At 72.2% G+C, this 115,343-nt stretch carries 99 protein-coding genes, 1 tRNA gene and 3 pseudogenes (1 of these 103 running past the window's edge); 39 read left to right on the top strand and 64 right to left on the bottom strand.

Features of this window, described 5'->3' with window-relative positions; translation table 11 throughout:
* The 10 genes and pseudogenes from ABT154_RS27170 to rsmI form a co-directional block, all read right to left on the bottom strand.
* On the bottom strand, positions 1-1,540 hold the 5' portion of the coding sequence (locus tag ABT154_RS27170) for an outer membrane protein assembly factor BamB family protein (RefSeq protein WP_351859979.1). The gene continues 359 nt to the left of window position 1, outside the view; the window shows 1,540 of its 1,899 coding nt (coding positions 1-1,540); its start codon is at positions 1,538-1,540; its stop codon lies beyond the left edge, outside the window.
* Between the two features lie 13 nt (positions 1,541-1,553).
* The gene (locus tag ABT154_RS27165) at positions 1,554-3,449 is read right to left on the bottom strand and encodes a hypothetical protein (RefSeq protein WP_351859977.1); all 1,896 of its coding nucleotides are present in this window, start codon (positions 3,447-3,449) and stop codon (positions 1,554-1,556) included.
* Between the two features lie 112 nt (positions 3,450-3,561).
* Positions 3,562-5,367 carry an ABC-F family ATP-binding cassette domain-containing protein gene (locus ABT154_RS27160; protein WP_351859975.1) on the bottom strand — a complete coding sequence of 602 codons (1,806 nt, stop codon included), beginning with the start codon at positions 5,365-5,367 and terminating at the stop codon, positions 3,562-3,564.
* 74 nt (positions 5,368-5,441) lie between these two features.
* Positions 5,442-5,828 (bottom strand): annotated as a pseudogene (locus ABT154_RS27155) (hypothetical protein); the annotation flags it as partial.
* Between the two features lie 254 nt (positions 5,829-6,082).
* A complete protein-coding gene (locus ABT154_RS27150) occupies positions 6,083-7,000 on the bottom strand; it encodes a 4-(cytidine 5'-diphospho)-2-C-methyl-D-erythritol kinase (RefSeq protein ID WP_351859973.1) in 918 nt (305 codons plus the stop codon).
* Positions 6,997-7,869: a 16S rRNA (adenine(1518)-N(6)/adenine(1519)-N(6))-dimethyltransferase RsmA gene (gene rsmA / locus ABT154_RS27145; protein ID WP_351859972.1), complete on the bottom strand. Its 873-nt coding sequence runs from the start codon at positions 7,867-7,869 to the stop codon at positions 6,997-6,999. Before rsmA ends, ABT154_RS27150 begins: the two co-directional genes overlap by 4 nt.
* 116 nt (positions 7,870-7,985) lie before the next feature.
* Positions 7,986-9,254 carry a resuscitation-promoting factor gene (locus tag ABT154_RS27140; RefSeq protein ID WP_351859970.1) on the bottom strand — a complete coding sequence of 423 codons (1,269 nt, stop codon included), beginning with the start codon at positions 9,252-9,254 and terminating at the stop codon, positions 7,986-7,988.
* A 152-nt stretch (positions 9,255-9,406) separates the two neighbouring features.
* Positions 9,407-10,306, bottom strand: coding sequence for a TatD family hydrolase (locus ABT154_RS27135; protein WP_351859968.1), 900 nt, complete (start codon positions 10,304-10,306; stop codon positions 9,407-9,409).
* Positions 10,307-10,370: 64 nt separating this feature from the next.
* Positions 10,371-10,790: a hypothetical protein gene (locus ABT154_RS27130; protein ID WP_351859966.1), complete on the bottom strand. Its 420-nt coding sequence runs from the start codon at positions 10,788-10,790 to the stop codon at positions 10,371-10,373.
* Positions 10,791-10,928: 138 nt separating this feature from the next.
* The gene (rsmI, locus tag ABT154_RS27125) at positions 10,929-11,816 is read right to left on the bottom strand and encodes a 16S rRNA (cytidine(1402)-2'-O)-methyltransferase (RefSeq protein WP_351859964.1); all 888 of its coding nucleotides are present in this window, start codon (positions 11,814-11,816) and stop codon (positions 10,929-10,931) included.
* Between the two features lie 52 nt (positions 11,817-11,868).
* Between rsmI and ABT154_RS27120 the strand changes: the two genes are divergently transcribed.
* The 4 genes from ABT154_RS27120 (at position 11,869) to ABT154_RS27105 (ending at position 16,881) form a co-directional block, all read left to right on the top strand.
* The gene (locus ABT154_RS27120; RefSeq protein ID WP_351859962.1) at positions 11,869-13,611 is read left to right on the top strand and encodes a dolichyl-phosphate-mannose--protein mannosyltransferase; all 1,743 of its coding nucleotides are present in this window, start codon (positions 11,869-11,871) and stop codon (positions 13,609-13,611) included.
* Positions 13,612-13,783: 172 nt separating this feature from the next.
* The gene (locus ABT154_RS27115; RefSeq protein WP_351859960.1) at positions 13,784-14,326 is read left to right on the top strand and encodes a hypothetical protein; all 543 of its coding nucleotides are present in this window, start codon (positions 13,784-13,786) and stop codon (positions 14,324-14,326) included.
* A gap of 210 nt (positions 14,327-14,536) precedes the next feature.
* Complete coding sequence (locus ABT154_RS27110) at positions 14,537-16,177, top strand: penicillin-binding transpeptidase domain-containing protein (RefSeq protein WP_351859958.1); 1,641 nt, start codon at positions 14,537-14,539, stop codon at positions 16,175-16,177.
* A 179-nt stretch (positions 16,178-16,356) separates the two neighbouring features.
* Complete coding sequence (locus tag ABT154_RS27105; protein ID WP_351859956.1) at positions 16,357-16,881, top strand: YbaK/EbsC family protein; 525 nt, start codon at positions 16,357-16,359, stop codon at positions 16,879-16,881.
* A gap of 9 nt (positions 16,882-16,890) precedes the next feature.
* On the opposite strand, the pseudogene ABT154_RS27100 reads toward ABT154_RS27105, so the two are convergent.
* A pseudogene (locus ABT154_RS27100) lies at positions 16,891-17,430 on the bottom strand (DUF5753 domain-containing protein); the annotation flags it as partial.
* A gap of 115 nt (positions 17,431-17,545) precedes the next feature.
* Here ABT154_RS27100 and ABT154_RS27095 point away from each other — a divergent pair.
* A complete protein-coding gene (locus tag ABT154_RS27095; protein ID WP_351859954.1) occupies positions 17,546-17,980 on the top strand; it encodes a VOC family protein in 435 nt (144 codons plus the stop codon).
* 77 nt (positions 17,981-18,057) lie between these two features.
* Here ABT154_RS27095 and ABT154_RS27090 read toward each other — a convergent pair whose 3' ends face one another.
* A complete protein-coding gene (locus ABT154_RS27090) occupies positions 18,058-18,840 on the bottom strand; it encodes an SDR family NAD(P)-dependent oxidoreductase (RefSeq protein ID WP_351859952.1) in 783 nt (260 codons plus the stop codon).
* A gap of 147 nt (positions 18,841-18,987) precedes the next feature.
* On the opposite strand from ABT154_RS27090, the gene ABT154_RS27085 reads away from it, so the two are divergent.
* Entirely contained in the window at positions 18,988-19,605 is a 618-nt protein-coding gene (locus tag ABT154_RS27085) for a LysE family translocator (RefSeq protein WP_351859950.1), read from the top strand.
* A gap of 35 nt (positions 19,606-19,640) precedes the next feature.
* Here ABT154_RS27085 and ABT154_RS27080 read toward each other — a convergent pair whose 3' ends face one another.
* From ABT154_RS27080 to ABT154_RS27065, 4 genes are all read right to left on the bottom strand, one after another.
* Positions 19,641-20,816, bottom strand: coding sequence for a serine hydrolase domain-containing protein (locus tag ABT154_RS27080; RefSeq protein ID WP_351860033.1), 1,176 nt, complete (start codon positions 20,814-20,816; stop codon positions 19,641-19,643).
* 125 nt (positions 20,817-20,941) lie between these two features.
* Entirely contained in the window at positions 20,942-21,697 is a 756-nt protein-coding gene (locus ABT154_RS27075; protein WP_351859948.1) for an energy-coupling factor ABC transporter ATP-binding protein, read from the bottom strand.
* On the bottom strand, positions 21,685-22,476 hold the full coding sequence (cbiQ, locus tag ABT154_RS27070; RefSeq protein ID WP_351859946.1) for a cobalt ECF transporter T component CbiQ: 792 nt from the start codon (positions 22,474-22,476) through the stop codon (positions 21,685-21,687). Before cbiQ ends, ABT154_RS27075 begins: the two co-directional genes overlap by 13 nt.
* A 1-nt stretch (position 22,477) precedes the next feature.
* Entirely contained in the window at positions 22,478-23,503 is a 1,026-nt protein-coding gene (locus tag ABT154_RS27065) for an energy-coupling factor ABC transporter permease (RefSeq protein ID WP_351859944.1), read from the bottom strand.
* Positions 23,504-23,682: 179 nt separating this feature from the next.
* Here ABT154_RS27065 and ABT154_RS27060 point away from each other — a divergent pair, with 179 nt between their 5' ends.
* The gene (locus ABT154_RS27060) at positions 23,683-24,042 is read left to right on the top strand and encodes an SsgA family sporulation/cell division regulator (RefSeq protein ID WP_351859943.1); all 360 of its coding nucleotides are present in this window, start codon (positions 23,683-23,685) and stop codon (positions 24,040-24,042) included.
* Between the two features lie 86 nt (positions 24,043-24,128).
* Here the strand turns inward: ABT154_RS27060 and ABT154_RS27055 are convergent, their stop codons facing one another.
* Positions 24,129-26,315: an MMPL family transporter gene (locus ABT154_RS27055; protein ID WP_351859941.1), complete on the bottom strand. Its 2,187-nt coding sequence runs from the start codon at positions 26,313-26,315 to the stop codon at positions 24,129-24,131.
* Between the two features lie 107 nt (positions 26,316-26,422).
* A complete protein-coding gene (locus tag ABT154_RS27050) occupies positions 26,423-26,995 on the bottom strand; it encodes a TetR/AcrR family transcriptional regulator (RefSeq protein WP_351859939.1) in 573 nt (190 codons plus the stop codon).
* A gap of 172 nt (positions 26,996-27,167) precedes the next feature.
* Between ABT154_RS27050 and ABT154_RS27045 the strand changes: the two genes are divergently transcribed.
* Positions 27,168-30,449, top strand: coding sequence for a S41 family peptidase (locus ABT154_RS27045; protein ID WP_351859937.1), 3,282 nt, complete (start codon positions 27,168-27,170; stop codon positions 30,447-30,449).
* Here the strand turns inward: ABT154_RS27045 and ABT154_RS27040 are convergent.
* The 5 genes from ABT154_RS27040 to ABT154_RS27020 form a co-directional block, all read right to left on the bottom strand.
* Positions 30,446-30,943, bottom strand: coding sequence for a GNAT family N-acetyltransferase (locus ABT154_RS27040; protein ID WP_351859935.1), 498 nt, complete (start codon positions 30,941-30,943; stop codon positions 30,446-30,448). The genes ABT154_RS27045 and ABT154_RS27040 overlap by 4 nt on opposite strands.
* A 184-nt stretch (positions 30,944-31,127) precedes the next feature.
* Entirely contained in the window at positions 31,128-31,313 is a 186-nt protein-coding gene (locus ABT154_RS27035; RefSeq protein WP_351859933.1) for a hypothetical protein, read from the bottom strand.
* A gap of 112 nt (positions 31,314-31,425) precedes the next feature.
* Complete coding sequence (locus ABT154_RS27030; RefSeq protein WP_351859931.1) at positions 31,426-32,316, bottom strand: SDR family oxidoreductase; 891 nt, start codon at positions 32,314-32,316, stop codon at positions 31,426-31,428.
* Entirely contained in the window at positions 32,313-33,206 is an 894-nt protein-coding gene (locus ABT154_RS27025; protein ID WP_502969599.1) for an alpha/beta fold hydrolase, read from the bottom strand. The genes ABT154_RS27030 and ABT154_RS27025 overlap by 4 nt, the downstream gene beginning before the upstream one ends.
* An 8-nt stretch (positions 33,207-33,214) precedes the next feature.
* Positions 33,215-34,774, bottom strand: a complete 1,560-nt coding sequence (locus ABT154_RS27020; protein ID WP_351859926.1) for a flavin-containing monooxygenase — start codon at positions 34,772-34,774, stop codon at positions 33,215-33,217.
* Between the two features lie 200 nt (positions 34,775-34,974).
* Between ABT154_RS27020 and ABT154_RS27015 the strand changes: the two genes are divergently transcribed.
* From ABT154_RS27015 to ABT154_RS26995, 5 genes are all read left to right on the top strand, one after another.
* Positions 34,975-35,613, top strand: coding sequence for a MerR family transcriptional regulator (locus ABT154_RS27015; RefSeq protein ID WP_351860031.1), 639 nt, complete (start codon positions 34,975-34,977; stop codon positions 35,611-35,613).
* 87 nt (positions 35,614-35,700) lie between these two features.
* Positions 35,701-36,294 carry a hypothetical protein gene (locus ABT154_RS27010; protein ID WP_351859924.1) on the top strand — a complete coding sequence of 198 codons (594 nt, stop codon included), beginning with the start codon at positions 35,701-35,703 and terminating at the stop codon, positions 36,292-36,294.
* Between the two features lie 5 nt (positions 36,295-36,299).
* The gene (locus tag ABT154_RS27005; RefSeq protein WP_351859922.1) at positions 36,300-37,604 is read left to right on the top strand and encodes a peptidoglycan-binding protein; all 1,305 of its coding nucleotides are present in this window, start codon (positions 36,300-36,302) and stop codon (positions 37,602-37,604) included.
* On the top strand, positions 37,601-38,374 hold the full coding sequence (locus ABT154_RS27000; RefSeq protein ID WP_351859920.1) for an ABC transporter ATP-binding protein: 774 nt from the start codon (positions 37,601-37,603) through the stop codon (positions 38,372-38,374). The genes ABT154_RS27005 and ABT154_RS27000 overlap by 4 nt, the downstream gene beginning before the upstream one ends.
* Positions 38,371-39,603 carry an ABC transporter permease gene (locus ABT154_RS26995; RefSeq protein ID WP_351859919.1) on the top strand — a complete coding sequence of 411 codons (1,233 nt, stop codon included), beginning with the start codon at positions 38,371-38,373 and terminating at the stop codon, positions 39,601-39,603. Before ABT154_RS27000 ends, ABT154_RS26995 begins: the two co-directional genes overlap by 4 nt.
* A 60-nt stretch (positions 39,604-39,663) precedes the next feature.
* Here the strand turns inward: ABT154_RS26995 and ABT154_RS26990 are convergent, their stop codons facing one another.
* The 5 genes from ABT154_RS26990 to ABT154_RS26970 are packed head-to-tail and all read right to left on the bottom strand — an operon-like array spanning position 39,664 to position 44,967.
* On the bottom strand, positions 39,664-41,370 hold the full coding sequence (locus tag ABT154_RS26990) for a sensor histidine kinase (RefSeq protein WP_351859917.1): 1,707 nt from the start codon (positions 41,368-41,370) through the stop codon (positions 39,664-39,666).
* Complete coding sequence (locus ABT154_RS26985) at positions 41,367-42,086, bottom strand: response regulator transcription factor (RefSeq protein WP_351859915.1); 720 nt, start codon at positions 42,084-42,086, stop codon at positions 41,367-41,369. Before ABT154_RS26985 ends, ABT154_RS26990 begins: the two co-directional genes overlap by 4 nt.
* Positions 42,087-42,141: 55 nt before the next feature.
* Positions 42,142-42,945 (bottom strand): exodeoxyribonuclease III, encoded by an 804-nt coding sequence (locus ABT154_RS26980; RefSeq protein WP_351859913.1) that lies wholly within the window; start codon positions 42,943-42,945, stop codon positions 42,142-42,144.
* Between the two features lie 13 nt (positions 42,946-42,958).
* Positions 42,959-44,584 carry a recombinase family protein gene (locus ABT154_RS26975; RefSeq protein ID WP_351859911.1) on the bottom strand — a complete coding sequence of 542 codons (1,626 nt, stop codon included), beginning with the start codon at positions 44,582-44,584 and terminating at the stop codon, positions 42,959-42,961.
* Entirely contained in the window at positions 44,581-44,967 is a 387-nt protein-coding gene (locus ABT154_RS26970; protein ID WP_351859909.1) for a hypothetical protein, read from the bottom strand. Before ABT154_RS26970 ends, ABT154_RS26975 begins: the two co-directional genes overlap by 4 nt.
* 51 nt (positions 44,968-45,018) lie before the next feature.
* Here ABT154_RS26970 and ABT154_RS26965 point away from each other — a divergent pair, with 51 nt between their 5' ends.
* The 6 genes from ABT154_RS26965 (at position 45,019) to ABT154_RS26940 (ending at position 47,569) form a co-directional block, all read left to right on the top strand.
* The gene (locus ABT154_RS26965) at positions 45,019-45,228 is read left to right on the top strand and encodes a hypothetical protein (protein WP_351859907.1); all 210 of its coding nucleotides are present in this window, start codon (positions 45,019-45,021) and stop codon (positions 45,226-45,228) included.
* Between the two features lie 70 nt (positions 45,229-45,298).
* Positions 45,299-45,601 carry a hypothetical protein gene (locus ABT154_RS26960; RefSeq protein ID WP_351859905.1) on the top strand — a complete coding sequence of 101 codons (303 nt, stop codon included), beginning with the start codon at positions 45,299-45,301 and terminating at the stop codon, positions 45,599-45,601.
* A gap of 117 nt (positions 45,602-45,718) precedes the next feature.
* Positions 45,719-46,165 (top strand): DUF6415 family natural product biosynthesis protein, encoded by a 447-nt coding sequence (locus ABT154_RS26955; protein ID WP_351859903.1) that lies wholly within the window; start codon positions 45,719-45,721, stop codon positions 46,163-46,165.
* Between the two features lie 144 nt (positions 46,166-46,309).
* Positions 46,310-46,720: a hypothetical protein gene (locus ABT154_RS26950; protein ID WP_351859901.1), complete on the top strand. Its 411-nt coding sequence runs from the start codon at positions 46,310-46,312 to the stop codon at positions 46,718-46,720.
* A gap of 73 nt (positions 46,721-46,793) precedes the next feature.
* On the top strand, positions 46,794-46,946 hold the full coding sequence (locus tag ABT154_RS26945) for a hypothetical protein (RefSeq protein WP_351859899.1): 153 nt from the start codon (positions 46,794-46,796) through the stop codon (positions 46,944-46,946).
* A 143-nt stretch (positions 46,947-47,089) separates the two neighbouring features.
* Entirely contained in the window at positions 47,090-47,569 is a 480-nt protein-coding gene (locus ABT154_RS26940) for a GNAT family N-acetyltransferase (protein WP_351859897.1), read from the top strand.
* Positions 47,570-47,573: 4 nt separating this feature from the next.
* Here the strand turns inward: ABT154_RS26940 and ABT154_RS26935 are convergent, their stop codons facing one another.
* Entirely contained in the window at positions 47,574-48,602 is a 1,029-nt protein-coding gene (locus ABT154_RS26935) for a hypothetical protein (RefSeq protein ID WP_351859895.1), read from the bottom strand.
* A gap of 506 nt (positions 48,603-49,108) precedes the next feature.
* Between ABT154_RS26935 and ABT154_RS26930 the strand changes: the two genes are divergently transcribed.
* Together ABT154_RS26930 and ABT154_RS26925 are read left to right on the top strand one after the other, a co-directional pair.
* Complete coding sequence (locus tag ABT154_RS26930; RefSeq protein WP_351859893.1) at positions 49,109-50,656, top strand: MFS transporter; 1,548 nt, start codon at positions 49,109-49,111, stop codon at positions 50,654-50,656.
* A 135-nt stretch (positions 50,657-50,791) separates the two neighbouring features.
* Positions 50,792-51,226: an ester cyclase gene (locus tag ABT154_RS26925; protein WP_351859892.1), complete on the top strand. Its 435-nt coding sequence runs from the start codon at positions 50,792-50,794 to the stop codon at positions 51,224-51,226.
* A gap of 217 nt (positions 51,227-51,443) precedes the next feature.
* On the opposite strand, the gene ABT154_RS26920 is transcribed toward ABT154_RS26925, so the two are convergent.
* The 7 genes from ABT154_RS26920 to galU form a co-directional block, all read right to left on the bottom strand.
* Positions 51,444-51,517: transfer RNA gene (locus ABT154_RS26920), tRNA-Ala, on the bottom strand.
* Positions 51,518-51,600: 83 nt separating this feature from the next.
* Positions 51,601-52,656, bottom strand: a complete 1,056-nt coding sequence (gene sepX / locus ABT154_RS26915) for a divisome protein SepX/GlpR (RefSeq protein WP_351859890.1) — start codon at positions 52,654-52,656, stop codon at positions 51,601-51,603.
* A 137-nt stretch (positions 52,657-52,793) separates the two neighbouring features.
* Positions 52,794-53,405 carry a GNAT family N-acetyltransferase gene (locus ABT154_RS26910; RefSeq protein WP_351859888.1) on the bottom strand — a complete coding sequence of 204 codons (612 nt, stop codon included), beginning with the start codon at positions 53,403-53,405 and terminating at the stop codon, positions 52,794-52,796.
* Positions 53,402-53,962, bottom strand: a complete 561-nt coding sequence (locus ABT154_RS26905; protein ID WP_502969598.1) for a MogA/MoaB family molybdenum cofactor biosynthesis protein — start codon at positions 53,960-53,962, stop codon at positions 53,402-53,404. The genes ABT154_RS26910 and ABT154_RS26905 overlap by 4 nt, the downstream gene beginning before the upstream one ends.
* Positions 53,963-53,976: 14 nt before the next feature.
* Positions 53,977-54,462, bottom strand: coding sequence for a cyclic pyranopterin monophosphate synthase MoaC (gene moaC / locus ABT154_RS26900; protein WP_351859886.1), 486 nt, complete (start codon positions 54,460-54,462; stop codon positions 53,977-53,979).
* Between the two features lie 57 nt (positions 54,463-54,519).
* On the bottom strand, positions 54,520-55,788 hold the full coding sequence (gene glp / locus ABT154_RS26895; RefSeq protein ID WP_351860027.1) for a molybdotransferase-like divisome protein Glp: 1,269 nt from the start codon (positions 55,786-55,788) through the stop codon (positions 54,520-54,522).
* A 100-nt stretch (positions 55,789-55,888) separates the two neighbouring features.
* Positions 55,889-56,800, bottom strand: a complete 912-nt coding sequence (gene galU, locus ABT154_RS26890; RefSeq protein ID WP_351859884.1) for a UTP--glucose-1-phosphate uridylyltransferase GalU — start codon at positions 56,798-56,800, stop codon at positions 55,889-55,891.
* 104 nt (positions 56,801-56,904) lie between these two features.
* Between galU and ABT154_RS26885 the strand changes: the two genes are divergently transcribed.
* Positions 56,905-57,510 carry a 5-formyltetrahydrofolate cyclo-ligase gene (locus ABT154_RS26885; protein WP_351859882.1) on the top strand — a complete coding sequence of 202 codons (606 nt, stop codon included), beginning with the start codon at positions 56,905-56,907 and terminating at the stop codon, positions 57,508-57,510.
* Here ABT154_RS26885 and ABT154_RS26880 read toward each other — a convergent pair.
* The gene (locus ABT154_RS26880) at positions 57,500-60,238 is read right to left on the bottom strand and encodes a penicillin acylase family protein (protein ID WP_351859880.1); all 2,739 of its coding nucleotides are present in this window, start codon (positions 60,236-60,238) and stop codon (positions 57,500-57,502) included. The two genes, ABT154_RS26885 and ABT154_RS26880, sit on opposite strands and share 11 nt — an antisense overlap.
* A 259-nt stretch (positions 60,239-60,497) precedes the next feature.
* Between ABT154_RS26880 and ABT154_RS26875 the strand changes: the two genes are divergently transcribed.
* From ABT154_RS26875 to mscL, 6 genes are all read left to right on the top strand, one after another.
* Positions 60,498-62,021 carry a potassium/proton antiporter gene (locus ABT154_RS26875; protein WP_351859878.1) on the top strand — a complete coding sequence of 508 codons (1,524 nt, stop codon included), beginning with the start codon at positions 60,498-60,500 and terminating at the stop codon, positions 62,019-62,021.
* Between the two features lie 251 nt (positions 62,022-62,272).
* Positions 62,273-63,544: an MFS transporter gene (locus tag ABT154_RS26870; protein ID WP_351859876.1), complete on the top strand. Its 1,272-nt coding sequence runs from the start codon at positions 62,273-62,275 to the stop codon at positions 63,542-63,544.
* Between the two features lie 68 nt (positions 63,545-63,612).
* A complete protein-coding gene (locus tag ABT154_RS26865; protein ID WP_351859874.1) occupies positions 63,613-63,960 on the top strand; it encodes an FmdB family zinc ribbon protein in 348 nt (115 codons plus the stop codon).
* Positions 63,961-64,050: 90 nt separating this feature from the next.
* Positions 64,051-64,896, top strand: a complete 846-nt coding sequence (locus ABT154_RS26860; protein ID WP_351859872.1) for an S-methyl-5'-thioadenosine phosphorylase — start codon at positions 64,051-64,053, stop codon at positions 64,894-64,896.
* 324 nt (positions 64,897-65,220) lie between these two features.
* Positions 65,221-65,697 (top strand): RcpC/CpaB family pilus assembly protein, encoded by a 477-nt coding sequence (locus tag ABT154_RS26855; RefSeq protein WP_351859870.1) that lies wholly within the window; start codon positions 65,221-65,223, stop codon positions 65,695-65,697.
* Between the two features lie 114 nt (positions 65,698-65,811).
* A complete protein-coding gene (gene mscL, locus ABT154_RS26850) occupies positions 65,812-66,318 on the top strand; it encodes a large conductance mechanosensitive channel protein MscL (RefSeq protein WP_351859868.1) in 507 nt (168 codons plus the stop codon).
* Positions 66,319-66,337: 19 nt separating this feature from the next.
* Here mscL and ABT154_RS26845 read toward each other — a convergent pair whose 3' ends face one another.
* The 10 genes from ABT154_RS26845 to ABT154_RS26800 all read right to left on the bottom strand — a co-directional run bounded on the left by ABT154_RS26845 (position 66,338) and on the right by ABT154_RS26800 (position 79,715).
* The gene (locus ABT154_RS26845) at positions 66,338-66,559 is read right to left on the bottom strand and encodes a hypothetical protein (RefSeq protein ID WP_317876109.1); all 222 of its coding nucleotides are present in this window, start codon (positions 66,557-66,559) and stop codon (positions 66,338-66,340) included.
* Between the two features lie 62 nt (positions 66,560-66,621).
* Positions 66,622-67,065 (bottom strand): hypothetical protein, encoded by a 444-nt coding sequence (locus tag ABT154_RS26840; protein ID WP_351859865.1) that lies wholly within the window; start codon positions 67,063-67,065, stop codon positions 66,622-66,624.
* Positions 67,062-67,691 (bottom strand): QcrA and Rieske domain-containing protein, encoded by a 630-nt coding sequence (locus tag ABT154_RS26835; RefSeq protein ID WP_351859862.1) that lies wholly within the window; start codon positions 67,689-67,691, stop codon positions 67,062-67,064. Before ABT154_RS26835 ends, ABT154_RS26840 begins: the two co-directional genes overlap by 4 nt.
* The gene (locus ABT154_RS26830) at positions 67,688-68,287 is read right to left on the bottom strand and encodes a 4Fe-4S dicluster domain-containing protein (protein WP_056554403.1); all 600 of its coding nucleotides are present in this window, start codon (positions 68,285-68,287) and stop codon (positions 67,688-67,690) included. The genes ABT154_RS26835 and ABT154_RS26830 overlap by 4 nt, the downstream gene beginning before the upstream one ends.
* Positions 68,288-68,294: 7 nt before the next feature.
* Positions 68,295-70,607 (bottom strand): molybdopterin oxidoreductase family protein, encoded by a 2,313-nt coding sequence (locus ABT154_RS26825; protein WP_351859859.1) that lies wholly within the window; start codon positions 70,605-70,607, stop codon positions 68,295-68,297.
* Entirely contained in the window at positions 70,604-71,692 is a 1,089-nt protein-coding gene (locus tag ABT154_RS26820; protein WP_502969597.1) for an MFS transporter, read from the bottom strand. The genes ABT154_RS26825 and ABT154_RS26820 overlap by 4 nt, the downstream gene beginning before the upstream one ends.
* Before the next feature lie 186 nt (positions 71,693-71,878).
* On the bottom strand, positions 71,879-72,679 hold the full coding sequence (gene pflA / locus ABT154_RS26815; RefSeq protein ID WP_351859855.1) for a pyruvate formate-lyase-activating protein: 801 nt from the start codon (positions 72,677-72,679) through the stop codon (positions 71,879-71,881).
* A gap of 132 nt (positions 72,680-72,811) precedes the next feature.
* Positions 72,812-75,091, bottom strand: coding sequence for a formate C-acetyltransferase (gene pflB, locus ABT154_RS26810; RefSeq protein ID WP_502969595.1), 2,280 nt, complete (start codon positions 75,089-75,091; stop codon positions 72,812-72,814).
* A 168-nt stretch (positions 75,092-75,259) separates the two neighbouring features.
* Positions 75,260-76,681 carry an MFS transporter gene (locus ABT154_RS26805; RefSeq protein WP_351859851.1) on the bottom strand — a complete coding sequence of 474 codons (1,422 nt, stop codon included), beginning with the start codon at positions 76,679-76,681 and terminating at the stop codon, positions 75,260-75,262.
* Between the two features lie 157 nt (positions 76,682-76,838).
* Positions 76,839-79,715, bottom strand: coding sequence for a nitrite reductase (locus tag ABT154_RS26800; RefSeq protein ID WP_351859849.1), 2,877 nt, complete (start codon positions 79,713-79,715; stop codon positions 76,839-76,841).
* A gap of 453 nt (positions 79,716-80,168) precedes the next feature.
* Between ABT154_RS26800 and ABT154_RS26795 the strand changes: the two genes are divergently transcribed.
* The 5 genes from ABT154_RS26795 (at position 80,169) to ABT154_RS26775 (ending at position 84,740) form a co-directional block, all read left to right on the top strand.
* Complete coding sequence (locus ABT154_RS26795) at positions 80,169-80,903, top strand: sirohydrochlorin chelatase (RefSeq protein WP_351859847.1); 735 nt, start codon at positions 80,169-80,171, stop codon at positions 80,901-80,903.
* Positions 80,904-80,993: 90 nt separating this feature from the next.
* Entirely contained in the window at positions 80,994-82,211 is a 1,218-nt protein-coding gene (locus ABT154_RS26790) for a low temperature requirement protein A (protein WP_351859845.1), read from the top strand.
* Between the two features lie 95 nt (positions 82,212-82,306).
* The gene (locus tag ABT154_RS26785; protein ID WP_351859843.1) at positions 82,307-82,690 is read left to right on the top strand and encodes an AAA family ATPase; all 384 of its coding nucleotides are present in this window, start codon (positions 82,307-82,309) and stop codon (positions 82,688-82,690) included.
* 9 nt (positions 82,691-82,699) lie between these two features.
* Positions 82,700-83,806 carry a P1 family peptidase gene (locus tag ABT154_RS26780; RefSeq protein ID WP_351859841.1) on the top strand — a complete coding sequence of 369 codons (1,107 nt, stop codon included), beginning with the start codon at positions 82,700-82,702 and terminating at the stop codon, positions 83,804-83,806.
* A gap of 91 nt (positions 83,807-83,897) precedes the next feature.
* Positions 83,898-84,740 (top strand): DUF6227 family protein, encoded by an 843-nt coding sequence (locus ABT154_RS26775; protein ID WP_351859839.1) that lies wholly within the window; start codon positions 83,898-83,900, stop codon positions 84,738-84,740.
* Between the two features lie 237 nt (positions 84,741-84,977).
* On the opposite strand, the gene ABT154_RS26770 is transcribed toward ABT154_RS26775, so the two are convergent.
* Entirely contained in the window at positions 84,978-86,501 is a 1,524-nt protein-coding gene (locus ABT154_RS26770; RefSeq protein ID WP_351859837.1) for an MFS transporter, read from the bottom strand.
* A gap of 62 nt (positions 86,502-86,563) precedes the next feature.
* Here ABT154_RS26770 and ABT154_RS26765 point away from each other — a divergent pair, with 62 nt between their 5' ends.
* Positions 86,564-87,520, top strand: coding sequence for a helix-turn-helix transcriptional regulator (locus tag ABT154_RS26765; RefSeq protein WP_351859835.1), 957 nt, complete (start codon positions 86,564-86,566; stop codon positions 87,518-87,520).
* Positions 87,521-87,595: 75 nt separating this feature from the next.
* Here the strand turns inward: ABT154_RS26765 and ABT154_RS26760 are convergent, their stop codons facing one another.
* On the bottom strand, positions 87,596-88,597 hold the full coding sequence (locus ABT154_RS26760; protein ID WP_351859833.1) for a sigma-70 family RNA polymerase sigma factor: 1,002 nt from the start codon (positions 88,595-88,597) through the stop codon (positions 87,596-87,598).
* Between the two features lie 431 nt (positions 88,598-89,028).
* Between ABT154_RS26760 and ABT154_RS26755 the strand changes: the two genes are divergently transcribed.
* Positions 89,029-90,042, top strand: coding sequence for a questin oxidase family protein (locus tag ABT154_RS26755; protein ID WP_351859831.1), 1,014 nt, complete (start codon positions 89,029-89,031; stop codon positions 90,040-90,042).
* Between the two features lie 51 nt (positions 90,043-90,093).
* Here the strand turns inward: ABT154_RS26755 and ABT154_RS26750 are convergent, their stop codons facing one another.
* Entirely contained in the window at positions 90,094-90,882 is a 789-nt protein-coding gene (locus ABT154_RS26750; protein WP_351859829.1) for a dioxygenase family protein, read from the bottom strand.
* Positions 90,883-91,005: 123 nt separating this feature from the next.
* Here ABT154_RS26750 and ABT154_RS26745 point away from each other — a divergent pair, with 123 nt between their 5' ends.
* Positions 91,006-91,512: a MarR family winged helix-turn-helix transcriptional regulator gene (locus tag ABT154_RS26745; RefSeq protein WP_351859827.1), complete on the top strand. Its 507-nt coding sequence runs from the start codon at positions 91,006-91,008 to the stop codon at positions 91,510-91,512.
* A gap of 118 nt (positions 91,513-91,630) precedes the next feature.
* On the opposite strand, the gene ABT154_RS26740 is transcribed toward ABT154_RS26745, so the two are convergent.
* Both ABT154_RS26740 and ABT154_RS26735 read right to left on the bottom strand, forming a co-directional pair.
* Positions 91,631-93,160, bottom strand: a complete 1,530-nt coding sequence (locus tag ABT154_RS26740; RefSeq protein WP_351859825.1) for an MFS transporter — start codon at positions 93,158-93,160, stop codon at positions 91,631-91,633.
* A gap of 92 nt (positions 93,161-93,252) precedes the next feature.
* Positions 93,253-93,936 carry a TetR/AcrR family transcriptional regulator gene (locus ABT154_RS26735; RefSeq protein ID WP_351859824.1) on the bottom strand — a complete coding sequence of 228 codons (684 nt, stop codon included), beginning with the start codon at positions 93,934-93,936 and terminating at the stop codon, positions 93,253-93,255.
* Between the two features lie 273 nt (positions 93,937-94,209).
* Here ABT154_RS26735 and ABT154_RS26730 point away from each other — a divergent pair, with 273 nt between their 5' ends.
* On the top strand, positions 94,210-95,481 hold the full coding sequence (locus tag ABT154_RS26730) for a M6 family metalloprotease domain-containing protein (RefSeq protein WP_351859822.1): 1,272 nt from the start codon (positions 94,210-94,212) through the stop codon (positions 95,479-95,481).
* A gap of 28 nt (positions 95,482-95,509) precedes the next feature.
* On the opposite strand, the gene ABT154_RS26725 is transcribed toward ABT154_RS26730, so the two are convergent.
* A complete protein-coding gene (locus ABT154_RS26725) occupies positions 95,510-97,174 on the bottom strand; it encodes a class I adenylate-forming enzyme family protein (protein WP_351859820.1) in 1,665 nt (554 codons plus the stop codon).
* 40 nt (positions 97,175-97,214) lie between these two features.
* A complete protein-coding gene (locus ABT154_RS26720) occupies positions 97,215-98,042 on the bottom strand; it encodes a 4'-phosphopantetheinyl transferase family protein (protein WP_351859819.1) in 828 nt (275 codons plus the stop codon).
* Between the two features lie 219 nt (positions 98,043-98,261).
* Between ABT154_RS26720 and ABT154_RS26715 the strand changes: the two genes are divergently transcribed.
* Positions 98,262-98,426, top strand: coding sequence for a hypothetical protein (locus tag ABT154_RS26715; protein ID WP_351859817.1), 165 nt, complete (start codon positions 98,262-98,264; stop codon positions 98,424-98,426).
* Positions 98,427-98,606: 180 nt separating this feature from the next.
* On the opposite strand, the pseudogene ABT154_RS26710 reads toward ABT154_RS26715, so the two are convergent.
* The 10 genes and pseudogenes from ABT154_RS26710 to ABT154_RS26665 form a co-directional block, all read right to left on the bottom strand.
* Positions 98,607-104,015, bottom strand: a pseudogene (locus ABT154_RS26710) (amino acid adenylation domain-containing protein); the annotation flags it as partial.
* Positions 104,016-104,117: 102 nt separating this feature from the next.
* A complete protein-coding gene (locus ABT154_RS26705; RefSeq protein WP_351859813.1) occupies positions 104,118-104,864 on the bottom strand; it encodes an aspartyl/asparaginyl beta-hydroxylase domain-containing protein in 747 nt (248 codons plus the stop codon).
* A gap of 18 nt (positions 104,865-104,882) precedes the next feature.
* On the bottom strand, positions 104,883-105,677 hold the full coding sequence (locus ABT154_RS26700) for a thioesterase II family protein (RefSeq protein WP_317873902.1): 795 nt from the start codon (positions 105,675-105,677) through the stop codon (positions 104,883-104,885).
* 35 nt (positions 105,678-105,712) lie between these two features.
* The gene (locus ABT154_RS26695) at positions 105,713-107,548 is read right to left on the bottom strand and encodes a non-ribosomal peptide synthetase (RefSeq protein ID WP_351859810.1); all 1,836 of its coding nucleotides are present in this window, start codon (positions 107,546-107,548) and stop codon (positions 105,713-105,715) included.
* 60 nt (positions 107,549-107,608) lie between these two features.
* Positions 107,609-108,691 (bottom strand): TauD/TfdA family dioxygenase, encoded by a 1,083-nt coding sequence (locus tag ABT154_RS26690; RefSeq protein ID WP_351859808.1) that lies wholly within the window; start codon positions 108,689-108,691, stop codon positions 107,609-107,611.
* Positions 108,692-108,764: 73 nt separating this feature from the next.
* Positions 108,765-109,802, bottom strand: a complete 1,038-nt coding sequence (locus tag ABT154_RS26685; RefSeq protein ID WP_351859806.1) for an isocitrate/isopropylmalate dehydrogenase family protein — start codon at positions 109,800-109,802, stop codon at positions 108,765-108,767.
* Positions 109,803-109,842: 40 nt separating this feature from the next.
* Positions 109,843-111,060: a pyridoxal phosphate-dependent aminotransferase gene (locus tag ABT154_RS26680; protein WP_351859804.1), complete on the bottom strand. Its 1,218-nt coding sequence runs from the start codon at positions 111,058-111,060 to the stop codon at positions 109,843-109,845.
* Positions 111,057-111,695 carry a 3-isopropylmalate dehydratase small subunit gene (leuD, locus tag ABT154_RS26675; RefSeq protein WP_351859802.1) on the bottom strand — a complete coding sequence of 213 codons (639 nt, stop codon included), beginning with the start codon at positions 111,693-111,695 and terminating at the stop codon, positions 111,057-111,059. Before leuD ends, ABT154_RS26680 begins: the two co-directional genes overlap by 4 nt.
* Positions 111,692-113,152: a 3-isopropylmalate dehydratase large subunit gene (leuC, locus tag ABT154_RS26670; protein ID WP_351859800.1), complete on the bottom strand. Its 1,461-nt coding sequence runs from the start codon at positions 113,150-113,152 to the stop codon at positions 111,692-111,694. Before leuC ends, leuD begins: the two co-directional genes overlap by 4 nt.
* Complete coding sequence (locus ABT154_RS26665) at positions 113,149-114,372, bottom strand: LeuA family protein (protein WP_351859798.1); 1,224 nt, start codon at positions 114,370-114,372, stop codon at positions 113,149-113,151. Before ABT154_RS26665 ends, leuC begins: the two co-directional genes overlap by 4 nt.
* A gap of 271 nt (positions 114,373-114,643) precedes the next feature.
* Between ABT154_RS26665 and ABT154_RS26660 the strand changes: the two genes are divergently transcribed.
* Positions 114,644-115,343: condensation domain-containing protein (locus tag ABT154_RS26660; protein WP_351859797.1), on the top strand; the 700-nt coding region annotated here is incomplete at its 3' end.

Below are 115,343 nucleotides of genomic sequence, written 5' to 3'. Positions count from 1 at the left end.
TCTCGTTCGTCTCGTCGCCGTACTCGCCGGTGGAGCCCTCGTGCTCCTCGGTCGGCACGTACAGCCGGTTGTTGCCGACGAGCACCTGCTGGCAGGACTCGACCTTGGTCGAGCGACAGCGGCCCGCGTACTGGTCCGCGTCCGCCGTGATCTTCGCCTTGAGCTTCCCGGTCTTCTCGTCGATCGAGAAGAAGTCCGAGATGCCGCTGCCGTCACCGGCGGTGTCGCCGACGTCGGCCGCGACGACCAGCGGCTTGGTGGAGACCACCGACGCGTACTTCACACCGGTCGGCATCTTGTACTGCGAGACCGGGGCGCCCGTCATCGGGTCGAGGTTCTGGATCAGCACGGACTGGCTGTCGTACGCGCCGCACTTGCGGACCGCGACCAGGCCCTCGCCGCCGCCGTACCCCAGGTCGTAGCAGTTCTGGTCGTTGGCCTGCGGCTTCCAGCGCGCGTTGCCGTTGGCCAGGTCGAAGGCGGCGCCGCCGTCGGTGCCGCCGGCCGCGACCGTCTTCCCGCTGAGGGTGACCTCGGAGAAGCGGACCTTCTGGTCGCCGCCGGTGCCGCCGGTGACCGAGGAGGTCCACAGCAGCTTGCCGGTGTTCAGGTCGACCAGGCCGACCTCGGTGCACTGCTGGTAGTAGCGCGGGGCGACGCGCTTCTTGGCCTCGAAGAGGATCGGCACCTTGTTGTCGGCGGTCTTGTGCCGGGAGGCGCCGCAGACCTGACCGGCCAGCGGCAGGGTCCACTGGACCGTGCCCTTGTCCCGGTCGTAGGCGACGACCGAGTTGACCCCGGTCTTCACGTACGCCTTGTCGGTGATCCAGGAACCCGAGACGTCGGTGACGTCCGGGACCTTCGGCTCGTCGACCGAGAAGGCCAGCTTCGCCTGCGTGTTCGCGGGCGCCTTCTCCTTGCCGTCACCGCCGAGACCGCTGGTGCCGCCGGTCTTCCCGCCGTCGCCGCCCGCGCCCTGCGAGGTGCCCGCCGAGCCCTTGGCCTGGTCGTCCTTGCCACCGCCGCCGTCGGAACCGGCGTACCAGATGCCGACGCCGACGATCAGCACGACGGCGACGGCCGCCGCGATGATGATCTGCATCTGCGCCGACAGCTTCCTGCCGCCGCCGGGTGCCGGCGGCGGGGTGGGCTGCTGGAACCCGCCGTAGGCCTGCTGGGGCTGCGTCGGGTAGCCGTACGGGGGCTGCGCCGGCTGCTGCTGACCGCCGTACGGGGGCTGCTGCGGCTGGCCGCCGTAGGGAGGCTGCTGCGGCTGCTGCGGCTGGCCGCCGTAGGAAGGCTGCTGCGGCTGGGCGCCGGGGTAGCCGTACGGCTGCTGCTGGCCGTAACCCTGTCCGGGCTGCTGCGGGTAGCCGTAACCCTGGTCGGGCTGCTGCGGATAGCCGTACGACTGGTCCGGTCCCGGGGCGTGCTGCGGGTAGCCGTAGCCCGGCTCCGGCTGCTGCGGCGGGGGCGTCGGGGCCCCGAAGCCGCCCTGCGGATCCGGGGGCTGGTTCGGCGGCGGGGGTGGCTGCGTCATCGGTCCTCGTACCTCACTTGCTGAACGCCATCATCGTCTTGACCAACTTCTCTTCCTTGTCGTTCGAGGCGGAGACGCGCCCGCTCGCCACGACGAAGGTGCCGCCGCCGTAGGCGTACCCCGGGCTGTAGAAGCTGTTCTCGATCTCGGACGTCGACGCCGGGTGCTGGAGCAGGATCTTCGGCGCGCCACCGGTCGGGGCGAGCGTCGCGACCGCGCCGCCCTTGTCGTACGAGGAGTCCACGTACAGCAGGACCTCGGAGCCCTCCATGCGCAGCGGCGTCATGGACTGGCCCTCGGGGGCCTTGGAACGCCACTTGGGCTTGCCCGTCTTCAGGTCGAACGCGACGACCTCGTTGGACTCGCCGTAGCCGACGTCGGTGGCCATGTAGAAGTTGTTCGCGTCGGCCGCGACACCCGTGCAGCCCTCCAGGTTGCGCCCGAAGATGACGAACGAACCGCCGCAGGACGGGGCGAACTTGTCCTTGCCGCCCTGGATCTGGGAGCGGAGCGTGCCGTTGGGGTTGAGCGTGAAGATGGTCCACTTCTTCGGCTCGCGCTGGGTGGCGGAGACGACCAGCGGGTCGACCGAGTAGACCTTGTCGACCTCCCAGCCCGCCTCCAGCTTGAAGGTGTACCGGGGCTTGCCGGTGGCCGCGTCGACCGGGCCGACGGCCTGGATCTTCTTGGTGCTGCTGCCCGAGGGGCAGTCCATGGCCGCGATCAGCTTGCTGCCGCCCGCGTACGCGAAGGGCTTGCAGCCGCTCGTCGGACCGGTGAACAGCTGCCTGCCGTCGGCGAGGGAGAAGCCGTAGGCGCTGCTGGTGCCGGCGACGGTCAGCGTGTTGCCGCTGATGGCCAGGGTGTTGTCCGAGAACGCGAAGAGGCCCTTGGGCTTCGGCACGGACTTCTTCCAGCCCGCCTTGCCGGTCTTCAGGTCGATCTGCTGGAGCTCGCTGCACTTGGCGCCGTCCTTGGCGCTCTCGGCGTAGCCGAAGACCATGACACCGGTCGCCGAGGGGTTCGCGGGCGCCGCGCACAGCTCGAACGGCACGTCGACGTGCCACTTCGGGGAGCCGTCGGTGAGGCTGTAGCCGTCGACGCCCTTGTACATCGCCTTGACGACCGTGTCGCCGACGATCCAGGGACCGTAGACGTCGGCGCCGTTGCGGGGCAGATCGACATCGTTCTTCAGCAGCCAGTCGACCTTCGCCTCGCCGTCCTTGCGACCGGCGTTGAGGTCCTCCTCGCGGTTGGAGCCGTCACCGGAGCCGTCGCCCTTGTCGACCGACTCGGTCGGCTTGGGGGCGTTCGACGAGGACGAGGCGGTGGCGGTCGGACCGGCGACCGGCTCCTTGTCGTCGCCACCGCCGACGACCGCCCAGGTGGTGACGGCGGCCACCAGGACGGCGCCGGCGGCCACGGCCGCGACGACACCGGTCCGGCCCTTGAGGGGCCCGCCGCCACCGGGCGGCGGCGGGGTCTGGCCGCCCTGGTACATGGGCTGCGTCGGGTAACCGCCGTACGGATTCTGCTGCTGGCCGTACGGGCCGGGCTGCTGCGGCTGCTGGCCGTAGCCGGGCTGCCCCTGCTGGGGGTAGCCGTACGGCGGCTGCTGGCCGTACGGTCCGGGCCGGCCCTGCTGCGGGTAGCCGTAACCGGGCTGCGGCTGCTGCCCGTACGGTCCGGGCGCGGCCGGCGGGGCGGCCGGGGGCGCGGCCGGGGGCGCGGCCGGCGGCATGCCGGGCGGACCGGCCGGCGGCGGCGGGGTCTGCGGCGCCTGCGGCGGAACGGGCGGCGTACCCGGGGTCTTGCCCAGGTTCGGGCCCTGGTTCTGGCCCGGGGCCTGGTTCGGATCCTGGGGAGCTCCGAAGCCCCCCGGCGGCTGGTTGCTGGGCGGCTGGGTCATCAGCGGTTCCCCCTTGACGTGAGCGGCTTTTCTTTCTACCACTCGCGTGATGGCGCAAAAGCGACCGGTCCGCCCCTTGTACCCAAGGGAGGACCGGCCCGTGATGCCCTCGTTATGCGTCCTCGGCCAGTTCGAGCCAGCGCATCTCCAGTTCCTCGCGCTCCCCCGCGAGTTCGCGGAGTTCCGCGTCGAGCTTCGCCACCAGCTCGAAATCGGTGGCGTTGTCAGCGATCCGGGTGTGCAGCTTGGCCTCCTTGTCGGAGACCTTGTCGAGCTGCCGCTCGACCTTCTGCAGCTCCTTCTTCGCGGCGCGGGCGTCCGCGGCGGAGACACCCGGCTTCGACTGCGCGGGCGCGGCGGCGGGCGTCGGGACGGACGCCTCGATCATCTTCCGGCGGCGCTCCAGGTACTCGTCGATGCCGCGCGGCAGCATCCGCAGGGTCCGGTCGCCGAGCAGCGCGAGCGTCTTGTCGGTGGTCCGCTCGATGAAGAACCGGTCGTGGGAGATGACGACCATGGAGCCCGGCCAGCCGTCGAGGAGGTCCTCCAGCTGCGTCAGGGTCTCGATGTCGAGGTCGTTGGTGGGCTCGTCGAGGAAGAGCACGTTCGGCTCGTCCATCAGCAGACGCAGCAGCTGGAGGCGGCGGCGCTCACCGCCGGAGAGGTCGCCGACCGGCGTCCACTGCTTCTCCTTGGTGAAGCCGAACTGCTCGCAGAGCTGGCCGGCCGTCATCTCGCGGCCCTTGCCGAGGTCGACGCGGTCGCGGATCTGCTGGACGGCCTCCAGGACCCGCAGGGTGCCCGGGAGTTCGGTGACGTCCTGGGAGAGGTAGGCGAGCCGGACGGTCTTGCCGACCGTGACGGTGCCGGCGGCGGGCTGGATCTCGCCCTGGCTGACCGCGGCGTCCGCGAGGGCGCGCAGGAGTGAGGTCTTGCCCGCGCCGTTGACGCCGACGAGACCGATGCGGTCGCCGGGGCCCAGCTGCCAGGTGAGGTGCTGGAGCAGCGTCTTCGGGCCCGCGGTGACGGTCACGTCCTCCAGGTCGAAGACCGTCTTGCCGAGCCGGGCGTTGGCGAATTTCATCAGCTCGGAGGTGTCGCGCGGCGGCGGCACGTCGGCGATCAGCTCGTTGGCGGCCTCGATGCGGTAGCGCGGCTTGGAGGTACGGGCGGGGGCGCCGCGCCGCAGCCAGGCCAGCTCCTTGCGCATCAGGTTCTGCCGCTTGGTCTCCTCGGTGGCGGCGATGCGCTCGCGCTCGGCACGGGCGAAGACGTAGTCGGAGTAGCCGCCCTCGTACTCGTGGACGGCACCGCGCTGCACGTCCCACATGCGGGTGCAGACCTGGTCGAGGAACCAGCGGTCGTGGGTGACGCAGACGAGCGCGGAGCGGCGCTCCTGGAGGTGCTTGGCGAGCCAGGCGATGCCCTCGACGTCGAGGTGGTTGGTGGGCTCGTCGAGGACGAGGAGGTCCTGGTCGTCGATGAGCAGCTTGGCGAGCGCGATGCGGCGGCGCTCACCGCCGGAGAGCGGGCCGATGACGGTGTCGAGGCCGTTCTCGAAACCGGGCAGGTCGAGCCCGCCGAAGAGCCCGGTGAGCACGTCGCGGATCTTGGCGCTGCCCGCCCACTCGTGGTCGGCCATGACGCCGATGACCTCGTGGCGGATGGTGGCCTTCGGGTCGAGCGAGTCGTGCTGGGTCAGCACGCCGAGGCGCAGCCCGCCGCTGTGGGTGACCCGGCCGGTGTCGGCCTCCTCCAGCTTGGCGAGCATCCGGATGAGGGTGGTCTTGCCGTCGCCGTTGCGGCCCACGACACCGATCCGCTCCCCTTCGGAGACGCCGAGCGAGACCCCGTCGAGGAGGGCACGGGTGCCGTAGACCTTGGTGACGGCCTCGACATTGACCAGATTGACGGCCACGTTGACTCCTGTACGGGGTGATCGATCGACGTCCCAGGGTACGTCCCCGCACGGACCGCCCCGGGCCCCCGGCGTCAGGCCCCGGGGCGGCGCCCGGCCCGCTCCACCAGCAGCCAGCCCGCCAGGGCGAGGGCGACGGCCGCCGGGGCGGTGACCGGGACGGCGATCAGGGTGGCCGAGTGGCCCGTCAGGAGGCCGCCGAAACCCGTCAGGGAGAGACCGAGGACACCGAGCAGGGCGAGGGTGATGCCGACGGCGGCGACCGGGCCGCCCCCGCCGTGCGCCGGGGCGGCCGGGACCGGGGCCTCGAAGCGGCGGAACACGGCGACGAGGACGGCGGTGAGCAGGCCCGCCCCGGCGAGCAGGGCCGGGCGGCGGATCATGCCGTCGGCGCGGAGGAAGCCGAGCTGGTGGACGGCCAGCCACACGAACGCGAAGTTCAGGAACTCGACGTACGGAACGTGGTGCCCGCCCAGGCGGCGCTTTTCCCCCGGCAGACTCGCCCGGGCACTGGCCCGTACCCGGGCTGAGATCACCGAACGCCTCTTACCCCAGCGCCGTCAACGGACCAGTCCCCGCGTCATCAAACGCAAGATGTCCAACTGGCCCCTGAAACGAGCCGAACACCGCGACAGGCCGCCACCCGACCCGCCCATCGTCACGATCACCGGACCGGGCAACACCTAAAGTCACCGGCATTGGTCCTAGGACAGTCCTAGGACAGGCCCTGGAGGACGATCGCGCCTGCCGCCGGTGAGGTCGCCACCCGCGCCGTGCGGCAGGTGCCGGAGGCGGTCAGGGCGGCGGCGACCGTGGCCGCCGTCTCCGGGTCCTTCACCAGGAACGCCGTCGTCGGGCCGGAGCCGGAGACCAGGGCCGCGAGGGCGCCCGCCTCGGTGCCGGCCGCCAGGGTCGCGGCGAGCGGGGGGCGCAGGGAGAGCGCCGGGGCCTGGAGGTCGTTGGCGAGGGCGCCGGCGAGGGCGGCGGTGTCACCGGTGCGCAGGGCTTCGAGGAGGGCCGGGGAGGCGGCCGGCTCGGGGACGTCCACGCCCTCGGCGAGGCGGTCGAACTCGCCGTACACCGCCGGGGTCGAGAGCCCGCCGTCGGCGACGGCGAACACCCAGTGGAAGGTGCCCCCGACCGGCAGCTCTTCGAGCTTCTCGCCGCGTCCGGTGCCGAGCGCCGCCCCGCCGACCAGGCTGAACGGCACGTCGGAGCCGAGTTCGGCGCAGATCTCCAGGAGGACGTCGCGGGGGGTGTCCAGGCCCCACAGCGCGTCGCAGGCGAGCAGGGCGCCCGCCCCGTCCGCGCTGCCGCCGGCCATGCCGCCGGCGACCGGGATGTCCTTCTTGATGTGCAGGCGCACGTCCGGCGCGATGCCGTGCCGGGCGGCGAGCAGTTCGGCGGCGCGCGCGGCCAGGTTGGTGCGGTCGAGCGGCACCTTGTCGGCGTCCGGGCCCTCGCAGGTGACCGTCAGCGTCCCGGCGGGGGTCGCCGTCACCTCGTCGTACAGGGAGACGGCGAGGAAGACGTTGGCCAGGTCGTGGAAGCCGTCGGGGCGGGCCGCGCCGACCGCGAGCTGGACGTTGACCTTCGCGGGGACCCGTACGGTCACGCCACGGGGAGCGCTCACGCCTTCGCCTCCGCGATCCGGGCGAACTCCTCCACCGTCAGCGCCTCGCCGCGCGCCTGCGGCGAGATCCCGGCCTTCACGAGGGCCTCCTCGGCCGCGGCGGGCGATCCCGCCCAGTTCGCGAGGGCCGCGCGGAGCGTCTTGCGGCGCTGCGCGAAGGCCGCGTCGACGACCGCGAAGACCTCCTGGCGGGAGGCGGTCGTCGCGAGGGGTTCGGTGCGGCGGACCAGGGAGACGAGACCGGAGTCGACGTTCGGCGCGGGCCAGAAGACGTTCCGGCCGATGGAGCCGGCCCGCTTGACCTCCGCGTACCAGTTGGCCTTGACCGAGGGCACGCCGTAGACCTTGTTGCCGGGCTTGGCGGCGAGGCGGTCGGCGACCTCGGCCTGGACCATGACGAGGGTCCGCTCGATGCTCGGGAACCGCTCCAGCATGTGGAGCAGGACCGGCACGGCGACGTTGTACGGCAGGTTGGCGACGAGCGCGGTCGGCGCCGGGCCGGGCAGCTCCTGGACCTGCATGGCGTCCGAGTGGACGAGCGCGAAACGCTCGGCGCGGGCCGGCATGCGGGCGGCGATCGTGGCGGGCAGCGCGGCGGCGAGTACGTCGTCGATCTCGACGGCCGTCACCCGGTCCGCGGCCTCCAGGAGGGCCAGGGTGAGGGAGCCGAGTCCGGGCCCCACCTCCACGACCACGTCGTCGGGCCGGACCTCGGCCGTGCGGACGATCCGCCGGACGGTGTTGGCGTCGATGACGAAGTTCTGCCCCTTCTGCTTCGTGGGGCGCACGCCGAGGGCGGCGGCCAGCTCACGGATGTCTGCGGGGCCGAGGAGGGCGTCGGGGCTTTCGGGGCCGGTGGTGGTGCTCACCGGTACAGCCTAGGCCCTGCGCGACCGGGTCTCACCGGCGCGAGCGGGGGCCGGGCGATCAGGGCTCCCCCGTACGGACCCGGCCCGCCCGGCCCGTGACCCCGTCCCGCCGTGGCTCACCCGTACAGCCTTCGGCCGCAGTGGGGCCAGGGGCTCGCGCCCCGCTGCACGTACAGCTTCTTCGCCCGGAAGGTCTGCTCGGCGGCGGGCGCGTTCTGCGCGACGCCGCTGCCGCCGAGCGCCTGCCAGGTGCCGGGGTCGAACTGGTAGAGCCCGCCGTAGGTCCCCGAGACGTCGACCGCGCCCGGCCGGCCGCCGGACTCGCAGGCGGCGAGCGCGCCCCAGTCGAGGCCGTCGGCCCCGGCGACGGAGGTGGGCAGCGGCCGGGTGCCGACCCGCACGGTGCGGCTGACGGGCTCGCGGACGATCTCCTCCCCGGTGCGGCGGGGCCGCTGCCGGACGCCGTTCACGGTGCGGAGGCTGTACGTGACCCGGCGCACCCCGGGAACACCCTGCCGTTCGACGACCTCGGACCCCGCGAACAGCCCGGGGTCGCGGACCTTCTCCACCGCGTACGGGATCACCTCCTCCCGCACCTGCCGGGAGCCGGTGATCCGCAGCACGTTGACCGTCTGGCCGTCGCGCGGGAAGGAGCCGGGGGCGACGGAGGTGACGTCCTGCCCGGTCAGGGTGATCCCGGCCTCGGCCAGGGCCTCCCCGACGGTCGCGGCGTTCGTCCGGACGGTCCGCTCCCGCCCGTCGGCGAGGAAGGTGATGCTCCGCTCGGTGCGTACGTCCAGGGCGAGGCCCTGCCGGGAGATCGCTGCCCCCCGCGAGGCCGAGAGGTACGCGCCCTCCGCGCGGACCCCGAGCTGGCGCAGCGCCCCCTCGACCGTGCCGGCGGTCGTCCACACCTGGCGGCGCTGGCCGTCGAGGGTGAGGGCGACCGGCCGTCCGTACCGGACGACGATCTCGTCTCCGCTGGCCAGGGCCTCGGCGGGGGCGGGCGCGACGATGTCGTGGTCGCCGACGGCCAGGCCCTCGTCGGCGAGGAGTTCGCCGATGTCGTCGGCGAAGGTGTGCAGGGTGCGGGGCACGCCGTCGACGGTGAGCTGGACGGCCTTGTCGTCGGCGACGAACGCGGTGGTGCCGCCGGCGAGGAAGGCGACGACGAGGGCCTGCGGGACGAGCCTGCGCAGCCCCTCCCCGGCGGGCCCGGAGGCCCTGCGGCGGCGGGCGGCCCGCCGGGACCCGGTCCGGGAGCCCTGTCCGGGGACGGCTGCCGGTGCGGGCACCACGAGGGGTGCCTCGATCGTCGGCTGCTCGTGCACGGGCAGGGGCGCGGCCTGCCGTCCCGCTCGGTGACTGCCCTGGGAAGTGCTCACGAGGCCGGGACCCTAGCCCCGACCTCCGTCACTCATACGAACGGCACGACCACGAAACGTAATCGTTATGCACGGCACGGGACCGGCACCGGCACCGGCACCGGCACCGGCAGCGGCCCGTGGACCGGGCCCGGGACCGGGCCCGCCGGACTTCAGTAGTCGAACGCGCGGGCCGTGTTCACGGCGATCGCCTCGGCGAGATCGTTCTCCCCGATCCCCCGCACCTCCGCCATCGCCCGGAGCGTGACCGGGATCAGGTACGGGGCGTTCGGGCGGCCCCGGTAGGGCGCCGGGGTGAGGAAGGGGGCGTCGGTCTCGACGAGGACGAGGTCCAGCGGGGCGACGGCGAGCGCGTCCCGCAGATGCTGGGCGTTCTTGAAGGTGACATTGCCGGCGAAGGACATGTAGTAGCCCTTGGCGGCGCAGATCTCGGCCATGGCGGCGTCGCCGGAGTAGCAGTGGAAGACCGTCCGGTCGGGGGCGCCCTCCTCGTCCAGGACCCGCAGCACGTCGGCATGGGCCTCCCGGTCGTGGATGACGAGCGCCTTGCCGTGCCGCTTGGCGATCTCGATGTGGGCACGGAAGGAACGCTCCTGCGCGGCGATGCCCTCGGGGCCCGTACGGAAGAAGTCGAGGCCGGTCTCGCCCACGCCCCGGACGTACGGGAGGGCGGCGAGGCGGTCGATCTCGGCGAGCGCGTCGTCCAGGGCGGCGTCGCCGCCACCTCGCCGGGCGCCCTGCCGGGCCCCGCCTCCCCCGGCCCCAGGGGGCTGGGAGGTGCCCCCAGGGTCGCCGAGGACGATCCTGGGGGCTTCGTTGGGGTGCAGGGCCACGGCCGCGTGCACGTGCTCGTGGGCGGCGGCGGTCTCGGCGGCCCACTGTGAGCCCTTCACGTCGCAGCCCACCTGGACGACCGTGGTCACGCCGACGGCGGCGGCCTTGACGAGGGCCTCCTCGACGGTCCCGGACTGGAGGTCCAGATGGGTGTGCGAGTCCGCGACCTCCACCAGGAGGGGTTCGGGCAGCGGCGGCGGGGCGTCCTTGGCACTCATGGCCCCGATCGTACGAGGCGCACGCGTGCCCGCGCGCGGGGTTACCCGTGCCTTCGGGAGCCGTTCACTGATGGCGACGGAAGGGGTGCAGGAGGTCCGAGAGGTGCCAGTGGTGCGGCACCGGGGGCTGCTCCGCGCCTTCCTCGGTCAGTTCCTGGCCGATGGGTCCGGCCGGCCCCACGGGCCTCGTCTCCTTCGACCCCTGCCGGTGCTTCTCCGTCGCGGCGATCAGGTCGAGCACCGACGACACCTGCCCCGCGCGCATGATGCGGACGACGTGTCCGCCGCAGTTCATGCAGGTGGGGCTGGACAACGGGGAAGGCACCCGCTCCCCGTCGGCCTTGTAGACGATGAATTCGTGGCCGGCGGCGTCGACGTGGTGCTCGATGTCGTACGCCTGCTCCCAGCCGTATCCACAGCGCATGCAGGCGAAGGCGTACGCCTCGTGGGCGACGGATATGCCGGTGCCGGTGATCTCGCTCATGCCAGCTCCTCTCCACTGATCAGTGGACGCCTTTTCGGGCCGGAGCGCATCAGCGCGGGAACAACCATGGAAGGCTTTTGGCTCTTCCCTTGCCAAGCACCCTGCGGAGTGTCCCGGCACCGGTTTCGGCTTTGCCTTTCAGATTAGTCCTTTACCGTTTCCGGGGACCGGACCAGCCGCATTCTTTGCCGCCACGACCGCATCGAAGACCTCCCGCTTGGGAAGTCCCGCGTCCGCCGCGACGGCCGCGATGGCCTCCTTGCGGCGCTCCCCCGCCTCCTCGCGCACCCGCACCCTGCGCACCAGCTCCTCGGCGTCGAGTTCGGCCGGGCCGGTCTCCGGGGCGCCCTCGACGACGACGGTGATCTCGCCGCGTACGCCCTCGGCCGCCCAGGCGGCGAGCTCGGCCAGCGGGCCGCGCTTGACCTCCTCGTACGTCTTGGTCAGCTCGCGGCAGACGGCGGCCCTGCGCTCGGCGCCGAACACCTCGGCCATCGCGGCGAGGGTGTCGTCCAGGCGGTGCGGGGCCTCGAAGTAGACGAGGGTCCGCTTCTCGTCCGCGACCTCGCGGAGCTTCCCGAGGCGCTCGCCCGCCTTCCTCGGCAGGAAGCCCTCGAAGCAGAAGCGGTCCACGGGCAGCCCGGAGAGGGCGAGCGCGGTGAGCACGGCGGACGGGCCGGGGACGGCCGTCACCTTGATGTCCTGCTCGACGGCGGCGGCGACCAGCCGGTAGCCGGGGTCCGACACGGACGGCATGCCCGCGTCGGTCACCAGCAGCACCCGGGCGCCGCCGACCAGCGCCTCGACCAGTTCGGGCGTACGGGCGGACTCGTTCCCCTCGAAGTAGGAGACGACCCGGCCCGAGGTGTGGATGCCCAGCGCGCGGGTCAGTCCGCGCAGCCTCCGGGTGTCCTCGGCGGCCACGATGTCCGCGTTCTCCAGTTCGGTGGCGAGTCGGGGCGGAGCGTCCGCGATGTCACCGATGGGGGTCCCTGCGAGTACCAGCGTTCCTGTCACACGGACCATCCTCCCAGCCCGGACAGGCGACGCGCACAGGCGCGTTCCCTACGATGGCGCGGTGACCAGTACCGCACCCGAGGCCCTGGAGGGCCGGCACGCCGTGGCAGAGCCTTCTTCGTGGCAGAAGCGGCTCCGTCGTTTCGGCTATGCGCCGCCCGCCGGACGCACCGCACCCATCGGGCTGCGAGAGCGGCTCGTCCCCCCGTTCACCCGTCCCTCCGAGCGGCTGATGTCGCTCCTCGGCATCGGCCCCGACCGGGCCGAGCGGCTGTGGCGGCTGATGGCCTGGGGCGGTCCGCTCCTGGTCACGGCGGTCGCCGGGCTGCTGAGGTTCTGGAACCTCGGCAAGCCGCACGCGGTGATATTCGACGAGACGTACTACGCCAAGGACTCCTGGGCCCTGATCAACCAGGGGTACGAGGGGGCCTGGCCGAAGGACATCGACAAGACGATCCTGACGGACCCGGGCGCGGTGCTCGTACCGACCGAGCACGGGTACGTCGTCCATCCCCCGATGGGCAAGTGGGTCATCGGCGTCGGCGAGAAGATCTTCGGCTTCGAGCCCTTCGGCTGGCGCTTCATGGTGGCGCTGCTCGGCACCCTGTCGGTGCTGATGCTGTGCCGGATCGGCCGGCGCCTGTTCCGCTCGACGTTCCTGGGGTGTCTGGCGGGCCTGCTGCTCGCCGTCGACGGCCTGCACTTCGTGATGAGCCGCACCGCGCTCCTCGACCAGGTGCTGATGTTCTTCGTGCTCGCCGCCTTCGGCTGTCTCGTGCTGGACCGGGACCGGACCAGAAGACGGCTCGCGGGGGCCCTGCCCGAGGACGAGGAGGGGGTGCTGCGTCCCGACGCGGAGATCGCGGAGACCCTGCGCCTGGGGTGGCGGCCGTGGCGGATCACGGCCGGGGTGATGCTGGGCCTCGCGGCGGCCACCAAGTGGAACGGCCTGTACGTGATGGTGGGCTTCGGCCTGATGACGGTCCTGTGGGACGTCGGCGGGCGCCGCACGGCCGGCGCGGTCCGCCCGTACCTCGCGGTGATCAAGAAGGACCTGGTGCCGGCCTTCGTGTCGGTGGTGCCGGTGGCGATCGTCACGTACCTGGCGACCTGGACCGGCTGGCTCGTCACCGACAAGGGCTACTTCCGCGACTGGGCCGCCCAGCAGGACAAGATCGACGGCGGCGGGACATGGGGCTGGCTGCCGCAGTGGCTGCGCAGCCTGTGGCACTACGAGTCCGAGGTGTACTCGTTCCACGTGGGCCTGACCTCGCCGCACACCTACGAGTCGAACCCCTGGTCCTGGATCGTGCTCGGCCGCCCGGTCTCGTACTTCTACGAGTCCCCCGCGCCGGGCGTCAACGGCTGCCCGGCCACGGCGAAGGGGAAGTGCGCCCAGGAGGTCCTGGCCCTCGGCACCCCGCTCCTGTGGTGGGCCGCCTGTTTCGCCATCCTGTACATCCTGTGGCGCTGGGCGTTCCGCCGCGACTGGCGCGCGGGCGCGATCGCCTGCGGCATCGCGGCTGGCTGGCTGCCGTGGTTCCTCTACCAGGAACGCACCATCTTCCTTTTCTACGCGGTGGTGTTCGTGCCTTTCCTGTGTCTGGCGGTGGCCATGATGCTGGGCGCGATCATCGGCCCCGCGGGTTCATCGGAGAGACGCCGTACATTCGGCGCGGTGACGGCGGGATGTCTTGTCCTCCTCATCGTCTGGAATTTCATCTACTTCTGGCCCATCTATACGGGCACGCCCATTCCGATAGACCAATGGCGCAACCGGATGTGGCTGGACACCTGGGTGTGAGGGGGCCGGGTCCGGGCCCCGGACGGGGCTCGGACCCACCGCGTCACACTCCAGTACGAAAATCGGCTGAATCCCCTCGACGGAGGGACCCCCGGTCAGGGAAGCTGTCCCCAACCGGCCTGCACACAGGCCACGTTGGACAACAGCTGCGTACTCACGCACGGGGGATCACATGGCAGGAACGACTCATCGCTGGCTGGCGCGCATAGTGGGGGCGGCCGCCGCCGCCCTCATGATCGCCGGCACCACCACCGGCACGGCTTCCGCCGCCACCACCGTGGTGGGCCCGCCGCCGGTCGAGGTGACCTCGAACTTCGGCGTGGTCGCGACCACGCATCCGGACACGGTGGGCTGCAACGGCTACAAGGTGACCGGCACGGGCACCTCCATCGGCTCGCCGTTCGCCGACGGCGGCGTCTGGACGCAGGACGAGGTGGTGTGTACGGCGACCGTCCCCGGCACGTACGACATCAACGGGACGGCGATGATCTCCAGGAGCAACGGCGACAAGCTGAAGATCTCCTACCACCTCAGCGCGCCGCTCACCTCGGCCACCACGGTCTACCCGACCGGCACGTTCACGATCCTGCGCGGCGAGGGCCTCTACGAGGACGCGACCGGCGGCGGCTCGATGAGCGCGACGGTCAACCTGCTGGACCACGCTCACGTCACCTCCCAGATGTCGGGGTACATGCGCTTCCTGTGGCAGGTCTGACTCTCCGGATCCGGTCCGTCGAAGGCTGATCGGATCCGGAGGTTGCTCGCTCGAAGGTTGATCGCTCCGAGGGCGGTCCCTCTCCCGCGCGGGGGAGGGGCCGCCCTCGCGCATGCCCCGCCCCGAATGACAGATGTGACGGAAGTTGCTCGACACAACTGCCGTGACGCTGTTGACTCATGGGTCCACCTGGGGAGGGGAGGCGCAGTCATGCGCAGTGGAGCCAAGACAGCCATAGTCGGAGCGGTGTTCGTCGTCGTGGCAGGCGGAGTCGGGTACGGGGGACTGAACCTCTGGAACGGGATCACCGGCGGTGACGCGTCCGTGGGGACGAGATCCGACGACGCGCCGAAGACGGGGCCGGTGACCGGCGACGAGGTCTCGGCCACCGCGAAGGACTTCCTCGCCGCCTGGGCCGCCGGAGAGTCGGACAAGGCGGCCCAGCTGACGAACGACCCGGTCACGGCGGGACCCGCGGTCCTCTCGTACCGGGAGGGCGCGGGCGTCTCGAAGGCGGTCATCACACCGGGGACACCGGTCGGGACGACGGTGCCGTTCACGGTCAGGGCGACCGTCACGTACGAGGGCGCGTCGAAGGACTGGTCGTACTCCTCCGAACTGACCGTGGTGCGCGGGCAGACCACCGGCCGGCCGCTCGTGAAGTGGCAGCCGACCGTGCTCCACCCCAGGCTCACCGCGAACGGCACCCTGCGCACCGGAGTCTCGAAGACCGCGGCCGTCAAGGCGGTCGACCGGAACGGTGCGGAGCTGACGGCGGAGAAGTACCCCTCGCTCGGACCGGTCCTGGACGAACTGCGCAAGCGGTACGGCGCGAAGGTCGACGGCACCAGCGGCGTCGAGACCTGGATCGACTCGGGCAGCGAGTCCGTCGCCGACACCACCCTCCTCGTCCTGAAGAAGGGCAAGGCGGGCACGCTGAAGACCACCATCGACGCGGGCGTGCAGGCGGCGGCCGAGAAGGCGGTGAAGTCCTACGGGAAGGCGGCGGTGGCGGCGATCGAGCCGTCGACGGGGGCGATACGCGCGGTCGCCAACAGCCCGGCCGGCGGCTTCAACACGGCCTTCCTGGGACAGCAGGCGCCCGGTTCGACGATGAAGATCGTCACGGCCACGATGATGATGCGGCACGGGCTGGCCATGCCGGGCAGCCGGGTCGAATGTCCTCCCGACGTGGTGTCGAGGAGCGCGACCTTCCACAACCTGAACAACTTCAAGATCGACAACGGCACCCTCACCGACGCCTTCCGCCGCTCCTGCAACACCGCCTTCATCAAGGCGATCGGCAAGCTCAGCGACAAGGGCGTCGCGGACACCGCCCTCGGCGAGACCGCCTCCCGCTCCTTCGGCATCGGCCAGGAGTGGAACATCGGCGTCCCGGCGGTGGACGGCTCCGTACCCGAGTCCGCGGGCTCCGAGACCCCCGCCTCGTACATCGGCCAGGGCAAGATCACGATGAGCGCCCTGAACGTCGCCTCGCTCTCCGCGACGGTGAAGAACGGCGGCTTCCTCCAGCCGTACCTGGTGGCGAAGGAACTCGACGACCGCCCGTTCGCCACCGCGGACCCGCTCTCCGACGAGGTCGCCAAGGGCCTGCGCAAGATGATGGCGGCGACGACGGCGGGCGAGGGCACCGCGACGAAGGCGATGACGGGGGTCCCCTCCCCCAAGGGCGCGAAGACCGGCTCGGCGGAGGTGGACAACCAGTCCACCTCGAACAGCTGGTTCACCGGCTACTCGGGCGATCTGGCGGCGGCGGCGGTCGTGCAGTCGGGCGGCCATGGCGGGGACGCGGCGGGACCGGTGGTGGCGCAGGTGCTGAAGGCGGGCTGAGGGGCGGACCTCCGGACGGCGGGCAGGGAGCGACCCGGCTCCCTGCCCGGCCCTCGGGGACCGGCTCCCTGCCCTACCCTCGGGGACCGGCTCCCTGCCCGGCCCTCGGGGACCGGCTCCCTGCCCGGCCCTCGGAACCCGGTCGCGTGCCCCGTACACCGACCGCTAGCGTGCGGCGCATGACGACCGCTGAGAACGCCGAGTCCGCGACCGCCGGGAATCCCGCCGCGTCCCTCGCCCACCCCCGGTTCGCCGCCGCGCTCGAAGAGCTGGGGCTCGACGTCGAGATCCGGCGGTTCCCGGACGAGACGCGGACCGCGCAGCAGGCCGCCGAGGCCATCGGGTGCGAGGTCTCCGAGATCGCGAAGTCGCTGGTCTTCGCGGCGGACGGGGTGCCGGTGCTGGTCCTGATGGACGGCGCGTCCCGGGTCGATGTGGAGCGGGTACGGGAGGAGCTGGGCGCGGGGAAGGTGACGCGGGCGGACGCGAAGGTGGTCCGGGAGACGACGGGGTACGCGATCGGGGGCGTCCCGCCGTTCGGGCACCGCACGCGGCCGAGGGTGCTCGCCGACCGGGGCCTGCTCGACCACGCGCTGGTGTGGGCGGCGGCGGGAACTCCGCACACGGTGTTCGCGCTCGACCCGAAGACCCTGGTCGCGCAGGCGGGCGCCACGCTGGTGGACGTCCGTGAGCCGTCGGAGTGACGCCGCTCTTCAGTCCAGACGCTCCAAGGCATTCACTATGAGGGAGCGCGCGGCAGCTCCCCTCGCGGCGCCCCGCGAGAGCCGTTCAAAGGCTTGGGCGTACAGCTCGACCTGACTGGGCTGCATGAGGGTGGAAGCCGCATCGAGCGTGTCCGCGTGCACCCTCGCACCGTCGAAGATCGTGAAGGTCGGCATGGGCCACACGGTCCGCTGCGCCGAGAGCGGGACGATCCCCAGGGCGACGTTCTGGAGATCCATGACCCCGAGCAGGTGGCCGAGTTGCGCCGCCATGGCTTCAGCGCCGCACAGCCGAAAACGCAAGACCGGCTCCTCCAGAACGAAGGAAAACCGGTGGGCTCCGTTGTTCAGGACCGCATTGCGCCGCACGCGGACCGCGACGGCATCGCTCACGTCGTTCGGGGTTCCCCTGAAATCCGCGATCGAGGACAAGAGCGCGGAAGCGTACCCAGGCGTCTGAAGAAATCCCGGGATGACGTCGGACACGTACACGCGGAACACACGGGTTCGCTGATACAGGCTGGACCTTGACCCAAGGCCCGTCGCCTCATCGCCCCCTGAGTGGCGGCCGTCCGCTCTCCGACCTCCGGTCTCCGAGCGGGAAATGAGTGGTGAAGTCCCCACCTGCTACGACTACGGTGGCCCGATGTCATCGATCAAGGAGTTCCAGGTCACCTTCGACTGCGCGGACCCCGTGCGTCTCGCCCGCTTCTGGTGCGAGGTGTTGGGATACGTCATTCCGCCGCCGCCCGAGGGGTTCGCCACGTGGGAGGAGCACCATCACTCGCTGCCGCCCGAGAAGCAGGTCGTCTACTTCGCCTGCAGCGATCCCTCGGGCAAGGGCCCGCGCGTGCTCTTCCAGCGCGTTCCCGAAGGCAAGGCCGTCAAGAACCGGGTGCATCTCGACGTGCGGGCCGGCACCGGACTCGTGGGTGCGGAGCGCCTCGCCACGCTGGAGGCCGAATGCGCACGGCTGGTCGCGCTCGGCGCGGTCCATGTGCGAACCCTGTATGCCGATGACGACAACGAGTCCTGCATCAACATGCAGGACATCGAGGGCAACGAGTTCTGCCTCGACTGAGCGCCCTCCGGGTCCATTCGCTCCCGGGGCCGCGGCTGGTGCCGGACGACCCGCCCGACACCGGCCGCAGGTGCACCTCAGTCGCCCAGCACCTCCGCGAAGTGGGTGTTCACCGCCAGGAGCCCGCCGTCCACTCTGAGGGTCGTGCCGGTGATCCAGGACGCGTCCTTCGAGGCCAGGAAGGCGACCGCCGCCGCCACGTCCTCCGGGGTGCCCACCCTCGACAGGGGGTACACGCGGTCCGCCAGGGCCGCCAGTTGGGGTTCCCTGCCCTGCCAGGCGGTCGTCGCGATCGTGCCCGGGTTGATCTGGTTCACGCGGACCCCCCGCGGCGCCGCGTCGCCCGCCAGCGTGCGGGTCAGGGACGCCAGCGCCGCCTTCGAAGCGCTGTACGCGTGACCGCCGAAGTCCGCCTCCGCGTTGACCGAGCCGATCATCACGATCGCCCCGCGTCCGCCCGCCGCCGCCAGGTGCGGCAGCGCCGCGCGTGAGCAGCGGACCGCGCCCATGAACGTCACGTCGTGCTGGACCGACCAGATGCCGTCCGGCTCGTCCTCGAAAAGGTCGCGGTCGGGGGCCACCGGGCCGAGCGCGTTGTTGACGAGGACGTCCAGGCGGCCGAAGACCCGGAGCGCGTACGCCACGGCCGCGTCCACCGACGCCTGGTCCGACACGTCGCAGCGCAGGGACTGCGCGCCGGGGATGTCCTCGGCCGTCTTCCCGGCCGCCTCCTCGTCGATGTCGGTGACCAGGACCCTGGCTCCCTCCGCCGCGAGGCGCCGGGCGGTGGCCGCACCGATCCCGCGCGCCGCGCCCGTGACCAGTACTCCGTATCCGTCGAATCGCCTGGTGAGTTCCATGCGTCGATCTCAGCACCGAACACACCGGCCGCACCAGGGCCCCGACTGTGTCACCTCACCCTCGCAGGCCGGCCCGGTGATCGACTAGCGTCACGGGGCCGTCCTCACCTGAGGGGCGGCGGGGGTGAGTGTGAGGGGATCGGGAACATGGCTCAGCTGATCGCCGTAGCGGTCATCACGGTTCTGGCTGTCATCAGCCCCGGCGCGGACTTCGCGATGACCGTCCGCAACAGCTACCTGTACGGGCGTACGGCGGGGGTGCTCGCGGCCGTCGGGATCGCCCTGGGCGTTCTAGTCCACGTCACCTACACCATGCTGGGCGTGGGACTTCTGGTCTCCCGTACTCCGCTCCTCTTCACGGCGATGAAGCTGATCGGCGCCGCGTACCTCGTGTACATCGGGTACAGGACCTTCGTCACCGAATCCCAGGTGGACGTCGACCTGTCGAGCGACGCCGGCCTCTCGAAGGCGGGGGCGCTGCGGACGGGGTTCCTGACGAACGCGCTGAACCCGAAGACCATGCTGTTCGTGCTGAGCACGTACACCCAGGTCGTCAGCGCCGACACCCCCGTCTTCCAGCAGGTCGGCTACGGCCTGTTCATGTCGGTCGCCCACCTCGGCTGGTTCTCGCTCACCGCACTGCTCTTCTCCCAGCAGAGCCTGCGCACCCGGCTGTTGCGGCGGCAGACCGTGCTCAACAAGGTCATCGGGACCGTCCTCGTCGGGCTGGGGATGGTGCTGGCGCTGACGCCGTCCATGGCGTGATCCCGGCCCGGAGGGGGCACCCACCGGGCTGCCGCTCAGGCGCTCGGGCCGGTCACCGCCCGTACCGCCCGTACGAGGGACTGGGCGCGCGGGTCCGCCGTGACCGTCCTGCGCATGCCGTTGGTGACGTATCCGAAGGCGATCCCCGCGTCCGGGTCCGCGAAGCCGAGCGAGCCACCGCGACCCGGGTGCCCGAAGGACGAGGGGCCGAGGAGCGGGGACGCCGCACCGTGCAGCATGTGGCCGAGGCCGAACCGGGTGCCGACCAGCAGCACCCTGTCCGGGCCCGCGGACTGCTCGGTCCGCGCGAGCGCGAGGCTCTCGGGGGTGAGGAGGCGGGCGCCGCCGTCCACGGGGCCGAGGGTGGCGGCGTAGAAGCGGGCGAGCGCGCGGGCGGTCGCGACTCCGGCCGAGCCGGGGAGTTCGGCGGCGCGGTAGACCGGGTCGTTCTCGTCGGGTTTGGGGTCGATGACGCCGAAGGCGCGCCGGGTGAGGGAGCCCGGGTCCTGGTAGGCCTCGGTGACGGAGCGCTTGGGGCGGAGCCTGAGGGCGCCGCTGCCGGGCGGTTCGATCTCCTCGACGGGACCGATCCGGCCGACCCGGTGGGCCTCCGCCCCGGGGAGCCCGATCCACAGGTCGAGGCCGAGCGGGCCGGTGATCTCCTCGGCGGCCCAGTGGCCGATGGTGCGGCCGGTGACCCGGTGGACCAGACCGGAGAGCAGCCAGCTGAAGGTGTGGGCGTGGTAGCCGTGCGCGGTGCCGGGCTCCCAGACGGGGGCCTGGGCGGCTATCGCGGTGGTCGCGGTCTCCAGGTCGACGGCCTCGGCGAGGGTCAGCGGCCGGTCCAGGACGGGGACTCCGGCCCGGTGCGCGAGGAGCTGCCGTACGGTCACCCGGTCCTTGCCCGCGGCCTTGAACTCCGGCCAGTACGCGGCGACGGGGGCGTCCAGGTCGAGCAGTCCGCGCTGGTGCAGGAGCAGGGGGACGACGGCGGCGACGCCCTTGGTGGCCGAGCGGACGACCTGTGCGGTGTCCTCCGCCCAGGGCGTCTCCCCCTCGACGTCCTCGGTGCCCGCCCAGAGGTCGACGACCGGGGCCCCGTCGTGGTGGACGGCGACGGCCGCCCCGCGCTCACCGCGCTGCTCGAAGTTGCGCAGGAACGCGTCCCTGACCGGCTCCCAGCCCGCCGCCACCGTGCCCTGGACGTCCACCTGTGCCACGCTCCCTCTCGTTCCGACCGGCTCCCATGGTGCAACGCGGACGGAGAGGAACGGATTCCGGGGTAGCCGGGGCAACCGGCTCCGTACGGATCTCGGGCGACCCGCTCCGTACGGCCTCAGACCACCGACTGCGGCACGAAGCCGTACGGCAGCTCCAGGCGGTGCCGGGCCATCAGTTCCTCGTCGGCGAGGATCTCGCCGGTCTTCCCGTCGGCGGCGAGGACGCCCTCGCTGAGGATCACCGCGCGCGGGCAGAGCTCCAGGGCGTACGGCAGGTCGTGGGTGACCATGAGGACGGTGACGTCGAGGGCGCGCAGGACGTCGGCGAGTTCGCGGCGGGAGGCCGGGTCCAGGTTGGAGGACGGCTCGTCGAGGACGAGGATCTCGGGCTCCATCGCGAGGACGGTGGCGACGGCGACCCGGCGGCGCTGCCCGAAGGAGAGGTGGTGCGGCGGCCGGTCCGCGTACTCCGCCATCCCGACCCGTTCGAGGGCCTTGCGGACGACGGCTTCGAGCTCGGCGCCCCGGAGGCCGGCCGCCGCCGGGCCGAAGGCCACGTCCTCGCGCACGGTCGGCATGAACAGCTGGTCGTCGGGGTCCTGGAAGACGATGCCGACCTTGCGCCTGATCTCGGCCATGTGCTTCTTGCCGACGGGCAGCCCGGCCACGGTGACCGTTCCGGCGCCGCCGGTGAGGATGCCGTTGAGGTGGAGGACCAGGGTGGTCTTGCCCGCGCCGTTGGGGCCGAGCAGGGCGACCCGTTCGCCGCGCCCCACGGTCAGGTCGACGCCGAAGAGGGCCTGGTGGCCGTCGGGGTACGCGTACGCGAGACCGGAGACCTCGAGCGAGGGGGGAGTCGTCACAGGGTCCATCCCAGAAGGCAGATCAGCAGGGCGGTGAGCGGGAGCGCGGCGGCGTACGCCCACTGGGCGTGGGTCGCGGTGACCTCGTCGATGACGGGCATGGTGCCGGTGTAGCCACGGCTGACCATGGCGAGGTGGACCCGCTCCCCTCGCTCGTACGAGCGGATGAAGAGCGCGCCGGCCGACTTCGCGAGGACGCCCCAGTGGCGGACGCCCTTCGCCTCGAAGCCGCGCGAGCGGCGGGCGACGGACATCCGGCGCATCTCGTCGGTGATGACGTCGCCGTACCGGATCATGAACGAGGCGATCTGGACGAGCAGCGGGGGCAGCCTGAGCCGCTGGAGGCCGAGGATCAGGGCGCGCAGTTCGGTGGTGGAGGCCAGGAGGACCGAGGCGGCGACGCCGAGGGTGCCCTTGGCGAGGACGTTCCAGGCGCCCCACAGTCCGGGGACGCTCAGCGACACCCCGAGGACGGTGGTCTGCTCGCCGGGCACGACGAACGGCATGAGCAGCGCGAACGCGACGAACGGCACCTCGATGAGGAGCCGCTTGAGCAGGAATCCGGCCGGGACTCGGGCCTTCGCGGCGACGGCCGCGAGGAGGACGGCGTAGAGGACGAAGGCCCAGACGGCCTCGCGGGGCGTCGAGACGACGACCACGACGAAGCCGAGGACGGCGGCGAGCTTGGTGTGCGGAGGCAGCTCGTGGACCGGGGAGTGGGCGTGCCGGTAGAGCTTGTGGGCTCCCCCGCGGCCTTCGACACGGGAGGTACCCCCACCCGCTCCCATCTCACGCCTCCAGGGCGGCGGTCTTGCGGCGGCGGACGACCCAGAAGGCGCCGGTGCCGGCGGCGAGGGTCGCGCCCACGCCGATCACGCCGGCCAGTCCGCCGGAGAGGCGCGGGGCCTCGATGCCCTTGACGCCGTAGTCGGCGAGCGGGGAGCCGGCGGAGGCGTGGTCCTCGGCCTTGGCGTCGATGCCCTTGTCGGCGGCGACCTTCTCCAGACCGTCGGGGCTGGCGGAGGCGTAGAAGGAGACGAACCCGGCGAGGGCGAGGGCGGTGACGACGCCGCCGATCCACAGCTTCTTCGGGGAGCGGGCGGCGGCCGGGGCGGCGGCGGGGGCCGCCTCGACCAGCTGTCCGTCGACGCGGAGCTTGAGCGGGGCGCTCAGGCCGCGGGCGCCGTACACCAGGTCGGGGCGGACGGCGATCACCGCGCCGACGGTCAGCATGGTGATGACGGCCTCGCCGACGCCGATGAGGACGTGCACGCCGACCATGGCGGTGAGGACCTTGCCGACGGGTACGTCGGTGGTGCCGCCGATCGCGTAGATGAGCGTGAAGGCGGCGGCGGCGGCCGGTACGGAGACCAGCGCGGCGACGAAGGAGGCCGCGGTCACCGAGGCGCGGGTGCGGGGCAGCAGCAGGACGAGGCCGCGGAAGAGGGCGTACGCGACGACGACCGTGACGACGCCCATGACGGTGATGTTCACGCCGAGGGCGGTGAGGCCGCCGTCGGCGAAGAGGATGCCCTGCATGAGCAGGACGACCGCGATGCACAGGACGCCGGTCCATGGGCCGACGAGGATCGCGGCGAGCGCGCCGCCGAGCAGATGTCCGCTGGTCCCGGCGGCGACCGGGAAGTTCAGCATCTGTACGGCGAAGACGAAGGCGGCGACGAGTCCGGCGAGCGGCGCGGTCCGCTCGTCCAGTTCGCGCCGTGCCCCGCGCAGGCCGATCGCGACCGCTCCGGCGGCGACGGCACCGGCGGCGGCCGATACGGGGGCGTTGATGAATCCGTCAGGTACATGCACGTTCCGAATGATAGGACGCTCCTGCAAAGAGCTTGCAAGAGCGCACGGGTCACAGAACGGCGGCGCACGGTCGCCGTGACCCCGCGCACACCCGTGGGCGTCCACGCATGCGCCGCGCACCCACCGGGAAGGAGTGCAAGAGTTAGTCGATAAGAGGACAAACCGTGAGGAGCCCCCCGATGGCCGCCGCGCACGACCGCGAAGTCGACGACCACGCCAAGGGACGGATCATCAGCGACGCCCCGCTCTCCCGCCCCGTGCCGGTGTCCCTCCGTTACGACCCCGGCTTCTCCCCCGCGACCGTCCGCTTCGGCTTCCCCGGCGCCGTCGAGTGGTCCTTCCCGCGCGCCCTCCTGGAGACCGGGCTGCGCGCCCCGACCCGACGCGGTGACATCGGAGTCTGGCCCTGCGGCCGGGTCCAGACGGTGGTCGAGCTGCACACGGACGACGGGGTCACGGTCGTCCAGTTCGACACCGACGCCCTGCTCCGCTTCCTCAGGCACACGTACGCCGCCGGCACGTCGTTGTCGACGCGCTGACGGCGTACGGATCGAACGGACCCGGATCGAACAGTCCTGGATCAAGCGAACCCGGGTCGGTCCGACCCGGGTCGGACGATCCCCGATCAGACCTTCACGAGGTCCGGCTTCGTGCTCCCACCCGCGGTCCCGTCGGTGTGCCGGGCGAGCGCCTCGCCCTCCACGTCGACGTTCGGCAGGATCCGGTCCAGCCACTTCGGCAGCCACCAGGCCTTGTGCCCGAGCAGCGCCAGTACGGCCGGGACGATCGCCATCCGGACCACGAAGGCGTCGAAGAGGACCGCGACGGCCAGGCCGAAGCCGATCATCTTGATCATCTGGTCGTCCATGCCGATGAAGCCGGAGAAGACCGCGATCATGATCACCGCGGCGGCGGTGACCACCCGGGCGCTGTGCCGGAAGCCGGTCACGATCGCCTCGCCGGGCCGCTCCCCGTGGACGTACGCCTCGCGCATCCGGGTGACGAGGAAGACCTCGTAGTCCATCGCGAGACCGAAGACGACACCCACCATGAAGATCGGCATCATCGACATGATCGGGCCGGTCTGCTCGACCCCGAAGAGGCTCCCGAGCCAGCCCCACTGGAAGACCGCGACGACCGCGCCGAGGGCCGCGACCACCGAGAGCAGGAAGCCGAGGGCCGCCTTCAGGGGGACGAGGATCGAGCGGAAGACCAGGGTCAGGAGCAGGAAGGCCAGGCCGACGACGAGCGCCAGATACGGCACCAGGGCGTCGTTCATCTTCTGCGAGAAGTCGATGTTCATCGCGGTGGCGCCGGTGACGAGGACGTCGTCGCCGGTGGCGTTCCGGATGTCGTGGACGAGGTTCTCGGTGGCGGCCGAGGACGGCCGGTCCTTCGGGACCACCGTGATCATGGCGGCGTCGCCGGCCTTGTTCGGCGTCGCCGGGGTGACGGCCGCCCAGCCTTCGAGGCCCTTGATCGTGGAGACGGTCCGGTCGGCGGTCGCCTTGTCGCCGTCCACGACGACGAGCAGCGGGCCGTTGAAGCCGGGGCCGAAGCCGTCGGAGAGGGCGTCGTACGCCCGGCGCTCGGAGGTGGAGGTCGGCTTGACGCCGTCGTCCGGCAGGCCCATCTCCAGGGAGGCGGCGGGCAGCGCGATCGCGCCGAGGCCGAGGACGCCGATCAGCAGCACCATGACGGGGCGGCGGATGACGAAGCGGGCCCAGCGGGTGCCGCCGTTGGGCTTGCCGGTCTTCTTCTGAGCGGAAGCCTCCCCGGCCTTCTCCGCCCCGCGCTGCTTGCGGCCGATGACCTTGTCACCGGCGAAGCCCAGCAGCGCCGGGATCAGGGTCAGCGCGATCAGTACGGCGATCACGACCGTACCGGCGGCGGCGAAGCCCATCTTCGTCAGCATCGGGATGTTGACGACGGCCAGGCCGACCAGGGCGATGACGACGGTGAGGCCGGCGAAGACGACGGCCGATCCCGCCGTGCCGACCGCGCGGCCCGCGGCCTCCTCCTTCTCGCGGCCGTCGGCCAGCTCCGCGCGGTAGCGGGAGACGATGAAGAGGGCGTAGTCGATGCCGACCGCGAGGCCGATCATCATCGCGAGGGTGGAGGTGGTGGAGCCCAGGTCGAGGACGTTCGCCAGTGCGGTGATCGACGAGACGCCGATGCCGACGCCGATGATCGCCGTGAGCAGCGGGAGTCCGGCGGCGACGAGCGAGCCGAAGGTCAGGACGAGGACGACACCGGCGATGACCACGCCGACGATCTCGCCGGCGCCGGTCTCGGGCATGGTCTGGAGGGCGTCACCGCCGACCTCGACGGTGAGGCCCTTGCCCTGCGCGTTCTCCCCGGCCCGGGTCAGCGCCTCGCGCGTCCCGTCGGTCAGCTCCATCCCGTTGACCTTGTAGGCGACGGAGACGTAGGCGGTGGAGCCGTCCTGGGAGACGGCCCGCGCGGTGTACGGGTCGGCGACCGAGACGATCTGGTCGGAGCCGGACTTCAGCGCGGCGACGGTCTCCTCGACGACGGCCTTGTGCGCCGGGTCGGTCACCTTCTGGCCCTCGGGGGCCTTGAAGACGACGCGGGCGGTGGCCCCGTCGGCGCCGGCGCCCGGGAAGCGCTCTTCGAGCAGGTCGAAGGCGCGCTGGGCCTCGGTGCCGGGAATCGAGAAGGAGCTGGAGGTCGCTGCGGGTGCGGTGGCGGCGCCGATCCCGGCGACCGCCAGGAGGGCCACCCAGAGGAGGGCGACGAGCCGTCGGCGCCGGAAGGCGGAACGGCCCAACTTGTAGAGGAACGTGGCCACGGGGGCGTCTCCCGGTGTGGGGTGGGTCAGGGCATGGGGAGCCGGCCCGACGGCGTGAGCGGTGCGACGTCAGGTGGAGAGAAGTGCGGATGGAGCTGTGGGGAGGGTCAGACGCCGAGTGAGGGGAGCACGACGGCGTCGACGTACGCGCTGAGGAACGCGCGGTCGACCGGCTGATCGTCGATCAGCGGGCGGGCGACGAACGCACCGATGAGCATGTGCGGGACGAGCTTCAGCGCCGGGTTGCCGGCGGCGATCTCGCCCCTGCGGACCGCTCGGCGCAGCACTTCGTCGAGGCCGTTCATCTCGGGTTCGACGAGCAGCTCGCGCAGCGCCCGGTGCAGTTCGGGGTTGGTGTGGACGGCATGGGCCAGGCCCCGCATCAGCGCGGAGTCCTTCTCCATCTGGCAGTCGTCGGCCCGGGTCATCAGCTCGTGGAAGTCGCCGCGCACGGTGCCGGTGTCGATCTCGGAGAGGTCGGCCGGCTTGTTGGCGCGCAGCGCCCTGGCGACCAGTTCGGGCTTGCTCCCCCACTGGCGGTAGAGGGTGGCCTTGCTGGAGTGGGTGCGGGCGGCGACGGCGTCCATGGTGAGGGCGTCGTAGCCGACCTCGCGGAGGAGGTCGAGAACGGCCGCGTACAGCTCGGACTCCCGCTCGGGAGTGAGTCTGCTGCGGGCCATGCCGAACCTCCGGACCGAACGAAACGGTTTCGTACAGTACGAAGGTACCCCCGCCCCCAACGAAACGAAACCGTTTCGTACGTGTCCTGGGCCACACGGAGGACCCGCGGGACGGAAGACCCGCAAGGACGTACGAGTTGCCACACCCCCTCCGCGCGGAAAGCATGAGGGCGTGAGTGACGACGTCGCGTATCTCCGTTTTCCGCACCTCCACGACGACCTGCTGTGCTTCGCCGCCGAGGACGACCTGTGGATCGCCCCGCTCGCCCCCGAGGGCCACCGCCCCGGCCGGGCCTGGCGGCTCACCGTCGACCGGACCCGGGTCGGCCACCCGCGCTTCTCGCCGGACGGGCGCCACATCGCGTACACGAACTGGCGCAGCCTCGACCCCGAGATCCACCTCGTTCCCATAGACGGCGGGGGCGCCCGGCGGCTCAGCTACTGGGGATCCACCGACACCCGGGTCTGCGGCTGGACGCCCCCCGACCAGGACGGCCGCTCCGAGATCCTCGCCGTCTCCTCGCACGGGCAGCCCTTCTCGTACTACTCCTGGGCCTACACCGTCCCCACCGACGGCTCCCCGGGCCGCCGCCTGCCCTGGGGCCCGGTCTCCGACATCAGCGTCACCGACGCCGAAGGGGAGCGCCGCACCCTGCTGCTCACCGGGAAGCCGCCGCACGAACCCGCCGCCTGGAAGCGCTACCTCGGCGGCGCCACCGGGCGCCTCTGGCTGCACGGCGAACGGCTCCTCCCCGACATCGGCGGCCACCTCGACTGCCCCATGGCCGTCGACGGCCGCGTCGCCTTCCTCTCCGACCACGAGGGCGTCGGCAACCTCTACTCCTGTCTGCCCGACGGCACCGACCTGCGCCGCCACACCGACCACGACGAGTTCTACGCCCGGCACGCCTCCAGCGACGGCCGCCGGGTCGTCTACCAGTGCGCCGGCGAACTCTGGGTCGTCGACGCGCTCACCGCCGACTCCCGCCCCCGCAAGCTGGAGGTCCGCCTCGGCGGGCAGCGCGTCGGCCGGCGGGCCTACCAGGCGCCCGCCGCCCACCACGTCGACGCGCTCTCCGTCGACGAGACCGGCCGCGCCAGCGCCGTCTCCGTACGCGGCAGCCTGTACTGGCTCACCCACCGCGACGGCCCGGCCCGCACCATCGTCGACACCCCGGGCGTCCGGGTCAGGCTGCCCGAGATGCTGGGCAGCCTCGGGCAGGTCGCGTACGTCACCGACGCCGAGGGCGAGGACGCCGTCGAGATCGCCTCCCTGCCGCGCGCCAGCGGCGACCGGCCGCCGCGCCGCCTCGCCTCCGGCGACCTCGGCCGGGTCGAGGAACTGATCGCCGACCCGGACGGCGAGCGGCTGGCCATCGCCTCCCACGACGGCCGGCTCCTCCTCCTGGACGCCACCGAGGAATCCAACGGCGAGGTCACCGAGCTGATCAGGTCCGTCAACGGGCCCGTCCGCGACCTCGCCTTCTCCCCCGACGGCGACTGGCTCACCTGGTCCCACCCGGGCATCGGCCGCTCCCTTCGCTCCATCAAGATGGCCCGGATCTCCGGGCCGGGCGCCCGAACCGTCGTCGACGTCACCAACGGGCGCTTCGAGGACGAGAACCCCGTCTTCACCCGGGACGGCCGCTATCTCGCCTTCCTGTCCTGGCGCGGCTTCGACCCGGTGTACGACGTGCACACCGGCGACCTGTCCTTCCCGCTCGGCTGCCGCCCCTATCTCGTCCCGCTCTCCTCCGCGACGCCCTCGCCGTTCGCGCTGCTGCCCGACGGGCGGCCGGCGGCCGGCGGCCTCGACCCCGCCGACGACGACACGGACACCGGGGACGGCACGGTCACCGTGGAGATCGAGGGGCTCGCGGAGCGGGTCACCCCGTTCCCCGTCGCCGCCTCCAAGTACTCGGCCCTGCACCCGGTCGGCGGCGGCGGTCTCGTCTGGCTGCGCTGGCCGATCTCGGGCGCGCTCGGCGAGACCTTCGCCAACCCGGCCGACACCTCGGGAAAGCCCACCCTGGAGCACTTCTCCATCACCAAGGCCCGCAGGAACGAACTCGCCAAGGACCTCGACTGGTTCGCGGTCAGCGGCGACGGCACCCGGCTGGTCGTCGCCGACGACGGCGAGCTGCGGGCCGTGCCCTCGACCGAGTCCGGGGACGGCGACTCCACCGTCTATCTGGACCTGCGGCGCATCCTGCACGAGATCGACCCGGGCGCCGAGTGGCGGCAGGCCTTCGACGAGGCCGGCCGGATCGTCCGCGCCTACTTCTGGGAGCCCGGGATGGGCGGGGTCGACTGGACGGCCGTCCTCGACCAGTACCGGCCGCTCGTCGAACGGGTCGCCTCCCCCGACGAGTTCGCCGACCTGCTGCGGGAGGTGATGGGCGAACTGGGCACCTCGCACGCGTACGTCACCCCCGCCCGCCGCAACGAAGGTCCCCCGCACTACCAGCGGCCCATGGGCCTCCTCGGCGCCAACCTGGTGCTCCGCGAGGCCGGGTGGACGGTGCGGCGCATCCTGCCCGGCGAGTCCTCCGACTCCAAGGCCCGCTCCCCGCTGGCCGGCACCGGCATCCGGGAGGGCGCCGTCCTCACCCATGTCGACGGCCGGCCCGTGGACCCCGTCGCGGGCCCGTACCCGCTGTTCTCCGGCACCGGCGGCACCACCGTCGAGCTGACCTTCACCCCCGCCGAGGGCGAGGGCCGGGCACGCCGCGTCGCCGTCGTCCCACTCGTCGACGAACGGCCGCTGCGCTACCAGGACTGGGTGGCCAAACGCCGTGCGGTGGTGCGGGAGCTGAGCGGTGGCCGCTGCGGCTATCTGCACATCCCCGACATGGGCGGCTCGGGCTGGGCCCAGTTCAACCGGGATCTGCGGATGGAGGTCTCCCGGCCCGCGCTGATCGTCGACGTACGGGGCAACGCCGGCGGCAACATCAGCGAACTCGTCATCGAGAAGCTCACCCGCAAGATCCTCGGCTGGGACCTCACCCGCAACGCCCAGCCCGTCGCGTACGCCTCCAACGCCCCGCGCGGCCCCGTCGTCGCCCTCGCCGACGAGGCGACCTCCTCCGACGGCGACATGATCACCGCCGCGTTCAAGCTGCTCGGCCTCGGTCCGGTCGTCGGCCAGCGCACCTGGGGCGGGGTGGTCGGCATGACCGGCCGCCACCAGCTCGGGGACGGCACGCAGATCACCGTCCCGATGAACGCCGCCTGGTTCCCCGAGTACGGCTGGTCCCTGGAGAACCACGGCGTCGAACCGGACCTCGCGGTGCTCCGTACCCCCCTGGACTGGGCGGAGGGCCGGTACGGACAGCTCGACGACGCGGTCCACATGGCCCTCGCGCTCCTCACGGAGAACCCGGCGGCGAGCCCGCCGGGCTACGAGGCCCTGCCGGACCGCTCCCGCCCGAAGCTGCCGCCGCGGGCGACCTAGAGGAAGGCCAGTTCCCCCAGGTCCAGCTCGTACGCGGCCCCCGCCTGACCGCCGAGCGTCACGCTCCCGACCACCCCGAAGCCGACCCGACCGAGCACGGCCCTCGACCCCGCGTTGTCGAGGGTCGTGACGGCGGTCAGCCGGCTCAGCCCGTACGTCTCGCGCGCCAGCCGGCACACCTCCCGCACCCCGGCGGTCGCCACCCCGCGCCCGGTCGCCCTCTCGGCCACCCGGTAGCCCAGCTCGGCCTCCCCGTCGACGAGGTCGACCAGGTTGAACCGCCCGAGGATCTCCCCGCCCTCCCCCACCAGCACATGGAACCGGATCGTCCCGGTCTCCTGCTCGTCGAGCAGCGCCCGGTGCCGTTCCGCGAAGTCGGCGAAGTACGCGTCCCCCCGGTCGGGCACGGACGCGGCGAAGTACGCCCGGTTCTCGCGCTCGAAGGCGAGGAGGGCGGTGGCGTGATCGGATCGCAGTCGCTCAAGTACGGCCATGGGCGCCACCGTACGAAGATCCGCCGCGAATCGCGTACGACTTTTCGGCCCGCGGCGGGCCTGAACGGGTGTCGTGCGACAGCGTCGCCCGAGAGCGGACGCGCACAGGAAAGGGCGCACCCGGGGTGATCCCGGGTGCGCCCTGCCCACGCGACCGACACGATCGCAGGCGAAACGCGACGCGTCAGGCGTCGTAGTCCTGGTCCAGACGGTCCTGTGCCTCCTGCTGGGCCCGGCGCGTCTCCTCGTCGGAGCGGTCGCGGCCCTGGGAGGCACGCTCGGACGCCGCGCCCTTCGCCTTGCCGGCGGCCTGCCTGGCCTTGTCCGCAGCCTGCTTGGTCTTGTCCTTGAACTGGTCCTGCATGCCCATGGAAGTTCACTCCTAGACGGGTGTGGGGGCGGCCCGGGGACTGCTTGCCCCTCGGGCCTCGACCAGCGTTGCACGAGCGAACATTCCACGCATTTCGATCAGTTACGGACCGCTACCGGGCGGCGGACCCGTCCGCCCTGGCCTCCTCGTCGGCCGCCCCGCCCGCGCCCACGAGCCCCTTGGGCACCGAGCCGAGCCGGGGCTCGAAGCGCTTCATCTCGCGCTGCCCGACGGTCGCGATCATCCCGGGCAGATAGCCCCGGACCGACTGCATCCCGCGCAGCCACCACTGCGCGTACACATGGGGGGAGCGCCGCTCGATGCCCGCCACGATCCGGTCGACGGCCGGGCCGAGGGGGTACGTGCGGTTCGCCGGCCACGGCAGCCGCTGCCGCAGCTCCCGCATCACGTCGTCCTCGTCGGCGCCCCGCACCATGTCCGTGTCGGTCCAGGAGAGGTAGCCGACGCCGACCTTCACGCCCTTGTACGCGACCTCGGCGCGCAGGCTGTGCGCGAAGGCCTCGACGCCCGACTTGGAGGCGCAGTACGCCGACATCATCGGGGCCGGGGTGAGCGCCGCGAGCGAGGCGATCTGGAGGAAGTACCCCCGGGACTCCATGAGGACGGGCAGGAACGCCCGGCCCGTCACGGCGCCGCCGATCAGATTGACCTCGATGACCCGCCGCCAGGCGACCGGGTCGGACTCGGCGAAGGGGCCGCCCGCCGCGACACCGGCGTTGGCGACGACGATGTCGACCTTCCCGAAGCGTTCCTTCACCTCGGCCGCGACCCGGGCCATCGCCTCGTGGTCGGTGACGTCGGCGTGCCACCAGTCGGCCTCGGTGTGCAGCCGCCCGGCGGCCTCCTTGAGCTGCTCCGGCTCCAGGCCGACGAGCGCGATCCTCGCCCCGCGCGCGGAGAGCTTGCGGGCGAGGAGTTCCCCGACCCCTCGGGCGCCTCCGGTGACGACCGCGACCTGTCCTTCCAGACTCACCCGGCTCATGCCTTCTCCTTCACTTCCAGGTAGGTGTCGGTCAGTTCACGGATCCGCGCGGTGACGGCCTCGGGGGCCTCCACCGGCGTCATATGTCCCATACCCGTGAGTTCGAGCAGTCCCACGCACTGCGGGAGGGCCTCGGCCATCGCCCGCGAGTGGACGGGCGGGGTGAGCCGGTCGGCGGTGCCGACGAGGACGGCGACCGGCAGGTCGAGGGCCCGTACGCCCGATTCGAGGTCGAGCGCGGAGAGCACCCCTGACCAGCCGACACGGGCGCCGCGCGGGCAGGCGTGCACGATCCTGGCGCAGGCGTCGACCCGGTCCGGGGCGGAACCCGGTCCCATCGTCGCGTACTTGAGGATCTTCCTCGAAACGGCGTTGACCGGCCCGAGCGGCGCCTTGGCGCCGAGGACGCCCCGGGTCAGCCGGGTGCGGCGGGCGCTCGGACGGCCCGGTACGACGGTGGCCTCGGCGGTCAGCCGGGAGGGCCCGGTGGAGCAGAGCAGCAGGGCCGCCGCGTGCTCCCGGAAGCCGGGCCGGCCGGCCGCCGCCATCAGTGTCATGCCGCCCATGGAGTGCCCGGCGACGACGGCCCTCTCGCCGGGGGCGAGGGTGGCCGCGAGGACCGCTTCGAGGTCGTCGGCGAGCGCGCGGGTCGAGTACCCGGCGGGTCCGGCCGGGGCCGGGGACCGGCCGTGGCCGCGCTGGTCGTAGGCGATGACGCGGTGGTCGGCGGCGAGGGCCCGTATCTGCTCGGCCCAGAAGGCGATCGAGCACGTCCAGCCGTGGGAGAGGACGACGGCGGGCGCGCCCTCGGGGCCGTATACCTCGACGTGGATCCGGGCGCCGTCGGCGGAGACGGCGGTGAGTTCGCGGGACGCGGGCAGCGAGGTCAGGTGCCGGCTCACCGGGCGGACTCCTTCTTGGGGGAGGTGGCGCCGCGGCCCTTCGCCGCGGCGGCGGGCTCGGCAGCATGGGCGGACGTGACCGGCTCGGCCGCGCGGACGATCTCGTACTCCGAGAGGTCGACCTGCCGGGTCTCGCGCCGGAACTCGCCGGTCGTGCCCGGCCACAGCGTGGTGTTGCGGCCGTTGGCGTCGAGGTACCAGCTGTCGCAGCCGCCGGCCTTCCAGACGGTCCGCTCCATCCGGGCCTGCACCTTGCGGTTCCAGGCGCCGACGGCGGAGGGCCGGGCGGCGAGGGCGGCGCGCCCGCCGAGCACGTTCAGCTGGCGCAGGTAGTCGGCCATGTAGTTCAGCTGGGACTCGATCATCAGGATCATCGAGGAGTTCCCGAGGCCGGTGTTGGGGCCGATGACCGTCATGAAGTTGGGGAAGCCGGCGGCGGTGGCGCCGCGCAGCGCCTCCACCCCGCCCTTCCAGGACTCGGCGAGGGTCTGCCCCTCGTCGCCGACGACCCGTTCCGCGATCGGCATGTCGGTGACGTGGAAGCCGGTGCCGAAGACGATCGCGTCGACCTCGGTCTCGGTGCCGTCGGCGGCGACCACGGTGGAGCCGCGGATCTCGCGGAGCCCGGAGGCGACGACGTCGACGTTGGGCTGCGCGAGCGCCGGGTAGTACGCGTTGGAGAGCAGGATCCGCTTGCAGCCGATGCGGTACGAGGGCGTCAGCTTGGCCCGCAGCACCGGGTCCTTGATCGACTTGGCGATGTTGGCCTTGGCGAGCTTCTCGACCAGACCGAGTTCGTCGGGGTGCTTGGTGAAGGCGCCGACCTGGAGTTCGCGGATGCCCCAGAGGATGCCCCGGCGCAGGGTGCCGGTGACGGGCAGGGCGCGGTGGAGCCAGCGCTCGGGGCCGGTGATGGCCCGGTCCATGCGGCGCATGACCCAGGGGGGCGTGCGCTGGAACAGGGTCAGTCTCCCGACCTGCGGCTGGATGGCGGGCACGATCTGGATGGCGGAGGCGCCGGTGCCGACCATGGCGACGCGCTTGCCGGTGAGGTCGTAGTCGTGGTCCCAGCGGGCCGAGTGGAAGACCTTGCCGGGGAAGTCGGCGATGCCGGGGATGTCCGGGATCCTGGGGTCGGAGAGCGGCCCGGTCGCGGAGACGACGACCTCGGCGCTGAAGCCGCCGCGGCTGGTCTCGATCTCCCAGCGGAGCGTCTCGGTGTCCCACGCCATGCGCAGCACCTCGTGTTCGAGGCGCAGATGGGGGCGGATACCGAAGGTGTCGGTGACGTGTTCGAGGTAGGCCCGGATGTGGCGCTGTCCGGAGAAGGTCCGGGGCCAGTCGGGGTTGGGCGCGAAGGAGAAGGAGTAGAGGTGCGAGGGGACGTCGCAGGCACAGCCCGGGTAGCTGTTGTCCCGCCATGTGCCGCCCACGGAGTCGGCCCGCTCCAGGACCACGAAGTCGGTGATCCCCTCGCGGCGCAGCCGGACCGCGGCGCCGAGGCCACCGAATCCCGATCCGATCACCGCCACCCGTACGTGCTCGTGCTTCGCCATGCCGCCTCCCGCGCGCCCGACCGATCACGCCAGCAATCACTGGCACAGTCGGGACTGTAGAGCAGCTCCATACCGAGCGGTAGGGGTACGACGAGGGAAAGTTACCGGCGGTACAACATAGGCTGGCGGGCGTGGCAGAAGGATCGGACAAGGGATCGGGAACCGACACCGTGGCGGACGAGGACGAACGCGAGTACCGCATGGAGGAGCTGGCGTCCGCCGCCGGCATCACCGTGCGCACCCTGCGCTTCTACCGCGAGCGCGGACTGATCCCGCCGCCCCGCAGGGAGGGCCGGATCGCCTGGTACGACACCCGGCACCTGGCCCGGCTGCGCACCATCGCCGCCCTCCTGGAGCGCGGCCACACCCTCAACGGCATCGCCGACCTCACCACCGCCTTCGAGAGCGGCCGGAACGTCCACGAGGTCCTCGCCCTCCCCGCCCCCTCCGAGGAGGAACCGGTCCGCCTCACCCCCGAGGAGCTGGCCGACCACTTCGCCGACGAGGTCACCGCCGAGAACCTCGCCACCGCGCTCGACCTCGGCTACCTCGTCACCGACGGCGAGGAGATCATCCACATCAGCCGCCGCCTGCTCGACGTCTCCGCCGCCCTCGTCCGCGAGGGCATCCCGCTCGCCGAGGTCCTCAAGGCGGGCTCCCGCGTCCGCGAGCACGCCGACGCCCTCGCGGAACTCTTCACCGAACTCCTGCGCACCCACGCGGGCGAGGACGACGTGTGGCGACTGCGCCCCCTCGCGAAGAGCGTGGTGGAGGCGGAACTGTCCCTCGCCCTCGACCGGCGGCTCCGCGCCGGGGAGGACGCGGAACGGGCCTCATGATCGCCTGACAGGTTCTTCAACAGTTCTTCATCACCCCGGTCCTACGGTCGGTCCACCTACCGAGGAACGGGCTGAACGGGAGAACCGATGGGGAGCAAGCGGGTGCTGCTGGCCGCGACGGCTGCGGTCGTGGCGTTCACACTGAGCGGCTGCGGCGGCGGGGACGACGGGGGCGGCGCGATCCCGAGGGCGGAGGACGGGACGGGGTCGACTCCCGGTTCGGGTGGCTCCGGTTCCGGTCCCTCCGTCTCCGGCAAGGACGAGGTCGCCGTCTACGTCGAGGCCCGGCGCGCCTGGGTGGGATGCCTGCGCGACAACGGCATCGACGCCCCCGACCCGGACGCGAACGGCCAGGTCGACCTGGGCGACGCCGCCACGCTCAAGAAGAACCCGGCCTACCTCAGGGCCTCGGAGAAGTGCTCCACGCTCGCACCGCCGGTGCCGAAGGAGATCGAGCGCAGACTCGCGCCGAAGCTCACCCCGGAGCAGGTCAGGACCCAGTTCGCCTTCGCCGCGTGCATGCAGAAGAACGGCGCCCCGGACTTCCCCGACCCCGAACCCGACGGCAACGTCTACGGGGACGTCACCTGGGACTCGACCACGGCCGCCGCCAAGCGGGCCGCCCGCGACTGCGCCCCGATCATCGGCGACCCGGTCGAACAGGGTCCGGGCAAGGGGTGAGCGGCATGTTCACCGAAGAGAAGGCCGACGGGGACACGGTCGCGGCCCCGGACGCGCACCCGGCCCCGCGTCGCCGCCGGAGCCGTACCCTCCTCGTCGCCACGGCCTGTGCGGTGGTCACGGCGGTCGCCGTGGTCGGCGCGCTCGGCCTCGGCGGCGGGGGCGAGGCTCCGGCCGCCCCGCCCCGGGAGGGCTCCACGGTCGCCGTCGCCCGTACCGTCCTCGCCGAACGCACCAAGGTCGAGGGGACGTTGGGGTACGGAACCGCGACACCGCTGCCGGTGAAGGCGACCGGCACGGTCACCTGGCTCCCGGAGGCGGGCTCGACCGCCGGGCGCGGGGACACCCTGCTGAGGGTCGACGACCGGCCGGTGGTGCTGCTCTACGGCACGCTGCCGATGTACCGCGAACTGGGTCTGACACAGGGGGCGGGCGCGGAACCGGGGGCGGAGACGGGGGCGGACACGGGTGCGGGGACGGGGGCGGACACGGGGGCGGACACGGGTGCGGGGACGAACACCGCCCCGCCCGCCGCCTCCGCCCCACCCGGGAAGCCCGCGGCCGACCCGGCCGCCCCAGCCGCCCCACCTGCCCCCACCACACCTCCCTCCCCCTCCCGACACCCCCTCCACGGCATGGACGTCCTCCAGTTCGAGTCCAACCTCGCCGCGCTCGGCTACCGGGGCTTCACCGTCGACGAGGACTTCACCTCCGCCACCGAGCGGGCCGTCGAGCGCTGGCAGCAGGCTCTGGGCCTGCCCGAAACGGGCCGGGTCGGGCTGGGCGACATCGTCTACGCCCCCGGCCGGATACGCCTCGGCAAGGCGGGCGTACGGCTCGGCGCGGCGGCCGGCGACAACGCCCTCACCTACACCGGTACGACCCGCAAGGTCGTCGTCGACGCCTCGGCCCAGGACGCCTCCTGGGCGGTGCGCGGCACCGAGGTCACCGTCGGCCTGCCCGACGGGACGCCGGTACGGGGCAAGGTCGCGTCGGTGGGCGGGGAGGCGACCGCGCCCGAGGGGGCGGACGGTCCTCCCACGGTCCCCGTCACGGTCACGGTGGCCGACCAGCGGGCCCTGGGACGCCTGGAGAGCGGCCCGGTGACCGTCGAGTACGTGGGGCGGCGGCGGGAGAACGTCCTGGCCGTCCCGGTGGCGGCCCTGGTGGCGCTCGCCGAGGGCGGACACGGCCTGGAGACCGAGGACGGCCGGTTCGTCACGGCCCGGACGGGCCTCTTCGCCGACGGCATGGTGGAGGTGAGCGGCCCGGCGCTCCGCGAGGGCCTGAAGGTGAGGATCCCCCGGTGAGCCCCGAAGCCCCTGATACCCCTGGTACCTCCGGCGCCCCTGCCGCTCCCACCGCCGACGCGGCCGACGCGGCCGACACCGTCGTCGAGTTCCGCGCCGTCTCCAAGACCTACCCCGGCGGCGTCGCGGCCGTCCGTGACGTGGACCTCCGCGTCCGCCGCGGCGAACTCGTCGCGATCGTCGGCCCGTCCGGCTCGGGCAAGTCCAGCATGCTCAATCTGATGGGCAGCCTCGACCGGCCCACGGCCGGCCGGGTCCTGGTCGACGGCCACGATGTCGCCGCCCTGACGGACCGGGAGGTGTCCGCGCTGCGGGCCACCCGGATCGGTTTCGTCTTCCAGCAGTTCCACCTGGCGGTCGGCGTCCCGGTCCTCGACGCGGTCGCCGACGGCCTCCTCTACGCCGGGATCCCGCAGCGCCTCCGCCGAGCCCGCGCGAGCGCCGCCCTGGCCGGGGTCGGCCTCGGCCACCGCGTCCACCACCTGCCGCACCAGCTGTCCGGCGGCGAGCGCCAACGGGTCGCGGTCGCACGGGCGGTGGTCGGCGGACCGGCCGTCCTGCTCGCCGACGAGCCCACCGGCAACCTGGACTCCGCTTCGGGCACGGCGGTCCTCGCCCTGCTGCGCGGACTGCACGCGGCCGGCACGACCGTCGTGGTCATCACCCACGACCGGGAGATCGCGGACGCGCTCCCCCGCCGTATCGAGATGAGGGACGGCCGGGTGGTCGCCGACACCGCCACGGGACCCGCGATCGGAGCGCTCGGATGATCCCCGCCCCCCGAGGAGGCCGGGCCGCCCGGCGGCCCGGCACGGCCCTGCGCCCGGCCCGGCTGCGCCCCGCCGACGTGCTCCGGCTCGGCGGCACCGGGCTGCGCACCCGCCCGCTGCGGGTGTTCCTCTCCGCGCTCGGCATCGCGATCGGCGTCGCCGCCATGATCGCGGTGGTCGGGATCTCCGGCTCGGGCCGGGCGGAGGTGGACCGGCGGCTGGACGCGCTCGGCACGAACCTGCTCCGGGTCGCTCCCGGTGCCACGCTCGACGGCCGGCGGACGCGGCTGCCGGCGGAGGCGGTGGCGATGATCGACCGCATCCCGCCGGTCCGCGAGGTCGCCGCCACGGGCGCGACCGACGCGAAGGTCTACCGCAACGAGCGGATCGCCGTCGGCCGCACCGGCTCCCTCTCGGTCCTGGCGGCCGACGAAGGGCTGCTCCCGGCGGTCGGCGGCCGGGTCCGCTCCGGCCGCTGGCTGGACACGGCGACGGAGGCCTACCCGGCGGTGGTGCTGGGCGCGACGGCCGCCGCGCGGCTCGATGTGTACACGCCGGGGACCCGGGTCTGGCTGGGTGGCCGCTGGTTCTCCCTGATCGGCGTGCTGGACCCCGTGCCCCTCGCCCCGGAGCTGGACGGGGCGGCGCTCGTCGGCTGGCCCGCGGCCCGGACGCACCTGCGGTTCGACGGCCGTCCGTCGACGGTCTACGTGCGGGCCGAGGACAGCGCCGTGGCGGCGGTACGGGCGGTGCTCCCGGCCACCGCGAACCCGGCGAAACCCGCCGAGGTGCAGATCTCCCGCCCCTCGGACGCGCTCGCGGCCCGCGAAGCGGCCGAGTCGGCCCTCACCGGCCTGCTCCTGGGACTCGGCGGGGTCGCGCTCCTGGTCGGTGGGGTCGGTGTCGGCAACACGATGGTGATCTCGGTCCTGGAACGCCGCCCGGAGATCGGCCTGCGCCGGGCCCTGGGGGCCACCAGGGGCCAGATCCGCACCCAGTTCGTGACGGAGTCGCTGCTGCTCTCGACGATCGGCGGCCTGGGCGGCACGGTCCTGGGGACGGTGATCACGGCGGCGTACGCGCTGAGCAGGGGGTGGCCGACGGTGGTCCCGGTGTGGGCGACGGCGGCGGGGGTGGGGGCGACGCTGGCGATCGGCATGATCGCGGGCCTCTACCCGGCGGTACGGGCGAGCCGGCTGTCCCCGACGGTGGCACTGGCGGGCACGTGACGCCGGTGGTGGTGGCGCGCGGGCCTCCGCCCACCGGTACGGACGACCCCGAGCGTCCCGTCAGTACGGCTCCCCCGCCCCTTCCGCCCCGGCCGCCCCGGTGCGCAGCACCACGGTGAACACCGACCCCACCCCGACCTCGGAGGTCACCTCCACGGTCCCGTCGTGGTCGGCGACGATCTGCCGGGCGATCGAGAGCCCGAGCCCGCTGCCGCCGGTGGCCCGCCCCCGGGCCGCGTCCGCCCGCCAGAAGCGGTCGAAGAGATGCGGCAGATCGGCGGCCGGGATCCCGTGCCCGGTGTCCCGTACCGCGATCCGCGCCACCCCGCCCGGACCCACCGCCCGTTCCGGCCCCTCCACCCCCTCCAGCGTCAGCGTCACCGTGCCTCCGGGGGCCGTGTGCCGCACCGCGTTGCCGACGAGGTTGCCGAGTGCCTGCCGCAGCCGGTCCGGGTCCCCGTGCAGCCGTACGGTGCCGGGGCCCGCGCCGACCACCCGGAGGGTCACCCCGGCGGCGGCGGCCCGCGCGCTGTGCGCGGTCCGGCAGGCCTCGACGAGCTCACGGCCGTCCAGCGGCCCCCGGTGGTACGTCAGCGCGCCCGCCTCCGCGAGCGCCAGGTCCTGGAGGTCGTCGACGATCCGCTGCTGGAGCAGCACCTCCTCGTGGAGCGACTCCAGGAGTTCGGCGTCCGCCGTGAGGACGCCGTCGCGCAGCGCCTCCAGATAGCCGCGGAGGTTGGCGAGCGGGGTGCGCAGCTCGTGCGCGATGTCCCCGACGAGCCGGCGCTGCCGCTCCTCGCTGTCCTGGAGGGAGTCCGCCATCCGGTTGAAGGACCGGCCGAGCGTGGCGATCTCGTTCCGGCCGGCGGCGGGCACCCTGCGCCCCAGGTCGCCTTCGCCGAGCCCCTGGGAGGCCGCAGTGAGGGCGCGTACGGGACGGAGCACGGCCCTGCTGAGCAGCAGCGCGCAGGCGAGTGCGGCGGCGGCGACCCCGGCGGCCACGACGACGGCCGGGCCGACCGCGAGCGTCTGTCCCGCGTCGTCGACGGCGCCGAGCCGGACGGTGAGCGGCTGGGGGCCGACGGCGGCGGTCCGCTCGGTGAAGACCCGCTGGAGGCAGCCGCGGAGAGCGGGGGCGGGCCGGGTGCGGCAGCCGGCGGTCGCCGCGAGGTTCGCCTCGACGACGGCCGCGGGCGCGCCCCCGGCGCGCGCGCAGGAGGCGGAGCCCCGGGCGGCGCCGGGGGCCCTCCCGCCGTCGCCGAAGACGGGCACGCCGTACGTGCCGCGTACGGTGGTGACGGTGTGCCCGGCGCGGGTGAGGCAGGCGGCGTACGTCACACCGGCCCCGTACTCGTGGATCATGGTGCCGGTGACCTTGCCCAGCGAGCCGGGGTCGAAGTTCTCGGGCAGGTCGAGCGCGGGCCGGGGGTCGACGAGCAGTGGGGGCGCGGTGCCGCCGGGGCGCGGGTTCCGGCCGAGGAGCGGGTCGGAGTCGGCGATCTGGCCCTGGCCGCCGCTGCTGATCCGGATGCGCTGCCCGGTCTCCTCGGCGAGGGCGCGGACGGTGGGCGCGACGCCCTCCCAGGTGCCCCGGCCGGCCCCGTAGGCGCGGAGTCCCTCGGTGATCCGGGTGACGGACTGCCGGTCGGCGGCGGCGGACTCGCGGAGCTGGCCCGCGGCCTGCCGCAGAGTCAGCCAGGCGGTGGCGGAGGTGGCGGCGACGGCGACGAGCAGGACGACGGCGAAGACCCGCAGCCGAAAGCTCACGTGCCCGGCTCCCCGTCCCCCGCCGGGCCCTCGGAGAGGCGGTATCCGCGCCCGTACACGGTCTCCAGACGGCGGGGGCGGGCCGGGTCGGGCTCCAGTTTCAGCCGGAGGTTGCGGACGTGGACGTCGACGGTGCGTTCCAGGACGTCACTGTCGAAGCCGAAGACCCGCTCGATGATCTGCGCCCGGGTGAAGACCCGCCCGGGCTCGTGGGCGAGGACTTCGAGGAGGGCGAACTCCTTGGCGGTGAGGGCGACCGGCCGGCCGGCGACCCGGACCTCGAAGCGGGCGGTGTCGAGTTCGACCTCGCCGACCCGCAGGGGTTCGTCGCGGACGGCGGCGCCGCGCGCCCGGGACCGGCGCAGCAGGGCGCGGACCCGGGCGGTCAGCTCACGGGGGCTGTACGGCTTGGTGAGGTAGTCGTCGGCGCCGAGGTCGAGGCCGAGGAGCATGTCCTCCTCGGTGCTGCGGGCGGTGAGCAGCAGGATCGGCACGTCCGAGCCCTCGGAGCGCAGGATGCGGCACACGTCGAGCCCGTCGACGAGGGGCAGCATCACATCGAGGACGACGAGGTCCGGCCGTACGGAGCGGATCCGCTCGACGGCGGAGCGCCCGTCGGCGACGACCTGGACGGTGTGCCCTTCCCGTTCCAGGTAGATGCGGATCAGCCGCGACTGCTTCGCGTCGTCCTCGGCGATCAGAATGCGCGCGCCCAACGATGACCCCCCGGTTCCCGTGAAGCCAGCACGGTACCGCGCGGGCCGGGCGCGGCTACAGGTCGTAGACGGCCGTCACGGGGGCGTGGTCGCTCCAGCGCTCCTCGTGGGTGGCGGCCCGCTCGACGTACGCCTTGACGGCCTTGGCGGCGAGACCGGCGGTGGCCATCTGGTAGTCGATGCGCCAGCCGGAGTCGTTATCGAAGGCCCGCCCGCGGTAGGACCACCAGGAGTAGGGCCCCTCCTGCTCGGGGTGGAGCTCCCGTACGACGTCGACGTAGGCCCCGTCCGCCGCGTCGAGCACCCGGCCGAGCCATTCCCGCTCCTCGGGCAGGAAACCGGCGTTCTTCTTGTTGGCCTTCCAGTTCTTGAGGTCGGCCTCGCGGTGGGCGATGTTCCAGTCGCCGCAGACGACGACCTCGCGCCCGTCGGCGGCGGCCTTCTCGCGCAGCTCCTTGAGGTACGGCAGGAAGGCGTCCATGAACCGGTACTTCTCGTCCTGGCGCTCGGTGCCGACCTCGCCGGAGGGCAGGTAGAGGCTGGCGACGGTGACGCCGGGCAGGTCGGCCTCGACGTACCGGCCGCTGCCGTCGAACTCGCTCGACCCGAAGCCGACGCGGACCCGGTCGGGCTCGCGGCGGGTGTAGAGGGAGACGCCGGCGCGGCCCTTGGCGGCGGCGGGCGCGTGGACGGTGAACCAGCCCTCGGGGGCCCGCACCTCCTCGGGCAGCTGCGCCTCCTCGGCGCGCACCTCCTGGAGACAGACGGCATCGGCGGAGGTCCCGCCCAGCCACTCGACGAACCCCTTCTTGGCGGCGGCACGGAGCCCGTTGACATTGACGGTGGTCACTGTGTACAAGACATGCCTCTTCTCAGGGCGTGCGGTCGGCCCAGGGATCAGGCTCCCACACCGGGTGCACGGTGACCGTCGTACCTCCTTCCGGCTGCCGCGTGAGCACGACCCGGCGGGCGAGCTGCCGCAGGAGGCTGTTCCGCTCGGCGTCGTTCATGAGCTTCCAGCCGACCGCGAGAGCGGCGACGACGGGAACGTAGTCCTCCTCGTGCGGGGTCAGCACGACAACGGAGAGCCGCTCTAGGGCGGCCGTCGTGGCGGCCTGCTGCGTGCGGATCACGTCGCGGGCGGCCTCGTACTCACCGGGCCCGTACTCGTCTGGGTCGGCCGCTCGGTCCGCTCGAAGGCGTGCGAGCGCAGCTTTCTGCTTGTCCGCCTCGGCCTCCAGGCGGGCCCGCTCGCGCGCGGCGGCTGCGCGCGGGTCGGCTTTCGGTGCCCTCGGTGCGGGCACGCTGGGAGTCGCGTCGATGGCGGGGGCGGCCTTGTCCATGACCCAGCGGCGTACTTCCGCTTCGGCCTCGGTCCGCAGGACCCAAACCCCTGCGCATCCGTGCTTGCCCATGACGGTGCGCCGGCCGCACGCGAAGTGGTGGCCCTTCACGCTCTGCTTCACGCCGTCGACGTTCAGCATGCGGCTCTGGCGGGGGGCGGTGCCTCGGCAGCCTCCGCACCGGGGAAGTCCGGTGAGGAGGTGCAGGGGGGTACGGGAGCGGGGCGGGGTCTTCTTCATCTTCTGGCGGCGGTCTTGGTACTGCTGCCAGAGGTCGAGGTCGATCAGTTCTTCCTGCGCGCCCGGTACGAAGACGGCGTTGGGGCAGTTGCCGCGCTTCTCGGGTGGACACCTGCATTCCGGGTTGTGTACGCGGAGGAGGCCGGCGCAGAACCCTGAGTCCATGTAGCGGATGAGGGTCTGGGCGGACCACAGACCGCCTCGGACCGTGTGGTGGCCGGAGTCGTTCAGATCGGTGAGCAGAGCGTAGAACGCGGCGCCGTCGATGTACTGGCGGTAGCGGTCGGCCATGATCGGGCCAGTGTCCGGGTCGGCGACGTACCGTTCTTCCTGGGTGATGAAATGCCCTGGTCGTTCGGGGTCGGGCAGTGTCCTGGGGTGCCAGATGTAGCCGAAGCGGGGGCGCCCAGTGGCGGGGAGCTTGAGTTTGGTGACGCGGTGCTCGTGGGTCTCACGCCACTGTTCGCCGCGTACGTCGGATTCGTAGGCCGCGAACTCGAACAGGATGCCGCGCTGTAGCCGACCGGTCGCCGTGCGGGCGTCGGCCTCCTCGGTCGCCGATTCGAGTTGACCGCCTGCGTCGGTCAGGCGTTTCAGGTTGACCGCGACGCCGTCGCGGGAGCGCCCGAAGCGGGAGTACTTCCAGACCGCGATGCCGCGCACTTCCCCGGCCTCGACGCGCTCGATGCCTCGCATGATCTTGCGTTTGAAGTTCCGGCCGGTCATGTCGAGGTCGATGACCCAGTCGACGATGCGACGGCCGGTTCTAGCTGCCCAGGCGGTGATGGCGGCCCGTTGCAGCTCGGGGCTGATCTTCTCCTCTTTCCAGGTCGAGACCCTGATGTAGCCGATCCACGGTTCGCCCTCGTCATCTGGGGGCGCCCCACGGAAGGTCTTGGGGGTGGGTTTGGTCACGGCACGACTCGATTCTCCTTGGTGGTGATGGCCGGCCGACGACGGTCCTTGAGGCTGATCACGTCGACCGAGGAGACGCGGCGCCCGCAGTCTTCGCACAGTCCTGGGGACGGTGGGTGTGGGGCGCTGACGAGACCTCGGCCGACGTGATCAAGGGCTTTGATGTAGCCCTCGGACCGCGCCTTTTCGAGTTGCTCGGCTGTGACTTCGTGGGTGTGGGTGATCATCACCCAGTACATGAGGGGGACCGCCGCGAGGAGCCCGAGGAGTCCAGCATCCGTGAGGGGGGCGGTGCTGGTGGCCCATCCGATCGCGCCGACGGCGAGGGCTATCGCGAAAAAGCCGACGGTAGCTGCGGGCAGCACTCGTCGTGCGGTGATCATTTGTGCTCCTTGCTACTCGGCGGTCCTTTCGGAGTCGCCGGGAGCGGCGCGGTGGCGCTTCACGGTGTCGATGACGGCCTCGACGGTCCGGCGGTCGGCGGGGTTGGTGATGCCGAGTTCGTCGAGCGCTTCGTCGATGGTGATGGGGGCGGCGGTGGCGGGCCTGGTGCGTACTCGGTTGATGTCGTCAGGGGTAAGCCATCCGGCGCCGACGAGGACTGCACTAAGGGGGTCGCCGAGGAAGCTGGCGAGCTGTTCTAGGGAGTCCTCCGACTACGCCCACCCCTGGCTGATCTTCGGGCAGGACGTCGTCGACGCCTACGCACTCACCATGCACAACGACCTGATGCAACCAGGCAAGGCACTCGAAGTCGCCCTCGCCCTCGACGTCGGAAGCATCCCGTCCGCCACCCGCCGCTCATACCACCTGATCGAGACCGCCCGCGCTTACGGCATGAAGGACGAGGGAGTCGCAGCGGTCGCCCTCCTACAGAAAGCGCACCGCGAGTCACCCGAGACCATCCGGTTCAACATGCACACCCGCATGGTGCTGCCCGAGCTGGCCAAGACCGGCCCCCGCATGGTCCGCGAGGACGCCCACGCGCTCGCCCTCGACCTCGGCGTCCCGGTGTGATCGTTTAAGGGGTAGGAACCGTACCCCTCAGCAAGGGGGTAGGGACCCTACCTCCCGTCAGTTCCGCGTGCGCCTACCGTCGCAGTACCAGCAGCCCAGCGACGGTGGGAGCAGCCGATGCCCGAGCAGTCCGAGCACACCCGAGCGGCCGAGGATCTCGTCGGGTTCCTCCAGATCGCCACGACTGTTGAGGAGCGCGCCGAGGACGCCGCCCTTGCCACCATCCGGCGGGCCCTCACGATGCAGCAGAGCCTCGACGCCCTGGCGCTCGCGCGGCTGGCGGACGACCTCTTGACGCACTGCGCGAGCCTCGCTGTCGGCGTTGAGACCATCCCCGAGAACGAGCGTCCGACGCGCGGGCAGGGTGCGCTGAGGGACTGGGCCCAGCTCAAGGCCGACGGGCCCGGCGGCGGGCCCCTCGGCACGTGGTCCTACACCCGGCAGCTCGCCACGGTTGCGCGCAACATGGTCACCGCGATCCGCGATCACCGCGCGGCAACGGAAGGCCGCGCCCCGTACGTCGGCCGGCGCGAGCTGCCCCCGCTCACCCCGACCGCCCTGTGAGGGAGTGGCACCGGCAGGCGATCTATTGCGTGATCGTCCTCGGCATGCTCGCCGCGCTCTGTCTCGGCATCACCGCCTGACGCCCTCGGCACCCGCTCCCGGTCCATAGGATGGGCAGGCCGCCACGAGAGGAAATGATCACAAATGCGCCCCCAGCGATTCACCGACTACGTCCTCGACCTCGCCAAGAACGCGCCCAGCGCGACCCGCGTGCAGACCCTCGCCGAGGTCGGAGACGACCAGCGGCCGTTCGGCCTGGCCATCACGACGGCGAACGGCGGCGAGACCCGGTGGCAGTTCGTGGGGCAGCTCCCGGACGGAGAGAAGCACACCGGCTTCACCGATCAGCCGGTGACGGGTACCCCGGCGCCGACGCTGGGCGACCCGGCCGCCGCCGACTCCCCCGAGGCGTGGCTCGCGGCCGTCCTCGCCGGGGCCGAGTGCCCGGAGATCTCTGCCATCGCCCGGTGGTCCACCGGCCCCGAGGCGGGCGCACAGCGTGGCGTCACCGTCGACTTCCACGACGGCTCGCGGATCTTCGCGCGCCAGCTCTAGTCCCTCCCCGGCATCGTCCGGGGAGTGCACATCGCACCACCGTCAGCACCACCTACCTCAGGAGGACTGCACTGTGAGCAAGCGATTCGACCCCGGCATGTGCGAGGGAAGCTGCCCCGTCTGCGGCGCCGGAGTGGGCTCCGCGCCCGGTAGCCCGACCACGATGCACCAGCGCGGCGGCACCGGCACCGAGACCTGCCCCGGCAGCGGCCAGCCCGCTCTGTAGCGGCACGGCCCCGGCCGGGCCGTTTGATCCGTACGCACGGCGGCCCCGCTTCCCGATTGGGAGGCGGGGCCGCTGCGTGGTCACAGTGAGCATCCCGGGAGAATACCGACACCCGAGGTCCGCATACATGTACGATGCACTGCATGAACATCCAGTCGACGCCCTACGACCACCCCGACGCCGTCGCCCTCGACGCCGCCGTCCAGGCGGAGTACGCCGCCCGCTACGACGACGAGGGCGATGTCACACCGCTGGCCGCCTGGATGTTCTCCCCGCCCCGGGGCCTGTACCTGCTCGCGTACGACACCGCGGGCCGCCCCGTCGCCACCGGCGGCTGGCGCACCCAGGACAAGAACGACGAGGGCTACGAGAACGGCGACGCCGAACTCAAGCGCATGTACGTCACCCCCGAGGCCCGCGGCCTGGGCCTGGCCCGCCGCGTCCTGGCCGCCCTGGAGTCCGACGCCCGCGCCGCCGGCCGCGCCCGCATGGTCCTGGAGACGGGCACGGCCCAGCCGGAGGCGATAGCCCTCTACCTCTCCAGCGGCTACGAACCCTGCGCCGAGTTCGGCCACTACCGCGACCACCCCACCAGCCGCTGCTTCGCGAAGCCGCTGGTCTGAGTCGTCACCGCAGGATCTCCCGCCAGACGTCGAGCAGGACGGCCTCGTCCTTGTAGTGCCGCCGGCTCCCCCGGACCCTGCGGACGGCCTCGTAGCGCCGGACGAGTTCCTCCGCCACCTGCCGCACGACGGCCGGCAGCTGGTGCCTGATCACGGCCTGCCAGTCGTAGCGGGAACGCTGCTCGTCGTGCAGGATCCCCACGGGCAGCAGCCGCCGGCAGGCCACCCGGCAGACCAGGTCGGGCGCGTAGACGCTCAGGTGCCCCGCCCCGGCCTTCTGCCGCGCGGGCATCTCCCGCAGCGCGCCATGGGCCGCCCGGTACGCCTCGACGGCCCGCACGACGCCGAGCGGACTCATCCCCTCGGGGAAGACCCCGCGGTAGAGCTCCGATCCGATGTCCCCCCAGAGCCTGTCCAGGCCCTCGTCCGTCGCCGCCAGGTGCACGGCGTCCACATCGTCACGGGGCGCCAGACAGGCGAGCGCCCGGGTGACCTCCGGCATCGGGAAGGGCTTGCGGTGCGGCCCCACGGAGGCACCGCGCCGAGGGTCGAAGTACCCCATCCCCTCCCAGTTGCAGGCCATCAGCGCCTGGATGCGCGGGCACCGGATCAGCCCGTCCTGCGCCGTCGGCCGGTTGACGTACCCATGGGCCGTGTCGTGCAGCATCCGCGCGACGTCCCGGTCCCGCCCGCACTGGATCTCCAGCCGTACGGTCGACCGGGCGATGTGCTGCACACCCCACTCGGCCCGGCCCGCCGCGATGATGCTCAGCCGCTGGAAGCCGTCGATGCTCTCCAGGCCGTACACCGCCAGCGAGTCCACGAACCCGCGCGGCCCCGCCGACTCGGGCACCCGCACCTCGTCCGCCCCCAGAACGACACTGCCCACCCGCCCGAACCGCTCGGGATGATCCCGCAGGATCGCCCAGAGCTCCCGGTTGACGGACGTGTCCCCCAGATACCCCCGCCGCGCCCCGAGCCGCCGCGCCGCGTCCGTCCCCATCGCCAACGGCGCGAGATCCGCGGCCGACACCGAGACCTCCCACCCGTGCGGAGTCTGAACGGAGTGGCGAGGCGTCAGAAAGAGAGATTCCCCGTCGGGAAACGGCCACGGCGCGGAGCTGAACGAATCAACCATGCCCGGCTAACTCACGGAACCACACGGAGGTCGCGGTCCCACCCCCAGGAAATCCCCCGCGCGCCGTGGCGGGAGAGCGACGGCACCCTCGGTGGACCATGCGGTTCTCGTGTGCGGGACCGGGAGCGGGCGGTTGTCGGCGTACAGGTGAGTGAACCCGCCCCCGCCGCGTACGGATGAGAACGCACCGTCGCCGACGCGCTGAAAGGCTGGGCCGGAAGCCTTCCACCGCCCTTCCGGGACCGGCGGAGGGCGGCCGGCAGCGGTGCTGGATCCGCATCTGTACGAGCCCGGCATCGGGCCGCACACGTCGGCCGGGAGAAGAAGGGCCTGAAGCGGTGACCGGGTTGCGGCCGGTCCTACGAGCGGTCGGCGCCGACTGACGTACGAGAGGTGCCGCGGTGTCGACTGCGAAGACCCCATCCACCATCGCGGTCCTCCCGATCATCTCGGGGCTCTCCCTCGCTTTCACGGTCACGGCCGTCGACCCGCTGATCCTCAGCCTGAACATGCCGCAGATCAGCCGGGCCCTCGACGTGCCGCCCGACGTCGTCGGCTTCCTGGGAGGCGCGGCGACGCTGGTCGTGGCCGCCGCCGTGCTCGCCGTGGGCAGTCTCGGGGACGCCTTCGGGCTCAAGCGGCTGCTGATGCTGGGGCTGGTCGGCGACATCGTCGTCAACCTGCTCTCCGCGCTCTCCCCCGGCTACGTGTTCCTGCTGGTGATGCGCCTCCTCGACGGCCTTGCGCTGGCCGCGATGCTGGGAGTGACGCTGGCCCTGCTCAAGGCGTCGGTGCCGACGGAAAGACGGCCGGCGGCCATCGGCATGTTCATGGCCATCGAGATGGTGCTGTGCGGGGTGACCCCCGCGGCCGGGGGCTGGCTGGCGGACACACTCGGCTGGCGGTGGCTGTTCCTGGTCGCCCCACTCCTGTCGCTGATCGCGCTCGGGCTGACGGCCCGGTACGTCACCGAGCCCCCCGTCCTGCAGCGCCGCGGAGTCGACGTCGTCGGCGTCAGCCTGGTCGGCCTCGCCCTGCTGACCCTCGTCCACGGCATCGCCGAGGCGGAGAACGGGATCACCCGGATCGAGGCCTGGCTGCCGTTGGTGATCAGCGCGATCGCCGGCGTGCTGTTCGTGTTCCATGAGCGCCGGACACCCGAACCGGTCCTGGAGCTGTCGCTGTTCCGCAGCGGCGCGTTCACCGTGGCCGCGCTGTCCAGTCTGACGCTGAACTTCGCCGTCGCGGGGTTCAGTTTCGTCCTGGGGCAGTTCGGCAGTGTGATCCTGTCGCTGCCCCCGCGCACGATCGGCCTGCTGTTTCTGCCCGGCACCCTACTGATCGCGGGCGCCGTCATCCTCGCCGGGCACCTGATCGAGAAGTACACCCCCCGGCCGGTCCTCATCACCGGCCTGCTGTTGCTGGTCGCGAGCGGGCTGCTGATGGCGGCCACCGCCGAGCCCACGATGGCGCTGTGGATCCTCGTACTGGCCACCTGGCTCACCAACCTCGGGTCGCTGGTGGCCTCCGCCTCGGTGGCCGAGACCATCCTCTCGCACGCCCCACCCGGAAAGTCCGGCGCCGTGGCCTCCGTTCAGCCGGCGTTCGGAATGACCGGCTACGCGCTCGGCCCCGCCGTCTACCTGCTGCTGCTCAACCTCTCCTTCCAACGGCAGTGGCTCAACGACGCCGATGCGCGCGGTATGTCGGCGACCCAGGCCAAGCAGGCCGTGGACGCGACACGAAGCGCTATGGCGCACAGTCCGGGCACCGCCGGATACGACCCGAACCTGCTCCGGCAGTCCGGACTGGACCTCGGGCTGGACTTCACCGACGGCCTGAGGCTCACCATGCTGGTCACGAGCCTCCTACCGCTCGCCCTGGCCGTGGCGGCGTACGTGCTCATGCCCCGCCGGAGCCGGACCGCACCGCAGGACCGACCGGATTGACGGATCGAACGGCTGCTTTCCCCAGCAGGGTTCCGAACGGGGGAGGGACAGGCGCCCGGCAGGTCCCGCTGGAGCTGCGGAGTCGGATGCGGTGGGTCAGCATGGAAGAAGGGGAGCTTCCAAGCGGAGGTTTCCATGGCTGACAACGAGGCACTCGTCCGCGATCTCTTCCGGGCGTGGAACAACCGGGACTACGACGCCATCGCCGGGGCAGTCGCTCCGGACTGCACTCTCGTCGACAAGGGCAGCGGGAGAAAGCTGGAGGGCCCGGAGGCGTTCACCTGGCTCGCCAGAACCCTGTTCAACGCGATGCCTGACGGCACGTTCACCCTCGACCGCCTCACGTCCCAGGGGGACACAGTGGTCGTCGAGTACACGGGCAGCGGGACACAGACCGGGGACCTGGTCCTGCAGGTGGGCACCGTGCCCGCCACTGGACGTCACGTCACGCTGCACGCGTGCGACATCTACGAGGTCAAGGACGGCAAGATCCAGGAGGGCCGGGCCTATCTGGACACCGGCGCGATCATGAGCCAGCTCGGTCTGACCGAGCAGTCGCGGGCTGCCTGACCGCGAGAAGCGCCCACCAACAGCGGCCCCGTCACGGCTCACGCACCCGAACCACCCCGAATCCCAGGCCGATCCTCTGCCAGACAGCCACCCGAGGCCCCGTCCGCGTTCGGACATCACCTCGAACACACCTCACAAACGCCGAGATCCCGCCCAGCCTTTCGGCTGAACGGGATCTCGTGACGATTCTCGAGAGCTACTCGAGAACAGTCGTCTGTGGACCTGTGGGGATTTGAACCCCAGACCCCCTCGATGCGAACGAGGTGCGCTACCAGACTGCGCCACAGGCCCTTGCGACGTGTGAAACATTAGCACCCCGACCCGCTCAGGCAAAAATCCGTTCCTCGCAGGTCAGCCCAGGGGGGCGGTGGGGGTCATTCGTTGGCCGCGCGGGGGCGGTCGTCGTCCGCGTACTGGTCGAAGAGCGGGGTGCGGCCGTGGTCCCGGTCGCGGCGCGGCGGGGTGCTGCGCTGACGCGGGGCCGGGGAGGGGGCGGGGGCCGGGTCGGCCGCCGTGGAGGAGCGGGCCGCGCTCCAGGTCTCCGGGTCCGTGATGTCGATGCCGCTGGTGGCGCGCGGGGCGACCGGCGCGGTGACGTACGTGGGCAGCGGCACCGGGACCGGGTCCCAGCTGTCGCCCCGGGGGCCACGCTCGCGCTGCTGGTCCACCCACTCCGCGTGGTCGGTCTGCTCGACCAGGGCCCGGCGGTCCGCCTCCTGCGGGGAGGGCGCCTCCTCGGGGGACGGTTCGGGCGTGGGGGCCGGGCGCCGGCTCTCCCGCAGCCGGGCCGCCGCCGCCTCGGCGCGCCGCCGGTCCATCACGTACACGAAGCGGCGCCGTTCCTGGACGCGCAGATGCACGATGTACGCGCTCAGCAGCAGCGCGGGGACGGCCGGCGCCCACAGGAAGGGCACACCGCCGACGGCCGCGACGACCGCGCCGAGGCTGAACCCGGCGAAGAGGAGCGTCGTGGTCCTGCGGCGCCGCGCGAGCACCTCGCCCCGGCGGGCGCGCTCGGCCGCGGCCCCCGAAGCGGGGCGTGCCTGGGCGGAGTGCGGACCCGGGGCCTGGGCCGGTGCCTGGACCTGGGCCGGGGCCCGTTCCGGCTCCGGCGCCGGGACCTCCAGGCGCGCTTCCGTCCTGGCCGCGGGCGCGGAGAAGGCCCGGACGTCGACCGAGCTGAGATGCTCGGTCTCCACGTCCGGGTCCACGTCGGGCGTCGGACCCTCCGCCGTACGGTCCCGCTCCTTCAGCTCCTTGGCGTACCGACGCTCCATGCCCGCCCGTCCGGAAAGCAGCCGGATGGCGGTGCTGAAGCGTTCCGTCGGACGGGCTTCGTTCAGCTCGTCCTGCCTGCGGAGCCACATCGGCACCAAGTAGGCGGCCCAGGCCCCGACGATGACTGCGTAGATGAGGCCGCTGCTGCTCACGACTCACACGGTAGAGGGGTTCAGTAACACGCATCGGCCAATTGGCCCGGTGTGTCGCACGATCTGGCTGATATCACTGAACTTTTTTGTGATTGTTCAGATCGATTGACCGCCAACTACCGATTGAATTCGAACACTTATTTCATTCTTGCCTGGTGCCAGCGCCTGAGCAGCCCCTCCGGGACCTCCTCCGCCGTCAGCGCGAAGACCAGATGGTCCCGCCAGGCGCCGTCGATGTGGAGGTAGCGGGGCCGCAGCCCCTCCTCGCGGAAGCCGAGCTTCTCCACGACCCGCCGCGAAGGCCCGTTCTCCGGGCGGATGCAGACCTCCATCCGGTGGAGGCCCACCGTGCGGAAGCAGTGGTCGACCGCGAGCGCGACCGCCGTCGGCATCACCCCGCGCCCGGCGACCTCGCTGTCCACCCAGTAGCCCACGTGCCCCGAGCACATCGAGCCCCAGGTGATCCCGGCGACCGTCAACTGGCCGACGAGCCGCCCCCGGTACTCGATGACGAACGGCAGCATCCGGCCCGCGTTCGCCTCCGACCGCAGATGGCGGACCATCTGACGGTACGTGGGGCGCTGTGCGACCGGGGCGCCCGGAGGCGCCGGCGGGACCGTCGCCTCCCAGGGCCGCAGCCACTCGCGGTTGCGCCGGTTCACCTCGCGCCAGGCGGCGTGGTCGCGCATCTTTATCGGACGGAGCAGCACCTCGCCGTCGACGAGGACCACCGGCCAGGACGGGATCACGACGGTCTCGGGTGGTCGCCGCCGCGGATCTGGTCGACGGCGTGCCGCAGGACCGGCTCCAGCACGGTCAGCCCGTCCCGCACCCCGCCGGTGGACCCCGGCAGGTTCACGATCAGCGTGCCGCCCGCGACCCCCGCGAGGCCCCGCGAGAGGGCCGCCGTGGGCACCTTCTCCCGGCCGTACGCCCGGATCGCCTCCGGGATGCCGGGGATCTCCCGCTCCAGGACCCGGCGGGTCACCTCGGGCGTCTCGTCGGTGGGCGAGATGCCCGTACCGCCGGTGGTGACGATCACGTCGTACCCGGCGGCGATCCCGGCGCACAGGGCGGCCTCGACCGGCGCCCCGTCCGGGACGACCCGCGGGCCGTCGACGGCGAAGCCCATCCGGGTGAGGCCCTCGGCGATCAGCGGGCCGCCCTTGTCCTCGTAGACGCCGGCCGCCGCCCGGTTGGAGGCGGTGACGACCAGCGCGGAGTACGGGGCGGACAGGGCGCCGCCGAGGCCCGCGTCGGGTGCCGCCGGAAGGTCCTCGTGCTCGTGGTCATGGGTTCCCGACACCCGGCCCGCGCGCGTCACGACCCGCTCCGCGTCCAGTGGCCCGACTTGCCGCCCGTCTTCTCCTCCACCCGTACGTCGGAGATGACCGCGCCCTTGTCGACCGCCTTCACCATGTCGACCACGGTGAGGGCCGCCACGGAGACCGCCGTCAGAGCCTCCATCTCGACGCCCGTCCGGTCCGTGGTCCGCACGGTCGCCAGGATCTCGACCGCGTGGTCGGTGACCGCCAGGTCCAGCGTCACGCCGGAGAGGGCGAGCGGGTGGCAGAGCGGGATGAGGTCCGGGGTCCGCTTGGCGCCCATGATCCCGGCGATCCGGGCGGTGGCCAGCGCGTCGCCCTTCGGGACGCCCTCGCCGCGCAGCAGTTCGATCACGCGCGGCGAGACGAGGACCCGCCCGCTGGCGCTGGCGGTGCGGGACGTGACGTCCTTCGCCGATACGTCGACCATGCGGGCGGCGCCCGCCTCGTCGATGTGGGTGAGACCTTGCTGCGTGCTCATCGCCGTGACACTCCCGGTCGCTGTGTGGGACGACACCGTACCCCCACCCTCGCCCCGTCAGCCGAGGAGGACCACTTCCAGCTCGGCGCCCGGTTCCACGCTCACCGTCTCCTCCGGGACCACGAGCAGGCAGTCCGCGTGCGCCAGGGCCGCGATCAGATGGGACCCGGCGCCGCCCACGGGGGTGACGGTGCCCGCCTCCGGGTCGTACGTCCCGCGGAGGAACTGTCTGCGCCCGGCCGGCGAGGACAGCGCCCCGTCCCCGGCCAGCTCCGCCCGCACCCGCGGCCGGTGCAGGTCCCCGACGCCCATCAGAGCGCGGATCGCGGGCCGGACGAACAGCTCGAAGGAGACGTACGAGGAGACCGGGTTGCCCGGGAGCGCGAGCAGCGGGATCTGCTCGTCCCCGACCGCGCCGAAGCCCTGCGGCTTGCCCGGCTGCATGGCCAGCTTGCGGAAGTCGACCTGCCCGTCCGCGCTCAGCGCCTCCTTGACCACGTCGTACGCGCCGACGCTCACCCCGCCCGTGGTCACGATGAGGTCCGCCCGGATGAGCTGGTCCTCCACGGTGGCGCGCAGCGACTCGGCGTCGTCGGCGACCGCGCCCACCCGGTACGCGAGCGCGCCCGCGTCCCGGGCCGCCGCGGCGAGCGCGAAGCTGTTGGAGTCGTGGATCTGGCCCTCGCCCAGCGGCTCGCCGGGCTGGACCAGCTCGCTGCCCGTGGACATGACGACCACCCGGGGCCGGGGCCGCACCCGGACGGTGCCGCGCCCGATCGCGGCGAGCAGCCCGATCTGCGGCGGCCCGAGGACGGTGCCGGCCGCGAGGGCCAGCTCCCCCGCGCGGACGTCGCTGCCCTGGGCGCGGACATGGGCGCGGGCCTCGACGGCGCGGTGCACCCTGACCTCGCCGGCCGCGCCCTCGGGGGCGGTGCTGGCGGCGGTCATGCCGGTGGCCGCGCCCCCGCCCGTACCGCCGTCGGTCCATTCGACGGGGACGACGGCCTCGGCGCCGGGCGGCAGCGGGGCGCCGGTCATGATCCGGGCGGCCTGGCCGGGGCCGACCTCGGGCAGGCCTCCGGCGCCCGCGGCGACATCGCCGATGACGGTGAGGACGGCGGGGAACTCCTCGGTGGCACCGGCGACATCGGCGACCCGGACCGCGTACCCGTCCATGGAGCTGTTGTCGAAGGGGGGCAGCGCGGCCGGCACCGTCACGTCCTCGACGAGGACGCAGCCCTGGGCGTCGAGGAGTTGCAGCTCGATGGGTTCGAGCGGGCCGACGGTCGCGAGGATGTCGGCCAGGTGCTCGTCCACCGACCACAGACCGCGCGCGGGGCCCGCGCAGGGGTCGGCGGGCTTCTCCTCGTCTCCGTGGCCGTGCTCGTGGTCGTCGTGGGACGGTGCCGTGCTGCTGCTCAAGGTGCTACATCTCCTCGCTGACGTATCTCCGGAGCCAGGCCCGGAAGTCCGGTCCCAGATCTTCACGTTCGCACGCGAGTCTGACAATGGCACGCAGATAGTCCCCGCGGTCGCCGGTGTCATAGCGGCGGCCCTTGAACACGACCCCGTGCACCGGGCCGCCGATCTTCTCGTCGGAGGCGAGCTTCTGCAGGGCGTCGGTCAGCTGGATCTCGCCGCCGCGGCCCGGCTCGGTCTCCCGCAGCATCCCGAAGACGGCCGGATCCAGTACGTACCGGCCGATGATCGCGTAGTTGCTGGGCGCCTCGCCCGCGTCGGGCTTCTCGACCAGGTCCGTCACCTTCACCACGTCGGAGTCGACGGTCACCTCGACCGCCGCGCAGCCGTACAGGTGGATCTGCGAGGGCTCGACCTCCATGAGGGCGATCACGCTGCCGCCCTCCCGCTCCTGGACCTCCACCATCCGCGCGAGCAGCGGGTCTCGCGGGTCGATGAGGTCGTCGCCGAGGAGGACCGCGAAGGGCTGGTCGCCGACGTGCGGGGCGGCGCACAGGACGGCGTGGCCGAGGCCGCGAGGGGCGCCCTGGCGGACGTAGTGCATGGTGGCGAGGTCGCTGGACTCCTGGACCTTGGAGAGGCGTTCGGCGTCGCCCTTCCGGCTCAGGGCTTCCTCCAGCTCGTAGTTCCGGTCGAAGTGGTCCTCCAGGGGGCGCTTGTTCCGGCCGGTGATCATCAGCACGTCGGAGAGACCGGCCGCGACGGCCTCCTCCACGACGTACTGGATGGCCGGCTTGTCGACGACCGGCAGCATCTCCTTGGGCGTCGCCTTGGTCGCCGGGAGGAAGCGGGTGCCGAGGCCGGCGGCCGGGATGACAGCCTTGCTGATCCGGCCGAGCCTGGGGAGCGACTGATTCATGCGGTGCACCTTAGCCGTTCGAAATGAGAGGAAGATGTGCCTTTGATTAACTTCCTCCGGATAAAGACAGTTACGAGATTTCCACGGATACCCATGAGGCCGTCATGACACCTGAGATGTCCGAAAAGACCGCGCTGCGCAGTCGCCTTCTGGCCGCCCGCGCCGCACTGAGCGCCGATTCCCTGGCTCACACGGCCGGTTCCCTCGCCCGCCAGGGACTGGAACTGGCCGAACTTTCCCAGGCGTCCACGGTCGCCGCCTATGTGTCGGTCGGCCGCGAACCGGGCACGCGCGCGTTGCTCGACGCGCTCCACGCGCGCGGAGTGCGGGTCCTGCTCCCCGTCCTGCTCCCCGACAACGACCTGGACTGGGCCGCGTACGAGGGTCCTGGGCGGCTCGCGAAGGCCGGCCGGGGACTGCTCGAACCCCTCGGCCCCCGGCTCGGCCCCGAGGCCGTGTGCGCCGCCGACGCCGTCCTGCTGCCGGGCCTCGCGGTCGACGGGCGCGGGATGCGGCTCGGCCGCGGCGGCGGCTCGTACGACCGGGTGCTCGCCCGGCTCGCACGCGCGGGCGTGGATCCGGCCCTGGTGGTGCTCCTCTACGCGGACGAGGTGGTCGCCCGGGTCCCGGAGGAACCCCACGACCACCCCGTTCACGCGGTGGTGACCCCCGAGGGGGTCACCCGCTTCCGTCCGGCCCCTACGGCTTGAGGACCAGTGTGTCCTTCGTCGACGCGTCGACGGCCGCCTTGCCGTACGCCCAGCCGTAGAGCTCGCCCTTCGCCCACGCGTCCGTCTGGTCGGTGTAGTTCGAGTGGAAGGCGTGCCCGGAGGCGCCGGTCAGGTTGATCCAGCGGGACCTGTCCCAGTCGCCGACGTTGACGACCATGCGCATCGAAGGCACCCAGATCACGTCGTAGCCGCCGGCCGCGTTCCAGCCGGTGGCGTCGACGGCCGCCTCGCCGCCGCCCAGGTTCCACGGGCCGCGGTTGAGGAGCTGCTGCACCACTCCGGGTCCGGCGGTGCCGAGGGTCTGGTTCTTCAGGGTCAGCTGGTGCAGCCGGCCCCAGCTCCAGGTGGAGACGTCCTTGCCGAGCTTGGCGGTCAGCTCCCAGCGCGCGTCCTTCATGGCGCGGGCGAGCAGCTGGTCACGGGTCTCGGTGGCCGGGTCCAGGCGGTTGGCGGGGGTGGTCCACCACTCGCTCTTCTCCTGCTTCAGGAGCGGGCGGACGATCTCGTACCAGCGGTCGCCGCCGTCCGGCTGCGCCGAGTCGGGGTCGCGCTCGCCGCATTCCCGTACGAGCTTGTTCTGCTCGTCGACCGGGCCGGTGGCCTCGGCCGGGCGGACGTTGATGCAGTCGCCCTCGGCGCGCAGTTCCTTGGGCAGCTTGTTGCCGAAGGACAGCTTGAGGACGTTGCGCCAGACCGCGTTGAAGTAGGCGGCGGCGGCCGAGTCGGGCTCCTGGGTGTAGTCCCAGCCCTCCAGGAGCTTCTGCGCCTCGCGGACGTACGGGTCGGAGATGTCGATCTTCAGCAGCAGCGGGTTGAGCAGAGTCGCGATCTCGCTGCGGTTGTCGGTCTGCATGGTCCGCATGTCGTCCGGCGAGATCTTGCCGCCGTCCTTGGTCTTCGACTCGATGAGGTCGTTGATCCGCTGGCTGCGCGAGCCGTAGCCCCAGTCCTTGGTGAGCAGGTCGGGGTAGGCCTTCTCGTCGATGACGGCCTGGTTGGCGGTGACGATGTAGCCGCGCTCGGGGTTGTACTCGTAGGGCAGCTGCGCGAAGGGGATGTAGCCCTTCCAGCGGTACCTGGAGTCCCAGCCCGGTGCGGGGAGGGTGCCGTCGCCGGTGCCGCGCTGCGGGATCTTGCCCGGGGACTGGTAGCCGATGTTGCCCTCGGTGTCGGCGTAGATCAGGTTCTGCGAGGGGACCTCGAAGTTCTTCGCGGCGGCCCGGAAGGAGTCGAAGTCCTTGGCGCGGTCGAGGGCGAAGATCGCGTCCATCGACCGGCCCGGCTGGAGGGCGGTCCACTGGAGGGAGACGCCGTAGCCGGTGCCGCGGTCGGGGGCGGCGTTGCGGACGGGGGCCTTCTGGCCGACCGTCTCCAGTTCGGAGGAGCGGTCGGAGACGAGGGGGCCGTGGCCGGTGGAGCGGACGGTGATCTTCCGGTCCTCTCCGCCGGCGACCTTGATGGTCTCCTCGCGGCTGGTGAAGGGCTTGACCTTGCCGTCGACGAGGTAGCCGTCCGGGCCGATCTTCTCCAGGTAGAGGTCGGTCACGTCGGCGCCGAGGTTGGTGAGACCCCAGGCAATCTTGTCGTTGTGTCCGATGATCACACCGGGCATGCCGGAGAAGGTGTAGCCCGCGACGTCGTAACGGCAGGTGGCCGAGACCGAGCGGCAGTGCAGACCCATCTGGTACCAGAGGGACGGCAGCTGGGGCGCGAGGTGCGGGTCGTTGGCGAGCAGCGGCTTGCCGGAGGTGGTGAGCCTCCCGGAGACGACCCAGGAGTTCGATCCGATGCCGTTGCCGTTCGGGCCGAGCAGGGCCGGGATCGTGTCCAGGACCTCGGAGAGCGCCCCGAGCTGGGACTGCGCACCGGAGCCGCCGGGGCCGTCGCCCTGGGTGTCGCCGGTGGTGACCCCGTCGCCCTCGCCGTCCTCGCCGCCCGCCTTCGGGTCGAACTTCCCGGTCGACTCGTCGACGGCGCCCCGGTCCACGATCGGCTGGTGGAGCGCGTACGGGTACTCCGGGTACAGCTGCTTGATCTGGCTCGCGCTCAGCCGGCTCGTCATCAGCGAGCGGTCGATCTCGTCCTGCATGTTGCCGCGCAGGTCCCAGGCCATCGCCTTGAGCCAGGCCACCGAGTCCACCGGCGTCCACGGCTCGATCGCGTAGTCGTTGGTGAGGGCCAGGGCCGCGTACTCGACGGAGATGTCGGCCGGGTCCCGGTCCTTCAGATAGGCGTTGACGCCCTCCGCGTACGCCTGGAGGTACTTCTTCGTCTCCGGCGTGAGGACCGAGTCGTACTCCTGCTGCGCGACCCGGCGCCAGCCGAGCGTGCGCAGGAAGGAGTCGGTCTCGACCTGGCTCTCGCCGAACATCTCCGAGAGCCGGCCGGCGGTCACGTGCCGCCGGACGTCCATCTCGTAGAAGCGGTCCTGCGCCTGGACGTAGCCCTGGGCGCGGAACAGGTCCGCCTCGTTGTCCGCGTAGATCTGCGGAACGCCGTTCGCGTCCCGCTTCACCTCGACCTCGCCGGAGAGCTTGTCGAGCCGGATCTCGCCCGTGGTCTGCGGGAACGAGGCCCGGACGGTGCTCACACCCCAGTACCCGCCGTATCCGACGCCCGCGACCAGGGCGAGGACCAGGACGAGGAGGATCAGGCGGGCGCGCCGCCCTTTCTTCTTGGCGGGAGGCGCGGTCGTGTTGGAGGGCATCGCTGTCCTTCGAGGGGCAGGGTGGTCCTGGAGTACGGGAGCAACCTTAGGCGCAGCGTCCGGACGACCCGGACGCGGTGTCAGGAAGAGAACCGTACTGATGAGCGACGAGATGCAAAGAGCGCGTCAAGAAAGCGTTAAAGATTAGGTAAGGTAACGAAGTACCGGCCGCTGGAGGAACGATCCAGCTGCATGCGAGGGGAAGGACCGGCCACTGACTGTCCACGATCTCAACGAACTCCTGCTCATCAGCTCGCTCGTGCTGCTGATCGCGGTCGCGGCCGTACGGATCTCGTCCCGGAGCGGGCTCCCCAGCCTGCTGCTCTACCTCGGCATCGGCATCGCCATAGGCCAGGACGGCATCGGCAATGTCGCCTTCGACAACGCTGAACTCACGCAGGTCATCGGCTACGCGGCCCTGGTCGTGATCCTCGCCGAGGGCGGTCTCGGCACGAAGTGGAAGGAGATCAAGCCGGCTCTTCCCGCCGCGGTCGTCCTCTCCACCGTCGGCGTCGCCGTCAGCGTGGGCATCACGGCCTCGGCCGCCCACTACCTCGTCGGCCTCGACTGGCGTCAGGCGCTCATCATCGGCGCCGTCGTCTCCTCCACCGACGCCGCCGCCGTCTTCTCCGTCCTGCGCAAAGTGCCCTTGCCGTCCCGCGTCACCGGTGTCCTGGAGGCCGAGTCCGGCTTCAACGACGCCCCCGTCGTGATCCTCGTCGTCGCCTTCTCCACCGCCGGACCCGTCGACCACTGGTACGTCCTCGTCGGCACGATCGCCCTCGAACTCGCCATCGGCGTCGCCGTCGGCCTCACCGTCGGCTTCCTCGGCGCCTATGGGCTGCGTCACATCGCGCTGCCCGCCTCCGGTCTCTACCCGATCGCCGTCATGGCCATCGCCGTCGTCGCCTACGCGGCCGGCGCCTTGGCCCACGGCTCCGGATTCCTCGCCGTCTACCTGGCCTCGATGGTCCTCGGCAACGCCAAGCTGCCGCACGCGCCCGCGAACCGCGGCTTCGCCGAAGGGCTCGGCTGGATCGCCCAGATCGGCATGTTCGTCCTGCTCGGGCTGCTCGTCACCCCGCACGAGCTGGGCCACGACTTCTGGCCCGCCGTCGTCATCGGCCTGGTCCTGACGATGGTCGCCCGGCCGATGGAAGTCCTGGTCAGCCTGCTGCCCTTCCGCATCCCCTGGCAGGAACAGGCCCTGATGTCCTGGGCCGGCCTGCGCGGCGCCGTCCCCATCATCCTCGCCACCATCCCGATGGTGTCGGGCATCGAGGGCAGCGAACGGATCTTCAACATCGTGTTCGTGCTCGTCGTCGTCTACACCCTCGTACAGGGCCCGACCCTGCCCTGGCTGGCGAAGGCCCTGAAGCTCGGCGACTCCGGCGAGGCCGCCGACCTCGGCGTCGAATCCGCGCCGCTGGAACGGCTCCGCGGCCATCTCCTCTCCGTCGCCATCCCGGAGCACTCCCGGATGCACGGCGTCGAGGTCGCCGAACTGCGCCTCCCCGCCGGAGCGGCCGTCACCCTCGTCGTACGCGAGGAGGCCAGCTTCGTACCGGGCCCCGCGACCGTCCTGCGGCACGGCGACGAACTCCTCGTCGTCGCGACCGATCCGGTACGGGACGCCACCGAGCGGCGGCTGCGCGCGGTCGGCCAGGGCGGCAAGCTGGCCGGCTGGCTGGGCACCAGCGGGGCCACCGCGGCCTCGGCCCCCTCGGCCGCGGCACAGCGGTTCCACCGCCACAGCGAGCAGCACAGACGAACATCCGGTTGATCCCAGGCATTATTTCAAGGGAGGGAGCGTTTTCCCAGGCGGGAGGACGCTCCTCCCTGTACCATGAAGGCACACTTGATCGAACCAACTCTGCCTGACGCAGAGCTGGCGCGACCGTATGGCGGCCGTGGCGCCCCTCCTCCGTGGGGCCGGCCCGGTATCTACCGCAGTAACGCGCATGAGGACAGCTCTCGGCGACACCCGCACCACCGTGCCGGGGCGCGCTACCAGGCGGCAGAAAGGCCAGGACCGTGGCATCCACGGTCATCTCCGACAAGCGGCCCGGCTACGGGCAGCTCCTGCGCACCCCCGGTGCGCTGTCCTTCCTGCTCCCCGGCTTCGCCGCCCGGCAGCCCTTCGCGATGCTGACCATCGGCATCGTCCTGCTCGTCCAGCACACCACCGGCTCCTTCGGCAGCGCCGGCGCCGTCGCCGCCGCCACCGGCGTCTCGATGGCGCTGTTCGCCCCGCAGAGCGGCAAGCTCGCCGACCGCTTCGGCCAGCGGGCCGTGCTGATCCCCGGCGTCCTCGTCCACACCGCGTCCGTCTCGCTGCTCGTGGCGCTCGCGCTGGGCGGCGCCCCCCTCTGGGCCCTGTTCCTCGCGGCCGTCCCCGCCGGCGCCTCGGTGCCGCAGGTCGGGCCGATGGTCCGGGCCCGCTGGGCCGCCAAGCTCGACGGCACCCCGCTGATGCCGACGGCCGCCGCCTTCGAGTCCGTGACCGACGAGTTCACCTTCGTCGTCGGCCCGGTCCTCGCCACCGCCCTGTGCACCGGCGTCCACCCGGCCGCCGGCCTGATCGCCGAGGCCGCCCTCACCCTCGTCGGCGGGCTCTTCTTCGCCGCGCAGCACGCCACCCAGCCCGCGTTCGGCGCCTCCTCGGCCCACGCCGCCGAGCCCCACCGCTCGGCGCTCTCCATCCCCGGCGTCCGGGTCCTGATCGTCGCCTTCCTCGGCATCGGCTCCGTCTTCGGCGGCATGCAGGTCTCCCTGACCGCCTTCACCGCGGAGATCGGCAACCCCGGCGCCAACGGCCTGCTCTACGGCGTCTTCGCCGCGGGCAACATGCTCGCGGGCATCGCCATGGGCGCCGTCGCCTGGAAGTCCGGCCCCCGCCGTCGGCTGATCCTCGGCTACGCCGGCCTCACCGTCGCCGCGTCCCTGCTGTGGACCACCCACTCGGCGCTGCTCCTCGGCGCCCTGGGCCTGGTCGTGGGTCTGTTCATCGCCCCCGCCCTGATCACCGGCTACACCATCGTCGAGACCCTGATCCCGGCGTCCGCCCGTACCGAGGCCTTCACCTGGCTCACCGGCGCCGTCGCGCTCGGCCAGGCCGCGGCCGTAACGGTCGCCGGCCGCCTCGCCGACGCCCACGGCGCGAGCACCGGATTCCTGGTCCCGATGGTGGGCACGGCGCTCGCCCTGGCCACGCTCCTGGCCCTGCGCTCGCGCCTCAGGCCGCGCGAGACGAGCCGCGTCACGGCGCGTGGTGTCGGTCACCGCGTGCCGGTGGCGGTGGACTGATCCCGCGGAATACGTCAGTATGGATCGTCGTTAGCACTCGATGAGTGTGAGTGCCAGGAGGAAGACAAGTGCCGACCTACCAGTACCAGTGCACCGAGTGCGGCGAGGGCCTCGAGGCGGTGCAGAAGTTCACCGATGACGCGCTGACCGAGTGCCCCCAGTGCAAGGGCCGCCTGAAGAAGGTGTTCTCGGCCGTCGGCATCGTCTTCAAGGGATCCGGCTTCTACCGGAACGACAGCCGCGGCTCGTCGTCCAGCAGCTCGCCGGCCGCGGCGAAGTCCTCGACCTCGTCGGCGTCCGCTTCGGACGCGAAGCCGGCCGCTTCGAGCTCGTCGTCCGGTTCCTCTTCGACGGCGTCCTCGTCGTCGTCGAGCGGCTCGTCGTCGAGCGCCGGAAGCTCGACCTCGGCCGCCTGACCAAGGCCGGTTCCTACGGTTCTCATACGAGGCCCCGTCGTTCGCGACGGGGCCTCGGTGTTTCCCGGTGCCCCGCATAGGGTGGCCGCCATGGCGACCCAAGACACGTACGCGGACATCGGTGTGATCGGCGGCTCCGGCTTCTACTCCTTCCTGGAGGACGTCACGGAGGTCTCCGTCGACACCCCCTACGGCAGCCCCAGCGACTCCCTCTTCCTCGGTGAGATCGCCGGCCGCCGGGTCGCCTTCCTCCCCCGCCACGGCCGCGGCCACACGGTCCCGCCGCACCGCATCAACTACCGCGCCAACCTCTGGGCCCTGCGCTCCGTGGGCGTACGGCAGATCCTCGGGCCCTGCGCCGTGGGCGGCCTGAGCGAGGAGTACGGGCCGGGCACCCTCGTCGTCCCCGACCAGCTCGTCGACCGTACGAAGCACCGCGAGCAGACCTACTTCGACGGAGTACGCCGGGCAGACGGCGCCACGCCCCGCGTCGTCCACGTCACCTTCGCCGACCCGTACTGCCCGGACGGGCGGCGGGTCGCCGTCAAGGCGGCACGGGGGCGGGGCTGGGAGCCCGTCGACGGCGGCGCCATGGTCGTGGTCGAGGGGCCGCGCTTCTCCACCCGGGCGGAGTCCCGCTGGCACGCGGCGGCCGGCTGGTCGGTGGTCGGCATGACCGGGCACCCCGAGGCCGTCCTCGCCCGTGAACTGGGCCTTTGCTACACCTCCCTCGCACTCGTCACCGACCTGGACGCGGGCGCCGAGACCGGCGACGGCGTCTCCCACACCGAGGTGCTGCGGGTGTTCGGCGAGAACGTGGGCCGCCTGCGGGAGGTGCTTTTCGACGCGGTCGGCGCCCTGCCGGCGACGCTGGACCGGGACTGCCTGTGCACCCACGCGCACGACGGCTGGGATCTGGGGATCGAGCTGCCGTAAACCCCCCTGGGGGGTGAGGGAGTTGTCCACAGGTACGGGGTGGTCCCCAGGCCGGAGCGGGCGGGCGGCGGGGCCGGGAGAGTGGGAGCCGATCCACTCCCGACCAGGACGGCGGCGGCCACGATGACGACTCCTTCCCCTCCTTCTTTCCCCTCTTCCGCTTCCTCTTCTTTCCCTTCTCCACCCTCTGGTTCCTCCCCGGCCGGCTTTCCCTCGCCCGTTCCGGCGCGGGCGGGCCTTCCCTCGCCCGTTCCGGCGCGGGCGGGCCTTCCCTCGCCCGTTCCGGCGCGGGCGGGCCTTCCCTCGCCCGTTCCGGCGCCGTGCGTGGTGCCGTTCTTCGAGCCGCTACGGGTGCGGGGCACCCGGCACCGGCTGCGCAGGGCGCTGCGACGGGGCCGGCACCTGCCCGCCGTGCTGCTGGCCCTGGTGGCCATGGCGCTGGCCGTCGGGGGTGGTACTCCACGGCCGGAGGCCCCGGCGACCACCGTCGCCGCCGCTCGCGCCCGGCCGCCCGTGGTCGTCCGGCCGGTGTCGGTCCCGGTGCGGATCGCCGACGCCGCGACCGTACGACTGCTGCGTCCCGGCGACCGGGTCGACGTGATCGCCGCGCCCAACTCGGCGCTCGGCGAGGCGGGTGAGGCGCGGGTGGTCGCGACGGGCGCCCGAGTGGCCGAAGTTCCGCACCCGGGTGAGACTCGTTCGGACGGAGGGGCGCTCGTCGTCCTGTCCGTGCCACGGGCGACGGCGGCGGCCCTCGCAGGTGCCGGTGTCACATCCCAACTGGCGGTGGCAGTGTGCTGATTAGCACTGATGCCCTGTCAAGTCACCGTTGCGTGTGTACGGATTGGACGCCTCTGCGCCCTGCACGGCCTAATGGCTCCGCACCCTGCAACACAAGCGACGAAAGGCACCTCGGTGGCCGAGAAGAAGGAAAGTTTGCTGGGAGGCTTCAAGGCCTTCCTGATGCGCGGCAACGTGATCGACCTGGCGGTGGCGGTCGTCATCGGTGCGGCGTTCACGAACATCGTGAACTCGGTGGTCAAGGGCCTCATCAACCCGATCGTCGGCGCCTTCGGCACCAAGGACCTGGAGAGCTACGCGTCCTGCATCAAGGGCACGTGCGCGGTGGTCAACGGGGAGGTGCAGGGCGTCCGGCTCCAGTGGGGCCTGGTCCTCAGCGCCGTGCTGAGCTTCCTGATCACCGCGGCCGTCGTCTACTTCCTGATGGTCCTGCCGATGGCGAAGATCCTCGCGAAGCGCGCCGCGCACGACAAGGCGAAGGAGGGGGTCGCGGAGACCATGGAGATCAGCGAGCTGGAGGTGCTCAAGGAGATCCGCGACCACCTCGTCTCACAGCGCGGCCCCTCGTCGGGCACGGGAACGGGCGCGGGCGGCGGATCGGGGACGCACCCCACCTCCTGACCGGCACCCCGTGCCGGGATCAGAGGTGGTGCGGCGGCTTCTCGTCGAGGAAGCGCGCGAGGTCGGCGGCGCTGTCACCACCGGCCGGAGGCCGCTCGCCCCATCCACGGTCCGTGTCGTCCGCGGACTGTCGATCCAGCGGATCGTCGAAGACGAGTCTCGGCTTCGGACTGTTCTCGGGGCTGGAAGTTACGCCGGGCCGCTTCGCGTCTCGCGGTCCGTGGGCGGGGGCGGTGCTCATACCTCCAGGGTACGCCGGTGGAACCGCGGGTCAGCGGGTCAGCGGGTCAGCGGGTCAGCGCATCAGCGGTCCTTCGGGTCGACGGCCCAGAGGCCGAGCACCACGAGGAACGACAGGACGAGGAAGCCCGCACCCCACCACGCGGTGCCGGTGTCGCCGGTCATCCACTCGTCCACCACGATGGTCAGCCCCCACAGCTGGCCGATGACCACCGTGAGCGCCAGTGTCAGGCGGGCCGTCAGCTTGGCGGAGCGCTCCGGTTCCTGCTCCGTGCCGGCCCCGGGGCCCGGCCCGGTGCGGGTGATGCGGGGGTCGCCGTACCCGCTGGTGGGGCGGATCTGCGGGTATCGCTCGTGCACGGGACGGTTCAGGCGTGGCTGCGCGCTGCCGGGGGTGTACACGGGGCGGGGAGGAGCGGTTTCCGGGGTCGTGGGGGCTGCCGGAGTCGTGGGTGCGGCCGGAGGCGTGGGAGCTTCCGGGTCCCTGGGGAACGGGCTCTCGGTCATGTGCGCTCACTCCTCTCCGGGTCCGCGGCGCTTCGGCAGATGCGGAGGGCGTCGCCCTGCTCGCGGCAGAGGCCGTCCCTGGCGCTCTCGCCCGAGCGGGCGGTGCCGATCGCCCACACGCTGCCGTCGACCTGCTCCACGAGCAGCACCTTCGGCAGGGCGCGGGGCGGGGGGCCCGCGCTGACCTCGCCGGTCCGCGCGTCGAAGATGCCCTCGTGGCAGGGGCAGTACAGCTCGCCCTCGCTGCCCCGCTCCTTGCGCCACAGCACGGCGCAGGCGAGATGGGTGCAGACGGCGGAGTAGCCGGCCAGGGTGCCGTCGTCCAGGCGGATGGCCACCGCGCGGTCCTCGTCGCCGGGGTAGCGGAAGGCGAGGGACTCGCCGGGTTCGATCCGGTCGGCGATCTTCTTCGGATCGGGCGCCCCGTCGCTGTCGCCGTGCCGGTGCAGGATGCCGGAGGCGACGGCCACACCGCCGACGGCGAGGCCGCCGGAGACGGTGGCGACGATCCGCAGGTAGTCGCGGCGGGAGGTGAGCGCGTCGGCGGCGATCCGGTCGTGGAGCGCTGCCTGTGCCGCGTCGGAGTGGGGGTCCGAGGCGGGCGGCTGGGGATCGGTGACGCTCAACGGACATCCCTTCCATTGATCTCGACGACGGGCAGGCCGCCGGGTACCGGCCACTGGACCCGGTCGGCGGGGACGACCATCGCCACCCCGGTGGAGACGGTGGTGGTGCCGAAGGTGAAGGAGTCGGCGACCTGGACGCCGGGGCGTTCGGCCTGGAGCTCTTCGAGGGTTCCGTAGAAGAGGGCGCCCGTGGGGCAGACGGTGGCGCACATCGGGGCGAGGCCGTAGGCGGTGCGGTCGTAGCAGAGGTTGCATTTCATCTGCAGCTTCGCCTGGAGGTCGATCTTCGGTACGCCGAAGGGGCAGGCGTTGACGCAGTTGGCGCAGCCGATGCAGCGGGTGGTGTCGGCCTGCTGCACGACTCCGTCGGCGGTGACGAGGATCGCGTCGGCGGGGCATACCTCGGCGCAGGGGGCGACGGGGTCCTCGCAGTGCATGCAGACGGTGGGGAGGGAGGCGACGGAGTGGCCCTCGTCGGGGTAGTCGAGGTGGATCATCGACTTGCCGCGGTGGGAGTCGCATTCGCGGCAGGCGGAGACGCAGGCCTGGCAGCCGATGCAGCGGCCCGGGTCGATGAAGATCGTGCGGCCCATCATGTGCGGGTCAGCTCCTCTCCGCGGTGCCGCGGCCCTGGGGGGAGGTGGGGGGCAGCGGGTCGGTGCGGGAGACCTGGGTCTCCGGGTAGGCCTGTCGGCCGGGGGCGGTGGGTGGGGCGGGGACCTCGTCGATGCGTTCGGCGGCCTCGATGCGGGCGGCGCAGACCTTGTACTCCGGGATCTTGGAGCGGGGGTCGAGGGCGTCGATGGTGAGGGCGTTGGCCGAGGTGGGGACGGGCCAGTGGTAGGGGATGAAGACGGTGTCGGGGCGGATGGCCTCGGTGACCAGGGCAGGGAGGACCTCGCTGCCGCGGCGGGTGACGACACGGACGGGGTCGCCGTTGCGGAAGCCGTGGGAGGGGTGGACCTCGACCCAGGGGCGGGGGGTCTGTTCGACGAGGGCGCCGAGGCGGCGGGTCTGGTTGCCGGAGAGGAAGTGGGCGACGGTGCGGCCGGTGGTGAGCGAGAGGGGGTACTCCTCGCTGTACGGGTCCATCGGCGGGTGCCATTCGACGACCTGCAGATGGATCCTGCCGTCCGGGTGGTAGCTGCGGCCGTCCTCGAAGAGCCGGGGGGTGCCGGGGTGCTCGGTGGTCGGGCAGGGCCAGGCGATGCCGCCGGTCTCCTCCAGGCGTTCGTAGGTGATGCCGTAGTAGTCGTTGACGGTTCCGGCGGAGGCGATGCGGAGTTCCTCGAAGACGGAGCGGGAGTCGGGGAACTCGAACTTGTCGCCGGCGCCGAGCCGCCTGGCCAGCTCGCACATCACCCAGGTGTCGGTGCGGACGCCGGCCGGGGGTTCCTGGGCCTTGTTGTGCTTGACGACCCGGGCCTCGGCGTTGGCCATGACGCCCTCGTCCTCGGCCCACACGGTGACGGGGAAGACCACGTGCGCGTTGGCGGCGGTCTCGGAGAGGAAGAAGTCGAACTGGGCGTGGAACTGGAGTTTGTCGTAGCCGTCCTTGACGGTGGCGTAGTTCGGGAGCGAGACGAAGGGGTTGTTGCAGATGCCGACGAGGCCGCGGATCTCCTCGCGCTGCATCTGCCAGACCATCTCCATCATGGAGGTGCCGGCGGGCGGGAGTTCGGCTTCGTCGATGCCCCAGATCTCGCAGATCTGGCGGCGGTGCTCGGGATTGGTGATGGAGCGCCCGCCGGGGAGGAGGTCGGACTTCTGGCCGTGTTCGCGGCCGCCCTGGCCGTTGCCCTGGCCGGTGATGGTGCCGTAGCCGGCGCCGGGCTTGCCGATGTTCCCGGTGGCGACGCAGAGGTTGATGATGCTGAGGCAGTTCTCGACGCCCTGGGAGTGGTGCTCTACGCCGCGGGCGTGCCAGGCCATGGCGTTGCCCGCGCCGGCGAACATCCGGGCGACCTGGAGGATCTGCTCCTCGGGGACGCCGCAGATCTCGGCCGACCTGGCGGGCGGGTAGTCGGCGACGGTCCGCCTGACCTCGGCCCAGCCGGTGGAGTGGGCGGCGAGGTAGGCCTCGTCCGTGAGTCCCTCGGTGACGACGACGTGGAGGACGGCGTTGAAGAAGGCGGAGTCGGTGCCGGGCTTGAGGGCGACGTGGACGTCGGCGGTGCGGGCGACGGCGGTCTCGCGCGGGTCGACGACGATCAGGGTGGCGCCCCGGTCGCGGGCTCCCCACAGGTACTGGGTCATGACGGGGAAGCACTCGCCGACGTTGGATCCGGCGATGAGCAGGCAGTCGGTGAGGAGGATGTCGGAGAAGGGGTTCCCGGCGCGGTCGATGCCGAAGGCGAGCTTGTTGGCGCCGGCGGCGGAGACCATGCAGAGGCGTCCGTTGTAGTCGACGTGCCGGGACTTCAGGGCGACTCGGGCGAACTTGCCGACGAGATAGGTCTTCTCGGAGAAGAGGCTCGCGCCGCCGAGGAGGCCGAAGGAGTCGTTGCCGTACTCGCCCTGGATGCGGCGGATCTCGGAGACGGTGTGGTCGAGGGCCTCGTCCCAGCTGACCTCGCGGAACTCCTCGTCGCGGCCCAGGCGCATCAGCGGGGCGGTGAGCCGGTCGGGGTGGTTGACCTGCTGGTAGGCGTTGATGCCCTTGGGGCAGAGCCGCATCCGGTTGATGTCGTGGTTGCGGGGCTCGACGCCGAAGACCTTGCCGCCGCGGTCGACGCGGAGGTACATGCCGCACTGGACGCCGCAGAAGCAGCAGTGGGTGGGGACGAGGGTCTCGCCGTTCTGGTCGGCGCGCCACCGGTCGGCGGGGATGCCACCGGCGTCCCGGAAGTTACGGGTCCCGGGCGGGGCGAGAGAGGGGTCGAGCGGCAGCGCCCGGCTGGGGTCGGTCGCGGTCACTTGAAGCCCTTCTTCACGTGGTCGAGGTAGGCGCTGCCGCGCAGGACGCGCTTGCAGCGGGGGCAGTACTCGGCCCATTCGGCGAAGCCGAGGTCGAGGTCGCGCATGGTGCCCTGGAGGTTCTCCACGTACGGGGCGGTGTCGATGGGCTCGTGGCAGCGGCGGCAGGCGAGGACTTCCTCGTCCTTGCGGCGGGAGGTGTACTTGAAGAGCTGCATGCCGAGGGCGGCGGGCCGCTGGACGATGTGGAAGAACTTCCCGAAGGGGATGTAGATGAGGGTGAAGACCACCGACACCATGTGGAGGATCGCGAGGAACTCGTAGCCTCCGCCGTGCAGGAAGATCGACGAGAAGGTGAGCAGGAGCCCGGTCACGGAGATGACGACGAGGGCGATCAGCGGCACCAGGTCGTAGGCGAAGCGCTGGCCGGTGACGGCCCCGCGGTCCTTCATGCGGCGCCAGAGGAAGTAGGCGGCGCCGGAGATGACGAGCACGGCGGCGATGTCGAGGCCGTGGAACATCAGCCAGCCGAGGACGCTGAGCGAGTCGAAGCCGATGATCTTGAAGCCCCAGATCCGCATCTCGTAGCCGGGGCCCGAGCCGGTGGAGGAGGTGAAGGTGAACCAGCCCCAGGTCAGCGGGAAGGTGATGGCGGCGGCGAGCAGACAGCCCCAGAAGACGAGCTGGTGGGCGGCCCAGCGGGCGTGGGAGCGGGCGCCGAGGAACTTCTGGAAGCCGAGGTAGGTGGCGATCATCTTCGGCAGCGCGGTGGGCGCCCTGCGGAAGTTCGCCGCGGAGAAGAAGGAGCCCCAGCCCTTGCGGAAGAGGCGGCGGGCGCCGGGGGCGGAGATCCAGACGGTGTAGCGGTAGGCGACGCCGAAGGCGAGGAAGACGGTGGCGACGGCGTAGGGCAGGAGGGCCGAGTCGAAGTCGCGGAGCAGGCGGCTGCCGAGGACGATCGCGAGGATCAGCAGGACGGAGACGGCGGTCCCGGCGAGGGTGGCGCGGCGGCGGACGGCTGCCGGGGTCTGGGGCGGGAGGCCCGCCGCCGGGTCTCGTGGGCTCGCCCGGTCGGGGGCGTCCACGGCGGTTCCGGTGGCCGGGTCGCCCGGCGGGGGTGTCGGCTCGGCGGTCTGCGGTGGCTCGGTCACGCGGCCACGGTAAGGCCGTACGTGATCCTTTGCCCTGTTTTGGGTGCTTCTGGGGTGAGGGCGTCGCCCGGACGGTGTTCTGGCCCGTTCGCAGGGTCCGGCCCGTTGGCGGCCGGGTCCTCAGATCGCGTTCAGGCCGTGAGCGCGGAAGACCTCGCGGACCTCTGCGATCTGCTCGGGGCTCGGGGACGGTGTGTCGTGCAGGGTGAACGGCTTGGCGAGTGCTTGCCACTTCGCTTCGCCGAGCTTGTGGAAGGGCAGGATGTCGACGCGGGAGACGTTGCCGAGACCCCCGGCGAAGGCGGCGACTCCCTCGACGTTGGCGGGGTCGTCGGTGAGGCCCGGGACGAGGACGAAGCGGACATGGACCTCCTGGCCGAGGTCGGCGAGCCGCCTTGCGAAGTCGAGCGTGGGCCTGAGGGGCCGGCCGGTGACCTTCTCGTAGGTGCCGGGGTCCCAGGACTTGATGTCGAGCAGCACCAGGTCGGTGTCGCGCAGCAGGGCGTCGGTGGCGCGGACGCCCAGGAAGCCCGAGGTGTCGAGCGCGGTGTGGAGGCCGAGCTCGTGCTTCATGCGGTGGAGGAGTTCGCCGGTGAAGACGGGCTGGAGGAGCGGTTCGCCGCCGGAGATGGTGGCGCCGCCGCCGGAGGCGGAGATGAAGCGGACGTACTTGCTCCCCTCGGCGATCACGTCGTCGGCGGAGGTCCGCTTGCCGTTGCGCATCTTCCAGGTGTCCGGGTTGTGGCAGTAGAGGCAGGTGAGGGGGCAGCCGGAGAGAAAGGTGACGAAGCGGGTGCCGGGGCCGTCGACGCCGGTGGAGAGGTCCCAGGAGTGGACCGATCCCTCGGAGGGCCGCTGGGTGGCAGCGGCGGCCGGGGTGGCGGGCAGGACCGGGATGTCGGGTCCGAGGAGTGCGGCCATTGCAGGGCCTCCGGGAAGGGGTGGAGCGAAGGTGTGGGGGGCGGGGGATGCGCGCGGCTCCGGGGCCCGGGTGAGGTCGAGGGACCGGGCCCCGGGGCCGCACGGGTCAGACGCTCGTCACGACCGGGTGGGTCAGAGCGAGCCGTGGAAGGTGCGGTTCAGGACGTCGAGCTGCTGCTCGCGGGTGAGCCGGACGAAGTTGACCGCGTATCCGGAGACCCGGATGGTCAGCTGCGGGTGGTTCTCCGGGTGCTCCATGGCGTCCATCAGCACGTCGCGGTTGAGGACGTTGACGTTCATGTGGAAGCCGTCGCTGGCCACGTAGCCGTCGAGGACGCCCGCGAGGTTCCTGATCCGCTCCTCGGGGGTGCGGCCCAGGCCGTCGGGGGTGACGGTGTTGGTCAGCGAGATGCCGTCCTCGGCGTCCTCGTACGGGAGCTTGGCGACCGACAGGGCCGAGGCCACGTAGCCGTGGGTGTCGCGGCCGTTCATCGGGTTGGCGCCCGGCGAGAAGGGCTCGCCGGCGCGGCGCCCGTCGGGGGTGTTGCCGGTCTTCTTGCCGTAGACGACGTTGGAGGTGATCGTCAGGACGGACTGGGTGTGCTCGGCCTCGCGGTACGTGGGGTGCTTGCGGACCTTCCGCATGAACTCCTCGACCAGCCGGACCGCGATCTCGTCGACGCGCTCGTCGTTGTTGCCGTATGCCGGGTAGTCGCCCTCGATGACGTAGTCGGTGGCGAGGCCGCTCTCGTCCCGGACCGGGCTGACCTTGGCGTACTTGACGGCGGCGAGGGAGTCGGCGGCGACCGAGAGGCCGGCGATGCCGCAGGCCATGGTGCGGCGCACGTCGCGGTCGTGGAGCGCCATCTCGATGCGCTCGTAGGCGTACCGGTCGTGCATGTAGTGGATGACGTTCAGGGCGTGGACGTAGACGCTCGCGAGCCATTCCATCTGCTCGTCGAACTTGGCCATGACCTCGTCGTAGTCGAGGACCTCGGAGGTGAGGGCGCCGGTGGACGGGCCGACCTGAACGCCGGACTTCTCGTCCCGGCCGCCGTTGATCGCGTAGAGGAGGGTCTTGGCGAGGTTCACCCGGGCGCCGAAGAACTGCATCTGCTTGCCGACGGGCATCGCGGAGACACAGCAGGCGATGGCGGTGTCGTCGCCGAAGCGCGGGCGCATCAGCTCGTCCGACTCGTACTGCACGGAGGAGGTGTCGATGGAGACCCTCGCGCAGAACTCCTTGAAGCCCTGGGGGAGCTGCGGCGACCAGAAGACGGTCATGTTCGGCTCGGGGGCCGGGCCGAGGTTGTAGAGGGTCTGGAGGTAGCGGAAGGAGGTCCGGGTGACCAGCGGGCGGCCGTCCTCGCCCATGCCGGCGATGGACTCGGTGACCCAGGTGGGGTCGCCGGAGAACAGCTCGTCGTACTCCGGGGTGCGCAGGAAGCGGACGATGCGGAGCTTGATGATGAAGTCGTCGACGAGTTCCTGGGCCTGCTCCTCGGTGAGGAGACCTGCGTCGGTGTCGCGCTGGAGGTAGACGTCGAGGAAGGTCGAGGTGCGGCCGAGGGACATCGCGGCGCCGTTCTGCTCCTTCACGGCGGCGAGGTAGGCGAAGTACAGCCACTGGATCGCCTCGCGGCCGGTGGTGGCGGGGCCGGAGATGTCGTGTCCGTAGGAGGCGGCCATCGCCTTGAGTTCGCCGAGGGCGCGGATCTGCTCCGACAGCTCCTCGCGAAGCCGGATGGTCTCTTCGAGCGAACGGTTCCCGGCGGGGAGGGAGTTGAGCTCCTCCTTCTCCTCCTTCTTCACCTGGACGAGGTGGTCGACGCCGTAGAGGGCGACCCGGCGGTAGTCGCCGATGATGCGGCCTCGGCCGTAGGCGTCGGGGAGTCCGGTGACGATGCCGGCCTTGCGGGCGGCGCGGATCTCGGGGGTGTACGCGTCGAAGACACCGGCGTTGTGGGTCTTGCGGTACTCGGTGAAGACCTTCTCCAGCTCCGGGGAGACGGGGTAGCCGTAGGTCTCCAGGGCGCCGGCGACCATGCGCCAGCCGCCGTAGGGCATGATCGCCCGCTTGAGCGGGGCCTCGGTCTGGAGGCCGACGATCAGGTCCTTGTCGCGGTCGATGTAACCGGGGGCGTGGGCGGTGATGGTGGAGGGCACGTCGTACGAGACGTCATGGACGCCCTTGGCGCGCTCCTCGGGGAACTTGTCCGTGATGGCCTTCCACACGGCGGTGGTCCGCTCGGTGGGGCCTGCGAGGAAGGAGTCGTCGCCCTCGTACGGGGTGTAGTTCTGCTGGATGAAGTCGCGGACGTCGATGGCGTCGCGCCAGAGTCCGCCCTTGAAGCCCTTCCAGGCCCGCTCGGTCACCGTTGCCTCAGCAGGAGTCGCAGTCACTGCCCGCACCGCCTTCTTCGAGTCATTCGATCGCGTCGTTGCCTACCTCCATTGCACTCCTTTTGATCGATCATCTCGGTCGGCATTGGTCACCGGCCGACGGCCTTTGGTCCTCTTCCGGGAACGCCGGAAGGCCCCGCCGGAGCGGGACCTTCCGAGAGGGGTGCGGTGCGGGGCTCAGCTGGGCGCCTCGGCGTTCTTACGGGCGTAGAACCACCAGGTCACGACCATGCAGCTGACGTAGAAGACGACGAAGCCCCACATCGCGCTGGTCACGGCCACCGAGCCGAACAGGGCCGGAATGAAGAAGAAGCCGTAGGCGGCGATGGCCGAGGTGAAACCGGTGACCGCGCCGGACTCCATCTCCGCCTGCTTCAGCGCCCGGGTGTGCTCCGGGGTGCCTTCCTCGAGGCCCTTGAGGTGGCTGCCGCGGAAGATCACCGGGATCTGGCGGAAGGTGGAGCCGTTGCCGATGCCGGAGAAGAAGAACGCGGCGAGGAAGCAGAAGAAGAAGCCGTGGAACGAGCCGCCGTCACCGCCCGAGGGCAGGTAGTTGATCACGCCGATGATCGAGACGGCCATGCCCGCGAAGGACAGGACGGTGACCCGGGCGCCGCCCCACTTGTCGGCGATCCAGCCGCCGCCCCAGCGGGCGAGCGCGCCGACGGCGGGGCCCATCCAGGCGTAGGTGGCGACCGAGTAGTCCGGGAACGTGGTCTTGATCAGCATCGGCAGGGCGGCGGCGAAGCCGATGAAGGAGCCGAAGGTGCCGACGTACAGCCAGGTCATCAGCCAGTTGTGCTTGCGCTTGAAGATGATCTTCTGCCGGCTGAAGGGGGTCGAGGCGACCTTGAGGTCGTTCTGCCCGAACCAGGCCACGGCCGCGAGGATCAGCAGGATCGGGACCCAGAGGAAGGCGGCGTTCTGCAGGTAGACGGGGGTGCCGTCGGCCTTGTGCTGGGCGGAGCCGATCGCGATGGCCGACCAGGTGATGACGATCGGGGTGAGCAGCTGGACGACGGAGACGCCGAGGTTGCCGAGACCGCCGTTGACGCCGGTCGCGCTGCCCTTCTTCGCCTTCGGGAAGAAGAAGCCGATGTTGGCGAGGGAGGAGGCGAAGTTCGCGCCGCCGATGCCGCAGAGGGCGGCGATGGCGACCATCACGCCGTACGGGGTCGTCGGGTCCTGGACGGCGATGCCGAGCCAGATCAGCGGCACGATCAGGACGACCGTCGACAGTGCGGTGAAGCGACGCTGGCCGACCATCGGGCCGAGGAAGGTGTAGAAGATCCGGGCCGTGCCGCCGGTCAGACCGGGGATCGCCGTCAGCCAGAACAGCTGGGAGGTCGAGAAGCCGAACCCGACGTCCTTCAGGTTGGTCGCGGTGACCGACCACACCTGCCAGACGACGAAGGCCACCAGGAGCGCCGGCACGGCGATCCACAGGTTGCGGGTGGCGACCTTCCTGCCGATCGACTTCCAGAAGAGCTCGTTCTCGGGCTCCCAGTCGGTGATCGGCCTGCCGGGGCGGTACTGCTCCGTGTCGTACGAGGCGGTCGTCCCGCCCGTCGTTCTGCTGTCCTGGACTACGGAACCCATGGCGCTTCCCTGACTTCCCTGACGTTCTCGAGGCTTCGACGTTCCCGAGGCTTCGCTTGCCCCTCCAGGCTGCGCTGCGGGACGGGGGGGGGCCGTGAGTGCCGATGGTCGCCGGACGGGCGGGCGTCGGTCGCCCGTCCGGCGGACCTAGGGCCCCTCAGCGACGGGTCGGAGGTACGGGCAGGACCGGCAGTGAGATCGCCGGGGCGTCGAGGCAGGCGCCGGTCCTCAGGTCGAACTCCTGCTTGTGCAGGGGGGACGCCACCACCGGCACCCCGTCCCGGCTGCCCATGATCCCGTTCGCGATGACGTCGGCGCCCGTGAACGGGTCCCGGTTGCCCACCGCGTACACCTCGCCGTCGCCGTCCCGGAACAGCGCCGCCTCGGTGCCGTCCGCGAGCACCGCGGCCCGGCCCCGGCCCGGCTCCAGGAACTCCACCCCGGCCACGTGCGGCTCGAAGTGGGCCAGCGCCGCCGGATCGTCGAGGACGGCCTGCCACTCGTCGCGGTAGGCGGCGACGTGCCGGTCCATCTGCGCTTCCAGCTCCGCGCAGATCCCGAGCGAGTCCTCGATCAGCACCTCCCTGAGGTGCGCGGTGCCGCCGCCGATCCGCTCCAGCCACGCCGAGGTCCGCTCGAGCCGCTCGCCGGTCCGTACGTAGTACATGAGGAAGCGGTCGATCAGCGCGAACAGCTCGGCGGCCGACAGGTCCGAGGCGAGCAGGTCGGCATGGCGGGGGCTGGTGCCGCCGTTGCCGCAGACGTACAGGTTCCAGCCGCCGGCGGTCGCGATCACCCCGATGTCCTTGCCGCGGGCCTCAGCGCACTCGCGCAGACAGCCCGAGACCCCGCCCTTGATCTTGTGCGGGGCGCGCAGGCCCCGGTAGCGGAGCTCCAGGTCGATCGCGAGCTGCACGGAGTCGCCCTGCCCGAAGCGGCAGAACCGGGATCCGACGCAGGACTTGGCCGTGCGGAGCGACTTCCCGTATGCCTGCCCGGATTCGAGGCCGACCGCGATCAGCTTTCGCCAGATGGCGGGGAGTTCCTCCTTCCGGGCGCCGAACAGGTCGATCCGCTGACCTCCGGTGATCTTGCTGTAGAGCCCGTGGTCGCGGGCCACCTCGCCGATGGCGATCAGCTGCTCGGCGGTGATCTCGCCGCCCGGGACGCGGGGCACGACGGAGTACGTGCCGTCCTTCTGGAGGTTGGCGAGGAAGAGGTCGTTGGAGTCCTGGAGAGCGGCCTGCTCGCCGTCGAGGACGTGCCGGAGGCCGAGTTCGGGGGCGAGGGTGCCGAGGACGTTGGCGACGACGGGCTTGCAGACGGTGCAGCCGGAGCCGGCGTGCGTGGAGGCGTCCGTGGAGGCGTCCGTGCCGATGCCCGTGAAGGCGTCTGCGGAGGCTTCCGTGAAGGCTTCCGTGCCGGTGCCGACGGGCGCGCTCGCGGTGCCGGAGCCGTACCGCTCCATCAATTCGGTGAAGGACCGGATGTGCTCGCTCTTCACGAGGGCGTAGATCTCCGGTCGGGACAGCTCGGGGAAGTGCTCGCACAGGCCCTTCCGCCGCTCCACCCCCGCCGCGTCGAGGACGGCCTGGAGGGTGTTCACACAGCCGCCGCAGCCCGTGCCCGCCTTGGTGCAGCGCTTGATCCCGCCGACGTCGGTGAGACCGTGCTCGGCGATGGCCCCGGACACCGCGCCCTTGGTCACGTTGTGGCAGGAGCAGACGACGGCGTCGTCGGGGAGCGCGTCCGCGCCGGGCAGCTCCGCCCCGGCCGCTCCGGCCGGGAGCAGGAACGCCTCGGGCGGCGCGGGGAGGCGGCGGCCCGCGTGCGGCTTGAGGGAGCCGTACGCCTCGGCGTCGCCGACCAGGATGCCGCCGAGCAGCTGCCCCTCAGGGCCGAGCAGCAGCTTCTTGTAGACGCCCTCGCGCCCGTCGGAGAACACGATCTGGGTGGCCCGGGAGCCGCCGTCCCGGCCGTCCGCGAACGGGTCCCCGAAGGAGGCCACGTCCGCGCCGAGCAGCTTCAGCTTGGTGGAGGTGTCAGCGCCGGTGAACACCGTCGCGCCCGAGCCCGCGAGCTGGTCCGCGACCGCTTCCGCCATCTGGTAGCCGGGGGCGACGAGCCCGTACACCCGCCCGTCCGAGGTCTGCGCGCACTCCCCTACGGCGTACACGTAGGGGTCGGACGTCCGGCAGTGTTCGTCCACCGCCACTCCCCCGCGGTCCCCCACCGCGAGCCCCGCCTCGCGGGCCAGCCGGTCGCGCGGCCGTACCCCGGCGGAGAAGACCACCACGTCGGCGGGGAGCCGCTCGCCGCTCGACAGCCTGAGGCGGCGGGCCCGCCCCTCGCCGTCCGTCTCGACCTCGGCGGCGCCGACCCCGGTGTGCACGGCCACGCCCATCGACTCGATGGTGGCGCGCAGGGCCGCCGCGCCGCCGTCGTCGACCTGGAGCGGCATCAGCCGGGGCGCGAACTCGACGACGTGCGCGGCGAGTCCGAGGGTGCGCAGCGCCCCCGCCGCCTCCAGGCCGAGCAGGCCGCCGCCGATGACGACACCCGTACGGGCCTGCTCGGCGTACGCGGTGAGGGCGTCGACGTCGTAGAGCGTGCGGTACGTGAAGCAGCCGGGCGCGTCGGCGCCGGGGATCGGCGGCACGAAGGGGTACGAGCCGGTCGCCAGGACCAGCGCGTCGTAGGCGACGACCGCGCCGGAGGTGGCGGTGACCGTGCGGGCGGCCGTGTCGATGTGCTCGGCGGGGTCCCCGAGCCGCAGGTCGATGCCGTGACCGGCCAGGAACTCGGGTGTGGAGAGGCCGAGTTGGTTGGGGTCGGTGCCGGTGAACACGGAGGACAGGTGCACCCGGTCGTAGGCGGGCACGTCCTCCTCGGCGAGGACCGTGACCCGCCAGCCGGGGCCGTCGGGGACGGCCGGGTCGGCGAGCGCCCCGCGCTCGGCGAGGGCCTCCAGGAGCCGGTGGCCGACCATGCCGTGGCCGATGAGGACGAGGGTCTGTGTCCGCTGGGCGGCCATGGCGGTCTCCGTGGGGGTCGCGTGCGTACGGGTTCCCCCGTACCGGTTCTCCCGTACGGGTCCCTCCGCGCGGGTTCTCCCGTACGGGTTCCGCCCGCACGGGTTCTCCTCCGACCGTAGGGGGGTGGGACGGGCGTGTCGGGGCCGTGAAGGGCCCGAGGATCCGGGACTTGTGGCCCTGCCACCGGGGCCGAACGGCGCGGGTACGGGAGCGCGGCGCGGGCTTAGCGTGAACGGGCGGGGCCGCGCCGACGAACGACACGGCGGCGCGGCCCTTCGTGACTTGGGAGGTGACCGGGAGCGCGGCCCAGCGGGGCGCGGGACGTGTCCGGGTGCACGACCTCACCGGGGCGGGAGACGTGTCCGGACGGCGGCCCCGGCGCGTACGGCGCGATCGGGTGGCGGGCTTCGGGGTGTACACGCCAGGAGCCGCCGGGACGGATGGAGGCGGGGATGACGCGGGATCTGGTCCTCGCCGTGCACGGCAGCGCCGTGCCCGAGGCGGGCGAGGCGGTGGCCCGGCTCGCGGACCACGTCCGCCGGCTGACGGGCGCGCCGGTCGCCGTCGGCCATCTCGACCACCAGACACCCTCGCTGCCGTACGTCCTCGCGGACCGGCCCGGCGCCGTCGTCGTCCCGCTTCTCCTCGGCGACGGCTACCACCGGACCGTCGACATCCCGGCCGTCGCCAGCCACTTCGACTGCGCCGTCACGCGCGGGCTGAGCGGCGAGCACGCGGTGGCCCTCGCCCTGTACGACCGGCTGCGGGCCGCCGAGCGCGCGGCGGGCGGCCCGGCGGACGCGGTCGTGGTCGCCGGGGCGGGCTCCTCGCGGCCCGGCGGCAACGACGGCACCCTCACGGCGGCCCGGCAACTGCGGCTGCTGCTACCGGTGCCCGTGACCGTCGCGTACTGCTCGGCGAGCACCCCGGCCCCGGCCGAGGCGGTCGCCCGGCTGCACACGGACGGCTTCCGACGGGTCGCGGTCGCCGCCCACCTCCTGGCCCCGGGCCGCTTCACGCGCGCGCTCGCGACGGTCCCCGGCACCTGGACGGTGGCGGCCCCGCTCGCGGACCACGCGCGCGTGGCGGGACTTGTGGCGGCGAGCTACGCGGGGGCGGTGGCTTCCGCCGGCCGGCGTACGGCATCGGGTGTACGGGTCCCAGGCGCGGAGGCGTGGGCCGCCTGAGGTCCGCACAGCGCCGGGCGCGGTCGCGCACCGCGTGGCACGGGCGCGGGCGCGGGCGGTGCGTCCGCTCTGCTGTGCTGTGCTGGGGTCATGACGCAACCGTTCCTCCCCCTCACCGCACGCTCCCGCGAGGAGTCGCACCGGGCGTCCACGCCCCTGGAACTCTTCTTCGACCTGTGCTTCGTCGTCGCCGTCGCCCAGGCCGGCGCCGAACTCGTGCACGCGGTCGCCGAGGGCCACGCCGGAGAGGGGATCATCAACTACGCGATGATCTTCTTCGCGATCTGGTGGGCGTGGATGAACTTCACCTGGTTCGCCTCGGCCTACGACAACGACGACGTCCTGTACCGCGTCATCACCCTGCTCCAGATCGCCGGTGTGCTCGTCCTCGCCGCCGGAGTCTCGCAGGCCTTCGAGGAGCACGACTTCCTCGTCGTCTACCTCGGCTACGTCGTGATGCGGCTCGCGCTCGCCTCGCAGTGGCTGCGCGCCGCGCACCACGCCACCGACCCCGTCGAGCGGACGATGTGCCGGCGGTACGCGGGCGGCGTCCTCATCGTGCAGGTCGGCTGGCTCGCCCTCGTCCTCGCGCCGGAACCCGCCCGTCCGTGGGTCTTCCTGGTCATGGCGCTGGCCGAGATGGCCGTACCCCTGTACGCGGAGAAGGACGCGCCCAGCACCTGGCACCCGCACCACATCGCCGAGCGGTACGGCCTGTTCACCATCATCGTGCTGGGCGAGACCGTCGCCGCGGCGACGGTCGCCGTGAAGACCGGAATCGCCGAGAACGACGCCCTCGGCGAGGTCCTGCCGATCGCCGCCGGCGGTCTGCTGCTCGTGTTCTCGGCCTGGTGGATCTACTTCGTCGTCCCCGCCCACGACCGGCTGACCTCCAGCCGCCAGGGCTTCCTGTGGGGCTACGGCCACTACGTGATCTTCGCGTCGGCCGCCGCGGTGGGCGCGGGCCTGGAGATCGCCGTCGAACATGCGGTGGGCAAGGCCCACATCTCCGCCCTCGCCGCCGCGTCGGCGGTGACGATCCCGTCGGCCGTGTTCCTGATGTCGGTGTGGCTGCTCCACGCGCGCTACTTCAAGGTCGGCCTGGCCCAGCAGCTCGTGCTGCCCGTCTCGGCGCTCGCGATCCTGCTGTGCTCCTTCGCGGGCCGCTGGGCGGTCCTGGCGGCAGGGCTGGTCGCGGCGGCCACGGTGGCGATCGGTCTGACCCTGACGGCCCGTAACCCGGCGACGCGTGGGGGCGGCGGCGGGGCTACGGTTTCGGGTTCCCTCGGAGACGCCGGGCGCTCCTGAACCGCCGTGCCCTGCGGGAGCCCGTACGCGCGCGCGTGCTGCTGTGTCAGGCGCACGGACTGTGGCGGGGACCGGCGCTCGCGGACGTACGTGACGTGCCTTCGCTCTTCGAGTCGCTGGGCGTGGCCGAGGACGTCGACCCGCTCCTCCGCCGCGCCGCCCTCCACGAAGCCGCGGGCGACCCCGAGTCGGCCGCGTCCGACCGTACGCGCGCGCGGGACACCGCCCGCCACGCGGGCCTCTCCGCCCCGGAGCGCCGCCCCGTCCGCGTGACCGCCGCCGGCGAGGCCTTCGCCGTGGTCTCCGGACCGCCCGCGAGCGGGAAGAGCACCCTCGCCCACGCGCTCACCGCCCGGCTCGGCCTCCCCCTCGTCGACAAGGACGTGATCCTGGAGTCGCTGTACGACTCCCTCGGCGTCGGCGACCAGGCCCGGCGGCACCTGCCTCGGCCCCAAGCGCTGAACCGGTCCCCGTGGTAGGCAAGGGACATGACACAGCCCGAGCAGACGCGCGGACGGCACGACGGGACCGACGGGATCACCGATGTGGGCGGGCTGCGCGTGGGCCACGCGCGCGTGGCCGGGTCCGGGGCGCTCAGCGGCACCACCGTGGTGCTGGCCCCGGAGGGCGGGATGGTCGCCGCCGTGGACGTGCGGGGCGGAGGCCCGGGCACCCGGGAGACCGACGCGCTCGACCCGAGGAACGTCGTCCAGCGCATCGACGCGGTCGTCCTGACCGGCGGCAGCGCGTACGGCCTGGAGTCCGCCGCCGGGGTGATGGCCTGGCTGGAGGAGCACCACCGGGGCGTCCGTGTGGGTCCCGATCCCTCCCACGTGGTGCCGGTCGTGCCCGCCGCGTGCGTCTTCGACCTGGGCAGGGGCGGCGACTTCAGGGCGCGCCCCGACGCGGCCACGGGCCGGGCCGCGGTGGCGGCGGCCGACGCGAGCGGTGACCACGCGCGCGTGGAGACGGGCGCGGTCGGCGCGGGCACCGGCGCCGTGGTCGGCGGGCTGCGGGGCGGAGTGGGGACCGCGAGCACGGTCCTGGAGTCGGGGATCACCGTCGGCGCGCTGGTGGTGGTGAACGCGGTGGGCTCGGCCGTCGACCCGGCCACCGGCGCCCTGTACGGGAGTTACTACGCGGGCGACGGCCCGCCGGCCTTCCCGGGGAGCGGGGTGCACGAGGCGGCCGTACGGCGGCTCGCCGAGGCGCGGGCGGCAGCCGCCCCGCCCCCGCTGAACACCACGCTCGCCGTCGTCGCGACGGACGCCGTGCTCACGCGCGCGCAGGCGCGGAAGGTCGCGGGCACGGCGCACGACGGCATCGCGCGCGCGCTGCGGCCGGTGCACCTGATGAACGACGGCGACACCGTCTTCGCGCTCGCCACCGGGCGGCGGGAACTGCCGGAGGGCCCCGGGCCGCTCGCCCTGAACGAGGTCCTCGCGGCCGGCGCCGACCTGGTGACCCGGGCGATCGTCCGGGCGGTGCGCGCGGCCCCCGGCGGGCTGCGCGGGGCGGGCGGCGACTTCCCCTCGTACCGCGAGCTGTACGAGCCGGACGGGGGCCCGTACCCCCTTGAAAACCAAGGGAGTTGAAAGAATAGGGAAAGGGAGGAGAAAAGGAACGGACGGGGACGGGGCGGGAACTTCCGGCGCACGCCCTTCGTTTTCCGGAACCCCGGACACGATGTCAGACCCAGGGACTACGTTAAGCAAGCACCAAGTGACATGCGGCGACGGCCTGGAGACCCTCTTGAACGATCCGCAGGATCCTCACGATCCCTACGAGACGACCGAGACGCACCTCGCGCGGCTCCTCGGCCGGGCGCTCAACTCCTTCGACCTGCCCGACTCGACCGTCGAGCGCCTCGGCACGGCGCTCGCGCACTCCACCGCGCTGCATTCCTCGCACCACAGCGCGTCGCTGCACCGATCCACCTACCGCCATACGTATCTGCTCGGCGACGGCAGCGCGCTCTCCCTCTGGGAGATCACGCACAACGCCGGGCGGGACGGTGTCGAGCAGCACGAGCTGTACGCGGAGGAGGCGGAGGCGCGGCTCGCCGCGTCCCGGCTCCCGACCGGACCGCTGCCCGGCTGGACCGCCGAGCGCTCCGACGGCCGCGTCCTCGACGAGGACGACGACCTGGAGCTGCTGAGCGCCCTGCTCGCCCGCCCGATACCCGCCCAGCCCCGGATGTACGTGCCGGACAACTCCGCCGACCACGCGCGCCGCGTCCTGCGGCGCGCGGAGAACGCGGACCGGCCGGGTGAGCGGACGGCCCGGCGGCTGCGGCTGGCCTTCGCGCACCACATCACCCAGGCCTTCGGGCGGCACTGCCCGGTGGAGGGCGGCCGGGACGCCGGATTCACCCTCTACGAGCACCAGTTCCTGCTGCTGGACGGCAGCGAGATCAGCCTCTGGGAGGTCGAGCACACGGCGACGCCGGACGGCCGGCACATGTGCGAGGTGTACGAGAGCGAGCGCGCGGCCCGCGGGGCGATGGAGTCCCGCTCCCGCGTCCGCTGACACGGGCCCGGCGGGCGTTCACGCGGCGCCCGCCGGGTCGCTCGCACCTGCCCCGCTTCGGTACGGGTCACCGGGCCGGCGTGGGGTCGGACCGATGCCGGGGCCAAGGTCGGGGTCGAGGTCAGGCCGGGGCCGGGATCCCCGTCTCCGGCCCTGAGCGACCGGCCGTACAACCGGGAGGGGCCCCGTCCCCGGGACGAATCCCGGGGACGGGGCCCCTCCCCTGTCGCCCCGCGCTCAGTGGGTGAGCGTCGGCTCCTTCTCGATCACGACCTCGGCCTCGTCGTCGCCGCCCTCCAGGTGCTGCTTCGGCTTCGCCGGAAGCACGAACATCACCAGGAAGATCACCGCGAGCACCGCCGCGACCCAGCCCATCGCGTTCTGGAAGGCGTCCGCGAACGCCGCACCCGCCTCGGCGGGGGACTTCGGGGCGGGCTTGCCGTCGATCACGCCGAAGAAGACCACCGACACCAGGCCGAGCCCCAGCGCGTTGCCCATCTGCCCGGTCGTGTTGATGAGACCCGAGGCCGAGCCCGCGTGCTCCTTCGGCACCTCCGAGAGCACCGCGTCCGTCAGCGGCGCCACGATCAGGCCCATGCCCAGACCCATGACCACCAGCGGCGGGATCATCTGCCAGGACTCGATCCCGGTGCCGTAGCGCCCGGCCTCGAAGAGGTAGAGCAGCACGCCGGCGATCATCGTCAGCGCGCCCGCCTGGAGCACCTTCCGGCCGAAGCGCGGCACCAGCTTCTGCACCGACATTCCGGCCGCCACCGACACGGCGATCGAGAACGGCACGCCCGTCAGACCCGCCTTCAGCGGACTCCAGCCCAGGCCGATCTGCATGTACAGCGTCCAGACCAGGAAGAAGATGCCGAGCACCACACCGAAGGTCAGCTGGACGGCGATACCGGCGGCGAAGCTCTTCACCTTGAACAGCGACAGCTCGACCAGCGGCGAGCCGTCCTTCTTCGTCTTGTACTTCTCGTACGCCACGAGCGCGCCGAACACGAGCAGGCTGCCGGCCATCATCAGGTGGCCCCACAGCGGCCAGTCCAGCTCACGGCCGCGCGTCAGCGGGTAGATCAGCATCAGCAGCGCGGCCGTCACCAGGAGCACGCCCACGATGTCGAGCTTGAGCGCCTTCGGCGCCTTCGACTCGGTGATGAACTTACCGCCCAGGATCAGGGCGGCGACGCCGACCGGCAGGTTGATCAGGAAGATCGGGCGCCACTCCAGCCCCGCGATGTTCCACTGCGTGAGCAGCGCGCCGAGCAGCGGGCCGGAGACCGCGCCGAGGCCGATGATCGCGCCGAACATTCCGAAGACCTTGCCGCGCTCGTGCGCCGGGAAGGTCACGTGGATGATCGAAAGCACCTGCGGCACCATCATCGCGGCTGCCGCGCCCTGGAGCAGGCGGGAGCCGACCAGCATCTCCTGGTTGGCGGCGAAGCCGCAGAGCGCCGAGGCGAGGGTGAAGCCGGCGGTGCCGAGCAGGAAGAGGCGCTTGCGGCCGTAGATGTCACCGAGCCGCCCGCCGGTGATCAGACCGGCGGCGAACGCGAGCGCGTACCCGGCGGTGATCCACTGGATGGCCCCGAACGAGGCGCCGAGGTCCTTCTCGATACTGGGGATCGCGATGTTGACGATCGTGGCGTCGACCAGGTCCATGAAGGCGGCGGTCATGACGATGGCGAGGGCGATCCATCGCCGCTTGTCGCTGGCCGCTGCAACTTCCGTGGCGGCGTCGTGTGAACTCATACGAAGAAGATAAGAGCCATCTAGGTCAGGTCACGTCCTAGATGGGTCGCATCCTGGGAGACATGACCGATACTCCGGCACGACTCCTGAATCTGCTCTCGCTCCTCCAGACCCCGCGCGAGTGGCCCGGAAGCGAGCTCGCCGAACGGCTCTCGGTCTCCCCGCGCACCATCCGCCGGGACATCGACCGGCTCCGCGACCTCGGCTATCCCGTCGAGGCGACGCTCGGCGCGGTCGGGGGCTACCGGCTCGTCGCCGGTACGGCCATGCCGCCGCTCCTCCTCGACGACGAGGAGGCCGTCGCCATCGCGGTCGGGCTGCGGGCGGGGGCCGGGCACGCGATCGAGGGCGTGGAGGAGGCGTCCGTGCGGGCCCTGGCGAAGCTGGAGCAGGTGCTGCCGACGCGGCTGCGGCACCGGGTCTCCACCCTCCAGAACGCGACGATCCCGCTCACCCACGGGGACGGGGCCACGGTCGCGCCCGCCACCCTCACCGCGCTCGCGGGCGCGGTGACCGGGCACGAGCGGCTGCGGTTCGGCTACCGGGCGGGGGACGGGACGGAGACGAAACGACTCGTGGAGCCGTATCGGCTGGTCTCCACGGGGCACCGCTGGTACCTCGTGGCGTACGACCTCGGGCGCGAGGACTGGCGGACGTTCCGGGTGGACCGGGTGAGCGAGCCCTTCGCCACAGGAGCGCGCTTCTCGCCCCGGGAGCTGCCTTCGGGTGACGCCGCGACGTACATGGCGCGCTCCATGGCGCGCGCCCAGGGGGAGGTCGAGCTCGATGTGGAGTTCGCCGCGCCGGCGGAGTTCGTCGTCGCGCGCCTCCCCTCCCACCTCGTGCCGACCGCGACGGCCCCGGACCGCTGCCGGCTGCGCGCCCGCGTCGCGGACTCGGTGGAATGGCTGGCGCTGCGGCTCGCGCTGATGGACGTCGACTTCACGGTCCACGGCCCGGAGCCACTGATCACATACATGAGGGACTTGTCGGGAAGGCTGGCGGCGGCGGCGGGCTGAGCGCCGGCCACCTGCCGGGCGGATTGCGAGGAAGGGGCCCTTCCGGGGCCCCTTCCTCGCTGGCTTCCGGGCGTCTCAGGCCACCGCGTCGAAGCCCGTGTCGTGGGCCATCTTCTTCAGTTCCAGCAGGGCGTGCTTCTCGATCTGGCGGATGCGCTCGCGGGTCAGGCCGTGCTGCTTGCCGACCTCCGTCAGCGTCCGCTCGCGGCCGTCCTCGATGCCGTACCGCATGCGGATGATCGACGCGGTCCGGTGGTCGAGCTTGGCGATGAGGTCGTCGAGCTCCTCGCTGCGCAGCAGCGTGAGCACCGACTGCTCCGGCGAGACCGCCGACGTGTCCTCCAGGAGGTCGCCGAACTGCGTCTCCCCCGCGTCGTCCACCGACATGTTCAGCGAGACCGGGTCCCGCGCCCAGTCCAGCACGTCGACGACCCGCTCGGGCTTCGTGTCCAGCTCCGCCGCGATCTCCGCCGGCTCCGGCTCGCGGCCGTGCTCCCGGTTGAACTCGCGCTGCACCCGGCGGATCCGGCCCAGCTCCTCCACCAGGTGGACGGGGAGCCGGATCGTGCGCGACTGGTCCGCGATGGACCGGGTGATGGCCTGACGGATCCACCACGTCGCATACGTGGAGAACTTGAAGCCCTTCGCGTAGTCGAACTTCTCGACCGCGCGCACCAGGCCCGCGTTCCCCTCCTGGATCAGGTCGAGCAGCGGCAGCCCGCTGCGCGGGTAGCGCCGGGCGACGGCCACCACGAGCCGCAGGTTGGACTTGATGAAGAGGTCCTTGGCACGCTCGCCCTCGGCGTAGAGCGCTTCGAGCTCCTCGCGGGAAGCGCCGCCCGCTTCGCTCTCCACCACGCCGTCGAGTATCTGCCGGGCGTACACCCCGGCCTCGATCGTCTGGGAGAGCTCGACCTCCTTGGCGGCGTCGAGCAGGGGTGTGCGCGCGATCTCGTCGAGGTACATGCCGACCAGGTCGCGGTCGGCGATCTCCCCGCCCACGGCGCGAACACTGCTTGCCCGTGCGGCCCCGCTCTTGGCGGAGGTCTGACGACGGGCGACGGCACGGGTTGCCATGCGTGCTCCCTTGCTGAGTAGGTCGCGACACCTTTTCGGGTGCCCTGCATCCGACGGAAACAACGACTGGAATCAGGACAGAATTCCCACCCGGCACATGGATTTTCGCGATCATGCAGTATCCTGCGGCGCCGTCGCCCCTGCGGGCATGCCTGTGGAACCCATGGATGTGCAGGTCAGGGCAGGCGCGGAGGGTTTTCCGGCGCCGCTCGCGGGGGACTCGACCACACCGTCGGTGAGACCGCGATCACATGCGGCGCCGCCCTTCAAGACGCCGGGGCGGGCCATCGGGTTGCCCCACCCGAACCCGAGCCCGAACCCGAGCCCGGACACGGGCGGCGCCCCCTCCTCCGGACCAACCCCCCTCGGCCTCCCGGACTAGGTCTCCCGCCCGTTCCGCGCCTCCCCTCCCCCGCCCTAGCGTCTCCGTCATGAGCGACACCACCGGAACTCTCGACGAAGCCCTCCAGCGTCTTCACTCCACCGGCCCCGAGCGCGGCGGCTGGCTCAGCAATCACGCCCCGATGGCCGTCGAGGTTCTGGTCCGGCACGGCCAGGCCCCCGCGGTGCACCGCTGGCTCGACCACTACGCGCCCAAGCTGGAGGAGTCGCCGCCGGCGTCCCTCCGGGTCACCGCCGGCAACTGGGCCGAGGCGCTCGGCGACCCGGCCCGGATCACGGACTGGACGCACTTCTTCGGGCGCGAGCTGGACGGACGGCCCTGGCGGGAGGTCCTCGCCGAGTGGTGGCCCCGGCTGCTGCCGGGCATCGCGGGCGGGGCGACGCATCCGGTGATCCGTGCCGGTCACGCCGTACGGACCCTCCTGAGCGATCCGGAGGGCGTGACGGCCCCCCGCCGCGCCGAGCTGGCGCACTCCCTCGGCTACTGGGCGGCCCGCCACCAGCCGCTGCCCGCGCTCGCCCCGCTGGCCGCCGCGCCCTCGGCGGCGGCGGCGCTCGACGCCGTACCGCCCGTCGGGGACCAGGACGGCGGGATCAGGGCCCGGCTCGCGCAGCTGACGGCGTTCCCGGTCTGGGGCGCGGCCCCGGACCCCGACGCGGCGAAGGCACGGCTCACCGAGCTGGTGACGGCGGCGACCCACCGGTACGCGACCCACGGCCACGGCGAGCCGATCATGCTGGTGCACGCGGCGACCGCGCCGAACGCCGTCCTGCGCACCCTGCCCGCGCTCCCGCGCGAGCTGTGGGCGCCGAGCCTGGCGGCGGCCTGGGCGGCGGCGGCTGCGGTGACCGCCGCGTACACCCCGGCGGAGGCCGCCCCGTACCCGGGCACGGCCCTCACCCCCGAGGAGGTCTTCGCCCGGGCGGCGGCGCACGGCGACGACCACACGATCAAGTTCACCGACACCGCGCTCGACGTGGGCGACCCGCTCGCGCTGGCCGCCGCCGTCCGCTCGATCGACCTCAACCCGCCCGTCCTGTAGCGGATCGGCCGAACCGCACCGGCCCCGGCCGCCCGCGTGGACCGCGGCGGCTCAGCCGAACTGCACCGACCTCTTCGCGAGCCCCATCCAGAAGCCGTCGATCACCGAGCGCTGCTCGTCGAGGTCGCCGGCCGCGTCGGCCGCGCCCATCGTGACGAACAGCGGGGCGAAGTGCTCCGTGCGCGGGTGCGCGAGGCGGCCGGCCGGCGACTTCCGCTCGAAGTCGAGGAGGGCGTCGACGTCGTGCGCGGCGAGGGCCTCGTGCCCCCACGCGTCGAACTCGGCCGACCAGCCCGGCACCCCGCCGCCGGTGTGCCGGAGGGCGGCGAGGTTGTGGGTGAAGAAGCCGCTGCCGACGATCAGGACGCCCTCGTCGCGCAGCGGGGCGAGCCTGCGCCCGATGTCCATGAGGTGGCGGGGGTCGAGGGTGGGCATGGAGATCTGGAGCACGGGGATGTCCGCGTCCGGGAACATCTCGACGAGCGGCACGTAGGCGCCGTGGTCGAGCCCCCGGTCGGGGATGTCCTGTACGGGGTGGCCGGGCCCGCGGAGCAGCTTGCGGACGGACTCGGCGAGCCGCGGGGCGCCGGGGGCGGCGTACTCGACGCGGTAGTAGTGCTCGGGGAAGCCCCAGAAGTCGTAGACGAGGGGGACGGTCTCGGTGGCGCCGAGGGCGAGCGGGGCCTCCTCCCAGTGGGCGGAGACCATGAGGATCGCCTTGGGGCGCGGGAGTCCCGCGGACCAGGCGGCGAGCTCGCCGGGCCAGACCGGGTCGTCGGCGAGCGGCGGGGCGCCGTGGGACAGGTAGAGCGCGGGCATCCGTTCCAGCGTGGCGTCCATGGCGAAGGGCTCCGGCTTCCTCGTGGTCCTGTGGTCCTGGGTCTGCGATGTGTGCTTGAAACTTCAAGCTCACTACCCGCAGAGTAAACGTATGTAGTTCAACTTTCAAGAATGAGTCGTACGATGGGACCCATGGGAGACATGACCGCACCCCGCTGGCTCAGCGACGAGGAACAGCACGTCTGGCGCTCGTACCTGCACGCCACCACGCTCCTGGAGGACCACCTCGACCGCCAGTTGCAGCGCGACGCCGGAATGCCGCACATCTACTACGGGCTGCTCGTCCAGCTCTCCCAGGCGCCCCGCCGCCGGCTCCGGATGACCGAGCTGGCCAAGAGCGCCAAGATCACCCGCTCCCGCCTCTCCCACGCCGTCGCCCGCCTGGAGAAGAGCGGCTGGGTGCGGCGAGAGGACTGCCCCTCCGACAAGCGCGGCCAGCTCGCCCGGCTGACGGACGAGGGCGCCGAGGTGCTGCGCAGGACCGCGCCCGGCCATGTCACGGCCGTGCGCCAAGCGATGTTCGACCGGCTCTCCCCCGAACAGGTGGAGCAGCTCGGCACGATCATGCGCGTGATGGCCGAGGGCCTCGAACCCCAGGACCCGGACGCGGACCTGCCCTGGCTCCGCTGAGACGCGAGACGCGAGATCCGGACCCCGGGACCCGGGACGCGAACCGCCCCGGCTCCGCCGAACGGCGGAACCGGGGCAGGACAGGCGGGACAGGCCCGGGGCGAATCCCGTACGGAAATCAGTGCGCGACGACCGGGATCTTCACCTCGTCGTCCGCGCCCGTGCCCGACCCGGCGACCGCGCCCGTGTCCGGCTTCCCGGTGTTGATCAGGACGAAGGCGATCGTGGCCGCGGCGACCAGGATGCCGACCGCCCACCAGATGGCCGCGGTGTAACCCTCGACCATGCTCTGGAGATGGACCAGCTTCTGCGCGGCCGGAGTGGTCGCGCCCGCCGCGTGGTCCGTCAGGTACGCGGTCGTCGCGGAGGCGGCGATCGTGTTCAGCAGGGCCGTACCGATGGCGCCGCCGACCTGCTGCGAGGTGTTGACCATCGCGGAGGCCACACCGGCGTCCCGCGGGTCCACGCCGAGCGTCGCCAGCGACATGGCCGGCATGAACGCCGTACCCATGCCCAGGCCGAGCAGCAGCTGCGCGGGCAGGATCAGGCCGGCGTACGAGGTGCCGACCTCCAGCTGCGTGAGCAGCAGCATGCCGAGACCGGCGGTCAGGAAGCCGGGGGCCATCAGCAGCCGCGGCGGGACGCGGGTCATCAGACGGGTGCCGATCTGCGTCGATCCGATGATCATGCCCGCGATCATCGGGAGGAACGCGAAGCCCGTCATGACCGGCGAGTAGCCCTTCACGACCTGGAGGTAGTAGGTCAGGAAGAGGAACAGGCCGAACATCGCGATGACGGCGAGACCCAGCGACAGGTAGACACCGCCGCGGTTGCGGTCGGTCAGGACGCGCAGCGGCAGCAGCGGCGACTTGACCCGGGCCTCGGTGAGCACGAAGGCGAGGAGCAGCACCGCGGAGCCGACGAACAGGCCGATCGTGCCGGCGTCGCTCCAGCCCTCGGACTCGGCGCGGGTGAAGCCGTAGACGAGCGAGACCAGGCCAAGGGTGGACAGGATCACGCCGGGGATGTCGAGCGTGGAGCGGTTGCGCCCGCCCGCGGGCTCGCGGACGACGAGGTACGCGCCGACGGCGGCGACGATCGCGAACGGGATGTTGACGAAGAACGTCCAGCGCCAGTTCAGGTACTCGGTGAGGAAGCCGCCGAGGATCAGGCCCACGGCGCCGCCGCCACCGGCGATCGCGCCGTAGATGCCGAAGGCCTTGGCGCGCTCCTTGGCGTCGGTGAAGGTCACGGCGAGCAGCGAGAGCGCGGCGGGCGCGAGGAGCGCGCCGAAGGCGCCCTGGAGCGCGCGGGCACCGAGCATCATGGCCTCGCCGTTCGCGGCGCCGCCGAGGGCGGAGGCGGCGGCGAAGCCGATCAGGCCGACCACGAAGGTGCGCTTACGGCCCCACATGTCGGCGATCCGGCCACCGAAGAGGAGCAGACCGCCGAAGGCGAGGGCGTAGGCGGTGATGACCCACTGCCGGTTGCCGTCCGAGATGCCGAGGTCCTGCTGGGCGGAGGGCAGGGCGATGTTCACGATCGTCGCGTCGAGCACGACCATCAGCTGGGCGAGGGCGATGAAGACGAGCGCTTTCCAGCGGCCGGGGTCGGCGTGGGTCACGGTGCTTCCGGGGATTTTCGGCATGGGTGTAGCCACCTCTTGGCGCGTACTGGTGGAGAAAGGGCGTGAGCAGGGGCGGGGTGCGTGACGTCAGAGCGCCCGCGACGCCCGTCGGGTCACGACGGGCAGGAGTCGCGTCTCAGGTCCTCCAGGGTCGCGGCCTTCCCCGGCAGTTCGGAGCGGGCGGGCGCCTCGAGACCGTCGAGGAACAGCTGCAGGTGACGGTGGACGAACTGGTCGAAGTTCCCGCCGCAGGCCGTTCCCGGCAGCGGTCGGGTCAGCTGGGAGATCGCCACCGTCAGGTCGCCGACGCCGATGTCGGCGCGGAGCCGGCCGGCCCGCTGCGCGTGGTCGACGAGACGCTGGACGGCCTCCTCCAGGCGCTGCCGTTCGGCGATCAGGTCGGGGTGCTCCCTGTCGAAGGCGCCGTCGAGCATCGGGCACAGGGCCCCGATGCGCTCGTCCGCGGCGCCGTGGGTGAAGCGGCGGAGGGCGGCGAACGGGTCGGCCTCCTCCTGGGTGGACCGCTCGGCCAGTTCGGTGAGGCGGGCCATGATCGAGAGGACGACCTCGTGGACGAGTTCGGCGCGCTCGGGGAAGTTCCGGTAGAGCGTGGCGTTCCCGACGCCGGCCCGGCGCGCGACCTCGTCGTACGGCACCTGGTGGCCGAACTCGACGAACATCTCGCGGGCCGCCGTGACGATCCGCTCGCGGTTGCGCAGGGCGTCGGCCCGCGGGCGGGGCACGCGGCGGGCGGGCGCCGTCCCGGCGGTCTCGGCTGCGTCGGCACTGGTGGTCACGCCGCGGCCTCCTCACTTCACTACGTCACTCGGACATCCGGGGAAGGAATCCCCGCTTCGTTCGACACAGTCCCAAACGGGGATTCGGTCCCCGGTTATTTCCCGCAGTTCATGTGACCTGGGCCACACCTCCCCCTCCGGTCGGAATACCCACGATCGGGCCACCCGGCGCGCGCGCCGGAACCTCCCACCACAGGCTGAGCGCACGGCGCGGCCTCGCGAGTACCGGAAGGGGCCGTGCCGCCGACCTGCCCCCACCGGAGAGGCGTCCGTATGCAGCTCCCCCGCCGACGGATACGCAGACCCGTCGCACTGGCCGCGACCACGGCACTCTCCCTGGCGCTGCTCGCCTCCGCGAGCACCACCCTCCCCGGCCCCGCCCCGGCCTCGGCCGGCCCCGTGGCCGCCGCGCCGAACGGCGCCCAGCTGGGACCGTGCCGCATCGCCACCACGATGGGCGTGCAGATGTCGGAGGGGCTGCCCACCGCCCCCGGGTACGTGCGCTCCACCGGCCAGGTCAAGGCCCTCAACCTGATGGTCGACTTCCCCGACGCGCCCGGCGACGGCACCGCGATGGGCCGCTTCCGCGAGTTCTTCCCGCAGACCGCCGACTGGTTCCGCACCAGCTCGTACGGGCGGCTGCGCTACCGCGCCGAGGCCCCGATACCGGACTGGCTGCGCATGCCGAAGGCGTTCTCCGCGTACGGGATCGAGCGCGGCTCACCGTACGAGCCGGGCTACCGCTCCCTCGTCGAGGACATCGTGAAGGCCGCCGACCCCAAGGTCGACTTCAGCGCGTACGACCTGGTCAACATCCTCGTCACGCCGAACGCCGGGCCCTCCGCCCTCGACACCGTCCTGTCCGTGACCTTCTCCGGCAACGACGACGCCCCCTACGCGGACGGCGTGCCGCTGGCCAACACGTCCTTCGTCTACAGCCGCCAGGACGACGGCTCCGGCAGCTTCGCGGAGACCGGCTACCGGGTGCTGCCGCACGAGAACGGCCACGTCTTCGGGCTGCCCGACCTCTACACCTCGGACGGCGGCGGCACCGTCGGGCACTGGGACATCATGTCCGAGGACTGGGGCGCCAACAACGATCTGCTCGGCTGGCACAAGTGGAAGCTGGGCTGGCTCGACAACGACCAGGTCGGCTGCGCCTACGGCCCCGGCAGCGCCGACTACACGCTCACCCCGCTGGCCGTCCCCGGCGGCCCCAAGCTCGCGTTCGTCCCGCTCTCCGGCACCTCGGGGTACGCGGTCGAGGTCCGCAGCAAGGGCGGCAACGACGAGGCCGTCTGCGAGGACGGCGTCCTGGTCTACCGGGTCGAGTCCGACGTGGACACCGGCCACGGTCCGGTGACCGTCTCCGACAGCGAGCGGGCGAGCGGCGGCTGCACCCGCAGGGCCAACGTCCAGGCGGAGCTGTCGGACGCCCCGTACCGCCCCGGCGAGACCTTCACCGACCGGGCGAACGGCATCCGGATCAGCGTCCTCGACGAGGACGAGAACGGCGCCTACCGGGTCCGGATCACCCGCGACTGACCTGTCCGATCGCCGGCCGCCGACCGGGTCACCCGGCGTCGGCCAGACCCCCCAGGCCCCGCAGTTCCCGCTTGAGGAGCTTCCCCGTCGGGTTCCGGGGCAGCTCCTCCTCCCGTACGACGACCCGGGCGGGGACCTTGAAGGCGGCCAGGCGCCCGCCCGCGTACGCACGGAGGTCCTCGACGCCCGTCGTGGCACCGGGCCGCAGCCGGACGACCGCCGCGACCTCCTCCCCGAGCAGCGGGTGCGGGACCCCGAGGACGGCGGCGTCGAGGACGTCCGGGTGGCCCTGGAGCACGCCCTCCACCTCCACGCAGTACACGTTCTCGCCGCCCCGGATCACCATGTCGGTGAGCCGGTCGACGACGGTGACGCGGCCGTCCGCGTCCACGCGCGCGAGGTCCCCGGTTCGGAACCAGCCGTCCTCGGAGAACGCGGCGCGGGTCGCCTCCTCGTTCCCCCAGTACCCCCGGACCAGCGCCTGACCGCGCAGCCACAGCTCGCCCACGCCCGCCGCGTCGGGGCCCTCGATCCGCACCTCGGTGGTGGGCGTGGGCCGGCCGACGCTGTCCGGGTGGGCGCGGTACTCGGCGCCGACGTTCGACAGGACGCCGCCGCTGGTCTCGGTGAGCCCGTAGCCGTTGCGGGGCTCGACGCGCTCCCCGTACCCCTCGGTGATCCCGGCGACGATGCCGGGCGGGGCGGCGGCGCCGCCGGTGCTGAGGAGGGTGAGCGTCGCCAGCTCGTCGCCGGCGGCGCGGGCCGCTTCGAGCAGCTGGAGCGCGGTAGTCGGCACGCCCGCGTAGTGGGTGACGCCGTGCGTCCCGATCAGTTCGAGGGCGCGCTCCGCGTCCCACTTCCGCATCATGACGAGGGTCCCGCCGGCCGCCATCACCGCGTAGAACGAGGTGAACGCGGCGACGTGGAAGAACGGGAAGGTGGTCAGCGACACGGGCGCGGGACCGGTCCCCGGTACGTCCCCGCGCGCGAGGGCCGCGGCGGCGGCGAAGTAACGGGGGTTCATGGCCGCCCCGGCCTGCGCGAGGTGGGTGGCGACGGCGCCCTTGGGGCGGCCGGTGGTCCCGGAGGTGTAGATGACGGTGGCGTCCTGCTCGGGCAGCACGTGGACGTCGGGCGGCCCGAGCTGCGGATCGGTGTCGGGGACGTACGCCCGGAAGCCGGCCTCCGCCTCCCCGTGGAAGACGATCCCGGGCACCTTCCGCTCGCGGGCCCAGGCCCGCACCCGGGCGACCCGCTCCCCGTCGACGAGGAGCACGCCCGGCGCGCAGTCGTCGAGCGCGTACGCGAACTCGTCCTCGGTCCACCAGGCGTTGAGGGGGACGGCGACCAGACCCGCGAGCTGGGCGGCCCAGAAGGCGATCTGCCACTCCGGGAGGTTCCGCATGGCGATCGCGGCCCGGTCGCCCGGCCGCAGGCCGTACTCCCCGACCAGCCGCCGGGCGAGCCCGCAGGCGGCGTCGAAGAACTCCCGGTAGGTGGTGGCGCCGTCCTCGGAGACCAGGAACACCCGGTCGCCGTAGGCCCAGGTCGTCTCCACGAACTCGCGGAGCGTGCGGGGCCCGGAGGCGTACACCCCCTCGCTCACCGCGAAGGGGGCGCCGGGCGCGGTGAGCCTCGCCTCCGGGGTCTCCGGCAGCTCCCCGCCGGCTTCCGTCGGTCGTGCGTCCACCACAGCAAACCTCCTGAGCGCCCGCTCGCCTCGCGCGGCGACGCTATGCCCGCCCCCCGACCAGGTCAACCCCGGCCGGACGGGCCCCCGCCGGGCCGCCCCCGAGCAACGCCCCCGCGTCCGTGTGGACGTCGAGCACCACGGACCGCGCTCCGGTCACCGCGAGGGCGCCGTGGCAGTCGCCGATCCTGGGCAGGTCCGCAAGGGCGATCCGGGCGCGGCCGGCGGCGTCGGGGCCGTGCCAGGCGACGAGTTCGGGCGGCGCGGACGCCGGGGACACCGTGAACGACTCCATCGAGGTGTTCAGGCCCTCGCCGGTCGCCTTCAGGACGGCCTCCTTCCGCGTCCACAGCGTCAGGCAGGCGGCGGCCCGCCGCTCCACGGGCAGGGCGTCGACGACCGCCCGCTCGGCGGGGGTGAGCACCAGTTCGAACTCGACGGGGACGCCCGGCAGCGCGGGCGGTACGAAGTACTCGACGTCCACGCCCACCGGGTGCCCGTGGGCCACCGCGACCGCCACCATGTCCCGCGAGTGGGACAGCGACAGTTCCCAGCCCGCCGCCTCCCCCTCGACCCACGGCTTGCCGTGCGGGCCGCCGCAGTCGGGGCACAGCGCGCGCAGGAACACCTCCTCGGGGGCGACGCCGGCGAGCTGCCCCACCGCCGTCTTGGCGAGGGCCCGGCCGGTGACGAACAGGGCGAGGTCCCGCCCGTTCAGGAACCGCGAGCAGCGGGCCCGTTCCGCCTCGTCGAGCAGCTCGAAACGGAGCGTCGGGTTCTCCGGTACGCGGGAGAGCCAGACGTGACAGTCGACCACCTGCGCCTCCCGCGCACCGGCGCGGCCGACGAGGGGCGGGTTCATGAGTCTCATGGGGATCCTCAACTCCTCAATGGACGGAAGCGAGCGCACTGGACGCTCTTCCATAGCTGTCGATAGGACCGAAAGGCCAGGTCAGAGGCGGTCCCATGGACCGTCTATCCGCCTCGGGAGTCCATCGATAGTGACCCGATGGCCGCCGCTGCCAAGCTTCAGTCATTCCTCAAGGAGCAGCCGCTCGGGCCGCACTCACGGACTTGGAGTCAGTAGAAGATGATCAAGAACATCGCGCTCCGCATCGCCGGTCTCGCCCTTCTCGTCGCCGCCGCCGCGTCCCTCACGACGACCGCCTACGCCGAGGACGTCACCACCCCGCAGTCCGAGCCCACCCCCGGCGTCGTCACCACGACCCCGGACCCGCACAACCCGTGGGGCTGAACCGGCCCGGCGCCCGCCGTGTCCCCCAGCGCCTGTTCCTCCGTCCGCGCCGGCGGCTCTCCCAGCGCCCGTTCCCGCGCCTGACGCTCAGCCCGTCCGATCGGCCCTGGCCGTGTTCACCGCTCCCGGAATCCCGGGGCATCCGGTGAGCACGGCCAAGGCCGTTCGGCCGTACGAGCCTCAGCCCGCGACCCCGGCGTCCTCGAACACCTCACCCACCTCTGCCGCCCCTTCTTCCTCGTCCTCCAGGGCGATCAGTTCCAGCAGCCGGGCGGCCAGCGAAGCCACCGTCGGAGCCGCGAAGAACTCCTTGAGGGAGATCTCCAGACCGGTGAGCAGATCGACCTTGTTGACCACCCGGGTCGCCAGGAGCGAGTGCCCGCCCAGCTCGAAGAAGCTGTCGTGGATGCCCACGTGGTCGACGCCGAGCACGTCCTTCCAGACCTCCGCGAGCGCCGCCTCGATCTCGTTGCGCGGCGCGCTGTAGTCGCTCGCCAGGTGCTCGCGCTCGGCCGCCGGCGCGGGCAGCGCCTGCCGGTCGATCTTCCCGCTGGTGGTGAGCGGCAGCGCCTCCACGACCACGAACGCACCCGGGATCATGTACTCCGGCAGGGCGTCCTTGCAGCGCAGCCGTACGGCGGGCACGTCCACGGTCCGCCCCTGCGCGGGCACGGTGTAGGCCACCAGCCGGGTGTCGCCCGGCTCGTCCTCACGGACCAGGACGACCGCCGAGGCGATCTCCTCCTGAGCGACGAGCGCCGCCTCGATCTCGCCCAGCTCGATCCGCAGACCGCGCAGCTTGACCTGGTGGTCGATGCGGCCGAGGAACTCGAGGTTGCCGTCGGGCAGCCAGCGCACCAGGTCGCCCGTCCGGTAGAGCCGGGCCTCCGGATCCGCCGAGAAGGGGTGCGGGACGAAGACCCCCGCCGTCAGCTCGGGCCGCTCCCAGTAGCCGCGGGCGACACCGACACCGCCGATCCACAGCTCGCCGGGGACACCGGCCGGCGCGAGGCCGCCGCCGGGGTCCATCACGTACGCCTCGGTGTTGCCGATGGGCCGGCCGATCGGCACCCGGTCGACGGGGCCGGTCAGCGTGTACGCCGTCGCGGAGATGGTCGTCTCCGTCGGGCCGTACGTGTTGCAGATCGGCACCGCCGTGGCGCGGAACCACTGCGCGACCAGGTTCACCGGGACCGCCTCGCCGCCGAGGACGAGGAGCCGGAAGGAGTCGCCGTGGGTGTCGCCCGCCTCCAGGCGGGCCACGACCTGCTGCCACATCGCCGGAGTGAACTCGGCGACGGTGACGCCCTGTTCGCGGATCACCCGGAGGCTCTGCGCGGGCGTCCAGGTCTCGCCGTCGCGGAGCACGATCCGTCCGCCCGCCATCAGCGTCGGGAAGATCTGCTCGGCCGCCGCGTCGAAGCTGATCGACGCGAACTGCAGGGTCCGGTCGGCCGGCCCGAGCCCGTAGCGCTGCCGCATCTCCTGGAGCCGGTTGCTCATCGAGCGGTGCTCGATCATGACCCCCTTGGGGGTGCCCGTGGAGCCGGAGGTGTAGATGACGTACGCCAGCGAGGAGGGGGCGACCGGGACCACCGGATCGGTGCCGTCGAGGGCGTCGAGCAGCGGGCGGTCGCGGTCCATCAGGAGCAGCTGCCGGCCGGGCGCCACCGGCAGTCGGCCCGCGACGGACTCCTGGGTGACGACCAGCGGCGTCCGGGTCTCGTCGAGCATGAACTGCAGGCGCTGGACGGGGTTGGCCGGGTCGAGCGGGACGTATCCCGCGCCCGCCTTGAGGATGCCGAGCATCGCCACGATCATGTCGGGCCCGCGCTCCAGGCAGATCGCGACCGGGACCTCGGGTCCCGCGCCCCGTGCCATCAGATGGCGGGCGACCTGGCCGGCGCGCACGTCGAGCTCCCGGTAGGTGAGCCGGACGTCCCCGCAGACGACGGCGACGGCGTCCGGGGTCTCGGCGGCGCGGGCCGCGAACAGCCGGTGGACGGGCTGCTCGTCCGCGTGGTCGACGCGGGTGTCGCCGCCGGTGCGGAGCAGGGCCGCGCGCTCCTCGTCGCCGAGGACGTCGAGGGCGCCGATACGGCGGTCGGGGTCGGCGGCGACCGCTTCGAGGAGACGGACGAGCCGGTCGCCGATCGTGACGACCGTGTCGTGGTCGAAGAGGTCGGAGAGGTACTCGATGTGGGCGTCGATACCGGCCGGCTCCCGGTCGGCGGTGTGCCGCTCGGTCATGCCGAAGTCCAGGTCGAACTTGGCGGTGTGGGTGACCACGTCGTGCCAGCTCGTCGAGAGTCCGGGCATCGCCAGCTGCTCGCCGTCGGTCGCCTGGAGGAAGGCCAGCATGACCTGGAAGAGCGGGTGGTGGGCGGTCGAGCGGGTCGGGTTCAGCTCCTCGACCAGGCGGTCGAAGGGGATGTCCTGGTGGCCGTACGCCTCCAGGTCGGTGGAGCGGACCCGCTCCAGCAGTTCGCGGAAGGTGGGGTCCTCGGAGGTGTCGGTGCGCAGCACGACCGTGTTCACGAAGAAGCCGACGAGGTCGTCGAGCCCGTCCTCCGTACGGCCCGCCAGCGGCGCGCCGATCGGGATGTCGGTGCCCGCCCCCAGCCGGGTCAGCAGGGCGGCGACGGCGGCCTGCACGACCATGAACAGGGTGGACTGGTTGTCCCTGGCCAGCTCGGAGAGCCGGCCGTGCAGGGCGGCGGGGACGCCGAAGCGGTGGATGCCGCCCCGGGGCGAGGCCACCTGCGGGCGGGTGCGGTCGACGGGCAGGGCGAGTTCCTGCGGGAGGTCGGCCAGCTGGCCGCGCCAGTACGCGAGCTGGCGTGCGTCCAGGCTCTCCGGGTCGTCGGTGGCACCGAGCAGCTCGCGCTGCCAGACCGCGTAGTCGGCGTACTGCACGGCCGGCGGCTGCCAGCCGGGCGCGCCGCCCGCGAGCCGCGCGCCGTAGGCGGTGCTCAGGTCCCGGCCGAGCGGGCCGACGGACCAGCCGTCGCTGGCGATGTGGTGCAGGAGCAGCAGCAGGTAGTGCTCCTCGTCCGACACCCGGAACACCCAGGCGCGCACGGGGATCTCGGTCGACAGGTCGAAGGGGGTGCGCGAGGCGGCGGAGACGGCCTCGTCGACGCCGTCGGCCGGCACGTCGACCCGCTCCAGGGCGACCTGGGCCTCTTCAGCCGGCCGGATCGACTGGAGGGGCTCGCCGCCCACCGAGGGGAAGACCGTCCGCAGCGCCTCGTGCCGTCCGACCACGTCGTTCACGGCCGCGCCGAGGGCGTCCACGTCCAGGCGGCCGGCGAGCCGGATCAGCCAGGGCACGTTGTACGTGGAGCTCGGCCCCTCCAGCTGCCCCAGGAACCACAGCCGGCGCTGCGCGAACGACACCGGGACGTCCGCCGCGCGCTCCACCGGAGCCAGCACCGGACGCTCACCACCCGCCGCCGACGAGGCCAGGCGCCTCGCGAACTCCCGTGCCGAGGGGGCACGGAACAGGTCCCGCACCCCGACCTCGTAGCCGAGCACCGCACGCACCCGGCTCACCAGGCGGGTCGCGAGGAGGGAGTGGCCGCCGAGGGCGAAGAAGTTGTCGTCGGGCTCGACCCGCTCCACCTTCAGGATCTCGCCGAAGATCCCGCAGAGGATCTCCTCCTGGGCGGTCAGGGAGGCCCGGACCGGGGCGGCGGCCGGGGCGGCCGTCGCGGGGGCCGGGGCGGGGCCGCCGTCGCGGACGACGAAGGCGCCGGGGATCAGGGCGGCGGGCAGGACGGCCGCCAGGTGCTCCCGTACGGCGGTCTCGTCGAAGGCGGCACCGGCGGCGGGCACGACATAGGCGACGATCCGCCCCGCCGCTCCCCCGGACCGCTCACCGCTCGGGGACTCGTCCCTGACCAGTGCGACGGCGGAGGCGACCTGCTCGTGGGTGCGCAGGGCCTCCTCGATCGCGGCGGTGTCGATCACGGTCGTGCCGGTGCCGGCGGCGGTGACGGCGGGCGCGTCGGACAGGGCGCCGATGCGCCGGTCGGGGTCGGCGGTGACGGCTTCCAGGAGTCGGACCAGCCGGGCGCCGAACGCGGCGACGGTCTCCTCGTCGAACAGGTCCTTCGCGTAGTTCCACTCCAGGGTCAGCCCCGCCGGGCCGCCGTCCGCCGTGTGGCGCTCGGCCACGGAGACGGCGAGGTCGAACTTGGCGGTGCCGCTGGGCACGTCCGTCCAGGTGACCTCGGCGCCGGGGATCTCGATCCGGCCCTCGTAGCTGTGCTGGAAGGCCAGCATGACCTGGAAGAGCGGGTGGTGGGCGGTCGAGCGGGTCGGGTTCAGCTCCTCGACCAGGCGCTCGAAGGGGATGTCCTGGTGGCCGTACGCCTCCAGGTCGGTGGACCGGACCCGCTCCAGCAGCTCACGGAACGAGGGGTCCTCGGAGGTGTCCGTGCGGAGCACGACCGTGTTCACGAAGAAGCCGACGAGGTCGTCGAGCCCGTCCTCCGTACGGCCCGCCAGCGGCGCGCCGATCGGGATGTCGGTGCCCGCCCCCAGCCGGGTCAGCAGGGCGGCCATCGCCGCCTGCATCACCATGAACAGGGTCGACTGGTTGCCCCGGGCCAGCTCGGAGAGCCGGCCGTGCAGGGCGGCCGGGACGCCGAGGCGGTGGATGCCGCCCCGGTACGAGGCCACCTGCGGGCGCGACCGGTCCGACGGAAGGCCGAGGACCTCGGGCAGCTCGCTCAACTGGCCGCGCCAGTAAGCGAGCTGGCGCGCCTCCAGGCTCTCCGGGTCCTGGACGTCACCGAGCAGCCCCCGCTGCCAGACCGCGTAGTCGGCGTACTGCACCGGCAGCGGCTCCCACGCCGGGGCGAACCCGGCGAGCCGCGCCCCGTACGCCACGCTCAGGTCCCGGCCCAGCGGGCCGACCGACCACCCGTCGCTCGCGATGTGGTGCAGCAGCAGGAGCAGGACGTGCTCGTCCTCCGAAATCCGGAACACCCACGCGCGCACCGGAATCTCGGACGACAGATCGAACACCCGCTCCGACGCGGCGGCCACCGCGTCGTCCACACCTTCGGCGGAGACGTCCACCCGCTCCACGGGCACCCGCACGTCCCCCGCCGGCCGGACCGACTGCAGGGGCTCGCCGCCCACCGAGGGGAACACCGTCCGCAGCGCCTCGTGTCGCCCGACCACGTCGTTCACGGCCGCGTCGAGCGCGTCCACGTCCACCCGGCCCGAGAGCCGGATCAGCCACGGCACGTTGTACGTCGAACTCGGCCCCTCCATCTCGCCCAGGAACCACAGCCGGCGCTGCGCGAACGACACCGGGACGTCCGCCGCGCGCTCCACCGGAGCCAGCACCGGACGCTCACCGCCCGCCGCCACCGACGCGAGACGCCTCGCGAACTCCCGTGCCGACGGGGCGCGGAACAGATCGCGCACCCCCACCTCGTAACCGAGCACCGCACGCACCCGGCTCACCAGACGCGTCGCGAGGAGGGACTGACCGCCGAGGGCGAAGAAGTTGTCGTCCACCCCCACCCGCTCCACGCCCAGCACCTCGCCGAACAACCCACACAGAATCTCTTCCTGCACGGACACGTTCACCATTCACTCCTCAGACGTCGATCGAAAGAAATTCCGTAGGGGACAAGCGGATTACTGCCGGACTGCTCCGCAGGAAGGGCAGCCCTAGGCCATGAGCTTGCGAATCTCGGTGATGAGGCCGACCAGCGCCTCGCGCTCCGGGACGGTCGTCTCCGGGTGCCACAGGTCCACGAGGAGGCAGGTGCGCGGGCGGACTCCGTCGTTCCACGCCTCGTGCTCGAAGGAGTAGTCGAAGAGCAGGCACTCGCCCTCCTTCCACTGCCGGGTCTCGCCGGCCACGGTGATCCCGCACCCCTCCGGGATGTCCACCGCGAGGTGCAGGTTGATGCTGAAGTTCCAGAGGTCGCAGTGCGGCGCGATCGAGGCGCCGGGCAGCAGGGTGGAGAAGTGGCTCTCCAGGAGGGTGCAGAGCTTGCCCTGCTCCAGGACCTCGCGGGTCAGCACCTCGTACGCGGTGGGCACGAGCGGGGCCGAGGACTCGACCGGCGCGCCGTCCCTGAACAGGTACAGGGCCTGCCAGTTCTCCTGCCGGGTGAGGTAGTGCTCGTAGTCGGAGAAGGCGCTCTTCCGCTCGGCCCAGGCCTCGTCCAGCTCCCGTCTGATCGCGGCGTGCCCGGCCTCGAAGGCGCGGACGACCGGGGCGATCTCGGGGTGCCCGTAGGGGTCGTGCCAGGGGGTCTGGGAGATCCCCGGCATGATCCACTTGGCGTTCTTCTGGAGCGGGTGCCGCTCCTGCTGCTTGCGGTACAGCATGTCCTCGACACGGACGATCGAGTCGGCTCCGTGCCGGTCCTTCACGTCCTGGAAGATCGCGTCGATCTCGGGGGTCATGGCTCGCTCTCTCTTCCGTCAGGCCGCGAGGGCCGGGGCGGCCGTCGCCGGGGCGGTGGCCGCGGGGGCGGTCTCGTACAGGGCGGGGATACGGGTGGGCAGCGAGCCCCAGGTCTCGGGGGTGTAGAAGTGACCGCCCGGCAGCACGTCATGGCGGTACTCGCCGGCGGCGAGGTCGCGCCACTGCTCGGCGGCGCGCGGGTCGATGACCTCGTCGGCGTCCCCGTTGATCACCTGGACCGGCACGGAGACCTGGGCGCCGTCGCGGTAGTAGAAGGTGTCGCGGATGCGCACGTCCGCGCGCATCAGGTCGAGCGCCATCTCGCGCAGGTCCGGGTCGTCCAGGACGTGCTGCGGCAGCAGCCCGAACGTCTCCATCCAGTGCATGATCTGCTCGTCGGTGTCCCGCTGCGCGGGGAACATGTCCTGGACGGTGAGACCCCGGCTCGGGGCGTTCGCGGAGGAGACGACCAGGGCCTTGGGGAGCGGGCCGCCGCGCTCCTCGATGCGGGCGGCGACGTCGAAGGCCATCCAGCCGCCCATGCTGTGGCCGAAGAGGACGTAGTCCCGGTCGGCGGCGGAGAGCACGGCCGCGACGGCGTCCTCGGCCAGCTCGTCCCAGTTGTCGGGGCAGTCCTCGGCGAACCGGCCCTCACGGCCGGGGTAGCAGATCGCGGCCAGTTCGACGCCCTCGGGCAGCACGTCCGCCCAGGGCATGTACGAGCCGGCGCCGCCGCCGCAGAAGCCCAGGCAGATGAGCCTCAGGCGCGCGTCCGGGTCCTGCCGGGGGCGAACCACAATGGTGTCCTGCACGGTCTGTCTTCCTTACGTCGTCGAAGTGGGGGGTGTCAGGCCGCGGTCGTGGCGCGCAGGGCGTCGACGTGGTCGGCGAGGTCGCGCAGCCGGGGGTGCTTGTAGACGTCCTTGACGGGGACCGGCCGGCCGAGGCTCTTCTTCAGGCGTCCGACGACGCGGAGCGCCATCAGGGAGTGGCCGCCGAGGGCGAAGAAGTCGTCGTCGACACCGATCGACGCCCGGCCGAGGACCTCGGACCAGACGCCCGCGATCAGCCGCTCGGTCTCGGTGGCCGGTGCGCCGCCCGCGGCCGGGGCCGGGGCGCCGGCCGCCTCGGGGGCGGGCAGGGCGGCGGTGTCGAGCTTGCCGTTGGGGGTCAGCGGCAGCGCGTCGAGGAACACGTAGTCGGAGGGGAGCATGAACTCCGGGAGCGCCTGCGCCGCGTGCTTGCGCAGCAGCGCCGCGCCCGGCTCTGTACCGGCGGGGGTCTCCGTACCGGCGGCGGGGACGAGGTAGGCGACGAGGCGGTCGCCGGAAGCGTCGGTGGACCCGGCGCCGTCCGTGGCGTCGGCCGCCGGGCGGATCTGGACCACGGCCGTGGCGACCTCCGGGTGGGAGGCGAGGACGTGCTCGATCTCCCCCAGCTCCATGCGGTATCCCCGGAACTTGACCTGCCGGTCGGCGCGGCCGACGAACTCCAGGCCGTGCGGCGCCCGCCGGACCACGTCGCCGGTCCGGTACATTCGGCTGCCGGGCGTGCCGAACGGGTCGAGGGGGAAGCGCTCGGCGGTCAGCTCCGGCTGGTTCACATAGCCGAGGGCCAGTCGCGGTCCCGCGATGCACAGTTCACCGGGCTCGCCGTCCGGGACCTGGCGTCCCGTCGCGTCCAGGACGTGGAGCCGGTTGCCGGGCAGGGCGTCGCCGATGTGCGGGCCCTCGCCGGTGATCCAGGCGGCGGTCGCGTCGACGGTGCACTCGGTCGGCCCGTACAGGTTGAGCGCGTCGAGGACGCCGTTCGCGGTGGCCTCGGACAGCTCGCGCCAGGTCCGCTCGGGGACCGGCTCGCCGCCCATGAAGAGGCGCGGGACCCGGCCGTCGGCGCGGGGCCGCAGCAGGGTGGCGCGGAGCATCTCCCAGTGCGAGGGCGTGAGGTCGAGGTCGGTCACGGCGAGCCGGTCGAACAGCTCCTCCAGGCGCTCCGGGTCCTTGCGCACCTCGTCGTCCAGGACGACGACGCTGTCGCCCCGGCAGACCCGGACCCACTGCTGGACGGAGGCGTCGAAGGAGACGCCGGCGTTCCAGGCGACGGTACGCGGCTCGGGGGCGTACGCCCCGAACTCCTCCAGCGCCGCGACCAGCGAGGCCACACCGGCCCGGGTGGCCTCCACGCCCTTGGGGCGGCCGGTGGAACCGGAGGTGAAGATGACGTACGCGGGAGCGTCGGCGGCCGGCAGGTCGTCGAAGGGTACGGGGGCGGGCGAGCGCTCGGGCAGCGCCGCCGGGTCGACCAGCTCGACGCCCGCCGGGGCGAACCCGGTGTCGGCGCCCGCGTCGGCGACGAGGACCCGGATGCCGGACTCCTCGGCCATGTAGCTGAGGCGGTCGTGCGGATAGGCCTGGTCGAGCGGGACGTACGCGGCTCCGGCGCGCCAGGTGGCGAGCAGGGCGACGACGAGTCCGGCGCCGCGCCGCAGGTGGACGCCGACGCGGTCGCCCGGGGCGACACCGCGGGCGATCAGCTCACCGGCGAGGAGGCGGGTGCGCTCCTCCAGCGCGGCGAAGGTCAGGGTGGCGTCGGAGCCGTGGACGGCGAGGCGGTCGGGGTGGCTGCGCGCGACCCGCAGGAAGCGGGCCGGCGCGTCGATGGGCTCCTCGTGGAGGACGGCCATGGAACACGCTCCTTGGTACGGGAGGGTCGGGTGGGGTGGTGCGGGTGGGGTCGGCGCGGCTCAGGCGAAGCGCGCTGCCGGGCGCACCGACGGCCGGCAGTCCTCGACGTCGGCCGGGTTGCCCATGGCGACGACGATCTTCCGGTCGCCGCGGAAGGGGTCGCGGCCGTGGGAGGTGAGGATGTTGTCGACGAGCATCACGTCGCCGACCTGCCACCGCTCGCGGACGGTCGCCTTGTCGTACGCCTCCTGGAGCGCGTCCAGGTCCTCGCGGCTGAGCGGGGTGCCGTCGCCGAAGGCGGTGTTGAACGGCAGGCCCTCGCGGCCGAACTCGTCGACCAGGGTCTCGCGCAGCTCCTCGTCGAGCGCCCATTCGTTCCAGAAGACCAGGTGGTTGAACCAGACCTCCTCGCCCGTGTCCGGGTGCCGGATGGTGCCGGGGCGCACCTGGCTGGTGCGCAGGTTGCCGTCCTCCTGCCAGTCGAGGGCGATGCGGTTCTCGGCGCAGTAGCGCTCGACGTCCGCCGGGTCCTCGGTGGCGAAGGCGGTCTTCCAGTCGGTGGAGATGTAGTCCGAGTAGCTGCGCTGGAGCAGCCAGCCGTGCTCGCGCATCTTCTCGGCGAGCGCCGGCGGGACGTTCGCGAGCACCTTGCGGACGTCGGCGACCGGGGTCGCGCCCTGCTCGGCGGGGGCGGTCAGGCAGCCGAAGAGGAGGGCCCGGGGGAAGGTCAGCGTGTAGCTGTTCTCGTTGTGCATGCGGATGGACTGCGAGGGCGGCAGGTCCGTGGAGGAGAAGACGTCGTCGCCGAAGCTGCTGCGCGGGGTGGCCTTCTCGCGGTACGGGGTGCGCTCGGGGACGAGCACGTCACGGACGCGGGCGAAGTCCTCGACCGTACGCACCGGCAGGCCGCGCAGGTACAGGGCGCCGTGCACGTGGAGGGCCGCGGTCAGCTCGGGCAGCCGCTCCTGGAGCCAGGCGCAGGCCTCGTCGATGCCGGCGAAGGCGGGGGCCTCGGCGGTGGCGGGCTTGCCGGGGGCGGTCCGCCAGTCGAGGACGGCGGTGGTCGCGGAGGTCGGGACGGTCGGGGCGGCGGCGCGAACGGCGTGGGTGCGTACGGCGGTTCGCACGGTCGTGGTGGTCACCGGGGCTTCCTTTCGTGGGTGCGTGGATCAGTGGACGACGGGGCGGGGGCGCGCGGCGGGCCGGGAGGCGCCGTCACGCGGCGGCGAGGGCGTTCCTGACGGCCTCGCCGGCCTCCTTGGTGCCGAGGACTCCGCCCAGGTCGGGGGTGCACCGGCCCTCGCTGATCGCCACGCCGACGGCCCGGCGGAGGGCGTCGGCCTCGGTGGCCCAGCCGAGGTGTTCGAGCATCAGGGCGGAGCTGAGAATGGCGCCGAAGGGGTTGCCGATGCCCTGGCCCGCGATGTCGGGGGCGCTGCCGTGCACGGGCTCGTAGAGGCCGAAGCCGGTGACCGGGTTGATGTTGGCGGAGGCCGCGTTGCCCAGGCCGCCGGCGAGCATCGCCGCGAGGTCGCTGAGGATGTCGCCGTACGAGTTGTTGGTGACGATGACGTCGAACTGGGAGGGGTCGGAGATGAACTTCATCGCCGCCGCGTCGACGTACAGGTGGGTGGACGTGATGTCGGGGCGCTTGGCCGCGGCCTCCTGGAAGGCCCGCTGCCAGACCTGCCCGCCGTGCCGGACGGCGTTCGACTTGTCGACCATGCAGACCCCGCGCTTGGCGATGGAGTACGCGTACTCCATGATCCGCGAGACGCCCATGTGGGTGCTGACGTCGGCGTCGACGGCCATCTCGTGCTCGGTGCCGGCCCGCAGGACGCCGCCGATGTCCGTGTAGAGGCCCTCGGTGTTCTCGCGGACGATGACGCAGTCGAGCTTGCGGGTCCGCTCGTCGCGCAGCGGGCTGAGGCGCTCGTCGAGCAGCGCGGCCGGGCGGTGGTTGACGAAGAGGTCGAGGTCGAAGCGGAGGCGGAGGAGGACGCCGCGGCCGTAGTCGGAGGTCTTGACGCGAGGGTCGCCGATGGCGCCGAAGAGCACGGCGTCGCTGGCCTTGACGCGCTCGAAGTCCTCGTCGGAGAGGGAGACGCCGGTACGGAGGTAGGTGTCGGCGTTGACGTGGTCGAGGACGTCGAAGCGGAGGTCGAGACCGAGGGCGTCGATGGTCTCCAGGGCCTCCCTGGTCACCTCGGGGCCGATGCCGTCGCCGGGGATGACGGTCACTGTCCTGGTCATGAGGGGTCTCACCGTTTCTTGGCTGTTGGAGGGTGGTCGTTCAGGGGAGGAGGCGGGCGCGGGCCGCCGCGAGGATCTGCGGGGAGCGGTTGAAGGCCACCCGGACGTAGTTCCGGCCGCGCTCCTCGTCGGCGAAGAACGGCGTGCCGGGGGCGAGGAGGACGGAGGACTCCTCCAGGACGCGGCGGACGAAGGTCCGGCAGTCCTCGTCGGTGGCGCCGCGGATGTCGGCGAGCACGAAGCAGCCGCCCTCCGGCAGCCGGAAGGTGAGTCCCATCCGGGCGAGGATGTCCGCCGTCTCGTCGCGGGCCTGGGACAGCTCCTTCGCGGCCGTGAGGGAGGCCGCGTCGAAGAGGTCGGTGAGGCCCGCGGCCAGCTGGAGCGGGGCGCCGGCGCCGTTGGTGGTGATCTCGTGGACCCGCCGGAAGACCCGGGTGAGCTCCGGCCGGGCCCGCAGGAACCCGAGCCGCCAGCCGCTGATGGCGTGGCTCTTGGAGAGCGAGCCGACGACCACGCAGCGGTCGCGCAGGGAGGGCACGTCGGCGACCGAGAGGTGCGGGCGGTCGTCGAAGACGAGGTTGGCGTACACCTCGTCGGAGATGACCGTCACGTCCCACCGCTCGCACAGCGCGGCGATCCGCTCCAGGTCCTCCGCCGACAGGGTCTGGCCCGTCGGGTTGGCCGGGGTGTTCAGGATGATCGCCCGGGTGGCGGGCCCGAAGGCGGCGGCCAGCTCGTCCGGGTCGAGCCGCCAGTCGGGGCTCGCCGGCCCCTCCGGCTCCTGGAGGCGGACGAACTTCGGCCGGGCGCCCGCCAGTTCGACGGCGCCGAGGAAGTTCTCGTAGTACGGGTCCAGGAGGACGACCTCGTCGCCCGGGTCGACCAGCGAGAACAGCGCCACGCACAGCGCCTCGGTGCCGCCGACCGTGACGGTCAGCTCGGTGTCCGGGTCGGCGGGGGTGGTGAAGGACTCCGCGATCCGGCGGCGGATGTCCGCGCCGCCGTGGGGCAGTTCGTACTGGTTGACGCCGCCGCGCAGGGCCCGTACGGCCTCCTCGACGAGGGGCTTCGGGGTCTCCGGCGCGCCGGGCGTGCCCACGGCCAGGTCGATGGCGCCGCGCTCGCGGGCCAGCAGGAACAGCTCGGCGAGGTTGCCCTTGGGGATGCGCCCGGCCCGCTCGGAGACGGCCGCCCGGCCGCCCGTCGCGGTCGCGGGCACCGCTGTGGCGGTCTCCGTCGTGGCGGTCTCCGTCGTCACGAGGCCCGCCGGAGCTTCGCCGCGTCCGGGGAGGAGAAGGTGCCGCGGGTGATGCTGGTCATCCAGGCCGGCCGGCGCTCCTCGTAGGCGGCGATCACGTCGGCCTTGCGGAGGGTCACGTCGATGTCGTCGAGGCCGTTGAGGAGGAGCCAGCGCGCACGGTGGTCCGCCTCGAACTCCCAGGTCCGGCCGTCGGCGGTGACGGTCAGCTCCTGGAGGTCGACCGAGATCCGGAACTCCGGGTCGTTGAGCGCCAGTTCGGCCAGCTCGGCGACGACGTCCACCGGAAGGGCCACCGCGAGGAGGCCGTTCTTCAGGGCGTTGCGCAGGAAGATGTCACCGAAGCTGGTGGCGATGACCGCGCGGAAGCCCCAGTCGCGCAGCGCCCACACGGCGTGCTCGCGCGAGCTGCCCGTACCGAAGTTGTGTCCCGCGACCAGGACGCTGGCGCCCTGGTGCTCCGGCCGGTTCAGGACGAAGCCGGGCTCCTTGCGCCAGTGGCCGAACAGGGTGTCGGCGTAACCGGACTTGGTGAGCCGCTTGCAGAACTCGGCGGGGATGATCTGGTCGGTGTCGACGTCGTCCCTGCTCAGCGCCACGGCCTGGCCGGTGTGCGCCTTCATCGGCTCTCTCATGCCTGGTCCTCCTGCTCGTTCTTCGGGTCGGTCAGCTCGCTCGGGGTGGCCAGTCGCCCGACGACGGCGGTGGCGGCGGCCACCACGGGCGAGACCAGGTGGGTGCGGGCGTGGGTGCCCTGCCGGCCCTCGTAGTTGCGGTTCGAGGTGGAGGCGACGCGCTGGATGCCCTGGAGACGGTCGGCGTTGATGCCCATGCACATCGAGCAGCCGGAGAGCCGCCACTGCGCGCCGGCGTCCAGGAAGACCTGGTGCAGGCCCTCCTCCTCGGCCTGGGCGCGGACGGCCATCGAGCCGGGGACGACGAGCATCGTGATCGACGGGGCGACCTTGCGGCCGCGCAGCACGTCGGCCGCGGCCCGCAGGTCCTCGATGCGGCCGTTGGTGCAGGAGCCGAGGAAGACCGTGTTGATGTCGATGTCCCGCATCGGCACGTGCGCTTCGAGGCCCATGTACTCCAGGGCCCGGCGCGCCGCCGCCCGCTCGGCGTCGCTGCCGAAGGACTCGGGGGCGGGGACCTCGGCGTCCAGCGGTACGGCCTGGCCGGGGTTGGTGCCCCAGGTGACGAAGGGCTTCAGCCCGGTGACGTCGAGCTCCACGACCCGGTCGAAGGCGGCACCCTCGTCGGTCCGCAGGGACTGCCAGTAGGCGCAGGCCTCCTCCCACTCGGCGTCCGCGGCCGGGTCCCAGCGCTCGCGCAGGTAGTCGACCGTCTTGTGGTCCGGGGCGATGAGCCCGGCGCGGGCACCGGCCTCGATGCTCATGTTGCAGACCGTCATCCGCCCCTCCATGGAGAGGTTCTCGACGGCCTTGCCGCGGTACTCGATGGCGTAGCCGTTGGCCCCGTTGGCCCCGATGTGGGCGATCAGCGCGAGGATCAGGTCCTTCGGCGTCACGTCCGCCGGCGGCTCGCCGACGAACTCGACCGACATGGTCCTGGGCCGCTGGAGGGCCAGCGTCTGGGTGGCGAGGACGTGCTCGACGTCGCTGGTGCCGACACCGAAGGCGAGGGCGCCGAAGGCGCCGTGCGTGGAGGTGTGGCTGTCGCCGCACACCACGGTCATGCCGGGGCGGACGAAGCCCAGCTCCGGTGCCACGACGTGCACGATGCCCTGCCGGTCGTCGCCCAGCGAGAACAGCTCGATGCCCTGCTCCTCGCAGTTCTCGCGGAGCCGCTCCAGCTGTGCGCTGCCCATCGCGTCCTTCACGAACAGCGTGTTGGTGGGCACGTTGTGGTCTTCCAGGGCGAGCGCCAGGTCGGGTCTGCGGACCCGGCGTCCGGTGAGCTGGAGGCCGTCGAAGGCCTGCGGCGAGCTGGCCTCGTGGAGCAGGTGCAGGTCGATGTAGAGGAGGTCGGGTTCGCCCTGCGCCCGGTCGACGACGTGGTTCTCCCACACCTTCTCGATCAGGTTGCGCTCGGCGCCTTCGGCGCGTTCCGGCTGCGTGACGGTGCTCATCGGCCGGCCACCGCCATCTCGACGGTCGTGGCGGCGGCGGTCGCCGGCGCCGAGGCGCGCAGCAGACGGTCGGTGATGATCTCGCGCAGGTCGCCCAGCTCGATGCAGGTGCCGTCCGCGCGGTTGGCGATGTAGGTGTCGTAGATCTCGTCGAGCAGGTCGCGCTCGACGCCCAGACCCATCTGGTCGAAGAGGTTGCGGATGACGCTGCGTCCGGAGTGCCGGCCGATGAGAATTCCGCGGTCGCGGCCGAAGAGGTGCGGCTCGACGTATTCGTACGTCACCGGGTTGCGCAGCATTCCCGCCTGGTGGATTCCGGCCTGCGTGGCGAATGCGTTGTCGCCGAAGAGGGCCTTGTTGCGCGGCGTCGACATTCCGATGATCCGGCTGAGGATCAGATAGGCGTCGTACAGCTTCTCGGTCTCGAGTCGGCTGGTCACACCCAGCAGCTCGCCCTTGTAGAGAAGGACGGCGGCCAGTTCTTCGAGGGGGGTGTTTCCGGCGCGCTCACCGATTCCGGCGAGGGTCGACTGCACCTCGTCCGCGCCCGCCTCGATTCCGGCGAGGGCATTGGCGAGGGAAAGCCCGAGGTCCTGGTGGCAGTGCGTGGAAAGGATGACGTCGTCGGGGATCCAGGAGCGGACCCGGGCCACCTGGGCGCCGTATTCCGACGGGATCATGCAGCCGGTGGTGTCGGCGAGCGCGACGGTCCTCGCGCCCTCCGCGACACCCGCCTCGATCAGCGGGCGCAGCATGTCGTCGGTGCCGCGGCTGGCGTCCTCGATGCCGAGCGTGATGTCGGTGAAGCCGAGCTCACGGGCGAAGCGGATGCTGTCGATGATCTCGTGCAGGCCTTCGGCCCTGGTCAGGCCACGCTTGTGCTCCAGGTGGACATCGCTGCCGGTGGCCATGATCTGGACCTGGTGGTCGATGCCGCCGGCCTCGGCCGCCAGCTCGATGTCCTCGCGGACCGCACGGTTGAGGGTGGCGACCTTGGCGGTGGTGAGCGCCTCGGCGATCAGCTTGGTGGCCAGGAAGTCGCTCGGGGAGGAGCTGGGGAAGCCGGCCTCGATGGTGTCGACGCCGGTGGCCTCGATGGCGAGGGCCAGCTCCAGCTTCTGCTCCGCGTTCATCGCGTTGCCGGGGGCCTGCTCTCCGTCGCGGAGCGTCGAGTCGAATACGCGGAGCCGACGTGCCGGGGAGTTGGGGCTCGAAGTCATGATTCTTCCTCTTTCGGGAACGCCGCCATGAGACACAGGATCCGGAGATCTCGCTGTGTGGTAGCGGGGGCTTGTGGCCGACGGCGGTGACTTTACGCGGCCGGGAACGCCGCACGTCAAGCCTTTTCCGCAAAATAGGGCACCGATAGCGACTCGATGGGGGCACCTAGGAGAATGAGATACAAGCGCGCATTTCCCTATGCATCGAGTGGCGAATCAAGGAGTGATTTTAATGGGCGAATTCTCTTCCGAGGCACGCCTTCTTTCTCGAATGCGGCGTGCGGGTGCCGCGGTTCGGATCGGCCGCCGCGCGGAGGGGGTGCGGGAGGTTCCGCTGTCCTTCGCGCAGCAGCGTCTGTGGTTCCTCGACCAGCTGGATCCGGGGAGCGCGGAGTACGTGGTGCCCACCGCGTTCCGGGTGCGGGGTCCGCTGGATCCGGCGGCACTGAGCACGGCGCTCGATGCCCTGGTCGTACGCCATGAGGTGCTGCGGACCCGGTTCGCGACCGGACCCGAGGGCGACCCGGTGCAGATCGTGGAGGAGCCCTGGCATGTGGCCGTCGAGCAGCTGGACCTGGCCGGGGCCCCGGATCCGGAGGAGGCCGGCCGGGCGATCGTCGAGTCCTTCGGGCACCGCCCGTTCGAGCTGGCCGAGGGGCGACTGCTGCGGGCGATGACGGTCCGTCTCGGCGAGGACGACCACCTCCTCGCCCTCGCGATGCACCACATCGTCGTCGACGGCTGGTCGATGGGCGTCCTGGTGGAGGAGCTGCGCCGCCTCTACACCGGGGACTCACCCCTCGAAGAACTCCCCATCCAGTACGCGGACTTCGCGCTCTGGCAGCAGAAGCAGCTGTCGGGCGACGCCCTCGGCAAGCACCTGGACTACTGGCGGACGCAGCTGGCCGGCCTGGAGACCCTCGAACTCCCCACGGACCGCCCCCGTCCCCGTATCCGCTCCGGCGCCGGAG

It is taken from the genome of Streptomyces sp. NPDC001728 (assembly GCF_040297565.1).
GTDB lineage: Bacteria > Actinomycetota > Actinomycetes > Streptomycetales > Streptomycetaceae > Streptomyces.
This window is presented reverse-complemented; position numbering and strand designations above follow the sequence as displayed.

Excerpts from the sequence above, each read along its gene's own strand:
- ABT154_RS27165 (WP_351859977.1), bottom strand. The coding sequence starts at position 3,449 with ATGACCCAGCCGCCCAGCAACCAGCCGCCGGGGGGCTTCGGAGCTCCC.
- ABT154_RS27135 (WP_351859968.1), bottom strand. The coding sequence starts at position 10,306 with ATGAGTGCCAAGGACGCCCCGCCGCCGCTGCCCGAACCCCTCCTGGTG.
- ABT154_RS27130 (WP_351859966.1), bottom strand. The coding sequence starts at position 10,790 with ATGAGCGAGATCACCGGCACCGGCATATCCGTCGCCCACGAGGCGTAC.
- rsmI (WP_351859964.1), bottom strand. The coding sequence starts at position 11,816 with ATGGTCCGTGTGACAGGAACGCTGGTACTCGCAGGGACCCCCATCGGT.
- ABT154_RS27115 (WP_351859960.1), top strand. The coding sequence starts at position 13,784 with ATGGCAGGAACGACTCATCGCTGGCTGGCGCGCATAGTGGGGGCGGCC.
- ABT154_RS27110 (WP_351859958.1), top strand. The coding sequence starts at position 14,537 with ATGCGCAGTGGAGCCAAGACAGCCATAGTCGGAGCGGTGTTCGTCGTC.
- ABT154_RS27105 (WP_351859956.1), top strand. The coding sequence starts at position 16,357 with ATGACGACCGCTGAGAACGCCGAGTCCGCGACCGCCGGGAATCCCGCC.
- ABT154_RS27095 (WP_351859954.1), top strand. The coding sequence starts at position 17,546 with ATGTCATCGATCAAGGAGTTCCAGGTCACCTTCGACTGCGCGGACCCC.
- ABT154_RS27090 (WP_351859952.1), bottom strand. The coding sequence starts at position 18,840 with ATGGAACTCACCAGGCGATTCGACGGATACGGAGTACTGGTCACGGGC.
- ABT154_RS27085 (WP_351859950.1), top strand. The coding sequence starts at position 18,988 with ATGGCTCAGCTGATCGCCGTAGCGGTCATCACGGTTCTGGCTGTCATC.
- ABT154_RS27075 (WP_351859948.1), bottom strand. The coding sequence starts at position 21,697 with ATGGACCCTGTGACGACTCCCCCCTCGCTCGAGGTCTCCGGTCTCGCG.
- cbiQ (WP_351859946.1), bottom strand. The coding sequence starts at position 22,476 with ATGGGAGCGGGTGGGGGTACCTCCCGTGTCGAAGGCCGCGGGGGAGCC.
- ABT154_RS27060 (WP_351859943.1), top strand. The coding sequence starts at position 23,683 with ATGGCCGCCGCGCACGACCGCGAAGTCGACGACCACGCCAAGGGACGG.
- ABT154_RS27050 (WP_351859939.1), bottom strand. The coding sequence starts at position 26,995 with ATGGCCCGCAGCAGACTCACTCCCGAGCGGGAGTCCGAGCTGTACGCG.
- ABT154_RS27040 (WP_351859935.1), bottom strand. The coding sequence starts at position 30,943 with ATGGCCGTACTTGAGCGACTGCGATCCGATCACGCCACCGCCCTCCTC.
- ABT154_RS27035 (WP_351859933.1), bottom strand. The coding sequence starts at position 31,313 with ATGGGCATGCAGGACCAGTTCAAGGACAAGACCAAGCAGGCTGCGGAC.
- ABT154_RS27030 (WP_351859931.1), bottom strand. The coding sequence starts at position 32,316 with ATGAGCCGGGTGAGTCTGGAAGGACAGGTCGCGGTCGTCACCGGAGGC.
- ABT154_RS27020 (WP_351859926.1), bottom strand. The coding sequence starts at position 34,774 with ATGGCGAAGCACGAGCACGTACGGGTGGCGGTGATCGGATCGGGATTC.
- ABT154_RS27015 (WP_351860031.1), top strand. The coding sequence starts at position 34,975 with ATGGAGGAGCTGGCGTCCGCCGCCGGCATCACCGTGCGCACCCTGCGC.
- ABT154_RS27010 (WP_351859924.1), top strand. The coding sequence starts at position 35,701 with ATGGGGAGCAAGCGGGTGCTGCTGGCCGCGACGGCTGCGGTCGTGGCG.
- ABT154_RS27005 (WP_351859922.1), top strand. The coding sequence starts at position 36,300 with ATGTTCACCGAAGAGAAGGCCGACGGGGACACGGTCGCGGCCCCGGAC.
- ABT154_RS26995 (WP_351859919.1), top strand. The coding sequence starts at position 38,371 with ATGATCCCCGCCCCCCGAGGAGGCCGGGCCGCCCGGCGGCCCGGCACG.
- ABT154_RS26970 (WP_351859909.1), bottom strand. The coding sequence starts at position 44,967 with ATGATCACCGCACGACGAGTGCTGCCCGCAGCTACCGTCGGCTTTTTC.
- ABT154_RS26960 (WP_351859905.1), top strand. The coding sequence starts at position 45,299 with ATGCACAACGACCTGATGCAACCAGGCAAGGCACTCGAAGTCGCCCTC.
- ABT154_RS26955 (WP_351859903.1), top strand. The coding sequence starts at position 45,719 with ATGCCCGAGCAGTCCGAGCACACCCGAGCGGCCGAGGATCTCGTCGGG.
- ABT154_RS26950 (WP_351859901.1), top strand. The coding sequence starts at position 46,310 with ATGCGCCCCCAGCGATTCACCGACTACGTCCTCGACCTCGCCAAGAAC.
- ABT154_RS26940 (WP_351859897.1), top strand. The coding sequence starts at position 47,090 with ATGAACATCCAGTCGACGCCCTACGACCACCCCGACGCCGTCGCCCTC.
- ABT154_RS26925 (WP_351859892.1), top strand. The coding sequence starts at position 50,792 with ATGGCTGACAACGAGGCACTCGTCCGCGATCTCTTCCGGGCGTGGAAC.
- moaC (WP_351859886.1), bottom strand. The coding sequence starts at position 54,462 with ATGAGCACGCAGCAAGGTCTCACCCACATCGACGAGGCGGGCGCCGCC.
- galU (WP_351859884.1), bottom strand. The coding sequence starts at position 56,800 with ATGAATCAGTCGCTCCCCAGGCTCGGCCGGATCAGCAAGGCTGTCATC.
- ABT154_RS26885 (WP_351859882.1), top strand. The coding sequence starts at position 56,905 with ATGACACCTGAGATGTCCGAAAAGACCGCGCTGCGCAGTCGCCTTCTG.
- ABT154_RS26880 (WP_351859880.1), bottom strand. The coding sequence starts at position 60,238 with ATGCCCTCCAACACGACCGCGCCTCCCGCCAAGAAGAAAGGGCGGCGC.
- ABT154_RS26860 (WP_351859872.1), top strand. The coding sequence starts at position 64,051 with ATGGCGACCCAAGACACGTACGCGGACATCGGTGTGATCGGCGGCTCC.
- ABT154_RS26845 (WP_317876109.1), bottom strand. The coding sequence starts at position 66,559 with ATGAGCACCGCCCCCGCCCACGGACCGCGAGACGCGAAGCGGCCCGGC.
- ABT154_RS26840 (WP_351859865.1), bottom strand. The coding sequence starts at position 67,065 with ATGACCGAGAGCCCGTTCCCCAGGGACCCGGAAGCTCCCACGCCTCCG.
- ABT154_RS26830 (WP_056554403.1), bottom strand. The coding sequence starts at position 68,287 with ATGATGGGCCGCACGATCTTCATCGACCCGGGCCGCTGCATCGGCTGC.
- pflA (WP_351859855.1), bottom strand. The coding sequence starts at position 72,679 with ATGGCCGCACTCCTCGGACCCGACATCCCGGTCCTGCCCGCCACCCCG.
- ABT154_RS26805 (WP_351859851.1), bottom strand. The coding sequence starts at position 76,681 with ATGGGTTCCGTAGTCCAGGACAGCAGAACGACGGGCGGGACGACCGCC.
- ABT154_RS26800 (WP_351859849.1), bottom strand. The coding sequence starts at position 79,715 with ATGGCCGCCCAGCGGACACAGACCCTCGTCCTCATCGGCCACGGCATG.
- ABT154_RS26795 (WP_351859847.1), top strand. The coding sequence starts at position 80,169 with ATGACGCGGGATCTGGTCCTCGCCGTGCACGGCAGCGCCGTGCCCGAG.
- ABT154_RS26790 (WP_351859845.1), top strand. The coding sequence starts at position 80,994 with ATGACGCAACCGTTCCTCCCCCTCACCGCACGCTCCCGCGAGGAGTCG.
- ABT154_RS26780 (WP_351859841.1), top strand. The coding sequence starts at position 82,700 with ATGACACAGCCCGAGCAGACGCGCGGACGGCACGACGGGACCGACGGG.
- ABT154_RS26775 (WP_351859839.1), top strand. The coding sequence starts at position 83,898 with ATGTCAGACCCAGGGACTACGTTAAGCAAGCACCAAGTGACATGCGGC.
- ABT154_RS26770 (WP_351859837.1), bottom strand. The coding sequence starts at position 86,501 with ATGAGTTCACACGACGCCGCCACGGAAGTTGCAGCGGCCAGCGACAAG.
- ABT154_RS26765 (WP_351859835.1), top strand. The coding sequence starts at position 86,564 with ATGACCGATACTCCGGCACGACTCCTGAATCTGCTCTCGCTCCTCCAG.
- ABT154_RS26760 (WP_351859833.1), bottom strand. The coding sequence starts at position 88,597 with ATGGCAACCCGTGCCGTCGCCCGTCGTCAGACCTCCGCCAAGAGCGGG.
- ABT154_RS26755 (WP_351859831.1), top strand. The coding sequence starts at position 89,029 with ATGAGCGACACCACCGGAACTCTCGACGAAGCCCTCCAGCGTCTTCAC.
- ABT154_RS26750 (WP_351859829.1), bottom strand. The coding sequence starts at position 90,882 with ATGGACGCCACGCTGGAACGGATGCCCGCGCTCTACCTGTCCCACGGC.
- ABT154_RS26745 (WP_351859827.1), top strand. The coding sequence starts at position 91,006 with ATGGGACCCATGGGAGACATGACCGCACCCCGCTGGCTCAGCGACGAG.
- ABT154_RS26740 (WP_351859825.1), bottom strand. The coding sequence starts at position 93,160 with ATGCCGAAAATCCCCGGAAGCACCGTGACCCACGCCGACCCCGGCCGC.
- ABT154_RS26730 (WP_351859822.1), top strand. The coding sequence starts at position 94,210 with ATGCAGCTCCCCCGCCGACGGATACGCAGACCCGTCGCACTGGCCGCG.
- ABT154_RS26720 (WP_351859819.1), bottom strand. The coding sequence starts at position 98,042 with ATGAGACTCATGAACCCGCCCCTCGTCGGCCGCGCCGGTGCGCGGGAG.
- ABT154_RS26715 (WP_351859817.1), top strand. The coding sequence starts at position 98,262 with ATGATCAAGAACATCGCGCTCCGCATCGCCGGTCTCGCCCTTCTCGTC.
- ABT154_RS26705 (WP_351859813.1), bottom strand. The coding sequence starts at position 104,864 with ATGACCCCCGAGATCGACGCGATCTTCCAGGACGTGAAGGACCGGCAC.
- ABT154_RS26695 (WP_351859810.1), bottom strand. The coding sequence starts at position 107,548 with ATGGCCGTCCTCCACGAGGAGCCCATCGACGCGCCGGCCCGCTTCCTG.
- ABT154_RS26685 (WP_351859806.1), bottom strand. The coding sequence starts at position 109,802 with ATGACCAGGACAGTGACCGTCATCCCCGGCGACGGCATCGGCCCCGAG.
- leuD (WP_351859802.1), bottom strand. The coding sequence starts at position 111,695 with ATGAGAGAGCCGATGAAGGCGCACACCGGCCAGGCCGTGGCGCTGAGC.
- leuC (WP_351859800.1), bottom strand. The coding sequence starts at position 113,152 with ATGAGCACCGTCACGCAGCCGGAACGCGCCGAAGGCGCCGAGCGCAAC.
- ABT154_RS26665 (WP_351859798.1), bottom strand. The coding sequence starts at position 114,372 with ATGACTTCGAGCCCCAACTCCCCGGCACGTCGGCTCCGCGTATTCGAC.